The organism is Pseudomonas sp. NPDC087615, from assembly GCF_044743445.1.
In the GTDB taxonomy this organism is placed as follows: domain Bacteria; phylum Pseudomonadota; class Gammaproteobacteria; order Pseudomonadales; family Pseudomonadaceae; genus Aquipseudomonas; species Aquipseudomonas baetica_A.
Genome location: NZ_JBIUWM010000001.1, coordinates 1 through 115,343, shown reverse-complemented (window position 1 = coordinate 115,343; position 115,343 = coordinate 1). Strand labels below are relative to the sequence as shown.

General features: G+C 59.4%; 85 protein-coding genes and 4 pseudogenes (1 of these 89 running past the window's edge). 47 read left to right on the top strand and 42 right to left on the bottom strand.

Going from position 1 to position 115,343, the window contains the following annotated elements; all coding sequences use genetic code 11:
* From ACIOU6_RS00445 to ACIOU6_RS00400, 10 genes are all read right to left on the bottom strand, one after another.
* A protein-coding gene (locus ACIOU6_RS00445; RefSeq protein ID WP_221729790.1) for a carbohydrate kinase crosses the window boundary here: on the bottom strand, nt 1-558 show its 5' portion. It extends 381 nt beyond the left edge of the window; only the first 558 of its 939 coding nucleotides appear in the window; the start codon lies at nt 556-558; the stop codon falls past the left edge of the window.
* 13 nt (nt 559-571) lie between these two features.
* Nucleotides 572-2,068, bottom strand: coding sequence for a xylulokinase (xylB, locus tag ACIOU6_RS00440; protein WP_401132892.1), 1,497 nt, complete (start codon nt 2,066-2,068; stop codon nt 572-574).
* A gap of 136 nt (nt 2,069-2,204) precedes the next feature.
* A complete protein-coding gene (locus ACIOU6_RS00435; protein WP_221729792.1) occupies nt 2,205-3,677 on the bottom strand; it encodes a mannitol dehydrogenase family protein in 1,473 nt (490 codons plus the stop codon).
* 16 nt (nt 3,678-3,693) lie between these two features.
* The gene (locus ACIOU6_RS00430) at nt 3,694-4,797 is read right to left on the bottom strand and encodes an ABC transporter ATP-binding protein (protein WP_221729793.1); all 1,104 of its coding nucleotides are present in this window, start codon (nt 4,795-4,797) and stop codon (nt 3,694-3,696) included.
* Nucleotides 4,798-4,957: 160 nt separating this feature from the next.
* The gene (locus tag ACIOU6_RS00425; protein WP_221729794.1) at nt 4,958-5,788 is read right to left on the bottom strand and encodes a carbohydrate ABC transporter permease; all 831 of its coding nucleotides are present in this window, start codon (nt 5,786-5,788) and stop codon (nt 4,958-4,960) included.
* Between the two features lie 8 nt (nt 5,789-5,796).
* Nucleotides 5,797-6,723: a carbohydrate ABC transporter permease gene (locus tag ACIOU6_RS00420; RefSeq protein WP_221729795.1), complete on the bottom strand. Its 927-nt coding sequence runs from the start codon at nt 6,721-6,723 to the stop codon at nt 5,797-5,799.
* A 148-nt stretch (nt 6,724-6,871) separates the two neighbouring features.
* On the bottom strand, nt 6,872-8,182 hold the full coding sequence (locus ACIOU6_RS00415; RefSeq protein ID WP_401132888.1) for an ABC transporter substrate-binding protein: 1,311 nt from the start codon (nt 8,180-8,182) through the stop codon (nt 6,872-6,874).
* Nucleotides 8,183-8,436: 254 nt separating this feature from the next.
* Nucleotides 8,437-9,342: an AraC family transcriptional regulator gene (locus tag ACIOU6_RS00410; RefSeq protein WP_221729797.1), complete on the bottom strand. Its 906-nt coding sequence runs from the start codon at nt 9,340-9,342 to the stop codon at nt 8,437-8,439.
* 90 nt (nt 9,343-9,432) lie between these two features.
* A complete protein-coding gene (locus ACIOU6_RS00405; RefSeq protein WP_401132886.1) occupies nt 9,433-10,326 on the bottom strand; it encodes a phospholipase in 894 nt (297 codons plus the stop codon).
* Nucleotides 10,327-11,331: 1,005 nt separating this feature from the next.
* Nucleotides 11,332-12,642, bottom strand: a complete 1,311-nt coding sequence (locus ACIOU6_RS00400) for a glycosyltransferase (RefSeq protein WP_401132884.1) — start codon at nt 12,640-12,642, stop codon at nt 11,332-11,334.
* A 295-nt stretch (nt 12,643-12,937) separates the two neighbouring features.
* On the opposite strand from ACIOU6_RS00400, the gene ACIOU6_RS00395 reads away from it, so the two are divergent.
* Nucleotides 12,938-15,271 carry a hypothetical protein gene (locus ACIOU6_RS00395; RefSeq protein ID WP_401132882.1) on the top strand — a complete coding sequence of 778 codons (2,334 nt, stop codon included), beginning with the start codon at nt 12,938-12,940 and terminating at the stop codon, nt 15,269-15,271.
* 99 nt (nt 15,272-15,370) lie between these two features.
* On the opposite strand, the gene ACIOU6_RS00390 is transcribed toward ACIOU6_RS00395, so the two are convergent.
* Entirely contained in the window at nt 15,371-15,733 is a 363-nt protein-coding gene (locus ACIOU6_RS00390; RefSeq protein ID WP_221729801.1) for a response regulator, read from the bottom strand.
* 264 nt (nt 15,734-15,997) lie between these two features.
* Here ACIOU6_RS00390 and ACIOU6_RS00385 point away from each other — a divergent pair, with 264 nt between their 5' ends.
* The 5 genes from ACIOU6_RS00385 to ACIOU6_RS00365 are packed head-to-tail and all read left to right on the top strand — an operon-like array spanning nt 15,998 to nt 22,548.
* Nucleotides 15,998-19,495 carry a response regulator gene (locus ACIOU6_RS00385; protein ID WP_401132879.1) on the top strand — a complete coding sequence of 1,166 codons (3,498 nt, stop codon included), beginning with the start codon at nt 15,998-16,000 and terminating at the stop codon, nt 19,493-19,495.
* A gap of 17 nt (nt 19,496-19,512) precedes the next feature.
* On the top strand, nt 19,513-20,328 hold the full coding sequence (locus tag ACIOU6_RS00380) for a protein-glutamate O-methyltransferase CheR (protein ID WP_260455511.1): 816 nt from the start codon (nt 19,513-19,515) through the stop codon (nt 20,326-20,328).
* The gene (locus tag ACIOU6_RS00375) at nt 20,325-20,918 is read left to right on the top strand and encodes a chemotaxis protein CheB (RefSeq protein WP_401132875.1); all 594 of its coding nucleotides are present in this window, start codon (nt 20,325-20,327) and stop codon (nt 20,916-20,918) included. The genes ACIOU6_RS00380 and ACIOU6_RS00375 overlap by 4 nt, the downstream gene beginning before the upstream one ends.
* Nucleotides 20,912-22,126 (top strand): hybrid sensor histidine kinase/response regulator, encoded by a 1,215-nt coding sequence (locus ACIOU6_RS00370; RefSeq protein ID WP_221729805.1) that lies wholly within the window; start codon nt 20,912-20,914, stop codon nt 22,124-22,126. Before ACIOU6_RS00375 ends, ACIOU6_RS00370 begins: the two co-directional genes overlap by 7 nt.
* Before the next feature lie 44 nt (nt 22,127-22,170).
* On the top strand, nt 22,171-22,548 hold the full coding sequence (locus ACIOU6_RS00365; protein WP_221729806.1) for a response regulator: 378 nt from the start codon (nt 22,171-22,173) through the stop codon (nt 22,546-22,548).
* 113 nt (nt 22,549-22,661) lie between these two features.
* Here ACIOU6_RS00365 and ACIOU6_RS00360 read toward each other — a convergent pair whose 3' ends face one another.
* The 3 genes from ACIOU6_RS00360 to ACIOU6_RS00350 all read right to left on the bottom strand — a co-directional run bounded on the left by ACIOU6_RS00360 (nt 22,662) and on the right by ACIOU6_RS00350 (nt 26,997).
* Complete coding sequence (locus ACIOU6_RS00360; RefSeq protein ID WP_401132870.1) at nt 22,662-24,332, bottom strand: response regulator; 1,671 nt, start codon at nt 24,330-24,332, stop codon at nt 22,662-22,664.
* Nucleotides 24,329-25,831, bottom strand: coding sequence for an ATPase domain-containing protein (locus ACIOU6_RS00355; RefSeq protein ID WP_221729808.1), 1,503 nt, complete (start codon nt 25,829-25,831; stop codon nt 24,329-24,331). The genes ACIOU6_RS00360 and ACIOU6_RS00355 overlap by 4 nt, the downstream gene beginning before the upstream one ends.
* Nucleotides 25,832-25,941: 110 nt before the next feature.
* Nucleotides 25,942-26,997 (bottom strand): tetratricopeptide repeat protein, encoded by a 1,056-nt coding sequence (locus ACIOU6_RS00350; protein WP_221729809.1) that lies wholly within the window; start codon nt 26,995-26,997, stop codon nt 25,942-25,944.
* A gap of 172 nt (nt 26,998-27,169) precedes the next feature.
* On the opposite strand from ACIOU6_RS00350, the gene ACIOU6_RS00345 reads away from it, so the two are divergent.
* The 3 genes from ACIOU6_RS00345 to ACIOU6_RS00335 are packed head-to-tail and all read left to right on the top strand — an operon-like array spanning nt 27,170 to nt 30,480.
* Entirely contained in the window at nt 27,170-29,305 is a 2,136-nt protein-coding gene (locus tag ACIOU6_RS00345; protein ID WP_401132865.1) for an FUSC family protein, read from the top strand.
* Nucleotides 29,295-29,495: a DUF1656 domain-containing protein gene (locus ACIOU6_RS00340; protein ID WP_221729811.1), complete on the top strand. Its 201-nt coding sequence runs from the start codon at nt 29,295-29,297 to the stop codon at nt 29,493-29,495. The genes ACIOU6_RS00345 and ACIOU6_RS00340 overlap by 11 nt, the downstream gene beginning before the upstream one ends.
* Before the next feature lie 4 nt (nt 29,496-29,499).
* Entirely contained in the window at nt 29,500-30,480 is a 981-nt protein-coding gene (locus ACIOU6_RS00335) for an HlyD family secretion protein (RefSeq protein WP_221729812.1), read from the top strand.
* A gap of 58 nt (nt 30,481-30,538) precedes the next feature.
* On the opposite strand, the gene ACIOU6_RS00330 is transcribed toward ACIOU6_RS00335, so the two are convergent.
* The 7 genes from ACIOU6_RS00330 to ACIOU6_RS00300 form a co-directional block, all read right to left on the bottom strand.
* On the bottom strand, nt 30,539-31,960 hold the full coding sequence (locus ACIOU6_RS00330; protein ID WP_221729813.1) for an efflux transporter outer membrane subunit: 1,422 nt from the start codon (nt 31,958-31,960) through the stop codon (nt 30,539-30,541).
* On the bottom strand, nt 31,957-35,148 hold the full coding sequence (locus ACIOU6_RS00325; RefSeq protein WP_221729814.1) for an efflux RND transporter permease subunit: 3,192 nt from the start codon (nt 35,146-35,148) through the stop codon (nt 31,957-31,959). The genes ACIOU6_RS00330 and ACIOU6_RS00325 overlap by 4 nt, the downstream gene beginning before the upstream one ends.
* 15 nt (nt 35,149-35,163) lie before the next feature.
* Nucleotides 35,164-36,417: a multidrug efflux RND transporter periplasmic adaptor subunit MexE gene (gene mexE, locus ACIOU6_RS00320; RefSeq protein ID WP_401132861.1), complete on the bottom strand. Its 1,254-nt coding sequence runs from the start codon at nt 36,415-36,417 to the stop codon at nt 35,164-35,166.
* A 277-nt stretch (nt 36,418-36,694) separates the two neighbouring features.
* The gene (locus tag ACIOU6_RS00315) at nt 36,695-38,434 is read right to left on the bottom strand and encodes a dipeptidase (protein WP_401132858.1); all 1,740 of its coding nucleotides are present in this window, start codon (nt 38,432-38,434) and stop codon (nt 36,695-36,697) included.
* 195 nt (nt 38,435-38,629) lie between these two features.
* The gene (locus ACIOU6_RS00310; protein WP_401133170.1) at nt 38,630-39,601 is read right to left on the bottom strand and encodes an FAD:protein FMN transferase; all 972 of its coding nucleotides are present in this window, start codon (nt 39,599-39,601) and stop codon (nt 38,630-38,632) included.
* Nucleotides 39,591-41,771: a PepSY domain-containing protein gene (locus tag ACIOU6_RS00305; protein ID WP_221729817.1), complete on the bottom strand. Its 2,181-nt coding sequence runs from the start codon at nt 41,769-41,771 to the stop codon at nt 39,591-39,593. The genes ACIOU6_RS00310 and ACIOU6_RS00305 overlap by 11 nt, the downstream gene beginning before the upstream one ends.
* Before the next feature lie 24 nt (nt 41,772-41,795).
* Nucleotides 41,796-42,266, bottom strand: coding sequence for a DUF2271 domain-containing protein (locus ACIOU6_RS00300; RefSeq protein WP_401132855.1), 471 nt, complete (start codon nt 42,264-42,266; stop codon nt 41,796-41,798).
* Nucleotides 42,267-42,482: 216 nt separating this feature from the next.
* Between ACIOU6_RS00300 and ACIOU6_RS00295 the strand changes: the two genes are divergently transcribed.
* The 14 genes from ACIOU6_RS00295 (at nt 42,483) to ACIOU6_RS00230 (ending at nt 53,403) form a co-directional block, all read left to right on the top strand.
* Nucleotides 42,483-43,142, top strand: a complete 660-nt coding sequence (locus tag ACIOU6_RS00295) for a response regulator (RefSeq protein ID WP_401132853.1) — start codon at nt 42,483-42,485, stop codon at nt 43,140-43,142.
* Nucleotides 43,139-44,482 (top strand): HAMP domain-containing sensor histidine kinase, encoded by a 1,344-nt coding sequence (locus ACIOU6_RS00290; RefSeq protein WP_221729820.1) that lies wholly within the window; start codon nt 43,139-43,141, stop codon nt 44,480-44,482. The genes ACIOU6_RS00295 and ACIOU6_RS00290 overlap by 4 nt, the downstream gene beginning before the upstream one ends.
* A 447-nt stretch (nt 44,483-44,929) precedes the next feature.
* Nucleotides 44,930-45,871 carry a sigma 54-interacting transcriptional regulator gene (locus tag ACIOU6_RS00285; protein WP_221729821.1) on the top strand — a complete coding sequence of 314 codons (942 nt, stop codon included), beginning with the start codon at nt 44,930-44,932 and terminating at the stop codon, nt 45,869-45,871.
* Nucleotides 45,872-45,988: 117 nt separating this feature from the next.
* Nucleotides 45,989-46,195 carry a hypothetical protein gene (locus ACIOU6_RS00280; RefSeq protein ID WP_045493062.1) on the top strand — a complete coding sequence of 69 codons (207 nt, stop codon included), beginning with the start codon at nt 45,989-45,991 and terminating at the stop codon, nt 46,193-46,195.
* Between the two features lie 68 nt (nt 46,196-46,263).
* On the top strand, nt 46,264-47,184 hold the full coding sequence (locus tag ACIOU6_RS00275) for a DNA-binding protein (RefSeq protein ID WP_401132848.1): 921 nt from the start codon (nt 46,264-46,266) through the stop codon (nt 47,182-47,184).
* A gap of 32 nt (nt 47,185-47,216) precedes the next feature.
* On the top strand, nt 47,217-47,573 hold the full coding sequence (gene sctI, locus ACIOU6_RS00270) for a type III secretion system inner rod subunit SctI (RefSeq protein WP_221729822.1): 357 nt from the start codon (nt 47,217-47,219) through the stop codon (nt 47,571-47,573).
* A 9-nt stretch (nt 47,574-47,582) separates the two neighbouring features.
* Nucleotides 47,583-48,374, top strand: a complete 792-nt coding sequence (gene sctJ, locus ACIOU6_RS00265) for a type III secretion system inner membrane ring lipoprotein SctJ (RefSeq protein ID WP_401132846.1) — start codon at nt 47,583-47,585, stop codon at nt 48,372-48,374.
* A complete protein-coding gene (locus ACIOU6_RS00260; RefSeq protein ID WP_221729824.1) occupies nt 48,374-49,003 on the top strand; it encodes a hypothetical protein in 630 nt (209 codons plus the stop codon). Before sctJ ends, ACIOU6_RS00260 begins: the two co-directional genes overlap by 1 nt.
* A complete protein-coding gene (gene sctL, locus ACIOU6_RS00255) occupies nt 48,972-49,568 on the top strand; it encodes a type III secretion system stator protein SctL (RefSeq protein WP_401132843.1) in 597 nt (198 codons plus the stop codon). Before ACIOU6_RS00260 ends, sctL begins: the two co-directional genes overlap by 32 nt.
* A gap of 72 nt (nt 49,569-49,640) precedes the next feature.
* Complete coding sequence (locus ACIOU6_RS00250) at nt 49,641-49,862, top strand: HPr kinase (RefSeq protein WP_003225084.1); 222 nt, start codon at nt 49,641-49,643, stop codon at nt 49,860-49,862.
* Entirely contained in the window at nt 49,849-50,259 is a 411-nt protein-coding gene (locus ACIOU6_RS00245; protein ID WP_221729826.1) for a CesT family type III secretion system chaperone, read from the top strand. The genes ACIOU6_RS00250 and ACIOU6_RS00245 overlap by 14 nt, the downstream gene beginning before the upstream one ends.
* The gene (gene sctC, locus ACIOU6_RS00240) at nt 50,252-52,258 is read left to right on the top strand and encodes a type III secretion system outer membrane ring subunit SctC (protein WP_401132839.1); all 2,007 of its coding nucleotides are present in this window, start codon (nt 50,252-50,254) and stop codon (nt 52,256-52,258) included. The genes ACIOU6_RS00245 and sctC overlap by 8 nt, the downstream gene beginning before the upstream one ends.
* Nucleotides 52,259-52,496: 238 nt before the next feature.
* Nucleotides 52,497-52,907: a negative regulator of hrp expression HrpV gene (locus tag ACIOU6_RS00235; protein WP_401132837.1), complete on the top strand. Its 411-nt coding sequence runs from the start codon at nt 52,497-52,499 to the stop codon at nt 52,905-52,907.
* Between the two features lie 97 nt (nt 52,908-53,004).
* Nucleotides 53,005-53,403 carry a type III secretion system chaperone gene (locus ACIOU6_RS00230; RefSeq protein WP_401132835.1) on the top strand — a complete coding sequence of 133 codons (399 nt, stop codon included), beginning with the start codon at nt 53,005-53,007 and terminating at the stop codon, nt 53,401-53,403.
* 144 nt (nt 53,404-53,547) lie between these two features.
* On the opposite strand, the gene ACIOU6_RS00225 is transcribed toward ACIOU6_RS00230, so the two are convergent.
* The 13 genes from ACIOU6_RS00225 to sctW all read right to left on the bottom strand — a co-directional run bounded on the left by ACIOU6_RS00225 (nt 53,548) and on the right by sctW (nt 69,714).
* Nucleotides 53,548-54,177: an aspartyl/asparaginyl beta-hydroxylase domain-containing protein gene (locus ACIOU6_RS00225; RefSeq protein WP_401132833.1), complete on the bottom strand. Its 630-nt coding sequence runs from the start codon at nt 54,175-54,177 to the stop codon at nt 53,548-53,550.
* Between the two features lie 82 nt (nt 54,178-54,259).
* Nucleotides 54,260-59,227: an AvrE-family type 3 secretion system effector gene (locus ACIOU6_RS00220; protein WP_401132831.1), complete on the bottom strand. Its 4,968-nt coding sequence runs from the start codon at nt 59,225-59,227 to the stop codon at nt 54,260-54,262.
* Between the two features lie 114 nt (nt 59,228-59,341).
* Nucleotides 59,342-60,433: a type III secretion system export apparatus subunit SctU gene (sctU, locus tag ACIOU6_RS00215; protein WP_401132828.1), complete on the bottom strand. Its 1,092-nt coding sequence runs from the start codon at nt 60,431-60,433 to the stop codon at nt 59,342-59,344.
* Nucleotides 60,430-61,242: a type III secretion system export apparatus subunit SctT gene (gene sctT, locus ACIOU6_RS00210; protein ID WP_221729834.1), complete on the bottom strand. Its 813-nt coding sequence runs from the start codon at nt 61,240-61,242 to the stop codon at nt 60,430-60,432. Before sctT ends, sctU begins: the two co-directional genes overlap by 4 nt.
* Before the next feature lies 1 nt (nt 61,243).
* A complete protein-coding gene (gene sctS, locus ACIOU6_RS00205) occupies nt 61,244-61,504 on the bottom strand; it encodes a type III secretion system export apparatus subunit SctS (protein WP_401132825.1) in 261 nt (86 codons plus the stop codon).
* Between the two features lie 7 nt (nt 61,505-61,511).
* A complete protein-coding gene (gene sctR / locus ACIOU6_RS00200) occupies nt 61,512-62,165 on the bottom strand; it encodes a type III secretion system export apparatus subunit SctR (protein ID WP_221729836.1) in 654 nt (217 codons plus the stop codon).
* Entirely contained in the window at nt 62,162-63,202 is a 1,041-nt protein-coding gene (sctQ, locus tag ACIOU6_RS00195) for a type III secretion system cytoplasmic ring protein SctQ (RefSeq protein WP_401132822.1), read from the bottom strand. Before sctQ ends, sctR begins: the two co-directional genes overlap by 4 nt.
* Before the next feature lies 1 nt (nt 63,203).
* Nucleotides 63,204-63,752: a type III secretion system HrpP C-terminal domain-containing protein gene (locus tag ACIOU6_RS00190; protein ID WP_221729838.1), complete on the bottom strand. Its 549-nt coding sequence runs from the start codon at nt 63,750-63,752 to the stop codon at nt 63,204-63,206.
* Nucleotides 63,749-64,213 (bottom strand): type III secretion protein, encoded by a 465-nt coding sequence (locus ACIOU6_RS00185; protein ID WP_401132817.1) that lies wholly within the window; start codon nt 64,211-64,213, stop codon nt 63,749-63,751. The genes ACIOU6_RS00190 and ACIOU6_RS00185 overlap by 4 nt, the downstream gene beginning before the upstream one ends.
* Complete coding sequence (locus ACIOU6_RS00180; RefSeq protein WP_401132815.1) at nt 64,200-65,558, bottom strand: FliI/YscN family ATPase; 1,359 nt, start codon at nt 65,556-65,558, stop codon at nt 64,200-64,202. The genes ACIOU6_RS00185 and ACIOU6_RS00180 overlap by 14 nt, the downstream gene beginning before the upstream one ends.
* Nucleotides 65,555-66,502 carry an FHA domain-containing protein gene (locus ACIOU6_RS00175; protein WP_401132812.1) on the bottom strand — a complete coding sequence of 316 codons (948 nt, stop codon included), beginning with the start codon at nt 66,500-66,502 and terminating at the stop codon, nt 65,555-65,557. Before ACIOU6_RS00175 ends, ACIOU6_RS00180 begins: the two co-directional genes overlap by 4 nt.
* Before the next feature lie 12 nt (nt 66,503-66,514).
* The gene (gene sctV / locus ACIOU6_RS00170; RefSeq protein WP_221729841.1) at nt 66,515-68,608 is read right to left on the bottom strand and encodes a type III secretion system export apparatus subunit SctV; all 2,094 of its coding nucleotides are present in this window, start codon (nt 68,606-68,608) and stop codon (nt 66,515-66,517) included.
* A complete protein-coding gene (sctW, locus tag ACIOU6_RS00165; RefSeq protein WP_221729842.1) occupies nt 68,605-69,714 on the bottom strand; it encodes a type III secretion system gatekeeper subunit SctW in 1,110 nt (369 codons plus the stop codon). The genes sctV and sctW overlap by 4 nt, the downstream gene beginning before the upstream one ends.
* 266 nt (nt 69,715-69,980) lie before the next feature.
* On the opposite strand from sctW, the gene ACIOU6_RS00160 reads away from it, so the two are divergent.
* The gene (locus ACIOU6_RS00160) at nt 69,981-70,538 is read left to right on the top strand and encodes an RNA polymerase sigma factor (protein ID WP_221729843.1); all 558 of its coding nucleotides are present in this window, start codon (nt 69,981-69,983) and stop codon (nt 70,536-70,538) included.
* Nucleotides 70,535-71,125: a GNAT family N-acetyltransferase gene (locus tag ACIOU6_RS00155; RefSeq protein ID WP_221729844.1), complete on the top strand. Its 591-nt coding sequence runs from the start codon at nt 70,535-70,537 to the stop codon at nt 71,123-71,125. The genes ACIOU6_RS00160 and ACIOU6_RS00155 overlap by 4 nt, the downstream gene beginning before the upstream one ends.
* An 81-nt stretch (nt 71,126-71,206) precedes the next feature.
* Here the strand turns inward: ACIOU6_RS00155 and ACIOU6_RS00150 are convergent, their stop codons facing one another.
* Nucleotides 71,207-72,133, bottom strand: a complete 927-nt coding sequence (locus ACIOU6_RS00150) for an HTH-type transcriptional regulator ArgP (protein WP_401132807.1) — start codon at nt 72,131-72,133, stop codon at nt 71,207-71,209.
* A gap of 242 nt (nt 72,134-72,375) precedes the next feature.
* On the opposite strand from ACIOU6_RS00150, the gene ACIOU6_RS00145 reads away from it, so the two are divergent.
* From ACIOU6_RS00145 to ACIOU6_RS00135, 3 genes are all read left to right on the top strand, one after another.
* On the top strand, nt 72,376-72,642 hold the full coding sequence (locus ACIOU6_RS00145) for a hypothetical protein (protein WP_401132804.1): 267 nt from the start codon (nt 72,376-72,378) through the stop codon (nt 72,640-72,642).
* A gap of 67 nt (nt 72,643-72,709) precedes the next feature.
* Nucleotides 72,710-72,994 carry a hypothetical protein gene (locus tag ACIOU6_RS00140; protein WP_401132801.1) on the top strand — a complete coding sequence of 95 codons (285 nt, stop codon included), beginning with the start codon at nt 72,710-72,712 and terminating at the stop codon, nt 72,992-72,994.
* 143 nt (nt 72,995-73,137) lie between these two features.
* Nucleotides 73,138-74,316, top strand: a complete 1,179-nt coding sequence (locus ACIOU6_RS00135) for a sugar transporter (protein WP_401132798.1) — start codon at nt 73,138-73,140, stop codon at nt 74,314-74,316.
* A 176-nt stretch (nt 74,317-74,492) separates the two neighbouring features.
* Here ACIOU6_RS00135 and ACIOU6_RS00130 read toward each other — a convergent pair whose 3' ends face one another.
* Complete coding sequence (locus tag ACIOU6_RS00130) at nt 74,493-75,626, bottom strand: lactonase family protein (protein ID WP_401132795.1); 1,134 nt, start codon at nt 75,624-75,626, stop codon at nt 74,493-74,495.
* Between the two features lie 384 nt (nt 75,627-76,010).
* Here ACIOU6_RS00130 and ACIOU6_RS00125 point away from each other — a divergent pair.
* Together ACIOU6_RS00125 and ACIOU6_RS00120 are read left to right on the top strand one after the other, a co-directional pair.
* Nucleotides 76,011-77,093, top strand: a pseudogene (locus ACIOU6_RS00125) (cache domain-containing protein); the annotation flags it as partial.
* Nucleotides 77,094-77,417: 324 nt separating this feature from the next.
* Nucleotides 77,418-77,954 (top strand): annotated as a pseudogene (locus ACIOU6_RS00120) (methyl-accepting chemotaxis protein); the annotation flags it as partial.
* A 957-nt stretch (nt 77,955-78,911) separates the two neighbouring features.
* Here ACIOU6_RS00120 and ACIOU6_RS00115 read toward each other — a convergent pair.
* From ACIOU6_RS00115 to ACIOU6_RS00100, 4 genes are read right to left on the bottom strand one after another with little or no spacing between them, the layout of a single operon-like run.
* Nucleotides 78,912-80,270, bottom strand: a complete 1,359-nt coding sequence (locus ACIOU6_RS00115) for a hypothetical protein (protein WP_401132792.1) — start codon at nt 80,268-80,270, stop codon at nt 78,912-78,914.
* Nucleotides 80,267-86,575: an AAA domain-containing protein gene (locus ACIOU6_RS00110; protein WP_401132789.1), complete on the bottom strand. Its 6,309-nt coding sequence runs from the start codon at nt 86,573-86,575 to the stop codon at nt 80,267-80,269. Before ACIOU6_RS00110 ends, ACIOU6_RS00115 begins: the two co-directional genes overlap by 4 nt.
* A gap of 14 nt (nt 86,576-86,589) precedes the next feature.
* Nucleotides 86,590-87,234 (bottom strand): 4Fe-4S single cluster domain-containing protein, encoded by a 645-nt coding sequence (locus tag ACIOU6_RS00105; RefSeq protein ID WP_401132786.1) that lies wholly within the window; start codon nt 87,232-87,234, stop codon nt 86,590-86,592.
* 2 nt (nt 87,235-87,236) lie between these two features.
* Complete coding sequence (locus tag ACIOU6_RS00100; protein ID WP_401132784.1) at nt 87,237-89,069, bottom strand: AAA family ATPase; 1,833 nt, start codon at nt 89,067-89,069, stop codon at nt 87,237-87,239.
* Nucleotides 89,070-89,629: 560 nt separating this feature from the next.
* Here ACIOU6_RS00100 and ACIOU6_RS00095 point away from each other — a divergent pair.
* The 16 genes and pseudogenes from ACIOU6_RS00095 to ACIOU6_RS00020 all read left to right on the top strand — a co-directional run.
* Nucleotides 89,630-89,868, top strand: a pseudogene (locus ACIOU6_RS00095) (8-oxoguanine deaminase); the annotation flags it as partial.
* Between the two features lie 102 nt (nt 89,869-89,970).
* Nucleotides 89,971-90,390, top strand: a complete 420-nt coding sequence (locus ACIOU6_RS00090; RefSeq protein ID WP_401132781.1) for a LysR substrate-binding domain-containing protein — start codon at nt 89,971-89,973, stop codon at nt 90,388-90,390.
* 172 nt (nt 90,391-90,562) lie between these two features.
* Nucleotides 90,563-90,874 (top strand): DUF4258 domain-containing protein, encoded by a 312-nt coding sequence (locus ACIOU6_RS00085; RefSeq protein ID WP_319528038.1) that lies wholly within the window; start codon nt 90,563-90,565, stop codon nt 90,872-90,874.
* A gap of 127 nt (nt 90,875-91,001) precedes the next feature.
* Nucleotides 91,002-91,682, top strand: coding sequence for a VWA domain-containing protein (locus ACIOU6_RS00080; RefSeq protein ID WP_401132778.1), 681 nt, complete (start codon nt 91,002-91,004; stop codon nt 91,680-91,682).
* 12 nt (nt 91,683-91,694) lie between these two features.
* On the top strand, nt 91,695-91,964 hold the full coding sequence (locus ACIOU6_RS00075) for a hypothetical protein (RefSeq protein ID WP_319528040.1): 270 nt from the start codon (nt 91,695-91,697) through the stop codon (nt 91,962-91,964).
* Between the two features lies 1 nt (nt 91,965).
* Complete coding sequence (locus ACIOU6_RS00070; RefSeq protein ID WP_401132775.1) at nt 91,966-93,282, top strand: hypothetical protein; 1,317 nt, start codon at nt 91,966-91,968, stop codon at nt 93,280-93,282.
* Nucleotides 93,275-93,655, top strand: a complete 381-nt coding sequence (locus ACIOU6_RS00065; protein WP_401132773.1) for a hypothetical protein — start codon at nt 93,275-93,277, stop codon at nt 93,653-93,655. Before ACIOU6_RS00070 ends, ACIOU6_RS00065 begins: the two co-directional genes overlap by 8 nt.
* The gene (locus tag ACIOU6_RS00060) at nt 93,652-93,882 is read left to right on the top strand and encodes a hypothetical protein (protein WP_401132771.1); all 231 of its coding nucleotides are present in this window, start codon (nt 93,652-93,654) and stop codon (nt 93,880-93,882) included. Before ACIOU6_RS00065 ends, ACIOU6_RS00060 begins: the two co-directional genes overlap by 4 nt.
* Nucleotides 93,883-93,892: 10 nt before the next feature.
* Nucleotides 93,893-96,613 carry an FtsK/SpoIIIE domain-containing protein gene (locus tag ACIOU6_RS00055; protein WP_401132769.1) on the top strand — a complete coding sequence of 907 codons (2,721 nt, stop codon included), beginning with the start codon at nt 93,893-93,895 and terminating at the stop codon, nt 96,611-96,613.
* On the top strand, nt 96,610-97,203 hold the full coding sequence (locus ACIOU6_RS00050; protein ID WP_401132766.1) for a hypothetical protein: 594 nt from the start codon (nt 96,610-96,612) through the stop codon (nt 97,201-97,203). Before ACIOU6_RS00055 ends, ACIOU6_RS00050 begins: the two co-directional genes overlap by 4 nt.
* 3 nt (nt 97,204-97,206) lie before the next feature.
* Entirely contained in the window at nt 97,207-98,673 is a 1,467-nt protein-coding gene (locus ACIOU6_RS00045; protein WP_401132763.1) for a serine/threonine protein kinase, read from the top strand.
* Entirely contained in the window at nt 98,670-102,023 is a 3,354-nt protein-coding gene (locus tag ACIOU6_RS00040) for a DEAD/DEAH box helicase (protein WP_401132761.1), read from the top strand. Before ACIOU6_RS00045 ends, ACIOU6_RS00040 begins: the two co-directional genes overlap by 4 nt.
* On the top strand, nt 102,020-104,122 hold the full coding sequence (locus ACIOU6_RS00035; RefSeq protein WP_401132758.1) for a hypothetical protein: 2,103 nt from the start codon (nt 102,020-102,022) through the stop codon (nt 104,120-104,122). The genes ACIOU6_RS00040 and ACIOU6_RS00035 overlap by 4 nt, the downstream gene beginning before the upstream one ends.
* A 1-nt stretch (nt 104,123) precedes the next feature.
* Entirely contained in the window at nt 104,124-106,478 is a 2,355-nt protein-coding gene (locus ACIOU6_RS00030; RefSeq protein WP_401132756.1) for a chromosome partitioning protein ParA, read from the top strand.
* A 31-nt stretch (nt 106,479-106,509) separates the two neighbouring features.
* A complete protein-coding gene (locus ACIOU6_RS00025; RefSeq protein WP_401132755.1) occupies nt 106,510-110,271 on the top strand; it encodes a DUF2357 domain-containing protein in 3,762 nt (1,253 codons plus the stop codon).
* A complete protein-coding gene (locus ACIOU6_RS00020) occupies nt 110,258-111,784 on the top strand; it encodes a sigma-54 interaction domain-containing protein (protein ID WP_401132753.1) in 1,527 nt (508 codons plus the stop codon). Before ACIOU6_RS00025 ends, ACIOU6_RS00020 begins: the two co-directional genes overlap by 14 nt.
* Nucleotides 111,785-111,799: 15 nt before the next feature.
* Here ACIOU6_RS00020 and ACIOU6_RS00015 read toward each other — a convergent pair whose 3' ends face one another.
* Nucleotides 111,800-112,063: a hypothetical protein gene (locus ACIOU6_RS00015; RefSeq protein WP_401132752.1), complete on the bottom strand. Its 264-nt coding sequence runs from the start codon at nt 112,061-112,063 to the stop codon at nt 111,800-111,802.
* Nucleotides 112,064-112,217: 154 nt separating this feature from the next.
* Nucleotides 112,218-112,535: pseudogene (locus ACIOU6_RS00010) on the bottom strand (DUF4400 domain-containing protein); the annotation flags it as partial.
* A 499-nt stretch (nt 112,536-113,034) separates the two neighbouring features.
* Here ACIOU6_RS00010 and ACIOU6_RS00005 point away from each other — a divergent pair.
* Nucleotides 113,035-115,302, top strand: a complete 2,268-nt coding sequence (locus tag ACIOU6_RS00005) for a hypothetical protein (RefSeq protein ID WP_401132751.1) — start codon at nt 113,035-113,037, stop codon at nt 115,300-115,302.
* Nucleotides 115,303-115,343 lie beyond the last annotated feature (41 nt).

Here is a 115,343-nt window from a genome sequence, read left to right as displayed (position 1 = left end):
CAGATCCGCCAGTTGCACCAGTGTGGCGATGCGTGCGCGCCACAGATCGATATTCGGCTCGGGATTGAGGCGCACGTTGGGGTCGAGCGTGATCAGGCGTTTGCCGCTTTCGCGCTGGACCAGGGCGAGCAGGGTGTCGGCAATCGGCTGCACCACCAGTGAGAACGAACCGACATGCAGGCCGCGCACCTCGGGGCCCAGCGTCGGCAGGTGCGTCAGGCTCAGTTGCCGATCCGCGCAGCCTTCACCGCGAAAGCTGTAATGCGGCGAGCCATTGGCCCCGACGGCGACCATCGCCAGGGTGGTCGGCGCGGCGAAGTCCACCAGATAGTCCGGTCGCACACCTTCCTCCTGCAGCACTTGCTGCAAGCGGCGGCCGAGGTAGTCGGTGGACAGTCCGCCAAACAAGGCCGAATCCACGCCCAAGCGGCGCAAGCCGACGGCGACGTTGAACGGCGAGCCGCCGGCAATCGCCTTGAAATTCACTTTCGAGGCCAGACCGCTGGCATCGTTTTCGCTGAAGAAATCAAACAGGGCTTCGCCACACACCAAATACATAATTGTTAGCTCTTTATAGGATTGCGACATGTTGTTGATAGCGTTCATAGGCCTGCTGGAACGCTGCAACGTTGGCGGCAATCGGCAGGGTTTCACTGCTCAGGTCAAGCTTCACGCAGCGCTCGCACAGGTCGGCAAGTGTGTCTTCGTGGCCGTTCGACCATGATTTGCACCATGCCGCTTGAATCGCCGCGCCAAGGGCAGCGGCTTCGCTTTGTTCGGTGCAGATCACCGGGGTGTCCATGATGTCGGCGACGATCTGCCGCCACACGGCGCTTTTCGAGCCACCGCCGATCAGGCAAATGCTGCGGCTTTGTAAACCATTGTGCCGGAGCAAATCCAGTCCATAGCGCAGGCCGAACGTGGTGCCTTCGACGGCAGCGCGGCACAGATTGGCTTGGGTGAGGTTATCCAGCGTCAAGCCGTGCAGGCTGCCGGTGGCATGGGGCAGGGCGGGGACGCGTTCGCCGTTGAGGAACGGCAGCATGCTCACGCCCTCGGCGCCGATGGGCGTTTGCGCGACGAGCTCGTTGAACTGATCGAGATCGAGGTCGAACAACTCACGGATGGCGCCGGTGGCGTTGGTCAGGTTCATGGTGCAGATCAGCGGCAACCAGCCACCGCTGGAGGAACAGAAGGTGGCGACCGAGGCATCCGGACTGACTTTCGGCACGTCGGCATAGGCATACACCGTACCGGAGGAGCCCAGGCTCATGGTGATCGCGCCGGGCTGAATGTTGGCGGTGCCGATGGCGCCCATCATGTTGTCACCGCCGCCGCTGGAGATCAGTGCGTTGGGGTTCAGGCCCAGTTGTTCGGCGATGCCTGGGAGGAGGGTCCCCACCGCTTCGTGTGCGTCGATCAACTCAGGTAGCGCTGCTTGCAGGCGTCCGCTGGCGTCGATGTCGCGCAGCAGTTGCAAGTCCCACTGACGGGTGCGTACGTTGAAATAACCGGTGCCCGACGCGTCGCCGTATTCGCTGCACGCACGGCCGGTAAGCCAGTAATTGAGGTAGTCGTGGGGGAGCAGAATTCGCGATATTCGCGCAAATACCGCCGGGTGCTGTTCTTTGGTCCAGAGCAGTTTCGACACGGTATAGCCCGGCGCGATGACTACGCCGAGGCGTTCCAGTGAGCCTTTTTCGCCGCCCAGATGGGTGAGCAGTCGAGCGTTTTCGGCGCTGCTTTCGGTGTCGCACCAGAGTTTGGCCGGGCGCAACACGTCGCCTTGATCGTCGAGCAATACCAAACCGTGTTGCTGGCCTGACACGCCAATGCCGAGAATCGACTGACCGTCGACCTTCGCCGCCAAGAGTGCGCGGCGGGTGGCGAGGGCGAAGGCTTCCAGCCATTGCTGCGTGTCTTGTTCGCGGCGACCGTTGGCGCCGCTGATCATCGTGTGTGCGGCGGCGCCCTGGCCGAGGACTTGGCCGCTGGTGGTATCAAGGATGATCGCTTTGGTGCCTTGGGTGCCGCAGTCGATGCCGAGGAAGCATTGTCGGGTTGTCACAGAAATATCCTCAGGGTGTCAGATTGGCCAGAGCGAGGAAGCCATTCGCGAGCAAGTCCACTGCCACATGTTGACAGGTGTTCCCGCTGTGGGCGCGGGCTTGCTCGCGAAGGCGTCAGACGTCTCACCGCTTGATTCAGGCCAGCATCCGCTCCAATGTCCGCGAAACACCCACTTCGCGCAAACTCTCGCAGCACCACTCGAACGCCGCGACAAACGCCGCCGAACGCGGTATCGCCGTGCCGAAAATCTCTTCAACTGCCAATAATCGTTCGGTGATCAACGCATCGTCCGCCACCAGCCCCTGACAAAACGCCGCGCGCGGATCTGGAATCGAATAGGTGTCGCCGTTCTCATCCATGCCTTTCAAATACAGGGCCCACGCAGCAACGACCAAGGCTGCGCGTTTGGTGTCCTGGCCATCAGCAATCAATCGATTGATCGTCGGAATCGTGAACTTGGGAAACTTCGATGACCCGTCCGAACACACCCGTTCAAGCTGATCGGCAATCGCCTGATTGGAGAACCGCGCCACCAGCGTGTCCTTGTATTCGCTCAGATCAATGCCGGGCACCGGCGCCAGTTGCGGCGTGACATCCTGATCCATGTAAGCGCGCATGTACCGCACGAACAGAGGGTCATTCATGGTCTCGTGGACAAAGCGATAACCCTTCAAAAAGCCCAGATAAGTCAGCGCCAGATGGCTGCCATTGAGCAGCTTGATCTTCATTTCTTCGTACGGCGAAACGTCGTCGGTGAACTGCACACCGACCTTTTCCCAGGCCGGACGGCCGTTGACGAACTTGTCTTCCAGCACCCACTGCACAAACGGCTCGCAAACCACTGGCCAGGCATCGTCCACGCCGTGCTTGTCCGCCAGTTGCAGGCGATGAGCGGTGCTGGTCATCGGCGTGATGCGGTCGACCATGGCGTTGGGGAAACTGACGTTCTGCTCGATCCAGTCGCGCAGCACGGGGTCGCGCAACGTGGCGAACGTGAGCAACGCTTTGCGGGTGACGGCGCCGTTGTGGGGCAGGTTATCGCAGGACATGATCGTGAACGCCGCCGTGCCGGCGCCACGGCGTTTCTCCAGCGCAGCGCAGAGGAAACCGAAGACGGTTTTCGGGGCTTGAGGGTGTGCCAGATCGTATTGAATCTGCGGTAAGTGCGCCATGAACTCACCGTTGCTGTCGTCGATGCAATAGCCACCTTCGGTGATGGTCAGCGAGACGATGCGGATCTGCGGATCGGCGAGTTTTTCGATGAGGGCCTGAACACTGTCCTCAGCCAACAGCATGTCGCTGATCGCACCGATCACGCGGACTTCGGTGTCGTCGCTATCGCCGAGTTCGAACAGCGTGAACAGGTAATCCTGCTCCTTGAGATCATCGCGGGCGCGGCGGTCTTCGTCGCGCAGGCCAACGCCGCAAATCGCCCAGTCCAGCGCTTCGCCGGTATTCATCAGCGCGTCGGTGTAATACGCCTGATGCGCGCGATGAAATCCACCGACGCCAATGTGAGCAATGCCCTGACGGGTGTCGCTGAGGTTGTAGGCGGGCAGTTTCACCTCAGGAGCGAGGCGGTTGAGGTTCTGTTCGTTCAGTTTCATCGGATAGTCTCGACAATCAGGCCGCAGCGCGTAGCGGACGGGTCAACGCCAGACCTTCGGCATCGAATAAGTGGCAGTGGGCGGCGTCCAGGCACAAGTTCAGTTGCTCGCCATAACGGCTTGCCAGGTCTGCGCGTACACGCATGGTCAGGGCTTCGCCGGCATTGGTTTTGACGTGGCAGAAAGTGTCGCTGCCCAAACGCTCGCTGACGTCAGCGGTGACTTGCAGGGTGCAGTCGCCCGGTTGCGCCAGTTCCAGGTGTTCGGGGCGGATGCCGAGGGTGACGTCGCTGCCAACGCTCAGATGGGCGGCGTTGAAGGGCAGCGTGATACGCGTCCCCGCGTCCAGCGTCACTTCGCAGTGTTGTCCATCGACCCTGGCGATCTTGCCCTTGAGGAAACCCATCTTCGGCGTGCCGAGGAAACCGGCGACGAACAGGTTGGCGGGGTTGTGATACAGGTCCAGCGGAGAGCCCACTTGCTCGATCTTGCCACCATTCAGCACCACGACTTTGTCAGCCATGGTCATGGCTTCAACCTGATCGTGGGTGACGTAGATCATGGTCGCTTGCAGGTCTTTGTGCAGGCGCAGCAGTTCCAGGCGCATCTGCACCCGCAGGGCCGCGTCGAGGTTGGACAGTGGTTCATCGAAGAGGAAAATTTTCGGGTTGCGCACGATGGCGCGGCCAATGGCTACGCGCTGACGCTGACCACCGGAGAGTTGTTTCGGCTTGCGCTCCAGCAACGGCCCCAGCTCAAGGATGCGCGCCGCTTCGCCGACTTTTTTCTCGACTTCGGCTTTGGGCACGCCGGCCAGATCGAGGGCGAACGACATGTTCTTTTTCACCGTCATGTGCGGATACAGCGCGTAGGTCTGGAACACCATCGCCAGATCGCGTTTGGCCGGGCTGACTTCGGTGATGTCGCGGCCATCCAGTTCGATGGTGCCGCCACTGACTTCTTCAAGGCCGGCGATCAGGCGCAGCAGGGTGGATTTGCCGCAACCAGACGGGCCGACGAAGACCACGAACTCTTTGTCGTTCACTTCCAGGTCGATGCCCTTGATGATGGAAAAACCTTCGAAGCCTTTTTGCAGATTCTTGATTTTCAGGTTGGCCATGGGGGCCTCCGCTTGAGTTATTTCAATTGCACCGGGCAAGCTTTTGGTGGGAGCGGGCTTGTTCGCGAAGCGGTCGTGTCAGTCGGTATCAAGGGGGGATGACACTGCGCTTTTGCGAGCAAGCCCGCTCCCACAGGAAATTGCGTTGGGTTGGATAGATTCATTTCACGGCGCCGAACGACAAACCGCGCACCAGTTGTTTTTGGCTGATCCAGCCGAAGATCAGGATCGGCGCACACGCCAGAGTCGAGACTGCCGACAACTTGGCCCAGAACAACCCTTCAGGACTTGAATACGAGGCGATCAGCGCGGTCAGTGGCGCGGCTTTTGACGAGGTCAGGTTCAGCGACCAGAAAGCCTCGTTCCAGCACAGGATCAGCGACAGCAGCACCGTCGAGGCCAGGCCGCCCTTGGCGATCGGCAGCAGCACGCGAACCATTTCCTGCCACAGCGTGGCGCCGTCGAGGCGGGCGGCTTCGAGGATGTCTTTGGGAATGTCCTTGAAGTAGGTGTAAATCATCCAGACCACGATCGGCAGGTTGATCAGCGTGTAGATGATGATCAGTGCCGTGCGCGTGTCGAGCAGGCCGAAACTCTTGGCCAGCAGGTAGATCGGCATCAGCACGCCCACCGGCGGCAGCATTTTGGTGGAGAGCATCCACAGCAGGGTGCCTTTGGTGCGCTGGGTTTCGTAGAACGCCATCGAGTACGCCGCCGGCACCGCGATCAGCAGGGACAGGGCGGTGGCGCTGAAGGAAATCACCACCGAGTTCCAGGCGAAACTGAAGTAGTCGCTGCGCTCGTTGATGTGCAGGTAGTTCTCCAGCGTCGGCGTGAAGATGAACTGTGGCGGCGTGGCAAAGGCGTCGATTTCGCTCTTGAAACTGGTCAGCACCATCCAGAAGATCGGGAAGAAAATCACGATCGCGATGGCCCAGGCCAAGGTGCCGAGCAGCAGGCTTTGCAGCCGGCGGGATTGTTGAAGGGTCATGGCAGGCCTCACGCTTTGTCAGTCAGGTTTTTGCCGATCATCCGCACCAGAATGATCGCGGCGATGTTGGCGATGACCACGGCAATCAAACCGCCCGCCGAGGCCATGCCGACGTCGAACTGCACCAGTGCCTGGTTGTAGATCAGGTAGGCGAGGTTGGTTGAGGCGTAGCCAGGGCCACCGTTGGTGGTGGTGAAGATTTCGGCGAACACCGACAGCAGAAAGATCGTTTCGATCATCACCACCACGGCAATCGGCCGGGCGAGGTGCGGCAGGGTCAGGTGCCAGAAGATCGCGACGGGGCCGGCGCCGTCGAGGCGCGCCGCTTCTTTTTGTTCCTGGTCGAGGGACTGCATGGCGGTCATCAGAATCAGGATGGCGAAGGGCAGCCATTGCCACGAGACAATGATGATGATCGACAGCAGCGGGTAGTGCGCCAGCCAGTCCACCGGCTGCGCGCCGAACAGCTTCCAGAGGTAGGCGAGGATTCCGGAGACCGGATGAAAGATCAGGTTCTTCCAGATCAGAGCGCCGACCGTGGGCATGATGAAGAACGGCGAAATCAGCATCACCCGCACGATGCCGCGACCGAGAAACTCGCTGGCTTCAAGCAGAGCGCTGATCAATACACCGAACACCACGCTGATCAGCAACACACTGCCGACCAGCAACAACGTATTGGTGGCGCCGGGCAGGAAGCCGGAGTCGGTCAGGAAGTAAGTGAAGTTCTCAAGCCCGACGAACTGGTTTTCACCGGGGTAAAGCAGGTTGTAGCGGATCAACGAGAAGTAGACGGTCATGCCCAGCGGCACAATCATCCACAGCAGCAACAGGACCACTGAAGGGCTGACCAGAAACCAGCCGGGATTGGCCAAACGGCTTTTGCGCTGTGGCTGGGCGAGGTCGATGTGGGCTTTGGCAGTTGAAGTATTCATGGCAGTAACCGATTCGACAAGCGAATGAAGATCCCCTGTAGGAGTGAGCCTGCTCGCGATAGCGGTGTGTCAGTCACCGCTTTGTTGGATGGACAACCGCTATCGCGAGCAGGCCCACTCCTACAAAAGCAAGAGCGAGCGGTGCAAGTTACTTGGGATAACCGGCGCGCTTCATCGCGCGTTCGGTGGTTTGCTGGGCGGCTTCCAAGGCTTGATCCACCGTGGTCTGGCCGATCAATGCCGCCGAGAACAGCTTGCCGACCTGGGTACCGACGGCCTGGAACTCAGGAATGGTCACCAATTGAATACCGATGTAAGGCACTGGTTTTAGCGTCGGTTTGCTCGGGTCCGCCGCCTTGAGCGATTCCAGCGTCACTTTGGCGAACGGTGCGGCGCTCATGTAGGCATCGCTGTAGGTCGAGGCACGCGTGCCTGGCGGTACGTTGGCGATACCGTCGGTTTTGGCAACCAGTTCGCCGTATTCTTTGGAGGTCGCCCATGCGCTGAACTCTTTCGCGGCGTCTTTGGCTTTGGAGCTGGTCGGAATCGCCAGCGCCCACGAATACAGCCATGCCGAGCCTTTGTCCGTGACCTGATGCGGCGCGAAGGTGAAGCCGACGTGATCAGCGACCTTGCTCTGAGTCTTGTCGGTCACGAACGAGCCGGCGACGCTGGCATCGACCCAGATTGCGCATTTACCGCTGTTGAACAAGGCGAGGTTTTCGTTGAAACCGTTGCTGGACGCACCCGGCGGGCCGGATTTCTTCATGGTGTTGACGTAGAAGTTCAGCGCGTTTTTCCACTCAGGGCCGTTGAATTCCGGCTGCCATTTTTCATCGAACCAGCGTGCGCCATAAGCGTTGGCGATGGTGGTGACCAGCGCCATGTTCTCGCCCCAACCGGCTTTGCCACGCAGGCAGATGCCGTACTGCTCTTTGTCTTTGTGGGTGAGTTTTTCAGCGAAGCCTGCAATCTGCTCCCAAGTCGGACGCTCGGGCATGGTCAGGCCGGCTTCCTTGAACAGATCGGTGCGGTAATAGGTGATCGAGCTTTCGGCATAGAACGGCAAGGCGTACAGCGAACCCTTGACCGACAGGCCTTCGCGCACCGACGGGAACACGTCGTCGAGGGCGTAACTGGCCGGCAGATCCTTCATCGGTTCCAGCCAACCCTTGGCGCCCCACAGTGCAGCTTCGTACATGCCAATGGTCAACACGTCGAACTGGCCACCCTGGGTGGCGATGTCGGTGGTCAGGCGTTGGCGCAGGACGTTTTCTTCCAGCACCACCCAATTGAGCTTGATATCCGGATGCTCGGTCTCGAAGGTTTTCGAGAGCTTTTGCATGCGAATCATGTCGCTGTTGTTAACGGTGGCGATGGTCAGGGTCTGAGCGCCAAGGCTGACGCTGCTGAGGGTCATGCAGGTGAGGGCAAGCAGAGCTTTTGCAGTGGGTTGCATCGTGCACTCCTTTTCTGCGTCCGGAGGGAGGCAGAAGGACAGTTATTGTTTTTGTGTCTTCCTGTGCAGGAAGAATGTGCGCTGATTACAGCCTTCAATCGACGGACTGACAAATCATCCGTCGCACTCTGATCGATACTTTCTTGCACTGGGCTTTGGGGCGATTAACGCAAGGAAGGGGATTTCAGCGAAGGGAGGGTATCGGATACGTACAGGTTTTGAGCCAAAAAACAGATCAAAACCTGTAGGAAGTGTCAGTTGTGGTTCTGTTCGGTCAGACGCTGCACGGCGAGGCGTCGATAATGCGAGGGCGTCATGCCCTTGAGTTGCTGAAACCGCCGATTGAAGTTGGAAATGTTGTTGAAGCCTGATTCAAAGCACACGTCAGTCACCGGTTTGTCGCCATCGGCCAGCAACTCGCAGGACTTGCTGATGCGCAGGCGATTGACGAATTCGATGAAGTTACGCCCGGTCGCCTGTTTGAACACGCGGCTGAAATAGGTCGGCGTCATGCCCAGGTGCTCGGCGACTTCCTCCAGCGAAATATCCCGGGCGTAGTGGCTGAAGATGTAATCAACAGCGCGGTTGGTGCGGTCAATGTTGTGCTCATCCGCCAATTGCGGCGTGGTGGCGCCGGATAACAGCTGAAAATCATCGCTGGCCGCGAGCAACTCCATGAGGATAAAAAAGTGTCCGAGCCGGGTAATGCCCTGGGTGTCGGCGATCCGCTGCATCAGCGCCATGGCCTGACGGATCGTCCGTTTGCAGCGGAATTCGATGCCGTACTGAGCTCGCTCCAACAGCGGTGCCAGGGTTTTCAGTTCGGTGAACACCTGATGGCCGCTCTCGAACAACTCATCCGTGAAATTGACCAGCATGTCGCGCTTCTCGACCACTTCGTCTTCGGCGACCTGGCTGATCCAGTTGTGCGGCAGGTTAGGGCCGGTGAGAAACAGGGTTTCGGGATAGAAGTTGCCGATGTAGTCGCCAATGAACACCTTGCCTGAGCTGGCGACGATCAGGTGCAGTTCGTATTCCTTGTGGAAATGCCAACGCACCAGCGGGCAGGGGAAGCCGTGCTGGCGGTAGATGATGGACAACCCGTTGTGGTCATCCATCAACTCGTAAGAAGGGTCGGTCACGCGGGCGGTTCGGTTCATGGCCTGCTACTTTATTGTTATCGCCTGCTGATCATGCCTCGTTCGACGTGTGATGTGCCAGTTCACTCTGACCGCATGCTCTGACCGGACTCAAGCTGGCTGTGCACGAAGTACCAGCCTGGACTTCTCGATGGCTTTTTCCAGATTGGCCATTTGACAAAAAGACACGATGTTCGAGTTTTTTATAAAGTCGAAGTTAATGATGTTGCACTTCTTCGCCCAGTCCGTTTTGGTGGGATCAAACCAGGTGTCCAGTTCATTCAGAATTCGCTGCGGGCCACCGACTGTATAGCTCGTCGCAGACAGCGACCAGAGGCGCCACCGGGTCGGTGGTTTGTCTAAAACGTCTGTGATGTAACGGTGCAGATCAGAAACACTGACCAGCGATTGGTCAATCCATTTGTGTTGGATCTGTTCATGAAAGCGGTGGTCTCGGGTGTCCCAGCTCATGGGGGCCGCCACCAGGATCCTTTGCAGGGGACTGATTTCCTTTAACTGGCCTAGTGTCAAACCTGCGTTTTCTTGCACAATCATCCGTTCGCCCAGATGTTTCAGCATTAATTGTTTGAATTCTTCGTGATTGAACTCACTGCTGCCTCCTTTGAGTTCATGGAAGTCCAGAATGATGAATTCATTGGGACTTCTTTCCAAAAACGCCAGGACCGCGAGCATGAGATCGCCAAGGTTTCGATCGGAGCGATAGCCGTTGTGCTGAAAGCGAAACTTTTCCAGGCCCTGGCCTTCTTTGTCATAAATCAATCGTGCGTCCAGCGCTCTGGCGCCACGATTGAGTTGCGAATAAAAAGAAATGTCCTGGCACGCAAGCCAGTTCTTGCCCGGGATCAAGGAAAAGGAAGCTTCCCAGTCACAGCCAGCGTTATGGGTGCCGGGTAGTGTCAATTCACGCAGTGACAGATTGTCGATCTGCGGGGTTGCAGTGATCCATTGAGTCAGGGGTAAGTCATTCGATTGGAAATCACTCATGTTGTACATCCTGCAGAATTAATAATAAGGGGATCGACGTTTCGATATGCAGGATGTTTATAGTGGATGACGCTTGATCAGCCAATGTTTGTTTGAATGCAAGTTGTTTAATGGTTATGGTGTGGTTGGGATTTCGTAATTGGTTGGATGTGTGAGTTTGGCTTTTTCAACGGCTTTCTCAATGGTTACATTTTTGCAATGCGATACAATCCTGGCGTTTTCAATGAAATCAAAATTGATAATGTTGCATCTTTTAGCCCCGTCGGTGCAGGAAGGGTGAAACCAGGTGTCTAGATGGCCGAAATGCGTTGTGGTCCGCCAAGCGTATAGCACGTCGCGGAGAGTGACCAAAGCCATCGTTTGTCCGGGGGGGGCTTAAAACACGGTCGATGTAGCGGTGCAGGTCAGAAGCATCAACAATGGATTGCCCGATCCACCGATGAATCGCTGCATCATGAATCCGGCTATCGTCTGTACCACCTGATACAGGCGCGGCAAGTAATATTCGTTGCCGAGGCGCACGTGCCTTCAATTGACCAAGGATCAGATGCAGGGATTGCAATGGAATGAGTTGCTCGCCCAGCGTGCGGGGCTAACAGTAGCCGCCATGTTGGAATATGAGCCGTTCAATGCCTCTCGCTTGGCTGTCATAAATAATCAAAGGTCGAGTACTCTGGCGCCACGATTCAATTGGCCAGCAAAAGAAACATCCTGGCAGATCAGCCAGTTCGGACATTGGATCAGTTGATCGTAAGAGGCGTTCCAATCATAGCCGGCATTATGAGCGTCGGGTAATATCAACTCGCGCAGTGACAAGTTGTCAGTGCCCGGTGTTTTACTCATCCAGTCATGGCCGGTGAGTCTTTAAATGTATCCATTATTCATATTGTGTGTCCTGCATGTGGTGATAGTTGGGCTATCTGAACTGACATGCAGGCTGTTTATAGGTATCAGGGTTTGATGGTGCAATATCCATATTAATGCGAGTTGTGTGGTCGTGCGGGTTCACTCGTTACGGGTCGGCTGGGTATCGCGGTTTTTTGCTTCAATCCACTGAGCCATATATTGAGTACTTTTATGAGCGTGATGGCGCAGCATGCTGCCAATAAAGTTTCGAGCCCTGTGTTCATGTAAGTGTTTTTGGCAATAACTCAGCTTTTCAATTAGCGCCGGCGCGTGTGTTGCCCGTTGGTAACGCTTGTCGAGTAGCGCGGTTCCGGCCAGGTGGGCTGCTTGCCAATCTGCCGAGCAGCGATAGAGACGTACGGCGTCGTCGGCGAATTGCGCTGCGCTGCGGGTGATAGCGCCCGGCCAGGGTTCTTCGTCATGCATGCCTTCCGCGCCAATGGGGGTGGTGACGCTGGGCGTACCGCACAGCATGGCGTCCACCAGTTTTCCCTTGATACCAGCGCCAAAACGCAGCGGTGCCAGACATACCCGCGCCGCTGACATGACCTGTAACGCGTCCTCCGCCCAGTTCATTACGTGAAAACCCTGCGCTGCATTGTGCAGTGCCATGGCTTTAGGGGGCGTGTAGGCGCCATAGATGTGTAACTGCGCATCCGGCAGTTGTTGACGGATGAGTGGCCAGATCGTGGATTTCATCCAGAGTACGGCGTCCCAGTTAGGCGCATGACGAAAGTTGCCGATGCTGAGAAAGTGCGCCCGAGCCTCAAGCGGCTTCGGTTCAGTGGTTGGCAATTCCACCATCAATGGGCACCAGTGCAGCAACGCCTGTGGCAATCCGAATTGTTTGACCAACAACTCGATTTCTACTTCGGAGATCATCAGATTCAGGTCGCAACGATACAGCGCCGCAATTTCCCGTTTGGCCAGATCGGTGGTGGCCATCAATTCGAATTCTTCGCGCAAGGCCGGCGCAAACAAATCGCTGAAATCATCCTGATCGGCAGAGACTTTCAATCGGTCCTTGAGTCGCTGATGACGGGCATGGCGCAAGCTTTGCAGATCTGACGTTTCCAGCACCCTCAGGGCGTCAGGACAGTATTTTTCGACGCGCCAGCCGAACTGCTCTTCCATCATGAACTGGTCGAACAGCACGATATCTGGACGTAGCTCGCTGATGAACATATCGAAGCTGCTGTTGTTCAGTTCGATCGACACTTCTCGGATGCCCAACGCGTCAAGATCGGCTTTATGTTCTCCGGGGCTGGCGGGGCTGCCGAAAGTGATGTCCCAACCTTGCTGCACAAAGGTGTCGAGGATCTGCATGACGTGCCCGCTTGCTGCCGAAGAACGGGGCTCGGGCCAGACATAGCCGATGACCAGAACTTTGGTGACGGTGGGCTGAATCATGAGTGTGATCCTCGGCAGCAGACAGGTAGGCAAAAAAAGGGCGCAATTAAACCACAGAGGTGGCTGCTCGCGCCTGACCTTCGAAGTAAAACATTCTTTGAAGTCTCGTCCACAAGCGTTTACCCATTGAGCAACGATGGACGCTAAAGTTTGTGTGTTTTGCTCTCCGAGCGGCAATGTAAAGAATGCTAATAACTATGGCCTATGTAACTTTGGGCGAGGTTGGTAGTTTCTTGCTCGTCCACAGTAGTTAAGTAAGTGCAGTTCGCATTTTATGCTGTGCGGAGAGAAAATCATGAGTAAGCAATTACCAGGTATTTACGATGATGCCGACGATTCGTTGTTGTGGTTGCTGGATCCATTGGCGGATCTGGAAGCAGTTCTGACAACACCCAGAACGGAAACTGTCATCCTGGCCACGTCTCAAGAAGATGTGGTCGATGGTGTTAATGCAAAAGAAATGGCCGGAAAAATACTAGAGGGTTGTGCAGTCATCACGGACCCCGTGAGTTTTGATCCCGCCTATTTTATCCGCGAGTGCATTGATGAAGCCGTATTGAGTATTGTGTCCGATGAAAAGACGCGTGAGCGCATTCAATATGACTCCCTCATAGCGGTTAAATATTACGAGTTGGAGCCGCCCGCGCGCAGCGACTCGCTGGTGGGTACTAAAAAGCCTGTTGTCTGGAAAGAGAGAAAATTCACGTTGGCGGAGATTTGTACTGACTATCATCTGCGGCAACTGAAAGACTTTTACGGGAAAGAAGTGCAATGGCCAGACTACTATCCTTCCGAGTTGGTCGCTATTTTCAATGACGCGGATTTTCAGACTGACTTCAAGCTCTATGTAAACGATCGGCTGCAAAATCCAGCTGTTAGTGTTTTCGGTAGACTGCTGAAAAAAGCAGAGTTGAACAAACTGGTCGTAGAGTTTATCAAGAGTGGCACGCGTTCACCTGAAGATCAGATCGTCGCTTACGAATATCTCAAAGGCCTGATAAAACCTCGGGTTATCAACTTGCACAGTGATCCCGATTTGAACGTCGATAACGCCGTGTTTATCGGTCGAGGGAGTCTGGATCGAGGCGTGGTGTTCTTTCTCGGTGAAGACAGCGCCGCGTTCGAGTTCCCCGCCGGTCATGACGCTAGAGGCAAGTTCGTGGAGAGCAATGCTGATTTTCAGAAACGGTTGTTAAAGCGCGTTGCGCTGCGCGATCAGCAAAAATCGTATGTCCATGATTTCAAGTATCGGGGTATGGAATTCCCACTTTTTGCAACACGTCCAAACTATCGGGAGTTGGTGTTTCGATCCAGTTCGGATATAGGTCAGGATTTATTCGATCGTCAGATCAAACGGGCACTGGCCGATATTGATACGCTGGTTTCGACCCAGGCCGAACGCTGGACCGATTTTGCTCTGGAGGCTGCGGGATATCTTCTGCAAATTATTGCGTTTACCGCCTCTTTGCCTTACGGCGGGACGGGAGCGTTTGCTTCCGCCCCGATACGTATGCTGATTCCGTTCCTGGTGGGGCTTGGGAGTTCTGCGACGGACTTGATCCGCGCCGAAATATCGGATGACCCTTCTGAAGCAGAGCGCCTGAGGATCAGCGCGGCGATCGGCGTGTTGGCCGAACTGGCGGGGCCCATTGCTGAAAGGCTCATCGGTAGAGCATTGTCGACAGTCGCCAAGAAGGAGATCGGCAAGCGAGTTATTCTGGCGCTCAAAAACAGCAATCGTCCCTCCGTTTTCCGCGGATCGGCTACGCGTCTTCGTCGACAGTTGGCGAGCACTGCCGGAAAGGAAATTCCCGAGGCTGGCAAAGGTTTGCTAGTCGCCGGTTATCTGGATGAGTTGGCCGGAGGGCCTGGCGTGGCACAGACATTGGCGACCAATACTCAGGTTGTGCGCCTTTGCGGTCCGGAAAAGGGCTTCGTTTATCAGGGCTTTGTTTTTCGGGGTGACATGCGCGATCCGTCGATCATTTTCGAGAGGGGATTCAGTCAGCGCGTTCGAATCAAACACCTTGACCAGGTCAATGGTTTGAAAGGTGGCTATGGCGGTGCCCACGATGCGCTCAGCCCCGACGGCGCGGGTATTTCCACCTCTGCTTTCTATAAAAAGGACGGCGCGGGCGCTTTTGTATATGGGGGCCAGAAAGGTGGGTACACCTATTTCATCGACGCACGGCAAATGGAAGGTTTTCATCTGTATGCCAATACCGAACTTGCCTTTCGGCCGCATTCGGGCTTGAAGACTCTACCCCCCTTGGAAATCAATTATGCGGTCGATCTGCCGCCGGGCTTGATTCTGGGGGCGTACGATTCGCATGGAAAGTTCATTTCGAACCCCAAGGCAATCAACCGAGCGATCGCAGCAAGCGATACCGGTCTGTTGACAGGTGGCGGGCGAGAGGTAGGTCACAAATTCCGCCAGCCATTGGACGGTGAAGAATTATTCTCCAACCTTGATTTCGGTAACGAATCGGTAAGCGCCCAGGAAAGTAGCGCGGCTGCTCAGCAATCTGTCCGAGCGCCGGCACAACCGGCGCCAGCGAAGGTGAGTATCGATGACATCACCGCCTTCAGGGAGCGGCAAAAAGCCAAGCGTGATCGCACGAGTGGTTAAGACTTGAGCAACCAGAGGGCTCGTCCACTCTGGTACCCCGAATAAACGCGGCAGACAGGCTTCAAAGGTGTTCATGAACCAAAACGGCAGAGCCGGTTTTCAGTGTTCCAGAATGCCTTTGACCTTGTCCCTCAACTGGTCAATCGAAAAGGGTTTGCCAATAACTTGCATACCCGCCGTTACATCGATGTTTTCCGCGTATCCACTGGCAAACAGGATTGGCAGAGCAGGCCGCAACAGGCGTGCTTGATTGGCCAGTTCACGACCATCCATACCCGGCAGGCCCACATCGGTCATCATCAAGTCAATGTGTTGAGCCTCATCATTAAGAAGCTCCAGCGCCTGCTCGCCACCCTCCGCCTCCAGTACCTCGAAATCCAGTTCCTCCAGCACATCGACGATCAACATGCGCACGATGGCATCGTCTTCTACTACAAGGATGGTGGATGCGTTGGCGGACATAATAAAAGCTCTCAAGGGTGGGATTCAGGGGCGTCAGCCGATCAGATGTGATGGGCTCATGCATGAGTAAGTGGCGCATAGCCACAAGTTCCCGGATCGATACAAAAAAGATTAGCGGCATACGGGCGAGCAAGGATAACTGTTGGCGTGACGCAAGACGCGGGCATTTGTAGGAATTTGCTGCTCAAACAGTCAGAAAAATAGATCCACGTTGCCGTTTTGGGGCAAACTCTGTGATTTTCAACAGTTCGACAAGGCTGCCACATGTCCTCTCCGTCTTCGGTTGATGAGCAACGGTTCCGCAAACTCCTGAGTCGCAACGTCAGCCTGCCGCTGGGTGTTGGCGTGCTCAGTGCGGTGTTCTTCGTGTCGCTGATCACTTATCTGCTGTCGGTCATCCAGTGGGTCGAACACACCGACCGCGTGATCAATAACGCCAACGAAGCGGTGAAGCTCACCGTGGACCTGGAAACCGGCATACGCGGTTTCTTGCTCAGCGGTGATGAGCATTTCCTTGATCCCTACGAAACAGCCAAACCGCGAATCAACGTGGCGCTTAATACCTTGCTCGAGTTGACCGCCGACAACCCGGTGCAGACTGATCGTTTGCGCCGTCTCCAGGCGTTGCAGGCCGAGTGGGCAAACTATGCAAAATCGATGATCGATTTGCAGCGTTCCAGCGGTGACTATAAAGCGGCAGTCCAGGCCGGGCGCGGCAAGCGCCTGACCGACGAGATCCGCAAGCAGTTCGAAGACGTGATCGATATGGAGCAGCAGTTGCGTGCTTCGCGAAACGAAGACGTGCGCCACACCACGATCTGGAGCATTACCCTTTATCTGCTGTTTGTTGCCGGCATCAGCGGGCTGCTGGCTTATATCGGTCGTCGTGATTTGCTCAATTTGTCCAACAACTACAGCGCCAACCTCGCCGCGCAGCAAGCAAGTGCCGGGCGTCTGGAGCAGCAAGCATGGTTGCGCAACGGCCAGACCGAGTTGGCCGAGCAGGTGCTTGGGCAACTGACACTCAATCTGTTGGGCCGCAATATTCTGCAGTTCTGCGCGCAATACCTGGGTACTGCCGTGGCGGCACTGTATGTGCGTGAGGAACACGGCGGTCTGAAACGCGTGGCAACTTACGGCTTCTCCCGCGAGCAGGAAGGGCAGGAACAGTCGATTTACAGCGGCGAAGGCATCGTGGGTCAGGTGGCGCAGCAGGCGCGACTGATACGCCTCGACTCGGTACCCGCCGATTACTTCAAAGTCAGTTCTGGTCTGGGTGAGGGCCTGCCACATAGCGTGCTTGTAGTGCCAACCAGTGACGATGAACGGGTCAATGGTGTGATCGAACTGGGCTTCTTGCGTCCACTCACCGATCGCGATATCGAATTGCTGGAGCTGATTGCCGGCAACGTTGGCACGTCTATAGAAGCGGCGCGCTACCGTCAGCGTCTGCAGGAAGTGCTCGCCGAAACCCAGCAACTCAACGAAGAGTTGCAGGTGCAACAGGAAGAGTTGAAAACTGCCAACGAAGAGCTGGAAGAGCAGTCGCGGATCCTCAAGGAATCCCAGGCGCATCTTGAAACCCAGCAAGTGGAGCTTGAGCAGACCAACGAGCAGCTCGCCGAACAGGCACAGACCCTGGCCGAGCAGCGCGATGCCATGGACCTGAAGAACACCGAATTGAATCAGGCTCAGGTGCAACTCGAAGAGCGCGCCGAAGAGTTGCAGCGTTCGAGCAAGTACAAGTCCGAGTTCCTCGCCAACATGTCCCACGAACTGCGCACGCCGTTGAACAGTTCGTTGATCCTGGCCAAATTGCTCGCAGAAAACCCGCAGGACAATCTCAGCGCCGAACAGGTCAAGTTTGCCGAGTCGATCTACTCTGCCGGCAATGACTTGCTCAATTTGATCAACGACATCCTCGATATCTCCAAGGTCGAGGCCGGAAAGCTTGAAGTGATTCCGGAAAACACCAGCGTTGCGCGTCTGGCCGACGGCCTGCGCAGCGTGTTCGAACCCATGGCGGCAGATAAGCGACTGACGTTCAGCGTCGATCTGCTCCCGGATGCGCCGACGTTGTTGTTTACTGACCGCCAGCGTTTGGAGCAGGTGATCAAGAATCTGCTGTCCAACGCCTTGAAGTTCACCGAACAGGGCTCTGTCAGCCTGACCATCAGCGGTCAACCCAACGATCACATTGCCTTCATCGTGCGTGATTCGGGCATCGGTATTGCGGCGGATCAGCAGGAAAGTATTTTCGAGGCGTTCCGTCAGGCTGATGGCACCACCAACCGCAAGTACGGCGGCACCGGCCTGGGCTTGTCGATTTCCCGGGATCTGGCGACGCTGTTGGGCGGCTCGATCAGCGTCAGCAGCGTGCCGGGGCAGGGCAGTGTCTTCACACTGGTATTGCCGCAGCAATACAACGAGTTCAGTGAAGTTTCGACCGAGCTTCTGACCTTCACGCCGCCGCCACAGGCATCGACGGCGGCATTGGCGCCTGCGGTGGTGGTTTCGCCCATGGCTGCGGTGCCTATCCCGCGTTTTGCCGATGACCGCAATAACGCGCCATTCGCCACCCGTTGCATCCTGGTGGTGGAAGATGAGCCGAACTTTGCGCACATCCTTTACGACCTGGCCCACGAACTCGGCTATCAGTGCCTGGTCGCCCACGGGGCGGATGAAGGTTATGACCTGGCCAAAGAGTTCGTGCCGGACGCGATCTTGCTGGACATGCGCCTGCCCGACCATTCCGGGCTGACGGTGCTACAGCGTCTGAAAGAACACGCCGAAACCCGGCACATCCCGGTGCATGTGATTTCGGTCGAAGATCGTGTCGAAGCGGCGATGCACATGGGCGCCATCGGTTATGCGGTCAAACCGACCACCCGCGAAGAGCTCAAGGACGTATTTGCCCGTCTCGAAGCCAAACTGACCCAGAAGGTCAAACGCGTGCTGCTGGTCGAAGACGACGATTTGCAGCGTGAAAGCATCGCGCGGCTGATCGGTGATGACGATATTGAAATCACCGCTGTCGGATTGGCGCAGGATGCACTGGAGCTACTGCGCACGACGATTTTCGATTGCATGGTCATCGACCTGAAGCTGCCGGACATGCTCGGCAACGACCTGCTCAAGCGCATGTCCACCGAGGATATCTGCTCGTTTCCGCCGGTCATCGTGTATACCGGGCGCAACCTGACCCGCGACGAAGAGGCCGACCTGCGCAAGTACTCGCGCTCGATCATCATCAAGGGTGCGCGCTCGCCGGAACGCTTGCTCGATGAGGTGACACTCTTTCTGCACAAAGTCGAATCGCAGTTGTCCCATGAACGGCAGAAGATGCTCAAGACCGCGCGCAGCCGCGACAAGGTCTTCGAGGGACGTAAAGTGCTGCTGGTGGACGACGATGTGCGCAACATTTTCGCCCTGACCAGTGCTCTGGAGACAAAAGGTGCAGTCGTGGTGATCGGTCGTAACGGTCGCGAAGCGATTGAGAGGCTGAATGAAGTCGAGGACATCGACCTGGTGCTGATGGACGTGATGATGCCGGAAATGGATGGTTTCGAAGCCACCCTTGAAATTCGCAAGAATCCGCGCTGGCGCAAACTGCCGATCATTGCGGTAACGGCCAAGGCCATGAAGGACGATCAGGAGCGCTGCCTGCAGGCAGGCGCCAACGATTATCTGGCCAAGCCCATCGACCTGGATCGCCTGTTCTCGTTGATTCGCGTGTGGTTACCGAAGATGGAAAGGATTTAGTGGAACGCGAGAATTCAATGCATCGAAATAGCGAAATCGAATTGCGGTTGTTGATCGAGGCCATCTACCTCAAGTACAGCTACGATTTTCGCGACTATTCAGGCGCTTCGATCAAGCGCCGGGTCCAACACGCGTTGAGCCAGTTCGAGTGTGCAACGATTTCGGCATTGCAGGAAAAAGTCCTGCACGACCCGACCGCGTTCATGCAACTGCTGCAATTGCTCACTATCCCGGTCAGCGAGATGTTTCGCGATCCGTCGCACTTTCTGGCGATTCGCCAGGAAGTGGTGCCACTGCTGAGGACTTATCCGTCGATCAAGATATGGATCGCCGGATGCAGTACGGGCGAGGAGGTCTATTCGATGGCGATTTTGCTGCGCGAAGAGGGCCTGCTGGATCGGACGATCATTTACGCGACCGATATCAACCCGCGCTCGCTGGACAAGGCCAAGCAGGGGATTTTCTCGATGGAGAACGTCCGTGCGTACACGGCCAACTATCAGCAGGCCGGTGGCCAGCGGTCATTCGCCGACTATTACACGGCCGCTTATGGCTATGCGATTTTCGACAAAAGCCTGTGCGAGAACGTGACGTTTGCCGATCACAGTCTGGCCACTGACAGTGTGTTCTCCGAAACCCAATTGATCTCCTGCCGCAACGTGCTGATCTACTTCAACAAGAAGCTTCAGGATCGCGCGTTCGGGCTGTTCCATGAATCACTTTGTCACCGCGGGTTTCTGGTGTTGGGCAGCAAGGAGACGCTGGACTTTTCCAATTACGCGAACAAGTTCGAAGCGCTGGTCAAACAAGAACGGATCTACCGCAAGTCATGAGCGACGCAGTGGCGTTACCTCGAATCGAGGCAATTGTGATCGGTGCTTCCGCCGGTGGCGTAGAGGCATTGCTGACCTTGCTGGGGCCATTGCGACCGGGGTTTGTGCTGCCGATTATCGTCGTGTTGCACTTGCCGCAAGAGCGCCGCAGCCAGTTGACGGAAGTCTTCTCCCGACGTCTCGACATACCGGTACAAGAGGCCAGTGATAAACAGAACATTGCCGCCGGCACCGTGTATTTCGCCACGCCGGGCTATCACCTGTCGGTGGAACAGGATCGAAGCTTGTCTTTGAGTCTCGAAGACCGCGTGCATTATTCCCGGCCCTCGATCGATTACCTCTTTGAATCCGCAGCCGACGTTTACGGGCCTGCACTGGCTGCTGTGTTGCTGACCGGCGCCAATCACGATGGCGCGCGCGGACTGGCGCAGGTAAAACGCCTTGGCGGGCTGACTATCGTCCAGGACCCCGCTGACGCGCAGGTCGCCACCATGCCTCAAGCTGCACTGAACGTTCTGCAGCCGGATCATGTCCTACCCATTCACGGCATCGGCCGTCTGCTAGTCGAGCTGGAACGAATCGCATGCTGAGTAATATTCAAGCCAAACTGCTGATCGTCGACGATCTGCCCGAGAATCTGCTGGCCCTCGAAGCGCTGATCAAGCGCGAAGACCGCATGGTCTACAAGGCGCTGTCGGCCGACGAAGCGCTGTCGCTGTTGTTGCAGCATGAGTTCGCGATGGCCATTCTCGACGTGCAGATGCCGGGCATGAACGGCTTCGAGTTGGCCGAGTTGATGCGCGGTACCGAGAAAACCAAGAACATCCCGATCATTTTTGTCAGCGCTGCCGGCCGTGAACTGAACTATGCGTTCAAAGGCTACGAAAGCGGGGCGGTGGATTTTTTGCACAAACCGCTGGATATCCACGCGGTGAAGAGCAAGGTCAATGTTTTCGTCGACCTGTATCGCCAGAGCAAGGCCATGAAGCAACAGGTCGAGGCGCTGGAGCAGGCCCGCCGCGAGCAGGAAGCGCTGCTGCAAAAATTGCAGAGCACCCAATCGGAACTTGAGCAAGCGGTGCGGATGCGCGATGACTTCATGTCAATCGTCGCCCACGAAGTGCGCACGCCGCTCAACGGCCTGATACTCGAAACCCAGTTGCGCAAGATGCACCTGGCGCGCGATAACGCCGCCGCGTTCGCACTCGACAAGATGCACGCCATGGTCGATCGCGACGAGCGGCAGATCAAAAGCCTGATCCGGCTGATCGAAGACATGCTCGACGTGTCGCGCATTCGTACCGGCAAGTTGTCGATCCGGCCGAACCGTTTTGATCTGGTGCAACTGGTCAGCCACCTGCTGCAAAATTTCGCGCAGCAGATTGAAGCGGCGCAAACCGAAGTGTCTTTCACGGCGTCAGAGCCGGTAGAAGGCAGTTGGGACGAATTCCGAATCGAACAAGTGATTTCGAACCTGATGACAAACGCTTTGCGTTATGGGGGCCAAAGTCCGATTCAGGTGCGGGTTTACCGTGAGGGTGACGAGGCGAGGGTCGAAGTTCAGGACCATGGGATCGGTATCAGCGAGGAGAACCAGAAGCGTATTTTTCAACAGTTCGAACGGGTTTCCGCCAAGACGGTAGTGGCCGGGCTCGGATTGGGTTTGTTCATTTCCGAGCAGATCGTCGCCGCCCATGGCGGTTCCATCGTCGTCGAGAGTCAAATCAACGAGGGCGCCCTGTTTCGCGTTTGTCTGCCGATCGAGGAAAACGGCAAACCCGACGCAACCTCTGAGTGACCGCACGGTCGTATCAGCAGCTATTGACCGAACAAAGGCTTCCCATGAGCGTAGATGCACAAGATGTAGTACTTATCGTCGAAGACGAACCGAATATCTTGATGATTCTTTCCATTTATCTAAAGGATCAAGGGTATCGCGTGCTCGAGGCCGAAAACGGAGAGCAGGCGTTCGAAATCCTCGCGAGCAAGCCACATTTGGACCTGTTGATCACCGACTACCGCTTACCCGGCGGCATCTCCGGCGTGCAGATCGCCGAGCCCGCCGTGAAGTTGCGACCTGATCTGAAGGTGATTTTCATCAGCGGATATCCGCAGGAAATCCGCGAAACCGGCAGCCCGATCACACTCAAGGCGCCGATTCTGGAAAAACCGTTTGATCTGGATGTGTTGCAGGAAAAGATTCAGGAGTTGCTGGCTTGAGCCACGCTCGCTGAACTGAATCCACACCAGGAGCTGCCGCAGACGCCGACCTTTTGATCTTGTTGTTCAAAGTCAAAAGATCGCAGCCTTCGGCAGCTTTTACTTTTCCGGGTTCAGTTTTTGATCATCTCGCGTACCTTGGCCGTCAGCAGATCAAAGGTGAAGGGTTTGGTGATCATCTGCATGCCCGAGTCCAAAAAGCCTGCACGTACGGCCGCATGCTCGGCGTACCCGGTGATAAACAGGACTTTGAGCCCCGGTCGGTATTGCCGGCCGATCTCCGCCAGTTGCCGACCGTTCATGCCTGGCAAGCCGACATCGCTGATCATCAGGTCAATACGCTGAGGTGAGTTGATAATCGGCACCGCACCGTCGGCATCCGCGGCTTCCACATAGGCGTAACCCAACTCACTGAGCACGGCACTGACCAGCAAGCGTACCGCCGGGTCGTCTTCGACGATCAGCACGGTTTCGCCATCCATTGCATGCGGGGCCTGGAGGGTATCGCTGGCGGGGTGCTCAAGTTCTTCACCGCGAAAGCGCGGCAGGTAGAGGTTGACGGTGGTTCCTTGATCGATTTCGCTGTCGATCGAGACATGTCCACGCGACTGCTTGCTAAAGCCATAGATCATCGACAGGCCCAGCCCGGTACCTTGCCCGATCGGCTTGGTGGTGAAAAACGGATCGAATGCGCGGTTGATCACGCTTTTGGGCATGCCGCTGCCGTTGTCGGTGACGCTCAACATCACATAATCACCGGGTTCAAGATTGGGATACGCCTCGGTGAATTCACGGTGCAGCACCTGATTGCTCGTCTCTACCACCAGTTTTCCGCCCTCGGGCATCGCGTCGCGGGCATTGATCACCAGGTTGAGCAGGGCGCTTTCAAGTTGGTTGGGATCGGCCTCGGCGACCCACAGCTTGTCGTCCAGGCGCATGTCCAGATGAATGCTTTCGTTGAGGCTGCGTTGCAGTAGTTCGCGCATCGACATCACCAGGCTATTCATCTGCACCGCTTTGGAGTCGAGCGACTGCCGACGCGAAAACGCCAGCAGACGGTGCGTCAGGCCGGCGGCGCGGTTGGCAGAGGTCACGCCTAGATCGATCAGGCTGTCGAGGTCTTCGGTGCGCCCTCGGGCCAGGCGGCGGCGCAGCAGCTCTAGGCTGCCGATGATCCCCGTGAGCATGTTGTTAAAGTCGTGGGCGATACCGCCAGTAAGCTGTCCGACGGCTTCCATTTTCTGCGACTGACGCAATGCTTCTTCGTTATGGCGAAGTTGCGCGGTGCGTTCCTCGACTTGTTGCTCAAGGGTTTCGAGGGTTGATTGCAGGCGGCGTTCGCTTTCGCTCAGGTCGATCAGGCGGTCGCGGGCTTCGTACTGTCGACGTCGACCGCGCAGGGCAGTCGAAACCATGCTGACTAGCGTGGCCGGATGAAACGGGCGTTCAAGGAATATAACGTTGCCCAACTGGCTACTGAGGTGCGAGGAGGGGGCTTGTTGCTGCCCGCCATGGTGGGTGAGCAATATGATCGGTAGGTCCGACCACGCCGGTTGTTGTTCCAGATACACAAACAACGCTTCCAGCTCTGGCCCATGCAAGGCTTCGGCAGCGATCAGCAGCAGGCCGGCACCCTGCTCAAGCTGAGTGCATAGCGAGCCAAGATCGGGTGTGATCAGGCCACCGTAACCGGCCTCGTTGAGGATCATCAGCGCAATTTGGCTGTCGCGGCCCACCGGTGCCAGAATCAGCGCCTGTTCGGCCAGCGGCATGGTCTGCGTCACAAGTTATCTTCCCGAAGCAAAGGTTTGCTCGCGCCAAGGTAGGTCGGCACACCGCGCAGTACGCCTTGAAAAGCGTCCAGCGGTTCGCCGATGGTCATGCCTTGCGACGAAATACGGTATTCGCGGATTGTCGATTCATGGCTGCCGGTACGTTTCTTGATGATCGAGATCGCCCGGCGAACTTTGCCGATCGCTTCGAAGTAGCGCAAAAGGATCACCGTATCGGCCAGGTAAGTGATATCGACTGGCGCCTGCATATCGCCGACCAGCCCATGCTGGGCAACGGTCATAAACGTCGCGGCACCTTTGCGGTTCAGGTACAGCAACAATTCGTGCATGTGCAGCACGAGGGCGTTCTCTTCCGGCATCGCGGCTTGATAGCCGTTGATGCTGTCGATCACCACGGTTTTGATATTGCCTTCATCGACGCAGCGGCGCACACGATGCGAGAACTCGCCGGGCGACAGTTCGGCGGCATCGACCTGCTCGATCAGCAGATTGCCCGTGGCCCGTAAGGCCTTGAGGTCGATGCCGATGTTTTTCATGCGCTCGAACAGCAACCCCAACTCTTCATCAAAAATAAAAAGGGCTGCTTTTTCACCGCGGGACACGGCTGCGGCGGCGAAAATCATCGAGATCAGCGATTTACCGGTACCCGCTGGACCAAGAATCAAGGTGCTGGAGCCGGCTTCGATGCCACCCCCGAGCAGGGCATCCATTTCCTTGATCCCACTGGTCAATTGCAGGCGGGAATAGTCGCCACGGTGTTCGGCGGCCACCAGTCGAGGGAACACATGCACGCCGTCGCCCATGATGGTGAAGTCGTGGAAACCGCCACGGTACTTCTGGCCGCGATACTTGACCACGCGAATGCGGCGCCGCTCGGCACCGTAGTTGGGCGTGATCTCTTCGAGGCGAATCACACCGTGGGCGACACTGTGTACGGTTTTGTCCAGTGATTCGGTCGTCAGGTCGTCGAGCAGCAAGACCGTGGCGTCGTAGCGCACGAAGTAATGCTTGATCGCCAGGATTTGCCGGCGGTAGCGCAGAGAGCTTTGCGCCAGCAAACGAATTTCGGAAAGGCTGTCGAGTACCACGCGTGTCGGCTTGAAGCGTTCAACCACTTCAAAAATCTGCTTGGTCGCTTCGCCCAGTTCCAGGTCGGAGGAGTACAACAGGCTCTGCTGGTGCTCGGCATTGAGCAGGCTTTCAGGCGGTGTCAGCTCGAAAATTTCAATATTCTCATCAAGCTCCCAGCCGTGGGAAAGCGCCCCTTGGCGTAGCTCACGCTCGGTTTCCGACAGCGTAATGTACAAACAGCGTTCGCCGGCGAGCGCGCCTGCCATAAGAAAATGCAGAGCGACCGTGGTTTTGCCGGTTCCGGGCTCACCTTCGAGCAAGAACACATGTCCGCGAGATAAACCACCGGCCAGGATGTCGTCCATACCCACAATGCCGGTAGCGGCTTTTGCACTGATCAACGCGTTAGATGTAGACAAAAAATGCCCTCTCATGACTAGGGGAGTCGAGGCGCTTTATCGAAAGCGGTCGCCTGATCTACTTGACCCCTTGGCGAGATGGCGGTTCAGAATTTTCTTTGAACGCTCGTTCAGAGCCCTTGCTGCAACGCGGGATCGTCGGGGTTCAGTTGTTCTAGTTGGGCCAGCAGAACCTGCACATTCTGCAGTTGGCCGCTCTCTTTCCAGTAATTGATCAGCAACACCCGTGCTTTGCGATCAGCGGGATGACGCTGAACGATTTCCTGTAGCTGCTTTTGCGCGGCTTCCAGTTCCTCGGCGCTGTGCAGCGTCGTGGCGAGGTCGTAGCGGTAATCCTTGTTGTCAGGTTCCAGTTCGACCGCTTTGGACAGACCGAGCAGGGCGTATTCGCGCTGACCGTGGTGCAGCAGCCAAAGACCGAGGGCATGTTGCAGATACGCGGAGTCTGGCTGGGCTTTGAGCTGTCGGGCGAGCAATTGTCGGGCTGCGTCAGTCTGTCCCTGACGGTCAAGCACATCGATCTGCATGACCAGCGCCTGCAGGTTGCCGGGTTCCAGACGCAGCGTATTGTCCAGTGCAACCTGAGCGTTCTTGAGTTCAGCGTTATGGATGTAAAGGCGAGCCAGTTGCGCATAATTGGCTGCACTTTCAGGTTGGCCCTTGAGCACTTGCTCCCAGCCGTCAATCGCCTGCTGCAGCGGAGCGAAGTACAGGCCTAGCTCATCAGGCGTCAAACCGAGCAGGGCGTTGATCGCGGCAAAACGAACGGTTTGATCCTCATCATCAAGCATCGGCCCCAGCAGCAGGCTGCGTTCGCCGCCCGGAACCAGTCCAACGACACTATTGATTGCCGCTGCACGCACCTTGGGCGCTTCGTTCTGCAGGTCCGCATCGGCGAGTTTCAAGGCCAGCGGACTGGGGTAGTTAGCCAGTTCGTCATGCAGCCAGACGCGTCGCTTGACCGACAGATCCGCACGCCCCAATTGTTGATACAACTGACGTGCCGCGCCCGCTTGACCGGTACGGGCGGCGCTCAGCGCTTCGCTGTAACCATGCCTGATCGCGTCCGGGATCACTGGTGCGCTGCTGCGCAGGGATAGCCAGGCCACGGTGATAACCAGCACGAGGCCTAGGCTGATGAGCAGATAACGGCGGGACTTGAGCATGCAGAATTCCGAAAACAGGCGAACTTGAGCGCAGCGGCAAGCTTCGGTCAGCCCGGCCTGTGAGTCAAACCCGATACATGCGAATTGGCCTACAAGTCGCGTCGACTCTATGAGTCGTGAAGTTTTCAATGCAGTGTCTACGCTTGGAGGAGTTGTTTCGACGAGTGTGCCCATGCAAGCCCTGCTCAATTACTTCAAGGCCGTGATACATCCTGGTCAGGCGATCCTGCTGTTTGCCTTGCGCACCATCGCGGCGGGGTTGCTGACGCTGTATCTGGCGTTTCTGTTCGATCTCGACCAACCCAAGTGGTCGATCATGGCGGTCGTCATTGTCAGCCAGCCGCTGGCAGGGATGGCGCTGGCACGCAGTTTCGGTCAGGTGATCGGTACCACCCTGGGGGCGGCCGTCGCGGTGTTGATCATGGCGATTTTTCCGCAGGCGCCGCTGCCATTCATTACCACGCTGGCCTTGTGGCTGGCCTTGTGCACGGCGGGCGGCACTTTGCTGCGCTACACCAGCTCCCAGGCATTTGTACTCAGTGGATATACCGCTGTGGTGGTGGCATTACTGGCTATTCCCAATCAGGACGGCACCTTTCTATTGGCCATCACCCGCGTCACCGAGACCCTGCTGGCCGTGGCGTGTGTCTGTGTGGTCAGCTTGCTCACGGCGCGCCCGGAAGCCGTGGCCAAGGGGTATTTCGCCAAGGTCGACCAAGTGATCAAACTCGTCGCCAGCCACGCCGCTGCCGTGATTCGCACAGAAGAAAGCGAAGCCCAATTTCAGCGCCGACAAATGCAGTTGCTCGGTGAAATCAGCGTCCTCGAAGGGCTGCGGCGCCACCTGTATTTCGATGCTCCACGTTTGCGCAGTGCCAACAATCTGGTGTTGCTGCTGGGCAACCAACTGATGTTGCTGACGTCGCGGTTGACCGCATTGAGGCATCAGCGCGAACTGCTCACCGAGCGCTGGGAGGGCGATTTGCCGCTCGATGTCCAGCGCCTGCGTGCCGCTGAACTGGCGCTTCTCGATCAGTTGGCGGAGCAGGGGAGGTCTATGCCTGCCGAGACGCGGCATCACTTCGTCACGCTGCAACAGCAGTTTGAAGCATTGGCTTACCAGGCCGAACAGTTGACCGAAGACCTGAGCGCGCCCCTGCGCTCACTGGCTTGGGCGTTGCGCTGGGAGCAGGCGCGGCTGTTGCAACAACTGGAGCAAATCCTCGAGTTGAGCGACGCGATTCAGGAAGGGCGTGAGGCCAGTTGCCTTTATCGCGGTCAGGCCAGCCCACTGCATCTGGATTTCACGCTGGCCACCATGAACGCTGTCCGAGCCTTCACCGCTTTGCTGGTGGCCGGGCTGATCTGGATCGAAACTGCCTGGGACGGCGCCCGTGGCGGGATGATCCTGGTGGGGATTCTTTGTTCGCTCATGGCGACTTTCCCGCGACCGCTGATGGCCGCGCAAAGTTATGCCCGTGGATTGGGGTTGGCACTTGTGGTCTCGGCGGTCTATCAGTTCATGCTGATGCCGGCGATCAGCGATTTCGAGTTGTTGGCGTTGGTACTTGCCCCTCTGCTTTACGTGATCGCGGTCGGTTTGGCGAGCCCGGCGACTGCCGGGATCGGCATGGGGCTGGGGCTGTCGAGCTTTCTTCTCCTCGGCCCACAGAATGTCGGCACCGGGCAGAACACGGCCATTCAATGGTTCGAGTTTGCCGGTGCTTATGTCAGCGCGGCGATGCTGGCGCTGATCGTCTATGCCTGGATTTTTCCGTTTCGCCCGGTTTGGCGAGTTCGCCGGTTGTATAACGAGGCGCGCGAGCAGGTCTATGAACTGACCAAAACACCGGCCACCGACGAACAACAATTCGCCTTCGAAAGCTGCATGGTCGACCGCCTGACCAGCATGCTTGGCTTGCTGCCGGCAGCAAATGAGCGCGCCATGCAGCAGCTATATGAAATCAGTCTGGCTTGCGTAGCCTTGGGTGTGGCCACCCACCAGCTCAGGCAGCAGGCGCAGAACAATGCACTGCTGACGGATGCGTTCAGTCAGCGTTTGTCTTCAAGCCTGCGCAAGACCGGGCGCTTTGTGGCGGGTCGCCACGACGCGCAACTGGCGCCGTTGCTGGTCACGCTGCACGGGTTGGGGGATGAGCTGGATGATTTGCACGTCGCCAGTCATGAACATTTATGGTCGGTGTTCCGCATGCGTGTAGCTTTGATGATCGTTGTGTCATTCCTTGAGCGCCATGGCGAACAGTTGCAACGTAATGCCCCGGAAGGAGAGCCTGCCCTTGCCCATTGATTTCGAGATTGGCGGCGTTTATCTGCCACCGATTGCCCAGGCCCTGTTGCTGGCCATACCGATATTCATGTTGCTGGACTGGGTTTTGCGCCGACTGGGGGTGATGCGACGGGTCTGGCATGAAGCACTTTTTGAGGGCGCGTTGTATGCCTGCGTCTGTGCCACGCTGATTTTGCTGATGGGAGCCTGATGCCTTGAAAGTGTTACTTGCTCGATTGACGACGTTGGCGGTGGTGATACTGGCAATCGTGCTCGGCTGGTTTGCCTGGGAGCATTACACCCGCGCGCCGTGGACCCGGGATGCCCGGGTGAGGGCGGACGTGGTGACGCTATCGGCCGATGTTTCCGGACGCATCGTCAGTCTGGCAGTGCAGGACAACCAGCATGTCGACAAAGGCCAATTGTTGATGGAGATCGATCCGGCACGCTACCGATTGGCGGTAGAGCATTCGCGGCGTGCGGTTGAAGTGGCAAAGGCCACGCTGGGGCAGTCGCAAGCCGCGATTGTTGCCAGTGAAGCACTGCTCAAACAGCGTCAAAGCGAAGAGCGCCGGCGGCGTACGCTCAAACAGGGCTTTGCCATCTCCGGGGAAGAGTGGGAAAAATCCAGTACCGATGTGGCTGTTGCCCAGGCTGATCTGTTGCGCAATCAGGCCAACCTCGGATTGGCCGAGGCCAACGTACAACTGGCGATTGCGGCGCTGACCCAGGCGGAGCTGGACTTGCAGCGCACCCGCGTCGAGTCACCGGTCAGCGGCTATGTCACCAACCTGTTGACGCGTCAGGGTGATTACGCGGTGGCCGGTGGCGCGCTGTTGGCGCTGGTCGACAGCGATTCGTTCTACGTCAGCGGCTATTTCGAAGAAACCAAACTGCCGCGAATCGAGGAAGGCGATCGGGTGCGGGTTCAGTTGATGAGCGGTGAAACCTTCGGGGGCACGGTGCAGAGCATCGCCTTCGCCATCGCCGACCGTGAAAACGCCCCGGGCAGTCGCCTGCTGGCCAACATCAATCCGAGTTACACCTGGGTGAAACTGGCGCAACGGGTGCCAGTCCGGATCGAAATCGACGGTGACTATGCCGGCAAGAACCGCTTGCGGGCAGGTACCACCGCCACAGTCACGATTCTGGAAAACAAAAAAGATCAGGCACAAAAAAGCCCCGCGACCGAATGATACGCGGGGCAAAAAATTTGGTTGGTTGCGGCCAACCAAAGGAGCTCTTTAACAACTCTTACTGAATGGCGACCGTCTCTGGCTGCCAACCACCGCCAAGGGCTTTGTAGATCGCGACAATGCCGCGATACAAATCGACTTCGGCCTGGGCCTGACTGTCTTCAGCATTCAGACGTTCACGTTGGGCATCGAGCAGCACGAGGAAGTCCGTCGTGCCTTCGCGGTAGCGAATCTCTGCCAGGTCAGCGGCCTTGCGGCTCGATTCACTCTGACGGATCAGCGAGATCAGGCGTTGCTGGCGTTTGCCGTAATCGCTGAACGCGTTTTCCGACTCTTCCAGTGCCAACAGCACTTGTTGCTCGTAGGTCGCCAAGGCGCCTTCGGCATCCGCATCGGCGCCGCGCAAGCGCGCTCGAACGCTGCCAAGGTCGAAGGCTGCCCAGGTAATGCTCGGGCCAAGTGCCCAGGCACTGGCCGCCGAAGAACCGATCTGCGAGCCGCGCCCGGCCGTCCAGCCGAGGAAACCGCTGAGGCTGACCCGTGGGAACAGGTCTGCTTTGGCCACGCCAATCCGCGCCGTGGCCGAGGCCAGTTTGCGTTCAGCACTGAGGATGTCCGGACGGCGTTGCAGCAGTTCGCCCGGGTTCCCGATTGGGAGGGCCTTGGCAATCGCCGGCAAGTCTTTTGGACTCAGATCGACGGTCAGCTTGTCCGGACGCTCACCCAAGAGGGTGGCGATACGGTTTTTCTGCCGAACCTGTTCCGCCTGCAGTTGCGGCACGCTGGCTTCAACCGAGGCCAGACGCGCATCGGCACGTTCGACATCGAGTTGATCGCCAACGCCGGCGTCACGCAGGCTGATGGTGATCTTGCGCGACGCCTGCTGGTTGTTCAGGTTGGCCACGGCGATCTTCTCCCGCAGTTGGGCGCCCCGCAGTTGACCGTAGGCGTCCACCAGTTCGGCAATCATGGTGACTTGCAGTTGGTAGAGATCGGCCTCGGCTGCCTGCTGGTCGGCGTCGCTGGCTTCCAGATTGCGCTGGATGCGACCGAACAAGTCCAGCTCCCAAGCCATGTCCAGACCCAGGTCATAGCGTTCGCTGCTGACCCGTTTGGTGGTCTGACCGGGAATCTGCCCCTTGGCCAGATCACTGCTGGCGCGGCTGGTAATGGTCGGCATTGCGTCGTTGCTGGCGTCGTCGCGAATTGCTCGGGCGGCTTTCCAGCGGGCGAACGCCACACGCAGTTCTCGGTTGCCTTGCAGCGATTGGGTCACCAACTGGTTGAGGGTCGGATCGTCGAACTGCTGCCACCAGATGCCTTCGAACTTCGAACGGTCAAAATTCTTCTGACCGTTGGCGCCGTCGGTGGCGGTCGTGATGTTGGCCGCCTCCGTCGCCGGGGTCTTGTAGTCTGGACCGACGGCACAGGCGCTAAGCGCCAGCACCAGCAGACTCGGCAGGAAGACTTTCAGACTCATTGTTGCGCCTCCAGTTGCTTTTGAAGATTGTGCGCCTTGGCCGCTTTGCGGGCTTCGCCACGTTCGACAAAGTTGCGAATCAGTACGTAGAAGACTGGCGTCAGCAACAGACCGAAGAAGGTCACCCCGAGCATCCCGGAGAACACCGCTACACCCATGGCGTGACGCATTTCGGCACCGGCACCGCTGGAGAACACCAGGGGCACTACACCCATGATGAACGCGAAGGAGGTCATCAGGATTGGCCGCAGACGCAGACGGCAGGCTTCCAGTACCGCCGCGAGCGGGTTGAGGCCTTCTTCCTGTTTATCCTTGGCGAATTCGACGATCAGAATTGCGTTCTTACAGGCAAGTCCCACCAGTACGATCAAGCCGATCTGGGTGAAGATGTTGTTGTCACCGCCGGAGATGATCACACCGGTGATGGCCGACAGCAGGGTCATCGGTACGATCAGAATCACCGCCAATGGCAGGCTCCAGCTTTCGTACTGAGCGGCGAGCACCAGGAACGCCAGCAGTACACAAAGCGGGAACACGAACAGCGCGGTGTTGCCGGACAGAATCTGCTGGTAGGTCAGGTCGGTCCATTCGTAGGTCATGCCGTTCGGAAGTTCATCCTTGAGCAGTTTCTCGATGGCTTTTTCCGCTTGGCCCGAGCTGTAGCCGGGAGCAGCTGCACCGTTGATTTCCGCAGTGATAAAACCGTTGTAGTGCATCACTCGATCGGGACCTGAGGTGTCGCTGACCTTGATGAAGGTCGCCAGCGGGATCATTTCGCCTTTGTTGTTACGCACTTTCAATTGGCCGATCTGATCGGACTCGAGGCGGAACTGCTGCTCGGCCTGAACGTTGACCTGATAGGTACGCCCGAAGCGGTTGAAATCGTTGGCATACAGCGAGCCCAGGTAGATTTGCAGGGTGTCGAAGATGTCGCTGATCGCCACGCCGTGGGTCTTGGCTTTTTCGCGGTCGATGGCGGCATCGACCTGCGGTACGTTCACGGTGTAACTGGTGAACAAGCCCGCCAGTTCCGGCACGTTGTGGCTCTTGTTGATGATGTTCATGGTTTCTTTGTACAGCTCGTCGTAGCCGAGGTTGCCCCGGTCTTCGATTTGCAGACGGAAGCCACCAATGGTGCCCAGTCCTTGTACCGGCGGTGGCGGGAAGATCGCCATGTACGCTTCCTGAATGTTGGCGAACTGGCCGTTCAAGGCACCGGCAATCGCACCGGCGGACATACTCGGGTCTTTACGTTCGTCGAACGGTTTGAGGGTCACGAACACGATGCCGGCGTTCGGGCTGTTGGTGAAGCCGTTGATCGACAGCCCCGGGAACGCTACGGCGCTTTCCACACCTGGCTGTTTCAGGGCCAGATCGGACATGCGCTTGATCACGTCTTCGGTACGATCCAGGCTCGCGGCGTCCGGCAGTTGCGCGAAGGCCACCAGGTATTGCTTGTCCTGGCCGGGTACGAACCCGGTCGGGGTGCTGGAGAAACCGAAGAAGGTCAGCACCATCAGGCCTGCGTACAGCAGCAGGGCGATGCCACTGCCACGGATGACCCGGCGCACGGTGCCGACGTAACCATGGCTGGCCTTTTCGAAGAAACGGTTGAACGGACGGAACAACCAGCCACCGAAAATCTTGTCCAGTACCTTGGAGAAGCGGTCCTTCGGCGCGTCATGACTTTTCAGCAACACCGCAGCCAGTGCCGGCGACAGGGTCAGCGAGTTGAACGCCGAGATCACGGTCGAGATTGCAATGGTCAACGCGAACTGCTTGTAGAACTGCCCGGTGAGACCGGAGATAAACGCCGCCGGAACAAACACCGCACACAGCACCAATGCCGTGGCAATGATCGGCCCGGTCACTTCACGCATGGCGCGCTTGGTGGCTTCGACCGGCGTCAATCCGAGTTCGATGTTCCGCTCGACGTTCTCCACCACCACGATGGCGTCGTCCACCACGATACCGATGGCCAGCACCAGGCCGAACAGCGACAGGGCGTTGAGCGAAAAACCGAAGAGGTGCATGACCGCAAACGTACCGATCAACGATACCGGCACCGCCACCAATGGAATGATCGAGGCACGCCAGGTCTGCAGGAACAGAATCACCACCAGAACCACGAGGATCAGCGCTTCGAAAAGGGTGTGAACCACTGCTTCGATCGAGCCACGCACGAAGATCGTCGGGTCATAGACGATGCTGTAATCCATGCCCTGCGGGAAGCCTTTCTTGAGCTCGTCCATCTTCGCCCGAACTTCGTTCGAGATGTCGATGGCGTTGGAACCTGGGCGTTGGAAGATCGGGATCGCTACGGCCGGCTGATTGTTCAGCAACGAACGCAAGGCATATTGACTGGAGCCCAGCTCTACGCGGGCAATGTCTTTGAGGCGGGTGATTTCACCGTCATCGCCTGCGCGAATGATGATGTTCTCGAACTCTTCCTCGGTGACCAGACGGCCCTGGGTGTTGATCGATAGCTGGAAGCTCTGAGCATTCGGGGCAGGGGGGGCGCCCAGTTGGCCGGCAGCGACCTGACGGTTCTGCTCACGAATCGCGGTGACGACATCGGTGGCCGTCAGATTGCGCGAAGCGGTCTTGTTCGGATCGAGCCAGACCCGCAGCGAGTAGTCGCCCATGCCGAACAGTTGCACGTCACCGACACCGCCCAGACGAGCGAGCTCATCCTTGATATTGAGGATGGCGTAGTTGGACAGGTAGAGCATGTCGTAGCGCTTGTCCGGCGAGGTCAAGTGCACAACCATGGTCAGGTCGGGCGAGGCCTTGTCGACGGTGATACCGATGCGCGTCACTTCCTCGGGAAGTTTTGGCTCGGTGCGGGTCACCCGGTTTTGTACCTGCACCTGCGCGTTGTCCAGGTCAGTGCCCAAAGCGAAGGTGATGGTCAGGGTGATCTTGCCGTCAGCGGTCGATTGCGAGGACATGTACAGCATGTTCTCGACACCGGTAATGGCCTGCTCCAACGGAGCTGCCACGGTTTCACCGATGACTTTAGGGTTGGCGCCGGGGAAGTTGGCCCGTACCACGACGGTCGGCGGGACCACTTCCGGGTATTCACTGATCGGTAATTGAAACAGCGAGATCGCACCGGCGATCAGGATCAACAGCGACAGCACCGCTGCGAAGATCGGCCGTGAAATGAAGAATTGGGAAAAATTCATCGGAGTTGTCGTCCCTTAACCGCGTGGGGTCGTAGCAGCCAGCTTCGCAACCGAACCGGACGCACCTTTGGCAGGGGCGACTTTAGGCGGGTTGCTGGCTTCCAGCGCTTGACGTTGTTGAGCGAGTGCCGCGATGGTTTGTTCGCTGGCCATCGGCACCACTTCAGGGGTAACCGGTGAACCAGGGCGTACCCGTTGCAAGCCCTTGACGATGATCGTGTCGTCCTTGTTCAGACCGGTACGGACGATGCGCAGGCCTTCGATCTTCGGACCGAGTTCGACGGCGCGATAAACGGTGTTGTTGTCCGCGTCCATGACCAGTACGAACTTCTTGCCCAGGTCGGTGCCCACCGCTTCATCGTTGATCAGCATGGCGTCGTAGGTGCCGCTGCCGACCAGTTTCAGGCGTGCGTACAGCCCCGGGGTATAGAGGCCGTCGCTGTTGTCGAACACTGCGCGACCACGGATGGTGCCGGTCTTGGGGTTGACCTGGTTGTCGACGAAGTTCATGTGGCCCAGGTGCGGGTTGCCGTCTTCATTGGACAGGCCCATATACACCGGGGTGCCGGCTCCGCGCTGACCCTGACGGGCGAGTTGTGTGTATTTGAGGAATACGCGCTCGTCGGCGTCGAAGTAGGCGTAGACCTTGTCGGTGGAGACCACGCTGGTCAGTGGCGTGACGTCGGCGGTCACCAGGTTGCCGGCGGTAATCTCGGCACGGCTGACGCGGCCGCTGATCGGCGAAGTGACGCGGGTGAAGCTCAGGTTCAGTTTGGCCAGATCCAGTTGCGCTTGCAGCGCACCGACGGCGGCGCGGGATTCTTTTGCAGCGCTGGTACGCGAATCAGCCAGCTCGGCGGAGATGGCATTGCTGGTACGCAGGCGCTCGCCACGAGCCGCCTCGTTTTCACTGCGGGTGGCGTTGGCGCGGGATTGGGCTACCAGTGCTTCGAGGCGGCGAACCTCAGCCTGGAATGGGCGCGGGTCGATCTGGAACAGCAGGTCGCCTTTCTTGACCAGCGCACCTTCGGTGAAGGCGACGTCGTCGATCTGGCCGGAGACCCGTGGACGGATTTCAACGGTTTGCGGCGCTTCTAGGCGCCCGGTGAATTCATCCCACTCGTTGACCGGTTGTTCCAGCACCTTGGCCACGCTGACTTTCGCAGCAGGCGCGGTGGCGGCAGTCTCCGGAGTCTTGCCGCAAGCGCTCATCACCAGCACGGCCAACATGGCCAAGGGGAAGCGCAAATGTTTGAGTGACTGTTCCATGGATGCATCCGCCAATGTATTGAAGATGGGCGGATGATGCTGGGCGGGGTGGGATGGCACGAATCGAATGAAGCAAAGGTAACTATCATTCGGAATGATATAAGGCCCGCGTGAGCCCTCTAGCATGCACCTTTCGTTAGGTGGCTATCAATCTCGCGGATGGCAATTTTTCCTTGCCTGGGCTGCAACGAGCGAATCAGGGGCTGAGGCTGAGCGGCGTGGATTATGTGGCGATTAAAAATATGAACCCGCCAGAGCGGCGGGTTCGAAATTGCAATCAGAGTGTCGGCAACTGACCGATGCGGCCAATCATTTCCGTGACGATTTGCAGATCCAGTTGGAATTGATCCACGGTCTTGAACTCGCCATCGGTGTGACCGGTGTACTTGACGTCTGGCCGCGCCAGACCGAACTGCACGCCGTTGGGCAACTCATGCACCGAGGTCGCCCCCGCTGAAGTGCCGAACTCGTGTTTCATGCCCAGGTTCTCAGTCGCCACTGCCAACAGCGCCTTGACCCATTCACCTTCGGGATTGCGGTACATCGGTTCGGCGACCGAATAGTCGAAGGTAACGGCAACGTGGCTGTTTTTGCTCCAGGCCGCCAGTTTCTCAGCGATTTCGGCCTTGAGTTTCTCGGGTGATTTGCCCTTTGGAACCCGCAGGTTGACCGCAAGCTTGAAGGTGTTGTCATCCATCGCGACATAGGTCAGCGACGTGGTCAGCGGGCCCATGAAGGCGTCGGAGAAGCCAACACCGAGTTTGTTGCCCAGGTAATCCAGCCCCCAGTTGTCAGCCGCGTAGCGCGCAGCATCGGTGATGTGGTTGTGCTTGAGCGCGACCTTGCCATCAAGGCTGTTGATGAAGTCGAGCATGCGCGCCACCGGATTGACCCCGGACTCGGGTTCGGAGGAGTGCGCAGACACCCCGGTGACCGTCAGTTTGACGTCTTTGCCGTCGACCTTGGTGCTGATCTGGAAATCGCCGCCATTGCGTTTGGCGTATTCGGCGCCGGCCTTTTGCAGGCTGGCAGCCAGCGCTGCGGGTTGGTCAGCGACCAGTGTGGCAACCGACACCGATGGAATCTGGTTGGTCGCCAGGCCTCCCGTCATCGAGATGATCTGCGCGCCTTTGCCCTCGGCCTTACGCTTGGCAAAGTTGGCCATGACCGTGCCGTAACCTTTCTCGGCAATCACCACCGGATAACCGCCATCCAGCGCCAGGTTGTACTTAGGCGTTGGATTGCGTTCGAAGTAGTAGGGGATCGCGTCGCCAGTGGTTTCTTCGGTGGTGTCCACCAACAACTTGAAATTGCGCGCCAGCGGCAGCTTTTCTTCCTTGATCACCTTCATCGCGTAGAGCGTGACGACGATGCCGTTCTTGTCATCTTCGGTGCCGCGGCCATACATGCGGTCACCGATCAGGGTGATCTTGAATGGATCAAGTCGAGTGCCGTCCTTCAGTACCCAGTTCTCCGGCGTCACGGGCACTACGTCAGCATGGGCATGAATGCCGACGACTTCATCGCCGGTGCCTTCAAGGGAAATCTCAAAAACACGGTTGTCGATGTTGCGAAAGTTCAGGTTGAAAGACTGGGCGAGGCTCTTGATCTTTTCGCCGATCTTGATGAATGCCGGGTTGTCATGCTGGGCAACGCCGTCCTTGCGAAAGGTCGGGATTTGGACCAGTTCGCGCAGCGTCTCGGTGGCTGCCGCGCTGTATTTCACGCGGGCATAGAGGCCGAGCAGGCGATAGATCTCGTTCTGTTGTTCAGCTGTCAGGCTTTTGTTGTCCAGAAACGCGCCGATGGCCGGGCCGATGTCGGCCGTTTTGGCCAGGTCGCTCTTGGCCAGGTCACCGAGGAACTGGCGGAAATCCGTGACCGAACCGGCGCTGAAGGTCTTGAGGATTTCAGCGCTCTGTGGCGCGGTGATGTTGGCCTGAGCCGGCCCTGTGAACAACGACAGTGAGGCCAGCATCAGCGAGGTTGCGGCCAGATTCTTGAGGGGGAAATTCATGACTCGGGGCATTCCTTTGCAGGGCAGTTGATAAGACGTGTCTCAGCGCTGAGACACATGCACTTACAAACTAACACTGCATCGGACCGGCACGGGAGTCCTGAAACGGGATCTGTCGCACAGAACGGTAAAAACGACGCACAAGCGAAAGAGCGCACTTAATGAGCCAACAGGCTTCAACTGTCGTTGCGCCGTTCACCTCGCAAGAGGCTGTACCTGCGCCTGAAGTTGGCCGCTGACAATGGATATTTCTTTGAATTGGTCGCGGTCGCGCAGAACGAACAAAGCGTCCATGCCGCGAGCCTGTGCCAAGCGTGGACCTTCGATTTCGCCCAGAACCATCAGTGCCGTCGCCCAGGCGTCGGCAAGCATGCACGATGATGCTGTCACAGTGACGGACGCGAGCGAGTTGGCCAAGGGGGCGTCGGTCGCCGGGTTCATGGTGTGTGCGTAGGATTGACCCCTTACGTCGACCCAGTGTCGATAGTCACCGGACGTGGCGATGGCACAGTCGCTGAGTTCCATCACCCCCATGACTTCGCGCACACCGCGACAGGGTTTCTCGATGGCTACGACCCAGGGTTGAGCATCAGGTTTGACGCCCCGGGCGCGCATTTCGCCGTCGATGCCGACCAGATAGCAGGTGATGCCGAAGCCCTCCAGGCAACGAGCCAATTCATCGACCCCGAAGCCTTTGGCGATGCCGTTCAAATCAAGATTCAGCGGCGCACGTTTGCGTACCTGATTGCGTTGCGGGTCAACCTCTAGCGCTTTGCTGGCGGACAGTCGAGGTTTCGGCGAGTCGGTCCCGAGCATCTGTTCGGTGATAGAGGGTTCGTCGGGGCCGAATCCCCAGGCCTGCACCAGATCACCTACGGCGATATCGAAGGCGCCATTGGACTGTTGACTGACCCGCAGCGCGGCGGCCAACACCGTGGTCAGCTCTTGGGGCACCGATAGCCATTGCTGCTCGGGAGCGGCATTGAGGCGATTTAGATCGGAATCGGCCTTCCAGGTCGACATTTGCTGATCGACCTGGTGCACCGCGTGGGCGAGGCCCAGACCGATCTTGTCGCTATCGATCCCGGGCTCGGCATAGAACAGGGCCGTATAACGGGTGCCCATGGTCTCGCCGTTCAAACGGTAGCGTTGCGCATCAGTAGACATCTTCACGGTAGCGTCCTTGTGCCTTGAGTGTGATCACGCTGAGGTTGAGTGGCGCCAAGACTTCATCCAGCGCCTGCATCACCCCTTTGGCCATTTCTCGGCTGCCACACACCAGCACTTGTGCGCCTTTTTCAATCAAGCGGCGCAACGCGAGCGCGTCGCTGATTAACCGGTCTTGCACGTAACTACGATCCTGAACCTGGGAAAAAACGGCGCGCAGGGCGGTGAGGCGCCGGTCTGCCAGATAACGGTTGAGCTCCGGTTCGTAGAGGAAGTCGGAAGCGGGGTTGCGTCCGCCCCAATACAAGTGCATCGGGTGCCGCGCCTTGTTGTTGCGGATAAAACCGGCCAGTGGGCCAATGCCAGTACCGGCGCCGATCAGAATGACCGGGTGGGTTCCGGATGCCGGACGAAATTGCGGGTTGGGCTGGATAAACGCCTCGATCGTCGCGCCGATGTTCAAACCATGCAGGAATTGTGAGCAGACGCCGCCTTCATGTTTGCGTACACAGATTTCCAGAACGCCGTCTTCTGCGCTGCTGGCCAGCGAATAAAAACGCGGAACCGGGCTGCCCGGCGGGACAATGGCGACCAGATCGCCGGCCTGAAAGCTCGGCAGTGCGCCGGCTGCCTTGAAGCGCAGGACGTGAGTGGGGGCATTGACTTGCTCGCCATAGGCGATGCATTCCGTCAGGACCAGTTGCTGGGTGCGCGGGTGGTTGGGGCGGTGAACCAGCGTCAGTTCGTGACCCAGCACTTCGCCCAGGGCCGCGCCCCAGCGAGCAAATTCCTGTGGAGACTGACGGTTGACCGTTTCCAGTCCCAGCAACGGCGAACCGCCGGCTTGTTCCATCGCTTGTTGAACCTGGTGGGCGTACTGACAGAATTGCGCAAACTGGCTGTCCCCCAAACCCAGTACCGCAAAAGGCTGGCCAGGCGTGAGGCCGACTTGGCTCAGCCGCGTGAGGAACCGTGACGCCGAGGCCGGAGCGTCGCCGTCACCGTGGGTTGCGGTGAGGATGAGTATCCGCTGAGCGCCGTGGTAATCGGCTTTCCATTCATTCAGCGCGGCGCTATGGACTCGGTGGCCTGCCTGGTGCAAGGCGTCGTGCAAGGTTTTGGCAAAACCCCAAGTGCTGTTGTTTTCACTGCCCACCAGAATCACGCTGTCGGCGGAGTGGGCTGGGCTGTTGTGGTCGATCGTCGCGCCAGCCTTGCGCCGGCGCCACCAGAGCAGGATGCCGGTCACGCTCATCAACGGCACGCACAGGGCGCAGAGGCCAAGCGGCAGGCCCAGCCACCAGAGGCCTTCGCCGGTGTGCAACTGGTAAATCAGCTCGTAAAGGTTACGCATCGCGTCATGAGCTTGATAGGACAGCAAGTCGCCGTTGACCGGATCGACATAGCCGTCGCCCTGAGCGGTGCGCAGGGAAAACACGTCTTGCGGGTTGTCGGCGCTCGGATAGACCAGTTCGCGCAGGTCATTCAGGTCGACGGCCAGCAAGGCTGGCAGGCTGGCCACAGGCAAGGCCGGGCCGGCGCTGATGTGAGAGGGGAAGTCTGGCTCGTTCTGAGTGCCGTCGGCGATCAAACCGAACGTGGTGCCGGACATGTATAGCCCGCTCACGGCCGACAGCAGCAGCCCTAGCAACGCCAAGCGCCCGACTTCGGCGTGCCAGCGCTGGCTGAATGTGCCGCGCAGTGGCCGCAGAAGATTGCGCCAGCCACCCAGACGCCGCGCCAGCAACAACGCGCCGGACACCGACAGGATCAACATGAACAGCGCACCGACGCCCGCCACCCCGTGACCGGGTGTCCCGAGGAACAGCGAGCGATGCAGGTCTTTGACCCAGCGCGAGAAGCCGGACGGCTCGTAAGGCGCCAGACCTTGGCCTGTCAGTGGATCGACCTTTTCAGCGCCGGAGCGCCCGTCCTGGCGGTAATAGACGATGACCGTCCCGGACGCCGTCCGCTGGATTTGCTCAACCCCCGGAAAATGCTCGCCGACACGCCCGGCCAACTGGCCGACGCTGAGCTGTCCGGCAGCGGTTGAAGTGTTGTGCAGACGTTCCAGCGCAGGATCAACGGACATTATGGCGCCGCTGATGGCCAACAACATGACCAGCAGAGCGGCAATCAGACCGGGCAGTGAGTGGAACTGGCGAAGCATGTTCGGCCTCCAGAGTGGGCGGTATTACAGGTCGTAAGTAAACGAATCGACATAGGTGCTGCCAGTCGCCGGCTGCCCCGACCCCTTTGAGGTCAGCGGCACGCTGATGTCGGCTCGGCCTTCGCGCTTGTCCTCAACGGCACTGTCGATACGGATCTGATACCCGGCATCAATCAAGGCATCTGCCAGTTCAACACTGACCTTCAGCGTGCGGCCGCTGCCAACACTGGCGCCGCTGACGCCGTCGAATTCGCTGCGCTGCATGCCGCTGCCACGGGCCCAGTCGGTCAAGTGGCGGTAGTACTTGGTCTTCTTGCCAGCGACCCAAAGGGTTTTTTGGTATTGGCCATTGGCATCTGTGACGTAAATCGCCAGGTACGCATCGTTGCCGCTGTAGTTTTTGAGCTGAGTGGTCAGCGTCACTTCGCGCGCCTGGGCCAACCCCGGCAGAGCAATGGCACCGATGAGGCAGGCTGCAGCGATGATTTTTTTCATGTGGATGTCCTGTTTGAGCGTTGTGGCGAGAGCCTGTACCCGTTGGCTGACAGCAACCTGAAAGGCCCGGAAATAAATCTGCGATGACTATTCGGCGGCGCGTTCGGGCAGGTAGTACTCGTTGTCTGCGCCATACTGAAAACCTGCTGAATCTTCAGATTCACGTCAGGTAAGGCGGTTAGGGTGCGACACAACAACCATCACAGGAGGCGCCAGATGCGGGTTTTATTGGTCGAGGACGCAGCCGGGCTGGGAGAGGCCGTGCGCGAGCAGATCGCCGATGACGGCCATGCCGTTGATTGGGTGCAACGCCTGGATCATGCACGTAATAGCGTGAGTTCTACGCCTTATGACTTGATCCTCCTGGACTTGATGCTGCCGGACGGTCGTGGGCTGGATTTTTTGCGTCAGCAGCGTTCAGCCGGAGATACAACGCCGGTGATCATCCTCACCGCTCAGGATCAGATATCCGATCGTATCGCCGGCCTCAATGCCGGGGCCGACGACTATCTGGTCAAACCGTTCGACCTGTTTGAGTTGTCGGCCCGCGTGGCGGCCGTGGCCCGCCGGTACAGCGGTAACCCCAATCCGCAGATCAAACTCGCCGATTTGCAGGTCGACATGAGTGCCCGCACGGTGATGCGCGCCGGTGTATTCGTCGACCTGACGTCGCGTGAGTGGGCGCTGTTCGAAGCGTTTGTCCAGCGCCCGAGCGCTCTGCTGTCCAAGTCGCAACTGGAGGAGCGTCTGTACGCGTTTGGCGCCGAAATCGAGAGCAACACCATTGAGGTCTATATCAGCCGGCTGCGTAAAAAACTGGGTCGTGACCTGATTGAGACTGTGCGCGGCATGGGTTACCGGTTGGCGTCCGCATGAAGTCGCCCTCAAGCCTGCAAAAACGCCTTGGCCTGGGATTGACGCTGGGTATGACCTTGCTCTGGCTGGGGGCGACAGTCGGGGCCTGGCTGGTGGTGCAGCATGAATTGAACGAGGCGTTCGACAGCGCGTTGGAGGAGACCGCACAACGCATCCTGCCCCTGGCGGTACTGGAAATCAGCAATCGTGAAGAGCCCCGTGAAGCTCAACATGTCGCCACCCTGAAAATGCACAACGAATACCTGACGTACGTAGTGCGCGATGCCAAGGGTAAGATTCTGATGCAGTCTCACGATGCCAATCCGAAGATCTTCAACCCACAACCGATTGAAGGCTTTTCCACCACCCAAAAATATCGTCTGTACGGGGCCAGTGCGTTGCGCCAGACGTTGTTCATAGACATTGCCGAACCGTTAGGGCATCGCCGTGAAGCGGCCAGGGAAGCCTTGTTTGCCTTGCTGCTGCCGTTACTGGCGCTGATTCCCATCAGTCTATTGGGCACCTGGTTGTTTGTTCGCATCAGCTTGCGCAGCGTGTTGGCCTATCGTCGCGCGGTTGAAGCGCGCGGTGTGGGAGATCTGTCACCGATCAACGTGACGCGGTTGCCGGCTGAAATCGACCCGTTGGCTGACGCGGTCAATCACCTGCTCGAACGTTTGCGCAAGGCATTGGAGGCCGAGCGCAGTTTTACCGCCAATAGCGCCCATGAACTGCGCACACCGCTGGCCGCGACGCTGGCGCAGATCCAGCGCTTGCGCCACGAAGCCCCAGAGGGGCCGTTACAAGTGCGTGCAGCGAAGATCGAAAACTCCCTGCGTGAACTGGCGCGACTGTCCGAAAAGCTCATGCAACTGGCCAAGGCCGAAGGCGGCGGGCTGTTGTCCGAAACCCCGCAGGATCTGATTCCGTTGCTGGCTCATGTGGTCGATGAGTGGAATCACAGCAGCGGGCAACGTATCGAGTTGCAACTGCCCAAACAGCCCAGTGTTTATTCGTCGATTGATCCGGACGCTTTCGGCATCCTGTTGCGCAACCTGATCGAGAACGCGCTCAAGTATGGCGCGGCAGATCAACCGGTTCAGGTCAGCCTGACCCATCAGGCCGTTCTTCGCGTCATCAACGGTGGCCCGGCCGTGCCCGAGTCGGTTTTGCAACGTCTGACCGAACGATTTGTGCGAGGCACCCGTGAAGCCGGGGGGGCAGGGTTGGGATTGGCAATCGCCAAAACCATTGTGCAAGGCGTCAATGCGAGCATGGTTCTGGCATCACCTGCAACAGGTCGACTGGAGGGGTTTGAAGTGTGCATCTGTTTACCGCTTTGCTCGGCTAGCCAAAACTGAGGTTTTTTGCGCATGCTGAGCCCGGCGTACTGAAACGCGCCATACCCCTTGAAACAGGGTTGTGATAGATAGAATCACCGACTTAGGCTGATTGATATTCACTATGATCGGACGGCTCAATTTCAATTTTGCGCGTTCATGAAGTCTGTTTAGACTTCGCGGCAGCGCACGCCCCGTCGATTGACAGCCTGGCGGCAGATTTGCACAAATACGCCTCCTTGGTTCAAGCCGCATTGCCGGACAGATTCGGTAAGTGGGGGGGATCGGCCGGGTAACGGAACTCCGGGCACGCGTTGATCTCTATCGCCCAGAAAAAAAAGAATGTTGTGGCAGGCATACATTGCGTTTGCGACGTCGAGAGCCCTTTCCGTGTTTTGCGTTCAGGAAGAACCGGCGTCCTGTATTCCTCGATCCCGACAGAAGTGATCATCATCATGAGGGAACAAGATGACTGGGGGCTTTTCGAACAATCACGCCGTACAGTGGGAACATGAAGTTCTCGACATTGTAGGGACGCTGCAAGCCTTTATCAGAAAGGCCGCGCCATTGAAGGTCGACATGGTGCTGGAGGGGGAAACCGGCACTGGCAAAGACACATTGGCGCGTCGAATCCACGCGTTATCCTGCCGCGAAGGGCCGTTGATTGCGCTCAATTGCGCAGCGATTCCGGAGCAACTGGCCGAAAGCGAATTGTTCGGTGTCATGGCCGGCGCCTACACCGGTGCTTCCAAGTCTCGGGCCGGTTACATCGAAGCGTCCAACCACGGCACGCTTTACCTTGATGAAATCGACAGCATGCCGCTGCTGCTCCAGGCCAAGCTGCTGCGAGTGCTGGAAATGCGGGGTATCGAACGCCTCGGCTCGACACGCTTCGTGCCGCTGGATCTGCGCGTGATCGTCGCCACCCAGACCCCTCTGGAAAAACTCGTGGAGGAGGGCAAGTTTCGCCGGGACCTGTTCTTTCGTCTCAACGTCATCAAGATTCAGCTACCGACCCTGCGCTCGGGCTTGCAACATATCCAGCCGCTGTTTCAGCGCTTCGTCAATGAAGCCGCCGTGCGCCATCACCAACCCATCCCCGAGCCCGACCCTGATCTGCTCAAGCGCCTGCTCAGCCATCGCTGGCCTGGCAATATCCGCGAGCTCAAATGCGCAGCCGAGCGGTTTGTGCTCGGGATGCCGCCTCTGCAGACGGACGATCCCTGCGCTGACAGCCCATCCTGCGTGCCGCTCAAAAGCTATTTGCGCCTGTTCGAAAAAACCCTGATCCAGGATTGCCTGTCGCGCCATGCCAAGTGCATCGACTCGGTCATCAGCGAACTGGGTATCCCCCGGCGCACCCTGTACCACCGCATGAAAAGCCTGAGCATCGACTCCCCCGAGCTCTGATCAGGGCTGCCGAACGAAGATTCACTGCCATCGTGGAACCGCTTCCGAAAATCGCCCACTCATTGTTCGAACACCATTGGGGTGTTCAAACAACCTTCGATTATCAGGAGTAACACTATGGCCGGTACCGCATCCCTTGGCGCTTCGATGGCTGCCATGACGAAGATGGACGCCACTGCTGCTGCAACCACCACCATGAACGCCGAGGCTCAGTCCAACAAGATGATGACCGATACCGTCAACGGTATCGCCAGCGCCTATCAGGACTCTGCGACCAAAGCGCAGAACGCTGCCCAGCAAACCGGCAAGGCGATCAACTACTAAGTGGTCGTGGGCTCTCTCGACTTCGGTCGGGAGGGCCATGACTTGTGCAGTCAAGCAGGAGCACTTCTATGTTTTCTTCTTCGATAAGCATGCCGCAGACCAGCTCATTCCAAGGTGGTTTCAGCGCGGCCAACATGAGCGAATTCCAGAGCAACTCCGACAGTACCGCCGGGCAGATCGCCTCGTTGCTGGGCGACGCGCTGTTTGAGAAAAACGGTAGCGGCGCGAACATCCGTGATGCGAAAAATCCGCTGCTCGAAATGATCGCCGACTACATGGACAAGAACCCGGAGCAGTTCGGCAAGCCCGACGATGCCACCGGCAAGGTGCGCAGTTGGCGCGATGAACTGGGTGAGGACAACTACCTCAACAGTGATGAAAAACAAGCTTTCACCAAAGGCCTGGAAGGGTTGATCAAAGACATTCTGGGGGGAGGCGCCCAGGGCGGCGGCAACGCCAGCGCAGGTGCTGGCAGCGGCTGGAATCCTGGCGCGGGCAGCACGGGCGGTAACCAGAGCAGCGGCGGCATCCAGGATTTGCTGTCGTCGCTGCTCGGCAACCTCGGTGAGGAAAAGCTCGGCAACCTGCTCAAACCCACCGGCGATCCCATGCGCGATGCGCGAGGCGAAATGGCCTTTTCCAACGATGACAAGGACGTGCTCAAGGAAGTCGCGCGCTTCATGGACATGCACCCCGAAGAGTTCGGCAAGCCTGACGGCAAATCCAAGGACTGGATGGGTGAATTGTCCGAGGGCGATCTGTTCATGTCCAAGGGTGAAAGCAAACAGTTCCAGAAGGCCATCGACATGATCCAGGGCGAGGTCAAGGGCAGTGCCCAGGGCAACTCGCTGGGGGGACTGTTTCCCAACGCCGAGCAGAACTTCCTCAATGGCGGCGCCGGTAACACGTTGAAAACCGACGCCAGCATTGCGGCCGGCAACGTGCTTTCAGTGTTGGTGCAGCAAAGCACCACCAGCTATCGCGGCTGAGCGTAAACCTTCGTCCTGGCAGGAGAGCATGAATGGCGATTACAGGGGTAACAGCTAACCACTCGGGTCTATCCGTTGCTGAAGGGCTGCCGCTCAGGCCGCCTGCCGAGGCGGACATTGCCTGGTTCAACGCGCAGATGCAGCAGGCGGCGACCCGTGCGCCGCGCGAGGATGCGCCTGATTCGGCGATCGCCCGGGCCTCCACAGCTTTGCAAAAGGACGCCGAAAAGGCCGACCGAGACTTGCAGCGAGCGTCACGCTCAACCGATCCGCAACAGGCATTGCAGGCCAACCGGTCGCTGTCCTCGTTTTATCTGGAAAGCTTGCTCAGCGCCAAACTGGTGAGCAAGGCCGCCCAGAGTGTGGAAAAACTCACCAGTCTTCAATAAGGCCAGACCATGCATTCCAAGGTACTCAGGCTGCTCGTGCCGGCCCTGATGATCCTGTTGCTGAACGGCTGTGGCGAGCGCATGGAACTGCACCGCGAGTTGTCCGAACAGGACGCCAACGAAGTATTGGCAGAACTGGCAAGCAAGCACATCGACGCGCAGAAGCGCCTGGACAAAAACGGTGTTGCGGTGCTCGTGGCGACTCGGGATATTTCCCGAGCGGTCAGGGCGCTGGAGGCGGTTGGTCTGCCGCGCCGCTCACGCTCCAGCCTAGGCGAAGTCTTTCGCAAGGAAGGGGTGATTTCCTCGCCTCTTGAGGAGCGGGCGCGTTATCTCTATGCCTTGTCCCAAGAGCTTGAGCAAACCCTGTCCCAGATCGACGGCGTGGTGGTGGCGCGGGTGCATGTGGTGCTGCCTGAGCGGGTTGCCCCGGGTGAACCGGTTCAACCGGCGTCTGCGGCGGTGTTCATCAAGCATCGCCCGGAGTTTGATCCGGACAGCCTATTGCCGCGAATCCGGCGCATGGTCGCCAGCAGCATCCCGGGAATCAGTGGCGCCGATGACAAAAAACTTGCGGTGGTCTTCGTCCCTGCTCAGAGCTATCACGAGGCCGTGCAAAAAGTCAGTTTTGGCCCGGTGCAAATGACTCGCGAGCGCTGGCAGTTCTGGCAATGGTTGCTCGGGTTATGTGCCGTGGCGGGGGTGTTGCTGCTGGGAGGCCTGCTGGTCCTTAACCCGCGATGGCATCAGCGGCTTGCCAAAGTGCTGGGTGGCGCCAGAACGGCGCCAACCGATTCGTGATGAATTCGCCGCAGGTATCACCAGAGCAAGCGCTGGCCTGGGTCCGTTGGTGGGTGCAAGGCGCACGGCGAGCCGAGAGCGGTTGGGTGCTGGGCGAGCAGGGCATTGAGCCCCGCCGCCTGGCGTTTTTGCGCAGCCACTCAGGGCCTTGGCTGGATGCACACCTGGGCATGAGCAACGAATGGCCGCCGTCCCCCAATCCGGTTTTATTACCGTTGCTCTCGCTTGATTGCACGCAATGGTTGCGAGTGCTTAACCTGGTGGTGGTGGTCTGCGCCGGCAGTCAATCGGCTGAGGTGGGCGGATTGAGCCGCGCCGAGCTGGTCTGGTGTCGCCGTTTGGGTAAAGCGCTGCAACCCGGTCACTGGTTGCCGCCGTCGTGGAGTGCCGACAGTCCTGAAATACGAGGGCTGAGACTGTTGCGGGCGTGGGTCGGCGAAGCGGTGTGGCGACGTCTGCGCCTGATATTTGATCGCTCACGGGTGGCGGCGGCTGAGGCTCACTGTTTTGCGCCATTGCCACCCCAGCGCCTGACCAGTCTGTGGCAAGCCGTCGGTTGGTACGCCCTCACTTTCCAGAATGAACAAGGAACGCCGCATGTTGACCCGCCGCAGCCTGACCCTCAGTGATTCCCGGGCGTTGCCCGATGGCCCGGTGTTGCGTCGTGAAACCCTCGAACAGAGCCTGATGGCGGGTCAACTGCTTGAGGCCGCCCGCAGCGAAGCCGAGCAGATTCTGGCCGAGGCCCGAAGCCAGGCAGAGCAACTTGCCCAAGAGGCTCGCGCGCAGGCCGGTGCACAGATCTGGCGCCAAGCCGATGCCTTGTTCTGCGAATGGCAAGCACAGCGCGAGCAAATGTGGGAGCAGATCACCGGCAATGCCCAAACCCTGGTGACCCGCACGCTTGATTGCCTGCTGGGCGAGCTGGAGCCACAGGAACGAATCGCGGCGTTACTGCGTCAGATCGCGGCAGCCCATCCCCGGGAGGACGTCGGGACACTGCATTGTCATCCGCAGGATCTGGCAGAGGTCGACCGCCAAGTGCAATCCGCACAGGCCGTCTGGAGCGTCCGCGCCGATGCGCAACTGCCGCGTGACAGCCTGTGCCTGCGCACCACTCTGGGAGACTTCAGCCTGTCCTGGAACGCGTTGGTCAGCCATGTGTGGCCATTGCCGGCCACCCCGCAGCAATGATCACCGCGTGACAGGGAACCAACTCCGGTAAGCGGCCACTCAGTGGGCAGTTCTCGGATCTGGAGTCTCACCATGCTGTCTTCTGATGCACTGCGCCGCCGCCTCGACAACACCTTTGAACACACGCAAAAGGATCTGGATTCTGCGGCCTTGTCGCTGGATGCCTTTTCCCCCGATGACTGGCACGCCTTCAACTCGGCGATCCGCCAGTCTTCTACTGCCAGTTGGGCAGCCAATCAGGAAATTGTCGTCAAACACAACCTGGCCAAGGCAATCATCAATGAAATCCGCTGAGCTGACGGGCACCCTGCAACGTTGGCTGGACAGCGGCGAGGGCGAGTTGACGCTGCATATCGATGAGCAACCGGTGCGTTTGCAGCGGCGCCCGGCCGGGGTGTTGTGTCGCGTTGGCTTGAGCGTTGTCTGGCGCGGCGGCGACGCCGGACTTGAGGCGGCAATGCGCTTGGCCGGGCCGAGTCTTGGGCGCTTCAGTGCGGCCTTGGCGCTGGACCCGCAGGAGCGTCGACTGTGCCTGATGCGTTATCTGCCGTTTGAGGGCGTGACACCGATCATCGCCGCCCTCGAAGCGCTGGCCAATCAGCGCGAGGTCTGGGAGGTGATGCTGGCCGTCAGCCCTGCACCCGCCCGCGCGCGAAACCGTTCTCTCGCCTTGGGACACCGTTATGTTTAAGCACTTGTGTGGGCTGTTCTTGTGTTGGGCACTGGCGCTGCCCGCGGTGGCCGCCGTCCCGCAAGACTGGGGCCAATCGGCCTACGCCTATGAAGCCACGCAAACCTCGCTGGATACCGTGCTGCGCGATTTCGCCAATGCCTTTGGTGTGGGCCTGAGCATGAACGGCGTCAGTGGCATGCTTACCGTCAAACTGCGGGCCAGCAACGCCGTGGAGTTTCTTGATCGACTGGCGCTGGAGCATCAGTTCCAGTGGTTCGTTTACAACGGCAAGCTGTATGTCAGCCCGCAATCGGCGCAGGTCGCGCAGCGGCTGGAGGTGTCTGCTGACGCCGCGCCGGATCTCAAACAGGCACTGACCGATATCGGCCTGCTGGACAAGCGCTTCGGTTGGGGGGAGTTGCCCGATGAAGGCGTGGTCTTGGTCAGCGGGCCCCAGCGCTACGTTGAACTGATCCGCAGCTTCAGCAAAGAAAAGGTCAAGCCTGACGAAAAGCAGCAGGTGATGATGTTTCCCCTGCGCTACGCGGCGGTGGCCGACCGGCAGATTCAGTATCGAGAACAAACCGTGACCATCCCCGGGGTGGCCGCCATTCTTGAGGGACTGCTGGAGAACCAGCGCTCCACGCCACCTTCAGCCCTCGATCCCAAAGCCAATATCAACGCCTTGCAAAGCATGGCCGACAGCGCGCGGGGCAAAATCCTGCGTCTGGCCACCGAGCGGGTCAGCGGCCGCAGCGAGGCCAGAACCGGTACGGGCGGGCAGCGCCGTGTGGCAGCCGATGTGCGCAACAACGCTGTGCTGATCTATGACAACCCGGACAAACGCGCGCAATACCAACAATTGGTGGAGCAATTGGATCTGCCGAGCAAGCTGGTTGAGATCGACGCCATCATCCTCGATATCGACCGTAATCAGTTGAGCAATCTGGAATCACGCTGGTCGGTGCGGGCGGGCAGCGTGACGGCCGGCAGTTCGCTGCTCGGCAGCGGTTCTTCGACGTTGTTCATCCGCGACTTTGATCGGTTCTTCGCCGAGATCCAGGCGTTGGAGGGGCAGGGCGTGGCTTCGGTGATCGCCCGCCCCTCGGTGCTCACCCTGGAAAATCAGCCAGCGGTCATCGACTTCAGCCGTACCCAGTACATCACCGCCACCGGCGAGCGGGTGGCGACCATTCAACCTGTGACCGCTGGCACCAGCCTGCAAGTGATTCCGCGCACCATTGCGGGTGTCGGGGGCAATCGTTTCCAGTTGATCGTGGATATCGAAGACGGCCAACTGGAACAGCTACGTGATCAGCAGACGCCGACCGTCAAGCGCGGCACCGTGAGCACGCAGGCCGTGATCGCCGAGAACCGTTCGCTGGTGATCGGCGGTTTCCATGTGGACGAGCGTGGCGACCAGCAGCAACAGGTTCCGGTGCTCGGGCAGATCCCGTTGATCGGGCCGCTGTTTTCTTCCAACAAACGCCAGATGTCCCGGCGCGAACGGTTGTTTATTCTGACGCCGCGCCTGATAGGTGATCAGATTGACCCGGCACGCTACGTTGCCAGCGAAAATCGCGGGCAACTGGATCGGGCGCTGGCCTCCGGACGTGAACCCGGCAAAGCCTCGGTTCTGCGTGCCACGATCGCCTCGACGTTTGCCGGGTTGGTGAAGGGCGGCATTCCCAGTGATATCAAACAGTCATCATCTGGTGTGGCCTTGGGCGATCTGTGTAAAGTGAGCCACGGTTTCACGCTGGATCGTCAGCGGATGCAGTGGTTCAGCGCAACAGATTTTCGCGTGGCGGTGGGCGTGGTGAAAAACACCAGTGCCAAACCCCAGCAGTTCGACCCGGCGTCCTGTTCAGGATCACAGACATTGGCCGTAACAGTTGCACCCCAGTACCTCTTGCAACCTGGTGAATCAACTGAGGTTTTCGTGGCTTTGCGACCGATAGCAACCTCTACGTCGGCGGCAACACCGGCACGGATATCGATGTTGCCCCTACAGTAACGGGGGTTATAAAAATAACTCAATAACGCGACTCTTATCATTCAAGTGTCCGACTGCCTGACTCGCACGGCCAGGCGCAATGATCAAAAGTCCTACAAGGAAGGTGACGAGATGAAGTTGTATCAGGCCGGTATTGTGACAGCGGGTCTGCTTTTGTTGAGCGCTTGTACTTTAATACCTGAGACTGCATGTGGCTCAGGTGATTGTCAGCAACTTGACGTCAATAATGGCGAGTTGAATGTCTGGTGGTCGCCCACACTGCGCGATGGCGGTGGTGAATACAGTACGGTGTCTCTGCATGACTGAAACGATTCTTCAAAGTAGTGACCAGCAGGATTTCCTGATGCGTATCGGCGAAAAGCAGGCCAGCGCGTGGCAATGGGCGCCGGGCATCGAGTTCGTTTGCCGCAAGGAGAGCCTGGGCTGGGGCTTGGCGTTGAATATTCAGCGGCAAGCGCAACGTCCCGATCTGTTTTCGGAAGCGCTTAAACGCCGTTTCGAAAATGTTGAATCCTACGACGGTTACTACATTTGCCTGGATAGCCAACACACTTTCGTGGTTTGGCATGAACTCAACATTGAATATCAGGGAGAGCAACTACAGACGTTACTTTGCCAACTCTTGTCATTGGCCGGTTTGAAGCACTGACCCCGGTATTTCTATTCACGTTGGAACTCTTCGTCCTTGTTTTTCCACTCATGTTGCGTGTCGGCAGCGGCCGACGAAATAAACTTGAGGAAAAACAATGGCGACCCCCGAGTCCATCATCCAGCGACTAATTGCCCAACTGGCCAGCCAATTGGGCACGCCTCTTACCTTCCAACGCGGTGTTTGCGCGTTATATGACAGTGACGGTGTTCAGGCCGCTGTCATCGAATTGCCGGAACACAGCGACACCGTGGTTTTTCATTGTCGTCTGGGCGCCGTTCAACCGGGCGTCGACGCACTGCAACGGTTACTCACCCTGAACTTCGACGTCGCGACCTTGCGCGGCTGCTGGCTGGCGCTGGATCAGAGCGATGTACGGCTCTGCACTACGCGCGAATTACAGCGCCTCGATGAAGACAGTTTTTGCAGTCTGGTGCACGGCTTCATCGCCCAGGCCCGCGAAACACGCCTGAGCCTGGCACGCATGATCAATTGACCCTGAAGGAACCGACGTTCAACGACGGCCACACAGGCACCGAGCGTTTGCTGGAAGCGCGCGAATTAAGGGACGCAGCACCACACGCGGTAAAAAAACGGGCGCCTGCTGACAGGCGCCCGTTCTTTATGGGGTCGCCCCCCGTCAGGCGTTCGCTGGGTTGGCAGGTACCCGGTGCAGTCTGGCTTGCTGGAACTCCAGGTAAAGAATGGATCGAGGTGCATCGCTGGCATTGACCACGAAATGGTCCTGCGAGCCGTCGAAGATCGCGGCGGCGCCGCAATGGTGCTGATGGAATTCGCCGGCAACGTTCAAGTAAGCGTAATTGCGCTCGCATGCGGCCTCGAGTGTCAGGTGCATTTGCAGCAAGCCTTCCTCACCGACCTCCGGGTGGCGGTGGGTGCTCAGCCAGGCGTGGGGGGCGAGCCGTGCGAGGGCGGCGACCTTGAGCCCGCGCACGGCGTCAAGCAGTGCAAGGGTCTGAGGCAGTGCGGCGCGGGCCGGTGCCAATGCCTGATCGCGAAACACCAGCGGGTATTGCACCCAGTCGCGGTTACCACCGGCTTCGCCCCAGCCTTTGAGCCACCCATATCGGCCGCCTTGTTGCAGGTGCGCCGTGACCTCGTGATGAATCTGCTCATGGGGTTTGTCAGTACGATCGATGTCGAGCACCGGCGCCTGTAACGCCAACAGTTCCTGATGCATCAGCGGCCATTGGGCGGCCAGTTCGGCCAGCCGTGGAAATTCGTTGAGGGGATAAAACGCAGGGCGCATGGAGCCTCCTTGAAAGCTTGAAACCTGGCCACGAGGGCGAAAAAGCGTGGCCGCGCGGGCCACGCAGAAAGTGTCAGCCGGCTTAGCGCTTGAGTTCCAAGCCATCTGTTTTCAAGGCGTCCACCGCGGCCTTGAGTGGTGCCGAAGGCCTTGAGAGTTCGCCATCAAGGAAGTAATGCTTGGGTGCGTCCTGATCCTGGCCGTAGCTGAAGTTGATCTTGCCCAAGGTCTTGTTGACGTTGATCGACGCACTGCTGTTGTAACTGACCAAGGGCAGTGGCGAGGAGAAGGTCTCGGGCTGGCTGACGCTCTGGAACACGGTGATGGCCTTGATCCGCATGTTGTTGCGGTCGCTGAGCAACGCAGCCAGTTCTTTCTGTGACAGGTCGCCTTTGCGGCTGCCTTCATCGACCCGGTCCTGCACCGAGTCCTTGAGTTCCAGCCGCACCCTGGCCAAGGTGCCTGGCGTGCCTTGAAGCTCTTTGATCAAGGCCTTTAAGGTCGGGTCCTGGCCGAGCAACGTCGATACCCGCTCGGCGTTGCTTGGCGAGTGCATCGGGCTGACCAGGCTCATCACTTTGGACACCATGCCTTGCTCGCTCAGACGCGAAAGGTTGGTGTAAGAGCTTTCGAAGCGACCACTGTCGAGCAGGCTGTGCTTGGCATCGGCGGCCTGTTGCTGCACTCCCGCGCGTTTCAGGGCGCGGAGGGCCGCATATTGCTCGTCGTTTTCCGCCGGTTTGTCGGCGAAGTGCCGGTTCAGATCGCCCAGTTGCTTGTGCAGTTTTTCCTTGGCGCCAAGGCCGGCGTAATCGTTATGTTCGCTATCTTTCACAAGCGCCACCGTCTTCTGGGAAGCGGGGTCCTTGAAGGCGGCGCCGAGGCTGTCGCCCAGCTTGCTCAGGTTGGCGCTGGTCAGCGGTTCGGCCTCCTTGAAGGTGAACTTGACGCGTTTTGTGGTTTTGTTATCGACCGAGACCGCCGCAGCGCCACCCAGTGGTGCTACGACGCCCTGCGAGGCGCTGGAGGCCTGTGTGTTGCTGCCGGCGAGCTGCGCCCGGGCAAACACCGAAGCGCCCAAGTTGTTGAGCGCCCGAGGTCGGTTGCGGCTGCTTTCCTGGAGTTCGCCCGTGTTGCTGTGTTGATTCACCGAGTAATGGGTGTAGTTGAGCAGATTGACGTTAACCGTACCGCCCACCCCCAATCGAGTCGCTGCCGACAGAGGCGAACTGTCTTTGTCGGTGAGGCCGAGGGCCACGCGCATTTCGGCGGTGGCGCTGGCATTAACGTCAAAGTTCAAGCGCAAGCCTTTCTGGGTTTCGTGGTCGACACCTTTTTTCATCACATCAAGTGGACTCAACTGCCCGCTGAACAGGTTATCGACGAAGTGATCGATCTCCTCGTCAGGCACGGTGAACACCACGCCGTCGCGTTGGGTGCGGGTCGCGGTCCCCGTAACGTCTACACCCAGGCGTAAGGCCGGCGTCAGCAGCCGATCGTTACCGATATCGACCTTGGTGAACTTGTCCACTTCGCCATCCTTGAAGAACCCGGGCCAGTAGTCTTTGCCGCCGCCAACGCCGGCACTGGCGATGCCCGAACCTTCGCGCTGCATGTAGATCGTCACCCCCTTTTCACCGCGCTCGGCATTGAGGTTGTAGTTGCGTCCGCTACCCAATGCGCCACTGGGCCAAGGTCCCATGCCCTTGTTGGCCAGCGACACGAAAGGCGTGCTCACATTGAGCCCGTAGCTGCGTTGCAGCGCGATTTCATCGTCAGGGTGTTCCAGTTGTTTGAGCGCCGACTTGAGCTTGTCCGCCAGTTCCGCTTGGGTTTTGCTGCCGGTGGCAGCACGCAGGTTGACGCTGGTAGCGTGGTCTTCTTTCTTGAAACCGTTGAGGAAGGCCTTGATGCCATCGTAGGAGGCTTCCAGGTTGGCGTGATCGGTGAAGCCCATGTCGGTGATCTGCTTCACCGGATGCTCGCCATAGGTCTTGTCGCGCAGGAGGCTCAGATCCGTTTTCAATTGCGCCAACTGTCGGCTGTTGTCGCCCTGCGCACTGACCATTTCAGCCTTGTCCAGCAGCAAACCAAGATTCTTCATGGTGACCACGTCGAGGGCCAGCCGAGCCTTGGTCAACCCTTGGCCGTCGCTGACATCACGGCGCTGGCCCAAGGGAATGTCGGCCTTCTGGTGAGAGAGTTTCATGCCTTTGTCTTGCAGGGTCTTGAGCAGGGTGCCGGTAGGATTGCGCTGCGAAGGTGCGACGTGCTTAAGCGCGCCTTGCACCTCCTTGAGCAGGTCATGGCCGGCACTGGCGATGTTGAGTTTTTCCCCCAGGTTGCTCAGCTTCATGCGCAGTTTCGTGCGTTTGGACGGCGGGTTTGGTTCGCCGTGGATGTTCAGCAGGCCTTCTTTCTGGTGCAGCAGTTTCGACTTGCCGTGTTCCTGGCCCAAATGTCGTGTGGCGCGCAGGCTGTTGTCTTCCAGTTCACTGCGCAGGGATTCGAGATCCTGCAACAGTTCGCCACCTTGTGGCCCGAGATCAAGCTGGCTGATCCGTGACTTGAGATCCCGGCCGGGGGCGGCGGGTGCCTGGTCATGGTTGAGAAGCTCCAGCGCCTTGAACAGATCGCCCTCGGAGTCGTATAGCGGGCGCAATCCTTCGCGACCATGATGGTGGTGCTGGATGTGATTGCCGATGTTCTTCATGAACCGCGGAGGTTCCATGGTCGGCTTGAAGATGTGGGCGCGGATGAACTCGCCCGTACTGGGCCTGTTGGTGTTTTCCAGGGAGCCCCGGCCCATGAAGGTGGCGGTAAAGCGTGCGGTCAGCCCGGTGCCTGGAATGCGCGCGGTTTTCTCGCCACCGCTGACCCGCGAGAACAACTCACTCAGGGCGTTGTGGTCGGCCGGACGTGGCGTCAATGGCTCCCAAGTCTTGCCCTTGAGCTGCATCTGCGAGTGATTGTCGTCGTTCTTGAGCGTCACGTTCAGGCGGTTGTCATCGCCCGTGCGGATGCTGTGGACCTCGTGTCCGGCAGGCAGCGGCAGAGGTTTCCACGCCGCCTCAGGGCGCGGTTGGTCAGGGCGCGCCTGCCAATCGTCTTTGGCCATCGTGAACAGTTTGCCGTCAGTGGTCAGGGCATGCAGGTTGTGGTTTTCGTCCAGCGCCAGGGAGGCCACGCTGCCTTCCAGGTCGACTTGGCTCAGATCGCTGGCGGTGCCGTCGGGGTGGTGAACGGACAGGCGCTCGTTGGCATCGTGGGCCACGAACTGTTTGTCGTTGAGCATCGCGAACGCGGTGACTTGCCGGCCTTCGAGACCCGGCACAGGCTCACCGAGAGCCACTTTGGTCGAGCGTGGAGGCTGATTCAGGGTGTGGCTGCTGCCCACGGTTACCGGGTTGTAGTTCGGGCTGACGTCGAGTTTTTTCAGTTGCCCTTCTTGCAGCAGGTAAGCCTTGCTGTCGATGCCGCGTTGCAGATGTGCGACATCCTTGATGCCCGTGTCTTTCCAGTCCTGGCTGGTCGAGTCCCAGCGCTGGATGCGTTGATCGCTAAGGCCGACACGGCCCAAACGGTCAAGGTCAAACGTCTGGGCCGGCGTCGGCGGTGTGCTGCCGGGAATGCCGCGCTTGTTGTCCAGCACCAGTGCGTCGCTGAGATTCCAGCCATTGTTGAGCCGTAACTCCGGCTCGTCGATTTGATGGGAGTGGGTCTGGCCGGTGCGATCGCTGAGCAAAACCTGCAAATCACCCTGATCGCCATGGAGGAAACCGCTGACCTGATGTTTACCGCCCAGACGTTCGCCCTCAGGGTGGAAGTGTTCCTCGGGCATCAATCGCAGCGTTGGCGAATCGGGGGCGAGATCGGCACGCTTGATGCTGTACAAACGGCCCTCGGTATCGCTGATGAACAAGCGCTCAGGGCTCATGCCGATGTGTTTGGGCTCGGCAGTGCCGCCGTTCAGTTCAAGGGTTTTGGTTTGGCTGGACGTCGACGCGCCTTGATTGAGGTCGAACAACTGCAGCGTCTGACACTGATCGCCGCTCAAGGTGGCGACGTGCTGATCGGCGCTGACGGAAAACGCTTTTAGGCCCGGCACCTCGATAGGCAGTACGCCTTCGCTTGAAAGATCCACCAAGTGGTCGCCGGTTTGCCCATAAAGTTTGCCGTTGCCTTGACTCGACAACTGGCTGAACTTGATCTGCTCGTGATCCGGTGGTGTATGCCAGGTGCCATTGGCTTGGTCGAATTCGTAGAGTTTTTCTTCGTGTAGCCGTAACGGCTGGCCGTCGCTGTCCTGATGTATGCCGGTCAGGTGCCCGAGATGGCTGCGACCGATGGTGTCCAGAACACCGCCATCACTCACGCGGGCTTGCTGGTCATGGAGGGAGAGGGTGGGTGGCGCACTGTTGGTTTGTTTTACCGGGCCTGTGGGCTGGCTGCTGCGCAGCGCTACGACCGCCGATGGCGACTGTTTCACATGCAGCAAATGGCCATGCGGCTCCAGCAGCAGATGATCCTCGCCACTGCCATTGCTCGTCGCCGCCTGAAAGTGTTGACCGGATCGGGTCAGGGCATTGCGCAGCAGGTCCGCGACGGCGGTGGATGTGAAATTGACGAAGTCCGGCTGCCCCTTGTCATCCAGACGTACATGCGCCGAACTGTTCTCGGCCGGCACGTTCGATTGAGCGCGCTCGCCCGGGCCACTGAAACGGGCGGCATGACTGCGGCTCAGCCTTGGCGACGGCGGCGCATTGCTGGCGGTGGAGGAAGAGGCGGCGGGCTCGCTCGCCACAGCGCTGGCCTGGGACGCCACATTGCGCCGGCTGCTCGAAGAGGCGGCGGACTGCCGCGGTGTCGCCTGAGTATCCTGGCGAACACGGCCGACCAGATGCATGAAACGTCTGCCAAGATCGCGCAAGGAGTGGCCGCTGCGCTGGGTCGGTGCCTGAGATTGTTGCTCGAGCCCCTGAGCATTGTTTGCGGTCTGGGAAATGATTGGCAGCGGCGTCGACGCGGCCCGTTGAATCGATGACTCCATAGCAGGACTCCAGGTCAGAAACTGACACGGCGGGGTCGTTAGGTCCGCCTTGGGCGTTCAGGAAAATTTCCTTTGCCCTGAGTGGTCGTCGCTTGCACCTGGTTCCTTCGTGTCTCAGTAGGGCGTGCCGGGCATTTCGATGGTTTGCGACTGAACGTGATCGTCGAGTTCGCGCAGCAGGCGATAGACCTGCGCCACCGCTTGCAGGGTTTCGCGCGGGATGAATTGGCCGACCTCGCTGCGGTATAGCGTGCGCGCCAGCCATACATAGCGGATCACGGGCACGCCGGCCTTGCGCGCACGCTCAATCAGTTCCCGCGCGTGGGCATCGTGGCCCTTGTCAATAATGCGTGGCAGCGGTGTCTGCTGGGGGCGATAGAACAAGGCGACGGCGTAGTGGGTGGGATTCACCAGCAGCAGATCGGCGTCTTCCACCGGCGCTTTGGCAGGCGTGGCGCCGGCCGGTTGCTGGAGCATTTCCCGGGCCAGAGACTTGCGGTGCGACTTCATGTGTGGGTCGCCCTCCGTCTGCTTGAACTCCTTGCGCACATCTTCGTGGCTCATGCGCTGCCCCTTGATGAAGAAGTATTTCTGCAAGGCGAAATCGACGATCGCCAACACCAACAGCAACCCCAGGCAGATCCGCGAGAGTCGGTGGAACAGAGCGATCATTGCGTGCCAGTAGGTGTTCAGGTCGCTATTGGCCAGGCCGATCAGATCGCCCAGCGCCGGCGGCAGCACCAGATACAGGACCACGCCGATCAGCACAGCCTTGCACAGGCTGTTGAGCAGGTTGAACAACTGCCGCGAAGAGAACATTTGCTTGAATTGATTGAGCGGGTTGAGCCGCTCGAAATCCAGCTTCAGCGCCTCGGGCGCAAACAGCGGCCCGAATTGCACCCAGCCGCCCATCAGGCGCATGGCCACGGCGATGCCCAGCACGGGCAACATGAACAGCAACAGTTCCCAGCCAGCCTTGGTCAGCACTTCGCCGACGCCCGCGCCGAAGGGTCGGTCCATCTGCTGCAAGGGCAGGTTCATCAGCGCCTTGAGTCGCTCGATACCGCCCTCGGCCAGGCCCAGAATCAATTCCAGCAGCGCGCCGAAAATCAGCAGTTTGGGCACATCCTGGCTTTGTCCGACCTGACCTTTTTTGCGTGCGTCGGCGAGTTTCTTGTGCGTGGGCTGCTCGGTTTTTTCGCTCATGGGAGGGCTCCTGGGTTTGCCTTGAGCAACAACGGCAGCAGGTGCTTGAAGTCAGCCAGTTGCGCCAATTGACCTTGGCCAAGCCAACACAGCATCGGCAGATAGAGCACCAGAAAGCCCAGGCCGACCAGGCTCTTGGCCGGCATCGCCAAAGTCGAGACCTGCAACTGCGGGCTGTACAGGCTGAGGATCGCCATGCCGAACTCGATCAGCAGCAACAGGCCCACCAACGGCGCGGCGTATAAAACCATGCAGCGAAAGGTGCTCGCGAGCAGCTTCAGATAAAGGTCCCACCCGTCTGTGGCGGGCATCGGCAACCAGTGGTTGGCGGGCCACACGGCGTAGCTGTCCCAGATCACCTGCGTCAGGGCGGCATAACCGCCACCGAGGATCAACAACAGGATCAGCAGTTGTTTGAACATGTGCCCCAGTTCGGAAGTGTTGTCCCCCAGCGCCGGGTTGATCTGGCCGCCGATCAGCGCGCCGCGCTGGTTGTCGAACAGGCAACCAATGGACTCGAACATCCAGAACGGCATCGCCAGCAGCAGCCCAAGCAACAGGCCGATCACGCTCTCTTTGAGTATCAGCCCGCCAAGATCGATCCAACCCAGATCATGCCCCGCCAGGCTGGCGCGAATCCCCGGCATCGGCACCAGCGCCAGCGCGAGCACGATGGCGTGGCGCAGCATGCCTTTGATTTCGCGAAAGGCGAACGCCGGCACCAGGAACAGGCACGGATAAAGACGAGCCATGCCCAAGGTCAGGGCGAGAATGGATTGGGACACTTCGTTGAACGCCGGCTCGAACATCTCAAGACCTCGTCTGCGCGATCATGCCGAACGCCAGGTTGGCCAGTTGCATCAACTCGACGCCAATCCAGCGTCCGGTCAGGGCCAGTGCAATGCCCACCGCCACCAGCTTGATGGCAAAGGGCAGGGTCTGGTCCTGCAACTGCATCACCGCTTGCAGCAAAGACGTCAGCACGCCGACGATCACCGCGACGATCAGCGGCGGCGCCGACAGGACCACCACGAGCAACATGGCTTGTTTGAACAGCGTCAATGTGTCCATGTTGCCCTCACAGGTAGCTATAGAAGAGGCCGTCGAGCAGCCGTGTCCAGCCATCGACGAGGACGAACAGGAGGATTTTCAGGGGCAGGGAAATGGTCATCGGCGCCACCATCTGCATACCCAGCGCCAACAGAATGTTGGAGACGATCAGGTCGATCACGATAAAGGGCACGTAGATCAGAAAGCCGATCTGGAAACCAGCCTGCAATTCCGACAGCACAAACGCCGGGACGATCAGCAGCAAGTCGTCGCGGCTGGCCTTGGCTGCCATTGCCGCCGGCCACATTCGTTGAGTGTTTTCCAGCAGATGGGTCTGGATGTCCGGGTCGACATTGCGCGCCATGAAGTGGCGAAGGGGCTCCAGCACTTGCGTGCCGGCGTTTTGCATGGCGGTGAAATTGTCCAGACGCTGCGGCATTTCGCGAAAGCGCTGACCCATGTCGTTGAACACGGGCGCCATGATGAACAGCGTTGCCGCCAGCGCGATGCCGTACAGCGCCATGTTCGGCGGCGCCTGCTGCACGCCGATGGCGTTGCGGGTAATCAGCAACACCATGGAAATCTTCAGGAACGCGGTGCAGATCATCATCAATAAAGGCACCAGCGACAGTGCGCCCAGGAAGAGGGCCAGCGTCAGCGGATCAACGTCCTGCACATTCACGGGCGCAGCTCCAGGCGGGTAATTTGCAAGCCCAGCTGACCTTCGATGTCCACCAGTTCGCCCTGAGCCAAAACGAGTTCGCCCTGGCACAACATGGCCTGACCCGGCGTGCAACCGCTAAAGCGCAAGACCGAGCCGACGCTGAGGCTGCGTAGCTGGCCGAGGCTCAGGTTGAGGCTGCCGGCTCGCAGGGTCAGCGGCACCGGCAGATCGTCGAAGCGTTCGCTGGGCGTGTCATCAACCGCTAGCGTCGACGCGTCAACCTCGTTGAGCGGCTCATGATCGCCAAGGGCAAAGTGATCGAGGGAGGCATTCATCGGCAAATCTTCCAGTTCGGTGAGTGTGAAGTGCAGGGCGGTTGCCGCTTGCTGGCGCAGGTGCAGGCGGCAGGCGCCGACTTGCAGGCTGCCCAGCCCTTGGGCGGTAAACAGCGGTTGGGGAATGAGCAAAACGTCCCCCGGTCGCAGGGTGAGCAGTTCGCCTCGGCTTAAAGCGCAATGGCCCAGCAACAACGGTACGCAGAGCGGCAAGTCCCGATCACCAGTGCTGGCCCGGGAGGCTCGCCACGGGCCATGGTCGAGCCAGCGCAGCAGGGTGTCGGCGGCGATTCGCAAGCGACTGATGTGCGCGCCCGCTGTGGTGCTGCGCAGTTCCAGCAAACAGTCCAGCCCTGGCGCGGGCGCCGTTGCCACCGCATGCAGCGGGCTCAATGCGACTTGCAGTTCGGGCGCCAGATATTGGTTGTACAGCGGCCAATACCAAGGGCAGTCCGTTGTGGCCGTCATCGGATCGGCGAGGATTGCCGGGCATGAGGAAAGCGCGCTCAGCAGCGGCCCGGCGGCATCGAGCCAGAGCGGGCCGCAGGCTGATTCGAAGGCCGTGGCGGGCGGTGTGTGAAAGGGCCGTGGCGCCAGGCGCAGTATCAGGGTGGCGGGCGATGGCTGCGACAGTTGCAAGCTCAGACCCGCGCCCACACGTTCGCGCACCGAGGCCTCGGCCTGTGACACGCTGCGCAGGCGCAATGCTTGGGCATTCATTTCAATCGTCCTCGCGGTGCAGGCTCAAGCGCACCGTGCGGCCCAATTGCTGTGCCAACCATGCGGCGCTGGCTTGCTGTTGAGGCTCGACTTGGCGCCACGCATCGCGGGCCATATGCACCGCGATTTCCAGTGTCGTCCCTCGGGGGGTCACATTGACCTTTACCGTGCCAAGGTTGGGCAGTTCCAGGTGCGCTTCAAGGACCCCGGGCTGCAGCTCATCCAAGTGCTGTTCCAGTCGGGCCAGCAAGGTCTGCCATAACGCGAGGGTGCTTGGTTCCGGCGTCACAGCGGCGCCTTGTGAAGACGACTCGGGGTGTTGCTGTGGATCCTGAAACCCGCTCCCGCCGAAGTCGGCCATCAGTGGCGGGTCCAGTTTGTCGAACGTTTCCAGCAGTTGCTCGAACTGCTCACTCTCGTCACGGGTTTCACCGCGCAGGTCGTGACGGCGCTCGGATCTGACTGGCCACGCCGGGACTGTCTCCTGACGCGGCCGGGGTGCTTCCGGCGGGCGCGGTGGCGCCTTGAGCGTGGCGTGACGCGGGTTCATGAAGCCTCCTGGGCGAGGTCGCGCAAGTAGTCGAGTTTTTCCACATCACGTTGGCGGCGATGCAGTTGCCGTTCGCTGTCCTCGGTCCATTGCTGCTGTTGCCGGCATTCTTCCTGCAACGCTTTGTAGCGCTGTTCCAAGTGCTCGATTTGGCGCAGGGCTTGCTGCTCGCCGTTTAGCCATTGGTTCATCTCGTTGAGTGGCAGACGACGATTGATGTGAGCGTTGCGTTGCTCAAGGCGCGCCAGGCCATGCTGTTCGCGCCGTTGCTCAAGCTCCTTCGTCAGTTGCTCAAGGCCTGTGTGCATGGCCTTGAGCACCGAGCGTTGACGCTGCCAGGCCTGTTCGGCCATGGTCAGCCGATGGCGGCGGATCGGCGTCAGCACATCGAGCGTCGCCGTCAGGTCATTGGTCATCGAATCATTGGCCGGTGACGGGGAATCGGTATCAGACTGGGGCATGGGCGGTTACCTGTAGAAGGTGATCCAGGGTTTCATCGAGCGGCACCGGATCGCGCAGCGATTGCTGCACAAAGGCTTCGATCCGTGCGCGAGCGTCCACGGCGCAATCGGTCAGCGGGTCATTGCCAGGCTGGTACTCGCCCAACTTGATGAGCATTTCCACTTGCTGATAGGCAGCCATCAGCCGGCGTAACTGTGTGGCCCCTTGTTGCTGTTCGGTTCCCACCACCTGGCTCATGGTTCGGCTCAGGCTGGCGAGGATGTCCACCGCCGGGTAATGGCCACGCTCAGCCAGGCGTCGCGACAACACGATGTGGCCGTCAAGCAGCGAGCGCACTTCATCGGCCACCGGGTCATTCATCGAGTCCTGCTCAATCAGCACCGAATAAAGGGCCGTGATGACACCGCTTTGGGTGCGTCCGGCGCGCTCCACCAAACGTGGCAGCAGGCTGTAGACCGAAGGCGGCAGGCCGCCACGACCGGCCGGTTCGCCGCTGGCCAGGCCGATTTCTCGCTGGGCACGGGCGAACCGGGTCAGCGAGTCGATGATCAGCAACGTCGATTTGCCCTGCTGGCGAAAACCTTCGGCAATCGCCGTGGCCGTGAATGCCGCTCGGGCGCGTTCCATGCTGCTGCGATCGGACGTGGCGCAGACCAGTACGGTGCGGCTGCGCAGCTCTTCGTCCAGTTCATGGTCAAGAAACTCGCGCAGTTCCCGACCCCGTTCGCCGATCAGACCAAACACAATGGCCTGGCACGGGGTGTTGCGGGCCAGTTCGGCGAGCAAGGTGGTTTTGCCACACCCGGCGCCGGCGAAGATCCCCACGCGCTGGCCTTCGCCCAGGGTCAGCAAACCGTCGATTGCGCGCAGCCCAGTGGCCAGCGGTGCCTCGATTCGCGGGCGCTCGCTGGCCGCTGGCGCATCGCGGATCACCGGCAAAGCCCCCACCGATCCGGCCGCCGCGAAGGCTTCGGGGCCTTCGCCGTTGAGGGCGCGGCCAAAACCGTCGAGTACGCAGCCCAGCAGATGGTCGCCCACCAACAGGCTGTGCGGCTGGAACAGCGGCGTGACACGCGCGCCGATGGCGATACCGTCGAGTGCTCCAAGGGCTGCCAACAAGGTGTGTTCACGGTCGAAACCGACGATTTCGGCCATCACCTGATTGCCATCGGCGCGCTGGATCTGGCACAGGTCACCGATTCGCGCGCGGGGCATGCGACTGTGCAGAAGAATGCCGTTCACCCCAGCGATGCGCCCGTGGATGGACACCGGCGCGCAGTTCGCCAGGCGTTGCTGGTGCCCGCCGCACCAATCCTGCAATTGCGCGATGGCTGCCTGGATCACCAGCTCACCTCGATGCGCTGATCGCCTTCGAACACCACCTGATGTTCGCTGATGCCCACCAGTCGCACGCCGGCCACTTCGTCGCCCAGGAACACGCGGCGACCATCGCTGGTGAGCACGTTGGGCAACCGCGCCAGGCTGATCTGGACAATGCTGAACGGCAGCAGAGGCGTGGCTTCGGGCAAGTCGCTGAGCACCGGTATCGGGCTGCGGTACTGTTGCTCGAAACGCAGCAACATGCGTTCGGTCAATTGCAGTAGATCGTCTTCGTCAAAGCGCCCCTTGAGGAGGATTTTGCCCGGTTGCTCGACCAGGCTGATGCGGCCCTGCAACTCGCGTTCGGTGAGCATGCTTTCCAAGACCTCACGCACCTGGGCGGCGTCCTTGAGCGGCGTGCGGGTGGGCACGGGCACCGGGACAGGTGTCGAGTTTGAAACCCCGGAATTCACGCCCCAGAGCAACGCCACGAGAAACAGCAGCACAGATACTGCAACCAATGCCGGGCCCAACAGTGAGCGTGACTGCGCTGGTGGTGCGGGCATTGCTTCGTCGCGCTCGGCATTCATTGGCGGCAACGTGGTTTCAACGGGTTCGGCGTGTGGACCGTGCGCGTCGTCGTCCTGATCTTCCGGCCACTCGGTGTTGGCGCTGACCACCGACAGCCATACCCCGTTGAGGGCGAACGGTGTTCCCGGCTGCAACGTGGCGATGGCGTCAACCTTGTGCCCCTCGCTGTCGGTCACCGGGCCATCTTTGCGCGCCAGTGACCAGGTGTCGTCGACCAGCCGCAGCAGGCAGTGGCGATCCTTGATGCCAGGGTCGTACAACGCCAGATCGGCGCCCACTGCAGAGCCGATCGACCATTCGCCACCGCTCAATGGCAGCGCCGCCCCACGGTGCAGGCCGGTGAGCACGCGCAGTTCATACATCATGTCCGGTTTCATTGCACAACTCCGTCAGGCCAGCAGGTCATGGGCTTCTTGCAGATCAAGGCGTCCCAGCACCTGCACTTGCACCGAGGACAGCAACTCGGCGAAGGACAGCACTGGAACATGGTTGAATTGTTCTCTGAGCAGCCCATGCAGCGGGCTGCGCAGGTCCTGGGCCACCAGCAACACCGGTGCCGGGCGGGCGCGCAGCGGGAACGCCGCGCTCAATTGTTGGAGCAAGGCATTGCCCACCTCCGGCTCAAGGGCAAACCAGGCTTCGCTCTGACCCTGGCGCAGGGCGTCGCGCAGCAAGACTTCGGTTTCCGGGGTGACCAGCCAAGCGTTCAGGGCGCCATGCTCGGTGTGTTGGTGGCAGATTTGCGCCTTGAGGGCGATGCGCACGTAATCGGTGAGGGCGTTCAGGTCCCGCTCATGCTGGCCCTGTTCGATCAGCGTCTCGGCAATGGGTCGCACCGAGCGCAGCGATACCAGCTCGGCGGACAGGCGTTGCAACACCGCGGCAAAACGTGCCAGCGGCAGGGTGCGTTGCAGTTCCTGGGCAAGCTCCGGCTGTTCGCTTTCGAGCCAACTGAGGATCGCTTTGCTTTCCTGCAAACCGATGAATTGCGGACCAGTCGCCTGGAAGGCGCGGTCCATGCGTTCCAGAATCAGGTCCTCGGCACTGACCGGCTCCACGCTGCTCATGCGCAGCAAGGCGTGGTCGGGCGCGAACCACACCCACTCAGTTTCATCACGCTCTGCCTGTCCCGGTTCACCGTCATGCAGTTCACCGCATTGACGCAGGTGCACAGCCATTCGGCTATCGCTCCAGGTGGCGCGGATCAGCGGCACTTCGTAGACGCAAAAACGCAATTCGTCTTCGCCACAGTCCTCGCAAAACTCCAGGTCGAAGGAGGGTAGCGTCAGCCCGAAACGGTGAACCAGCGTGTTGCGTCGCTGGCGAATGCCGTGCAGCAGTCGCTCCAGCGCCACGCTGTCTTTGTGGCTGGGATGAAACTGCAACAGATAGGCCCGGGACGGATTGAAACGCCGGATGTCTTCGCGGCCATTGAGCTCTGGTGCGCCATTGCGCGCGGCGCCGTCGTGGTCCTGGAGGATCTGTTTCTGGCGGATTCGCCACAACTGGATCAAACCGCTGAACAGACAGATCATGCTGATACTGATGAACACCACGCTGGGCATGCCGGGGATCGCCGCAAAGCCGAGCATGCCGATCGAGGAAAACACCCAGGCTTTGGGTTGGCTGGTCAACTGTTCGGCGATTTCATGACCGATGTTGGCGTCACCGGCCTGACTGTCCGGGGCTACGCGGGTGATGATCATGCCGGCGGTGAGGGAGATCAGCAGCGCCGGAATTTGAGCGATCAGGCCGTCGCCGATGGTCAACACCGAATACAGGTGCATGGCTTGCGCGGGCTGCATGTCGTTTTGCAGGACACCGATGGAGAAACCGCCAATCAAGTTGATGAAGACGATCACCAGACCGGCGATGGCATCGCCTTTGACGAACTTCATCGCACCGTCCATGGCGCCGAATAACTGGCTTTCCTTGGACAACTGCTCGCGACGCTGGCGAGCCTCGCGGACGTTGATCAGGTTGGCGCGCAGATCGCTGTCGATGGACATCTGTTTACCGGGCATGGCGTCCAGCGTAAAACGTGCCGCGACTTCGGCCACGCGTTCCGAGCCCTTGGTGATCACCAGGAAGTTAACGATGGTCAGGATCAGGAAAATCACCAGACCCACCGCCAGATTGCCGCCCACCACAAAGCTGCCAAACGCCTCGACGATGTGCCCGGCATCCTGTTGCAGCAGGATCAAACGGGTCGTGGCGATCGACAGCGCCAACCGGAACATGGTGGTCAGCAGCAGCACTGCAGGAAACGTCGAAAACGCCAGCGGCCGCGGCAGGTACATGGCCAGTACGATCAGCAACGACGAGATGCAGATGTTCAGGGCAATCAGCACATCCACCAACGCCGTGGGCAACGGTAGGATCATCATGAAGACGATGGCCATGACCATGACCGCGCCGACGATCTCGGTACGGCGCATTACCGCGAGTGCCAGGCGGTTAAGGCTGTGAATCAGGCGATTCATTGCAGGCCCCGCCCTGGTTCGGCCAACCCCAGGGCCTGACGTTCTTGCCGAGCGAGTTGATCCATCAGGTTATGCAGCAGGCGCAGGCCGTTTTGCCGAGTCTTTAGATCCTTCCACAGCACCAGTGGCAGGTTTTGCAGTAGCGGATACAAGCCATTGAAGTACAGCGGCTGCAAATGCGCCGCATTGCTCAGGGTGTCATCGCTGAGCAGGGTCAGGTCGCGGGCGAAAAAACCGTTGGCGCAAAAGCGCAGCAGGCGTTTGCTCATGGCCAGGGGCGTCATGCTGTCGCGCCGCTGTTGCTGGCTCAAGCGTTGCAACAGGTCATGACACGCCTTGATCATGTTGTTGAGCTGCCCGCAGGAGCCCAATCCACGCAGCATCGAACCCAGCACTGCGCCGGGCAGGGACGGCGAAAGGGCGGCGATATCGTCGGCCAGCGCGCGTTGCAGGGTACGCAAGCCCCGGGAGAACTCCTCCTCGCTGAAGTGTTCGAGCAGGGCTTCGAGCAGGCTGGCCAAGGGTTGTTGACCAATAATTGCCTTGTAATACAGCTGACGCATGGCTGCGCGTTGCTGTGGATCTCGGCTGAACAGGGCGATGGCGCTGGCCGTGTTGAACCCGGCACGGATTTTATCGCCGTGCACCAACCGTAACTCGTCGATCAGGTCTCGGGTGCTCTGCGCTTGAGCCTCATGACCTTCACCGAGAGCCAGGTGCATCGCTTGCTGCAGCAGAATATCGGCGCGCGCCGGATCGTTGTCCGCCAGGTTCAGGGCCGTCTGCAGCGACGGCTGTTGCTGCAACTGCTGCTGCATGCGGCGGGCCTGTTGTTCGAGGCTCGGCTGGTCGGTGTGATCAAGCAGGCGGTAAAGCTCAACGAGTTTTTCGATGCGCTCGACCCGCTGTCCTCGGGTCGCGTCGCTGATATGGCGTTCGTCCAGGCTTTTGCTGTGGCGTTCGATGCTCTCACTGAACTTCAGCGCCACTTCTTCCATGGAATCAATCAGAGGATTTTTGGCCACGGCCGACGGCGTTTCCGTGCCGGGCAAAGGACGCGGTAGCAAATCCAGGGGCAGGGCATCGTTGTAGTTGGATACTTTCATGGAGGCGCACGTTCCACCGCTATACAGGTGGGCAGTGAGTGGCGTTTGGCGGCGTCTGGTTCCCTGGTTGCCGGCAGGTTCAAAAACCTGTGCAAGAACTGGCACTGGGTTTTTGTCAAAAGTGCAACAAATGGCAAAAATCACGCTTTTCATGTTTAAAAACTGTTTAAAAAACAGTGGGTTGAAAAAGTAACAAGGTTGGTACGCTCGCTGCTCTCTATCCCTCCCGCCACTGTCGGCATAGCGTGAGTGATGAGGGATCAAGCGTGGAATCGAGTCGTGTTCAAACGGAAGCGAAAGTCATTGCCGCCATCAAACTGGATTTGGGCGGTCTGGCACACAGCAGCGAGAAAAAGTTGCGCGGTTTCATTACCAAACGGGTATTCAATCCAGCCGATGTCGACGATCTGATGCAGATGACTTATCTGGAAGCCTGGCGTAACCAGCACAAGTTCACCGGGGCATCGAAACCGGAAACCTGGTTGTTCGGCATTGCCACTAATCTGGTCAGCAATCACTTCAAAAACTTCTATCGCCGGCCGCAGAACACCGTGTTGGAAGATTCAGGGATCGAAAGCCTGGAATATGGTCATGATCCGAGCCAGGTCAGTGAGCACCAGCGCTTGCTCAGCCGTACCCTGGAAGCCATCGACGACCTGTCGGTTGACATGCGCGCCGTGATTGACCTGGTCGTGGACTCAGACATCAGCTATCAGGACGCTGCGCAGCAACTGGGCGTGCCCATCGGCACTGTGCGTTCCCGCCTGGCGCGAGCCCGCGGCCAGTTGAAGAACAGCGTCTATAACGAGAGGGCCAGCGCATGAACGTATTTGTCCGCCGGCCTCAGCCGACTGTTCTGCCTCGGGGCGTACGTGAATCCTGTGACGCCGATTTGCCGGCAATGATGGACATCTTCAACGAAACGGCGGGAACCGGCGCCAATTCGCCGGTGACCCGGCCCATGACGCTCGAAGAAGTGACGTTCTACATCAACCTTTATAAACGCGACGGCTTGCCAGTGTATGTACTGGAGCGCGGCGGCGAAGTGGTTGGCTGGCTGTCGATCAATCGCTTCAGTTGGGGGACTCAGGCGTGCCGCAATACCGGTGAAACGGCGATTTATGTGCGCGCCGATCGTCACGGCAGCGGCATCGGCGTACGCCTGGGCCATGCCACGGTGATACTGGGCCGCCAGTTTGGCCTGGAAACCCTCGTGGCCTGGATCATGGCCGCCAACGTCCCCAGTCAGCACATCGTGCAGTCGATCGGTGCGGTGCTTTGGGCGCGCTTGCCCCGTATCGCCCGTTTTGGCGAGGAGCGGGCAGACGTGTTGTTGTTCGGGTTGCCGCTGTGCGAGGAGGGCCTGGCAATGGCTCGGCCGCTTGATGCTGAGCAGGGGCCTTTACGCTAAGGGCCCATTTTCATCCACTGCTGTGCAGCGGCGACTCAAGTCGCCGCTGCCGAGTGTGTTCCCGACGCACAGTGGCGCGGCTTACTGCTTGGGCACGGTGGAGCGTTTTACCGGCCCCTTGCTGCTCAAGATGCGCCGTGCGGCATGGACCGCTCGCTCCGAAAGCGCTTCCATGCGCGGTGACTGCAACGCCCAGGCGTGCCAGTAAAGCGCTACATCGGTGAAGTGTTCCGGCGCGACATCCACCAGATCCCGACTTTTGAGCAAATCGCTCACCTGCATATGCGGCACCATCCCGTAGCCGAGACCACGGCGTATGGCTTTCAGGCGTGCTTCTGGAAGTGACAAGTAGTGCGTGGGGTAGGCGTCTGCGTGCAGGCCGAAGCGTGACTGCATGAAATCAGACTGCAAGGTGTCCTTGCGCGAATAGGCAAATACAGGTGCCTTGCGCGCAGCAGAGCGGGTCAAGCCTTTCGCAAACCATCGCTCCTGAAACGCTGGCGATGCCACCAACTGGTAGCGCATTGACCCCAGCGGCTCTGTAAAACAACCTCGCATAGGCTCTGAGCGTGTGCCGATGCAGCCGATCACCTGACCACTTTCGAGCAATGCGTAGGTGTGATCCTGATCGTCGACCACAACGTCGAGCAGAATATGTTCGTTGACGAATATCTCGGCCAGTGCAGGAAAGAACCATGTCGCCAGGGTGTCGCCATTGACCGCGATGACCACGCGCAGATGATCTTGTTCGTCGCCGGTCAGATCATTGAGGAGCTCTTCTTCAAGCACTGTCGCACGGCGAAGATAGAGCATCAGTTTTCGTCCCGTCTGGGTGGGCTCGCACGGCCTTGCGCGCACGATGACTGAACTGCCCAGACGAACTTCCAGAGCATGTATCCGTTGCGATACCGCCGACGGCGTTACGTTAAGACGTTCTGCAGCCTTCTCGAAACTACCGCTGTCGACCACGGCCATGAACGCCTGCATCTGTTTTGCATCAAGTTGCATGGGCGCTACGCTCGTTAAGTATTTCTAATGGTTACTGAAAGATACTTCGTTTTTCTTCATCTCGAAAGCGAACTGCTCAATCATTGCGCCACGGCGACATTGAGCAGCTTTGTCCTGCGCAACGCGTCGCCCCAGGCGTCATCGGAATTCTGGATGACAGCATTGAAGCGTCGTTGACCCCTTAGGGTGAGCGTTATGGAGAATCAAATGTCCAGCGTCCGATACATGCCATGAAACTCAACATGATTATTGCTGTGAGCGCTGTCGCATTGGTCTGCAACTATGTCTGGCAATCCCACGACTTGAAACTGGGGCCCTATGAGTACCAGGCATCGGCGAATAGTCTACTGTCGCAAGGCACTCACCCAGGCGCGCGTCAGTTGGCCTTGAACCGCGCCAACAAGAAGTGTGCATCGTTCGGAAAACAAGTCGGTGAATTTGATGTGCAATCGCGCATGCCGGCGGACCAGGAGCATGAAGTGGCCAGCGTGACGTTCGTTTGCAAGTGATCTCCCTCACTGCAATCCGAATCAGTCCAGGAACCTTGAAACCTTCAATCTATAGGCGGTACAAACCATGAAGTTAATTATTGTTGCGTTGCTCGCGACGCTGTTGAGCGCCTGTGTAACGTCTGTTCACGATTGGACCAGGTCAGGCGCAAGTGCCTCTGATATCCAGCACGATAAAGCCCAATGCCAGTACCAGGCCAAAGCGGCAACCGCCAGCTACCATTCAACGCCGGCGGCGAACGACAAGACCCACGGCATGGGCAGTGCCGTGGGTGATGGCATCGTTATTGCGGAAAAACAGATCGACCTGACAAATGATTGCATGCGCCTCAAAGGTTACGTTGGTCAATGAGCCTCTGTTGCCACTGGCCAGTGCGCTTCGAACCCGTTGGACAAGTCGCCGTTTGTTTATAGTACAGTCGCCGCCAAAACACCTGTCGCCGGACGTTCCAGGCAATGGGTGTACAAAACATCGACAGAGTAATGTGGCTTTTTATGAACACTTCTACGGCGACAACCGAGGGCAGTTGGTATCCGGTCATTGCACTGGCCTTGGCTGCGTTTGTGTTCAACACCACCGAGTTTGTACCTGTCGGTCTGTTGAGTTCGATTGGCAGCAGCTTCGACATGTCCACCGCTCAGGTCGGTTTGATGTTGACGATCTATGCGTGGGTGGTGTCCCTGGCGTCGCTGCCCATCATGCTGATGACCCGTAACATCGAGCGGCGCAAGTTGTTGCTCGTGCTGTTTGGGATGTTCATTGTCAGTCACATCCTGTCGAGTCTGGCGAACAGTTTCGGTGTTCTGCTGGTGAGCCGGATCGGCGTGGCGTTGTCGCATGCGTTGTTCTGGTCGATCACGGCCTCTCTGGCCGTGCGCCTCGCGCCAGCGGGCAAGCAGGTCCAGGCCCTTGGTTTGCTTGCAACGGGTACTTCCCTGGCGATGGTGCTGGGAATTCCCCTTGGCCGGCTATTGGGCGAGGCCATGGGATGGCGCACTACCTTCATCGTTATCGCGGTGCTGGCCACTGTGCTGGTGTTCTGGCTGGCCAAGGCCTTGCCGTTGTTACCCAGCCAGAACTCAGGCTCGCTCAGAAGTCTGCCCCTATTGTTGAAGCGACCTGCGCTGGTAGCGCTCTATCTCCTGACGGCCGTCGTAGTGACGGCCCATTTCACCGCCTATAGCTACATCGAGCCTTTCATCCAAGAGGTGGCGGGCATGAGTGGCGATGTGGTGACCCTCATTCTGCTGCTATTCGGCGGTGCGGGGATTTTCGGCTCGCTGCTGTTCAGTTGGCTGCACCGCTATAACCCGCAGCGCTTTTTGATCATCAGCGTGTCGTTGCTTGCCTTGTGCCTGGCATTGCTGTGGCCGTTGAGTGGGAAGGTCTCGTACCTGGGCGCGCTGAGCCTGTTCTGGGGGATGGCAATCATGGGGTTTGGGCTGGCGTTGCAATCCAGAGTCCTGGTGTTGGCTGCGGACGCGACCGATGTGGCGATGGCGCTGTTTTCCGGGATCTATAACGTCGGCATCGGCGGCGGGGCATTGCTGGGCAGTTGGGTTGGCGGCCAGTTAGGCTTTGCGTTCACTGGCGTGGTGGGCGGTATGTTGGCGGCGCTGGCACTGGCGTTCTACTGCCTGTCAGTTTCTCGAATCACTCGGCCCGGAGCTTGAAATTGAGCTGACGGGCCTTTTGATTGAGTTTTAATTCCAGTTCGAACTGAAGAGGCGGGTGCAGTCGCCGATCGGCGCAAGATGCGCCCTCAGCCAAAGAAAGATGATCATCGATAGGGAGGACGGAATGAGCCAACACCCGACCTCCATGCGCCGTGCCTTTTTCGGCCCGAAAATTACTCCGCCGACGTTTTCAACACTTCAATCCATACTGCGCCTTTGCCCGACGCCGCTTCACCGACACGTTTCAGGGCGCCGTTGTTGCTGATTGCGTAAGTGCCGACTTTTTCGCTTTTCTCGCCCGTCACCAACAACCAGCGCCCGTTGGGTGAAAAAGCGATATTGCGTGGCTGCTTCTCTTGCACCGGGTAATTATCGATAAAGCTCAAGCCGCCTGTTGAAGGGTCAACTGCGAATGCCGAAACCGAACTGCTGGTGCGCTCGGTCATCAACAATAGCGAGCCATCGGGCGAGATCCGCAGGTCCGCCGCCCATATGCGTGGTGTCGGGTCGTCCTTCAAGTCGTTGTTACGTGCATCACGTACTTCGCCGTGAGCCAGTTTCAAACGCTCGGGAATGCCATTGGCAACGGCAATCTGAGTCAATGCGCCGGTGCTGTCATTGATTGAAAACGCTGTGACCGTGCCGCTCATTTCACCGACCACATATAGATATTTGCCATTCGGGGAAAAGGCCAGGTGCCGAGGCCCGGTGTTGTCCGCGACACGGATGTAACCGCTGCCGATGGCGGTGAGCGCGCCGGTGGTGGCCTCGAGGCGATATTGCAGGACCTTGTCCGCGCCAAGATTGCCCGCGTAGGCAAAACGGTTGCTCGGGTCGGTACGAATCGAATGCGCATGCGGGCCTGTCTTGTAGCTCAGGATGCTGGCAGAAGGCTGATAGGTCTTGTCGATGGGCTGAACGCTGATGGTGTCGGCACCGTAGGACGCAGCAAGCAGATAGTGTCCTTTTCTATCGGTGGACAGGTAAGCCATGCTTTCTGCCAGCGGCGCTTTAGACAGTGGAGTCAAATGTCCGCTCTTGGGATCTATGCTGTAGCCCAGCACCTGAAACGGTTTGACTCGCAAGGCGGCAAACAACACTTTGCCGTCAGGGGTGATGGCCATGGGGTTGACCTGATCACCGGCGTTGACCTGGTCAATCAGGCGCAGCGCGCCGTTGTTCTGGTCAAGGTGATACTGGGAAATCAATCCGTCTCCGGGGCTCGAGATATAGGCAAAGGTGTCGGCATTGGCTTGCAGGCTGAGACCGTAGACAACCGCAGCGGTCAAGAGGAGGGGGCTTCTCACAGATGATCCCTTATTTTTATGATTGTGGTCAGTCATCCTATGACTGTACTTGGATGACATCAATCGCTATTTTCTCAGGCTGGAAAGTCACCTCTTGGTTCAAAAGCGGTTTATTTACCTGAAATTGGCGTGATTCGATGGCTTTCAAGGAGCACGACAACAACCCGCGACCTTAAAACATTTCTAAACACACGGATTCGAGAGGTGTTGTAAGACGTCGTATCTTTATTGGTTGAAGGCAGGTATTGGTATCGTCCTAAAGTGCACACCGTCGCGGTCGATAATTCAGAGTACGCATGGGCTCTATCTCCTCATAACAACACATGCGACATTCAGTACTAACGTTTCCCCTTGCCAAAACTATAAATACCCGCAGGTGAAGTCATGAATATCAAGCAGAAGCTGACCTGGGCGTTCGCGGCTATCGCGTGCTTCCCGGTCATCCTGGTCGCCGTTTTGGTAGTGCTGAATCTGCGAGAGGGGGCCCAGGCCAATTTCCTCGACAGCAGCGGTCGCGAGATCCGCCAGATCGACAATGGCATGAAGCAGTTTTTCGACGGCATTAGCCAAAACGTCGACTACATAGCCAAGGACCCGCGTGTTGTCGCGGCCAAAGACCTCAAGAACTACGCTGGCGCCGATGCAGCGCAAATTGCCCTCACTCAGACCAATAAAGAGCTGCTGGCGATATTCGACCAGTTCGCCAAAAGCCATCCGAGTACCGCTTACCTGTCCTTGGGTCTGAGCGATGGCGGCTACGCCAGTTGGCCGGACGACACCAAACTGAACAACTACGACCCACGCGTACGTCCCTGGTACAAAGCGGCCATCGCCGCGCCAGGCGCCACCGTGCGCACCGGTGCCTACTATTGGGCGCCGGACGATGTGACGCTGATCGGCACGGTGCACACTGTCGCCGACGCCGCCGGGAATATCCTGGGCGTGGTCGGCCTGGACGTGTCGCTCAAACAGCTCACCGAACTGGTGCGCAACATCAAGCTGGGCGACAGCGGCTACCTGATGCTGGTGGAAGCCAACGGCAACGTGCTGGTAGACCCCAGCGACGCCAAGCACAACTTCAAACCCCTGGCTGACCTGGGCCCCAACTACGCCGAACTGGCCAAGCGAGGTGACGGCGTGACCCAGATCGAGATCGATGGCGTGCCCTACATGGCCAACGTGGTCAGTTCCAAAGACCTGGGCTGGCGCTTTATCGGCCTGATCAAGCGTGATGAAGTGATGGCCGACGCCACCCGCCTGACCTGGTTGATCGCCGCCATTGCAGCGGCATTGGCGTTGGTGTTCGCAATTGTAGGCGCCAGCTTTGCCAGCGTCATCGTGCGTCCGATTCGCGGCGTGGCCGACGGCCTGCAAGAAATCGCCGAAGGAGAAGGCGACCTGACGCGCCAACTCAAGGTGCAAGGCAAAGACGAAACCGCCGGCCTGGCGGGCTGGTTCAACCAGTTCCTGGGCATGATTGCACAATTGGTGCAGCGCATCGGCAATGCCTCGTCTGACCTGCAGACCGCCGCCGCCGACTCCAGCGAAGTGGCCAACAACATGAACCAGGCTGCAGGTCGTCAGCGTGAAGCCGTGGAACTGGTGAGCACGGCGTTCAACGAAATGGTCGCTACGGCCAATGAAGTCGCGCGTTCGTGCAGTGCCGCCGCGTCGAGTGCCGACGAAGGCTATCGCGACGTACATGACGGCCAGCAGCACATCGGCGAAGCCACGGGCAGCGTGCTCAAGCTCAGCGAAGACCTGCAAAAGTCCACCCAGACCATGCAGTTGCTGGAGCAGGACAGCCAGAACATCAACACTATTCTCGACACCATCCGCTCGATTGCCGAGCAGACCAACCTGCTGGCGCTCAACGCAGCGATTGAAGCGGCACGCGCCGGAGACCAAGGCCGAGGCTTCGCGGTGGTCGCCGACGAAGTCCGCGCCCTGGCTCGTCGGACAGCCGACTCCACCGGCGAGATCGACAGCTTGCTGGGCAATCTCGCCCGCCGCACCCAGGAAGTCACGCAGCAGATGCAAGGCAGCCTGCAGGTGTCCCACGCCAGCGTGGAACGCATCCAGCAGGCGCGTGACAGCTTCGACAAGATCCGTGGCTCGGTGGACTCGATCCGCGACCAGAATACCCAGATCGCCACAGCCGCCGAGGAGCAGCACCAAGTGGCCGAAGAGATCAATCGGCACATCGCGCAGATCCATGCCGACGCCCAACTGGTCGAAGGCTTTGCCCAATCCTCACAGACTGGCTCGGGTCGACTGATAGAGATTTCTGGTCAGCTCAAAGGCCTGGTGGGTCGTTTCAAATATTAGTATCCCTACCCGAATGAAAGCGGTGAGCGCTCACCGCTTTCATTCGGCCGATCCAAGCAGTTTCTATCGCCTCCGCCGTTCCGTGGCCATCGAATAGAAGTGGATGGCTCTCCATGGTTTGTGGAAAGGCAGAAATGATCAGCTAAACAGCCCGCCCGACGACGCCTAAAGACTGTCAGGGTCGCCGAAAAACATTTTGACTAGGCTCTAGGGCGGTATTTTCAGGTAGAAAAAACTAAAATATGCCCCTAGTTTTGCCCCCAGTTGCACAGGGTGCGCGGGCGATCGCGATCGGCGATTTCTCACGGAGTCCAATATGGCAGTGGCTGGCTTTCGGTGTAACTCCTCATTGTATCTGGAGGGAGGGTGCAGGGCTCATAAAAGACAAGCTGATCCGCTCTCGCTCGAGAGCAGTGACTCCGATCGGCTGTGGTCGACCAAATATTTGCATACGCGTAGCTGGTTTGCTGGGCTTGGAGGTTTCTTCGAAACCAGGGGCAATTCACTGCTTCGTCGATCGAAGAGGAGCGGGCATGAATGTCGGGCCTGGGGTCGCGAGTCACGAATTATTCGGAATTAGGGATCATTAATAAGTTCTCTGGGGGACGTGGTGACCAAGGGTATTTGAACGATGAATCAAATGAGCGAGAGCCTGCGATGACGTCGGACGTGCAAGACGACGGGGCCGGATTCCCCATCCGTTGCCCGGGACGATTGCAGGTAAGAAGCGGCTGTTTCCAGGCATCTTGTAGGGCACGGAGATGCTGGCAGCTCGAGCTTCACGATGGTCAAGGCGCTCCAGGTGATCTTGACCCTAGACCAGCTTGTCTTCTACACCTGATGCTGGATTGGGCCTTGAGGTAATGGCTACCAGACCCGATGCAAGCTCGTCGCGGCTCTGAGTTCCAGGCGGCAGAACATGTCAGCGATCGCTTTCGGTGGGATGGAGTTAGCGGTTCATTTATGAAGTGTCTTTTGCTGACCAGCGGTTGTTTCTACGCCAGGCTCGGAGACGTTCGTTTCTTTGAGTGGAACCTCACCTACCGAAAGCGCACGCTCGATGAGTAACTCGTTGCCCTTGTCTTTCAATAAGGCTTGCAGCCGTTGGAATTCTCCGCACCAGATGGTTTCAATGTCGCGATCCCGCGCCTTATCGCGATCAGTGCTGAGGGCTATGGCGCGGACCTGCAGACGTCCATTATCAGCTTTGCCGCCCACTTCCACTCCGTAGCCGGGGGTAGCGGCCTTGCGCAGCACGACCTTGCCGGTTTCCGCCCAGGCAGTCGCCATGCCTTCGCGCACTTCGTAGCCGAGGCTTGCCAAGCCCCCGAGCACGGCTTCGCGGCGGGAGAGGGCGGCCTGGTCCTGTAAGTGGGAAGCGATAAGCGTTTTACACTGCTCGATCAGTCCGGTGGTTACCGAGACGTCGGTGTCGGTTGTACAAGCGCTAACTTGATCGAGCAAGGTCGCGTGTTCGATGCCTGTGTAGGTTTTGGCATCGCTGGCCAGATCCTGCAGTTGTTCGAGACACTCGCGTTGGCGTCGGAAGTTTCTGGTGGACGCTGCGAGGTCGAGTACTAGGCTGTCGAGCAGCAGGTTACGCCGCTTGGCATCGGTTTCCGTTTCAGCTCTTTCCAGTGCCAGGAGGAACGGCGCGGCACGCTCAACGTCTTGTAGCAGTTGCAGCTCCACTATGTGGCGGTCAATGCGTAGCAGCCGTACGTCGCGCGTTGCATCCAGTTCCCGGACCGCAATCCATTCGCGCAGGGAAACCTCGTGTTCGTCGACCTTGAGTTGCTGCGCCAGGGCGCGTTGGGTATCGCTCAGGGTTGGCTTCTCGCTTGCTTTGCTCAAGTGGGCGAAACCGTCGGCCAGCAGACGTTCGGCATCTTCCCGACTGGCACCGCTGGCCAATCGTGAGAGGGACTTCAACAAGGCTTGATCGACACTTTCGGGATTGGCTTGCAAGGCGTCAAGCAGGGTTTCTGCGTTTTCCTGGACGCGTCGGTCGCGTTGGCGTCTCTCGGCCGCACGAATGATCGCCCGTTCTTCGCGGTCCTCCAAGTCACGGCGCAGGTGCTCGATCTCCACTGGTACGGCCTTCTGCAGTTCCGCCAATCGGTCTTCTGCCAGCAGAGCGCGAAGGCGAGCGTGTCGCTCCAGGGAGGCGGAGCGCTCCTGTTCACTGAGCTCACCAAGCCTCGTGGCCTGTGTTTGCCAGCGACCCACGGCGCGCTCCAGGCGTTGTAGGTGGCCTTCACAAATGGCGATTATTTCTTCGCGGGTAACAATGCGAACGACCTTGGGACCACTCATTGGCAGATTTCCGTATCAACTGAAGTAGGGCTGGGTTGCAGCGTCTGCTCGACCTGCATGGCGTGTTCGATTGCTTCACGCAGTCGTGAGCGTTCGCTGTCGCCGCTGTGATACCAGGCTTGCGATGACACACGATGGATGTGCGGGATGGCGCGGTGCAGCACGGACGGGCGCCAAATTTCCCGGGCGCGGGCACGTTCCAACAGATTATGGCAAGGCGCATCGCACTCGATGCCTATTGCGTACAGGCCCGTGCTTGGATTCTCGATGGCGAAATCGAGCCCGAAAGCGTCGCCTTCACTGGCGGGAGCCGCCTGCCATCCCAGGGAATGAATGAATTCACCGACCAGCCTGACAAAACCATCACTTTGCTGACCTTGCTCACGACGCTGGCTGCTGCTGCGGTCGGTCTGCAGGCGCTCCAGCAACTTGGTGCTGTTGCTGAACTCGCTCGAGGAGAGCGCGCGAGCATATTCCAGATAGCCTTGCAGATAGTCTCTCGGGCTGTTGGGCGCGCGGTGCGTGTTTAGCATGTCCGATATATCGGCGATTGGCATCGACGTGATCATCACCACCTTGCGACGCGCGCGGGTCACCGCCACGTTCAGGCGTCGTTCGCCCCCCGTCTGCCCCAGTACGCCGAAGCTACGGCGGAATGTGCCTTGGCTGTTGCGCCCAAAGGTGGAGGAGAAGACGATGATGTCGCGTTCATCCCCCTGCACGTTCTCCACGTTCTTGACGAACACCGACATGTCCTCGCCGTCTTCGCTGCGCTCGCGCTCCTGGGCGTAGGCGGCGCGGAACAGTTCATCCTGCTCTGCACGCTGCTCCAAGTGCTCCTCGATGAGGTCAGCCTGCTTGCGGTTGAAGGTGACGACACCCACCGAAGGGCGCTGGTCGTAGGGCTTCTGCCACAATTCGCTCAGGTACTCGACGACCCGTTCGGCTTCCTGGGCGTTACTCTGGTTCTGATACAGCCCGCCGACTTGGATCAGCTCCAGCGGCTTAATGCGTTGGATGTTCGCCTGCGGGTGACGGACAGGAACGTTCAGGCGATTGCCATAGAACGAAGCGTTGGAAAAGCCGATCAGTTCACGGTAGGCCGAACGGTAGTGGATCTGCAATGTGGTGCTGGGCAGGGCGTTGCGCGCCAGCTGCAGCAGGTCGGGGCAATCCTTGATCTCACGACGGTTCCAAGTGTCTTCGAACGCTTCGCGCTGTTCCTCATCCGCGTCGTCAGGTTCGTCGCCGTCAAACACTTCGGCTTCGTCGCTTTCGATGCGACTGGAAAAGAATGCCGTCGGCGGCATTTGCTTTTCATCGCCGCTGACAACAGTGACCTGACCGCGGAACAGGGTCGGCAGGGCGAACTCAACCGGCATCTGCGAGGCTTCGTCATAGATGACAGTATCGAACAGGCCTGCCTTGAGCGGCAGTACACGACTGGCGACGTCCGGGTTCATCAGCCACACCGGACGCAGGCTCATCAAACCGAGGTTACTACCCAGTTCGATGAATTCACGCAGGCGCCGCGAGCGTTTGCCAGTCAGGCGGGTAACATCCTCCCATTGTTTGCGATTGCCCAGGTTATCGAGGTTGATGCCTTTGGCCAGCAGCTCACGATTGAGCAGCCGCATCTGTGCGTCGGCTTGCGCGAGGCTGCCGACTTTGGCGCGGGCTTCGTCCTGGCTGAGCAGCAGTTCGGGATTGGTTTGCTCTACGCGGTGTTTCCAGCCCAGTCGGGCTTCGCGGTTGAGCAGGCGCCGCACTTCGGCTTCAAGTTGCTCGGGCGCAATGTTGTCCAACTGTTCCTGGCGTTGGCGCAGCAATGCGAGCAGCTCCAGGTCGGCTGCTGTCAACTGAGCGGCGCGCCCGCGGAATGCCTGGTAGGCGGCCAGGAAGGGCAGCGCTTCATGCAGCCGATCAAGAGACAGTTGATTGCTCAGATTGTGCTCGATGGCGTGCTGCAGTTGCTGCACCAGTTCTTCGCCCAGCCAGTCGCCGAGTATCTTGAGTTGCTCGAGGCTGGATTGGCGAACGCCATGGCGCATCAGCGAAGCATCGAGATCGCTGAGCAGCGCCTCGAGATGGTGTTTGTCGCCGGCGAGGGCGGCCTCGTCGGCCTGCCGAGCGCGAGGCGATTGCGCCAGCGCCATGGCCAGCGCCTGGATTTCCAGCAGGTGGCGGATGTCGCTCTTCACGAAGCTGATCAATTCCAGGCAGGCTTGCTGACTCACAGCTTCCAGTTCCAACGCCTGGTGCAGCGTACTCAACTCGGCGCGCAATGGTCGCCACTGGCTTTCAAGGCGGATGGCTGCCTGTAGGGTTGGTAGTGCTTCAATAACACGGCTTTCCCCCTGGCCCTGAAGGAAATTGCGCAGTCGGTTGCGCCGCAACAGATGCATCGGGTTGATGTTCGCCAACCAGGACCGGGCTGCCATGACTTTGGTGCAGTCTTGATCCAGATGCCTGAGGGCCTTGTTTTCGATCAGGCAGAGGGCCGGTGACAAGGCGGGGGCGTAGTGGTCCTGATCCAGTTGGCCGAGTTGCTGATCCAGTTGCTGTAGTTCACCGAGAATCGACTCTCCCCGTGGAGGTTGGCCCGCTTCGCGGCTGCGGAAAAGCGGTAGCCACCGCGCAAGGCGCAGACGTTGCTCTTGCTTCAGGTCGAGCAGGGCAGCGACATGGGCCGCTATCCAGTTACGGTACGGCGCCGGGTCGTCGATTTCGAAGCTGGCAGGGTGTGCTTGCAGCGTGGCCTGACGGTTGTGTTCGGCTTGGGTGAAACTGTGCAGATTGTCGGTGAAAGCCTGCAAAGTCGCCCGGTCGGCGGCGAACGACTGCAACTGGGCCAATGGGCTGCCTTCGTAGCGTGCGGGTAACCACAGGCGAATCAGAGGGGCGCAGCTTTCTTTCAAGCGGGTCAGGCTGGCGAGGTCCAAGGAGGCCAGGCGTTGGCGCAGGGCCGGAAACTCGAGCGGGGCCGGGCCGGATTCCAATTCAATCAACTCGCCGAGCAGCCTGCGATAGCTGAGGCCGGTATTCTCATCCAGGCGATGCAGGCTCTGGTGGAAGCGGTCGAGCTCGCCCTCCAGGGCCTCGATGCGAGCCGCGACCTGCTCGCGCTGGCGCTGCCAGCCCTGAGCCTGGCTGCCGTTCGTGAACAGGCTTTCCAGTTGTTCGCGAATACCGCGGATGACGGGCTCGCGGTCTCGGTTCACGTCATTGAGCATGACGATGCGTTGGCCAAGGCCCTCGGCGACCAGGCGTTTGTACACCACCTCGAGCGCCGCATGCTTCTGGCAGACGATAAGCAAGCTGCGCTGGCGGCCGATGGCGTCGGCGACCATGTTGACGATGGTCTGGCTCTTGCCGGTTCCAGGCGGCCCCTCGACCAGCAGTCCCGGGCTTTGTCGGGCCTGGATCACGGCCGCTTCCTGGGAGGGGTCGCTGGCCACGGTGAAATAGCGTTGCAGCTCGCCTGGAGGTGTCTCGTGCGTGGTTTCATCGGCGGTCTTGAGGCGCAACGCCGTTTCCAGGCCGGTACCGGCGGGCGACAGGGTTTTCAGTTGGCGCAGGTCCTCCCCGATGGCTTGTCCCATGAAGGTCACGTGAAACAGCACCGCCGCGCAGTCCAGCTCGTCTTGGTAGGGCGCGATCTCCACGCTGCTGGCGGGCAGGTTGCCAAGGGCGCGTGAGCGAATGGTGGCGAGCATGCCGAAGGCGTCCATCACATCCGTCGCACGAATTGACGAGCGGCCCAGCAGTTCATCGACGGTCTTGCGCCAACGTTTGCAGGTTTCGGCGCCGAGCACGCTTTCCAACGCGGGGTTGAGCCGCACTTCCTCGCGCTCACTGTCAAACGCCAAGGCGGCGTGACCACGAGAACCCAGTTCCAGCAGCAGCTTCACTGGCCATAGCAGCAGCGGGATAATCCGTGTGCGCGTGGTGCCGCGAGGGTCGCGATTGAGCAGGAAAGGGAAGCCCAGGTACAGGCCGTCGATGCCGGTGTCGCGTTTGTACAGCGCGCTTTGCCGGTACAGGGCATGCAGGCGCGATTCCAGCTGGCCGTTGAGCTGAAAACTCTCTGGGTCGAGGCTCACTGCCCGGGCATTACGTTGCAGCAGGTGATCGAGCAAAGCCGCGGCCGGACTGCGCTCGCTGTTCAGTTCACTGATGTCGACCCGTGCGGTGGTCTTGCCGATGCTCATACGCACCAGTGGCCCGCGCATCACTGCGGTCACCACCTTCTTCTCGAAGAAGTCGAGGATCTGTGAGACGTACTGCTGTTTCTGTGGTTCCAGCCAATGACTGGACGGGATGGCCAGCAACACCAGTGCCTGGGCCAACGGCATACGTCGCTCCAGGCGGAACTGCTCGGCCCACTCGTCCACTGCCGGCACGCCACACCGGGCAAAGCCTTGGATGCGTTCATCGACACTGCGGTACAGCTCAAGTCGCGAATGCAACAGCAGTTGGGTTGCCGCTTCGGAGTCGAACCAACCGACATCGGCAGCCCTGGCCAGCTCGGCGGCGGCCTCTACGATTGAGGCCCCCGAACGGAACTGACTGATCGCCGCGCTGAGCAGCACGATCAGGTCTTCTTCGGCGATCACCCGGCGCTCCGACAGAGAGCTCAGTCCCGGATGGTCGGTGTCTGGAAACAGGCGTTGGCGCTCTTGCCATTGCGTGGACAGCTTGGGTCGCGAGGTCGATAGCAGGAATATCCGCAGTTGCTCTTCGACCAACTCGATGTGTTGGTGCAGGGCACGCTGACGTACGTTTTCGGCGCGGGATTTGAGACGCGACAGCCAGTTGTCGGTCTGCAATTGCTCAAGCAGGTCCGGGACCGACCCGCTGATCAGACGATAGCCTTCCAGTGGGTGCTCCAGTAGCCATCCTGGTGTGACGATGTCGCCACGATGAATCAACGGGATTTCCGGATTGAGGATTCTCAGCGCCAGCATTAGACGGAAATCGTCCTCAATCCCTTCGTGCTGAACGACCTGACGCAAGCCGGCGACTAGAGAGGGGGCGAGACTGACCTGCTCGGCCCAGGTCACGATCACACCGCGTAGCAAATGGTCCAGAGCCTGTTGCCAGTTATCCGCCTGGGCTGCCGCCAGGGCGAATACGCCGGGCTTGTGGAAGCGGCGCTCGCCCAGCAGCAGGGTTGCACCTTCACCTTCGTCCGTTTGCTGGACGGAAGAGGCCGGAGCCTCGACCGTAATACCGTTGAGCCAGCCTTCGACCTGTGGCCATTGCCAGCGTTGATGACGGTCGCGCGCCAACAGACCTCGCAGCAGCAGGTGCAGGCGCGGGTCGAGGTCGTCGGGGATCGGTACTCCGTTGGCCAGCACGTGAATAAGAAATGCATTGGCATTGATGCCGTCGAAGCAGGCGCCCTGGGTCAGTTGCTCAAGCAGGATCATGCCCAGGCTCCACCAGTCCGAGGCAGCCGCAACGCCGCCTGCGATGGCTTCGGGCGCCATGTAGCGGCTGGTTTCCAGTGGCGATACGATGTCCAGGTCGAACTCGGACAGGCGTGCCGAGCCGAAGCCGCTGATGACCAGGTCCAGCGGTTCGCGGGAACGTACCAGCAGGCTGGCTGGGCGCAGGTCACGATGGCGCAGGCCAGCCTCGTTGAAAGCGTGCAGCGCCAGGCCCAGTTCGTTGACCACATGGTGCACGCTGTCGCTGTCGCGGATCACGCTGCCAAGTTCTGCCAGGCTCCCGCCGGTGAGTTCTTCAATGACCTCATAGGCACGGTCATCCCAGCGGCCGGTGGCAATGATTTCGGGGACGTGCTCGCGTGGCAGTCGGCGGATCACATCATAGATCGCCGGGTCCGGTTCGGCGCCGGGTCGATACAGGGTCAGGACCGCTTGTTGCTCGGTTTCCTCGTGCTTGGCGAGGTATCGTTCTCGCACGCCGTCGGTACTGCTGATCTGACGAATCAGCCGCCAACCATCGATCAGGGTCTGGGCGATGCCCTCTGGTTCGCTGCTGTCTGGCTGGGCGTCGTAGGACGTTACTTGCGCAAGTGAGCTGCCACATTCAAGGCACATCAGGTCACCATCGACCATCGGGTGACCATTTTCGCAGAGCAGGTCAGGGACATTCCCCTGAGACGGACTGACTGGCGGGAGGGTTTCCTCGGTGAAGACGGCTTGCGGCCGCCAGCCGGCGGCACGAATGGGTTCGCCAGCGAGGTCCCAGCCGCAGGGTTGTTCCTGAATGAGCCCTTCGCAGAACATTTCCTGGAGGGCGCGCTCGGTTTTGCAGTTAGGGCAGAAACGTATCATGGGGTGTGCTCCACTCAGCGGCGTCGCGACGCGTGTGCGCTGATCTGTAAATGATGGCCTTGTTCATGCAGCAGATCGCGTAAGCGCAATAGATCGTCACGTCGTGGGATGCCGGCCATCCAGACGCTGCCACTTTCGTCAAACATCAGGTCGAGCGCCTTGTCGGTGGGTTCGAGCGGGCGTTCGTAATGAACCAGGCGTGCCCGGCCCAGTGGCGTGAGCAGGCTCAGGCGTTGATTGTCACTGCCGCGCAAGGCCATGGTCTGACTGAGTGCTTCGATATAAGGGTCGCTGATCAAGGCATCTATCAAGCCCTTGGTCTGGAGCAACGACTCATTGAGTTGCTCCAGGGAGTAGCCACTGTAGACCAGGATGTCGAGCTCGCTGAGCCGACGCAGGCCTTCGAGCAGTGATCGCAGGGCGTCGAACTGGTCAAACGGTTCCCCTCCGGAAATGGTGATTCCTTCGGCCTCGTGCAGCCAGGGGGTTATCTGTTCAAGCAGTTGCTCCAGCGACAAGCGTCGGTGCCATGGCCCCCAGGTATCGGCAGAGATGCATCCTGGACAGCGGATGCTGCAGCCCTGGAACCATATACCAATACGCCGCCCCGGGCCGAGGGTAGTGACCGGAAAATGCATGCGCGACAGGCTAAGGTCCATGTTCAGCGACGTTCCATCTTCAGTCCAGTGATGTCCAACTCGGTGATCGTGAAGTGCTCGCCCGGTTGCGCGTCCTGATCGAACAGTGCCCGCGATAGGGGATTGAGCAGGCGTGCCTCTAACTGGTTGCGGATGCCCCGGCCACCGTTGGACAGGTCCTGCAGACAGAGGCTGTGCAGTGTCTGGCGTGCCTGGGGGGCCAATTCGATAAACAGGTTCTGTCCCTGCAGGTCGTCGAAGGTGGCGTTGACCATTTGTTCGAAGATCTGCACTGCAACGCCTTCGCGAATGAAGTCGAAGACGATGATGTTTTCGCCGATTCGATTGAGGATTTCTGGACGATTGAGCACGAGCTTGAAATACCGGTCGATCTCGCTGTGCACCTTCTCCTGGACTTGCTCGAAGGCTTCGCCAGGCAGGACGTTGGCAACGCGTTCGCCATTGTCGCCCTGGCGATAGATTCCCAGGTTGGAAGTGAACACGATCAGGGCCTCCGAAAAGTACACCCGATCACCGCGGCCTGAAGTCAGCACCCCGTCGTCGAGGATCTGCAGGAACTTGTCGAGAATCCGTGGGTGGGCTTTTTCGATTTCATCGAATAACACCACGCTGAACGGTTTCTCGCGGATAGCATTGGTCAGCTCACCGCCGACGTCATAGCCGACGTAGCCGGGCGGTGCGCCGATAAGGCGTTGATCGGCATGCTCGGCGCTGAACTCCGACATGTCGAAGCGGATATATGCACTTTCGTCGCCGAACAGCAGGCTGGTAATCGTTTTGGCGAGTTCGGTCTTGCCTACGCCGGTCGGTCCCGCGAGAAAGGCTACGCCCCGTGGACGGTTGCCCTTGCGACTGGCGCCGACGCCTGTCATCGCACGCTTGACGATGTCGAGCATGTGCGTCACCGCATGCTCCTGGCCTTTGACACGCTGATGCACGACCGCGTCCGCATGCCGGATACGCTGACGGTCGATCTTCAGCCACGGGTCCTCGGTGACACCGATCTTGTAGCGGCGCACCGCATCGGCAATCTGTTCCATGGCTACACCCTCGACCCGCGCCAGTTGCGCAATGGCGCTGAGATCGAGCAGCAGCAATCCCTCGGTGTTCTGGACGAAGGCTTCTACAGCCTGATGCATGACCACTTCGCTGGCGCCCTGGCTGCCACTGAGCCCTTTGAGCAACGCCGGTGCCAATGCACGGCGGGACAATTGATCAGGTTTGGACACGGGGATGTGGCGCAGGCGTGGGTTGTCGACCAGCAACCAGTCGGGCAAATCACCTTCTTTTTCCACCAGCCATAGCAGGGTATTGAAGAACGGTTTGCGCAGCTCCGTGGCCGGACGGCTGCGAGCCTGATGGGATTGCACCAGGGCCTGGGTGAAGAGCTGGTGTTCAGCCGCGCTGAGGGAGTCGTTGCGAACCACCAGGCGCGAGGCGAAGTCGATGATCAGCGCGATAGGTTCGCCAGCACGACCCACCAGTCGTGGCAGGGTGGCGCCCAGCAGATCGATACCTGCGGGTGCTACGCCATTTACCGGAGTCAGGCCAAGTTCCTGAAGCAACGTCTGGCCGGCTTCAGGGGCGGAACCGGGTTTGTCGACTACCCGGAAACCCGACACGGGATCCCAGGCGATGACCTGGGTGTAGCCAGCATCGAGTAGGGCATTACAGAGGGTTTGGTTGAAGCTCTGCGCGGTCACCGTGCCGGGCGTCACTTCACTGGCCTGCAGGTCGCGGATGTTGCCAGACAGGACGAATTGGCTCTTCAGCGGCAAGAAGCGGAGAAGATCTCGTAGCCAACGTGGGCTTTCAAATATGGCAATCCCTGACATGTTTCAGCTCGTAACGTTGGGGCGGTACGGGCAGGGTATTGCTCAATGCGCCCATTTGCCAGTGCGCTGTTACGAAAAGTTGCGTTGAGAGAGCGTTTCTGAGGGGGCGTTCGTTTCATCGGCTGGAAACAGCCACGAGTGATATTTCGCGAGGGGAGTGTTGAACCTTGAACTGTGGGCAACTATGTCAAAGTCCCCACAGCATGCTCTCAGATATGCCCCCCAAGTATCCCATCCTCTGGAAGTGTGTAGATCTCCATGGCCCGTGAAAAACCAGAAATGATCAGATTAACAGCCTTCCAGACGATCCCTAAAGACTGTCAGGGTCGCCGAAGAACATTTTGACTGGGCTCTAGCACGGTGCTTTCAGCTAAAAGAAATCAAGTTATGCCCCCATTTTTGCCCCCATTCGCACCGGGTGTTCAAGCGATCGCGAACGGCGATTTCTGACGGGCTCCAGTATGACAGTGCCTGGCTTCCAGTGTAATTCCGTTTGGGATTCAGTGTAGGTTGGGGGATTCTTGGCGCAGATGAGTATGGTCGTTTGAGATACCGCTTTGATCGGCCACTGCCCGTGCTCGAACATACGCCTTGGCCCGGGCACCACGACAATCCGCAAGATGCGCGATCACTGTGTGCCGGTGGGCCCAGGGGGCGGCGGCTCGGCTTCCAACAATGGCGCCAGCATGATTGGCGCGGTGCACCAGGCCTGCTTCTGTAGCAGGTCGGTTTCGACCCTTATGCGATAACTGCGTGGGAAGCACCGGAATTTGTCACCCTGGGCGGCGCCAAGGTGCTCATTGTTGGCGCTGATGCAGAATTGCCCTACCTGCTGGGGCAAGACTACCCCAACATGGATAGGTAGATACCCAGCACAGACGGCCGTAGCCTTGAAGGCTGCTTGGGTCAGAGTTTTTTCGGCAGATGGGTCAATTCTTCATCAGCGCCTACAGATTGCGTCTCACCGGCCGACCTGGACAGCTTGCCCGCCATCAACATCGACCCGGGTTATGGGCGCTCAATCCACGACACGCTTGCGCACTACCTGTCGCACCACGGCGTGACGGTCGGTCATATCTATCCTTCGTCCAACCCGCTGATGAGCATCAACCTGGTGGCGGCCGGCCTGGGTTACACCTTGCTTCCGGCCTATGCCGAAAACTTCATGCCCAAGGATGTGATCTCCCGGCCACTGTCCGGTGATTTGCCCATGAGCGAATTGCTGATGGTGAGCCCTCGCGATGCCAGTGCCAGTACGCCGGCTACGCATCATTTGCTCAAGCTGGTTCGGGAGCTTGGGAGTCCTGCGGCCGTCTGCTGAAGTTGGATATTTTTGGTAAATAATTTTACGCGTTAGTAAAATAATTTATCGTCAATTGGTTCATGTAGAAAAATGAACATTTCATAAATCATTGAATATAAAAGAAAAAAGCTAAATTTATTTTTTGGCACGATCTTCGCTATTCCTAGGTACACCTAGTAGGAGATCAGTGATGTCCAAGCAGACCGGCAGTAACTTCCAACTGACTCACCACGCCATCCAACGCATGCAGCAGCGGGGTATTTCGCTGCTGCAGATCGAAGCGGTGCTCACTTACGGCCGCACTATTCAGGAGGGGCGGGTGGTGCGCCAGATGATCGGCAGGAACGAAGTAGCCCAATACAGCCGCGAAGGAATCAACCTGTCTGCGATGCAGGGCGTTCACCTCGTTCTGGCGGAGGATGGTTCAGTGATCACCGCTTTTCGCAGCCAATCCCTGCGCCGTTATCGTGCTCCCCGTCGACGCCCAGTGGTATGGCGGTGATGTGGCCGCCGGCTAAAAAAATCAATGAAATGAAGTCATTTTGATATCATTTGGCGCGACAATCTTATGGTGCTGGAAGCGTCCTGCCAAAGCACTGGATCAAGCGCGCTTATGAAAGGAGGCAAGCATGTTCGACCCTAGTCAATTCAGCGTAACCAAAGCCCGTCCCATTCCCGTGTACCTGCTGCTCGATACCAGTGGCAGCATGCAGGGTGCGAAGATCGACAGCCTGAACGAGGCCGTTCGCCAGATGCTTGCCAGTTTTGCCGAGCAAGAGCTGGCTGAGTCCATCATCGAGGTCGGCATCATTACTTTCGGTGGCGACCAAGCGGTCCTGGTGCACCGCCTGGTCCGTGCCGGGGCTCTCAATTTCCAGCCACTTCAGGCGGCCGGGATGACACCCATGGGGGATGCTCTTGGTTTGATCAAGTCGCTGGTGGAAGACCGTCGGGTCACGCCATCCAATGCCTATCGTCCCACGGTGATACTGGTCTCCGATGGTGAGCCGAATGACCAGTGGGAGCAGCCGTTGGCGGCGTTTATTGGCCAAGGGCGCAGTGCCAAATGTGACCGGATGGCAATGGCCATCGGTAAGGATAACCAGGCCACTGTCCTCAAGCGCTATACCGAAGGCACCGGGCACCCCCTGTTTACGGCCACGGACGCCAGACAGCTCCATGGCTTCTTCCGGCAAGTGACGATGAGCGTGGTGGCACGGCTGTATTCGCTCAACCCCAACGAAGTGTCCCGGTTGCCAGACCCTCCGGCGGGCCAGGCAGCGGCCGCCGATGATCTCGGAATCTGGTAAAGGAGCGAAGGTATGAGCCAGGTTATTGGTGATCCAGATGAGCTTGAGCGCTTCGCGGCGGCGTTGACGCAGTTCCTTGACCATATCGAGGAGGCACGGGGCGGGCTCGATTCGGCATTCGGCCATGTCAGCGAGTCGTGGCAAGACAGCAAGCAGGCGCAATTCGAAGATGAGTACCGGGCACTGAGTAGCCAGTTGGCCAGCTTCGAGGCCAGTGCCCGCGACCACGTTCCCTATCTGGACGGGCTCGCATCACGGCTGCGCGAATACCTGGGTAGTTGACATGGCCCAGGTCTGCATTGCCGACATAGAAGTGCTGGAGCAGCTTCAAGGCGGGCTCGCTCGCGTCTGTGAACGCCAGGCGCAGGAGGCTGCGCACATGATGCAGCGCCTGCAGGCGTTCCATGAGCAGGCGTTGGGGGAAGTGCAGGCCAGCGCCGGTTTTCTCGAACAGGCCCAGCAACAGGAAACGGTGGCTGAGCACACGCAGGCCCAGGCTTGCAGATGCCTTGCCGATCAGCAGTCGAGGTTGGTCGAGGCTGCAAATGCGCTGTACGCCTGCCAAGCCAGCCTGCCTGCCGATGATTTCTGTACCGGCGGGTGTGACGCGCAAGAGCAGGAACAGGCCGAGGCCGAACGGGCATGCGAGTACGCGCTGCAGGACCTGGCGCGGGCGGAGCAGGGCCTGGCGGATGCGGTGGTCCAGCGCATCGCTATGCAGGCGCGCCTGGAGCAGAGCCGCCAAGTGTTGGCGTTGCATGAGTGCGCGACCGAGGCTGTCGGGCATGAGATGGGCGCGCGCCTGGCCAGTTGCCTGGAGTTGCTGGAGCAGGTGCGGGTACGGGTGACTCATGCGGCAAGGGCGCTGGACCAATACCTGGCGATGAGTCCTGGTGCCGCGCAGTTCCGTGACTGGCTGCGCAGGACCCCTATGGCCGGTAAGCCGGTAACACCGGACCAGTTGGCGCATCGGATGAGCCTCTCGCCAGAGGCGCAACGGGCGTTCATGCAGTATCTGGCCAAGCGCGACGCTGACGTGCAACGGCTGCTGACGCGATATCGGACCGAGCTTGGTCGCTGCGCCAGTGCGATGGAAGTGCACAAACTGCAACTGAAAGTGCGCAGGCACCTTAGTGGGTTGTACGCGGAAAAAGTCGTGGAATACGCGCTGCGGCCGATAGCCCGGGTGGTTCGTACTCAGCAACGTACCGATTTGGATGGCGGTCGTCATACCCGCACCGACCTGGTCTTCAGTGAGTTGACGGTGCCGGTGATCCTGGGGCGTGGTCAGGGAATGGGCGCCCCCGCCGGTGGCTCTATCGCCGTAGAGGTCAAGTGCGGCAAGGCCGCGTACTTGAGGGCTCAGCGCGAGCACATGCAGTTCCAGGCAGGCGGCCACGAGCAAGCTTCGGCCTCGATGACGGTCTGCTCGCGGGACATCCGTCATTTACCGGCCGATCAGCAGCGGGCGCTGCGCCAGTCGCTGCGTGAGAGTGGATCACCGCTGATCGGTATGTTGCCCTACAAGCAAGAGATCGATGACCTGTGCTGGAGCAGTGTCTGCGCCCCACAGGCGCAAGAAGGAGTAGACGATGATTGAGTTCACGCTGATTGCGCAGCCTGTACTGGAAAACGTTCGTGCACTGATTAATGAGCTGGAAGATGCAGTGATCCAGGCGAGTTTCGAGCGTAGCGACGAACTGGTCGATCACCTGCGTTCATTGTTGCTGGGGCAGCCACGAGCGTGCCTGGATGAAGCGGACTGGCAGGCGATTGAGCAGTGCATGGTCGACTACATGTCGAATTACCTGATCCCCCCTTTGTTGACCAGCACGCTGCGTGAGTGCCTCATCTCGGCAGGGATACCTTCTGCATTGCCGGCATTGCTCGAGTGTGCTGCGGCGCAAAACCTGTGGGTGCTGCAACTGCCGCTCGATGGTCAAGACCCACTGGAAGAGGTGCAACGACCATGACGCCGTTTCGTGATAGCCACCAGGACCTTCTGCGTGCCTTGGCGTCGTTCCCCGGAGCAGAAGGCGATACCTTCCAGGCTACCTTGCATGCTGAGTTACTGACGCCGCTCCTGAGTGAGGCGCAGGGATTGTTGTCGTTGGGCGAGGCAGCCGAACAACAGATGCAGGCGGCAGTGCGAAGCCTGGAAGAAATCGTGGATCGACACATTTACCGTATTGAACAATGAGGCACCGGTCATGACTCAGATTTCCCTGTCACACGCTCAGGCAACGCCTTCGCCGCAGACGTTGCTGCAGACTTGTACAGCGCTGGAGAGCGCCATTGCCGCCCGCGTGGCGCGCCATTCAGACCTGCGTAGCGAGGAGCAGCGCTGGGTACGCAACTACAACAACTCGGCCACCATCGGCGCGCAGGCTCAGGCATTGCGCCAGCGCCTGGAGGAAGAGCAGGCGTCAATCCAGGCCCGTGCGCAGGCCAGCGAGGCATTGTTCCGTGAACACTGGAACGAGGCCCTCCAGGCGCTGGACCGGCTGTGTCTCCAGGTGACGGCTCAGCAGCCGGCATTGGCTGACCTGAGCGCGGCGTTGCCGCCTCCGGTGGTGGCAGTGCCGCGTTCACTGGCATTTGGCGGACTGCGTCTTAGCTATGGCAACTGGCACAGGACGGTGCCCCGGCTGGTGGATTTCCCGTTCAGCAAGGCCCTGAGTTTCGTTGCAGGTGAGGAGGCGTCATTGATCGTCATGCGCCAACTACTGCTGCGCCTGCTCATCAGCCTGCCGACCGGCGGTTTGCGTGTCGTGGCCTGTGACCCACTCCGGCTCGGCGCCGCGCTGTCTGACTTTTTGCCATTGCTGGAGCATCCGTCGCTTTTCCCTGATGCCCGAATCCTCAGTCGGGCCGCCGATATCGAGAGCGCACTGTCTCGTGAGTTCGAGCGTCTGGAAAACATCATCCAGCATCGCCTTGGCGACGCTCACGACAATTGGGCTGACTACAATCGCCGTCACCCGCAGGCGCCGTTGCCCTATACGGTGCTCATTGTTCAGGACGTACCGGCACAATTGTCCGCCCCCAGCCTGTGGTACCTGGAGCGGCTCCTTGTCGAAGGCCCGCGCTGCGGGGTCTGCCTGCTGATCTCCGTGCGTGAGGAAGAATTCAAGGAGCCGCACAAACGTTTACAGCACGTGCTGTCTTGCGAGGCTGTGCCGCTCATGGGCGCCACGGCGCCAGCGCATGGAACGGTGCATGCGTTGAGCCGTGTCGAGACCGTCGAAGCCTTGCCCCAGGCCCGGGTGCTGCAACAGGCGATCAGGGCATTGGGTGAACGCTACCGGGCGTCTGGCGCCAGAGATTTTGCCGATCTGTTCGCTACCCATGATGGCTGGCATGCCAGTAGCGAGAAGGGCATCTGCGTGCCGGTCGGCTGGACGGCCGACGGTCAGCCTGCCGAGTTCGCACTGGGCAGTGCCAACCATGCTTACCACGCCTTGATTGCCGGGCGCACGGGGTCAGGGAAGAGCAACTTTCTCCATGTCCTGATTCATTCATTGTGCCACCGGTTTTCGCCGGACGAGGTGCGCCTATTCCTGCTCGATTACAAGGAAGGTATCGAGTTCAGTATTTACGCCGATCCGCCTTTGCCGCACGCCGCACTGGTGGCGACTCAGGCCAGCGCTGAATATGGTTTGAGTGTGTTGCGGCACTTGAACGATGAGATCACCCGCCGCAGTGAGGGTTTCAAGGCGCTGGGTGTCACGGACCTTGAAAGCTATCGTCGGGTGACCGCGACGCCCATGCCGCGTCTGTTGATGATTGTCGACGAATTTCAGGGTTTGTTCGCCGGGGATCGTCATCATCTCGCCGAAGTGGAGCCGATCCTCAACCGCTTGTTGCGCCAGGGGCGCAGTTTCGGCATTCACTTGATCCTGGCGACGCAGACGCTCAAAGGGATCGATGCCCTGCAGAAGCAGGAGTTCGTCTCGCAGATTGTCATGCGTGTCTGCCTTGCCTGCACCGAGGACGACTCGCGCATCATTCTCAGCAGCTCCAACCTGGCTGGTTCACTGTTGAGCGGCCCTCCGCTGGCCATTCTCAACCCGAACCAGGGCGAGCGTTCGGCCAACTGCCAGGTGCAAGTACCACTGGCCGACCCGGATGTGCGCCGCGAGCAGTTGGTAAAGTTCGCCGCACAAGCCGCACGTAGCGGTTTTGCCATGACCACCCGGGTGTTCGACGGCATGCAGCGACCACTATTGCCCGCCGCCCGTGACGTACAGGTGCTCAATGACGAAGGTGACCTGGAACTGATGCTCGGTGAGCACGCAGCCTTTGAAGCCGTGCCCTGGCGTTGCCGGCTGGACGCGCGTGCCGGCTCCAACCTGTTGCTCACCGGGCGCGATGATCAGGTGCGGACCCAACTGTTGCGCGCGGTGTTACGCAGTCTTGCTGCGAACCCGAGTCTGGACTCGCTGCTGTACTTCGATGCGGCGGACCGTGGGTACGGCCCCGCCTTGTGCGGCGAATTCCCGGCTGAGCGGTTATGGCGGGTTGAGCGAGGTGATTGGGACTGGAAGGCCAGCGACTTTTTCGCCACGCCAGCCAAGGGGCGACGCAAGGTGCTGCTGATCGACACGCTTGATTGCAGCCGCTTTGCACACGACTCGTTGAAGTCACTGATCACCGACCGCGGGCGTGAGGGTATCCACCTGATCCTCATTACCGCCCAACACCGGGGCATATCCCAGGCGTTGAGCGCTTTCGAACGTCGTCTGGGCTTTACCCTCAGTGATGAGGACGCCACCGCGTTGTTGTCTCCGGGTATCGGCTCGCCACGTGTTCAAGGGCTGGACGCAGCTCATCGAGCGCTCTATGTCGACCTGGGTCGCGGTGAAAGGGTCTGGTTGAATCCTTACGGTCACTTGCACGTTGAATCCGGACTGGATAAGGACATTCGATGAACAGACAAAGTGTCTGCGTGGTGCTCGACACCAGTGGCAGCATGATGGAGATGGGCAAGATCGAGACTGCCGAGTACCTACTGGGCTTTCTGTTCGAGAGTATGGCGCTTGCCGACCCTGCGCCGCCGTTTGCGCGCTTGCGCTGGCTGGATGGTAGTCGTCCGCAAATCCCTGGTGAATGGCAGGCCTCGACGCTCGCTCCCCTGTTTACGCCCGAAGGCCAAGGATTCTCTTGCGCGCTGTTCGAGAGCCTGCAACAGGAAATAGACACCCAAGGGTGCGCGGCGATTCTGTTGCTCAGTGATGGTGGTTTCGCCAGCGACCCCTGGCGCCGCTGGCTGAGGGACTGTCTGGTACCGGTGCATGTGGTCATGATCGGTGCCGACGCGCAGGAGGGCCCGCTGCGGCTACTGTTTGGCAAGGCGCGCGTTTTCCAGAGCGAGGCGATTGACCAGGCCTGGCGCTATTGGCCAACGCAAGGCGAGCGCGTGATCAGCCCCCCATCTACCTTTGCTGCGGCCCTGGCATTCGTTACGGCTGCCACGGCATCCGCCGAGACGGCCGTTTGTCCAGATGATGAGTGGAACTGACGAATGAAGACCCTGGACGACGAGCAACACGACGAGTTTCACAATGTTCACCATCTGACCATTGAACTGGGCCGCGGGGCGCAGGGGCAGGTATGGCGTACCCGCGACAAGGATGTGGCAATCAAGGTGCTGCTCTTGGGCGAGCAGCCGGTAACAGACCCCCGGCTTCGCGAGGCTTATGCCCGCAAGATCCGCCGGTTGCGCAGCTTGCCTGTTCCGGCGGGCTTGCCACTGGCCGGGCCTGCCGCCCAGCTCACCAGGGTGGCGGGCTACGCCATGAATCTGCTGGAAGACATGCAGCCGTTCCAACGCCTGTTGCCAGATGCCGCGCGCAGCGCCGGAATGTGTGCAAGCCAGGTGCCGTTCTGGCTGCAGGACCTCTATGCCAAGGCCCCGGCCGACGCTGCCCGGCTGGTGCACTACCGCCAAAGCGGTGCCCTGCGCAGGCGGCTGGCCGTATTGGGCCGATGTGCCGCGGTGCTTTCCCGCTTGCATGCCAGTGGGCTGGTCTATGGTGACCTGTCGCCTGGTAACGTGTTTCTTTCGACTCAGCCGGATAGCGAGCATGTCTGGTTGATCGATGCCGACAACCTGCGCTTTGTCTCCCGTCATGCCACCGATGCCTGCTACACGCCACGCTACGGCGCGCCGGAAGTGGTGCAGGGGCACGCCGGCAGTGACTTCAGCACGGACAGCCATGCCTTGGCGACACTGGTGTTCTACCTGTTGAGCCTGCAGCATCCGTTCATTGGTGAGCTGGTCGAGGGCTGCGACTGGGCTGTCGATGACAGCGAAGAGGATGCGGAGGCCAGGGCGCTGGCTGGAGAGCTACCCTGGATCGATGATCTGTTTGATTCGCGAAACGCCACGCGCAATGGTTTGCCGCGTCAGTTGGTGCTGACACCTGCGCTGCAGTGGCTGTGCGAGGGAACATTCGGTGCCGGTCGCACCGAACCGCGACGGCGCCCGGCAAGCCTGCACTGGGCGCAGGCCTTGGCCCGGGCGCAGGACGCTTGTGTGCACTGCAGGTCGTGCGGGATGGATCATTTCGCTGGCGCCTGGCCTGCGTGTCCTTACTGCACTGCACCACTGCCTGCGGTCTTTAGTTGCCGAGCCTGGCAGTGGCCGGGCGAGCCCGGCGAACAACCACTCTGGATCCTGCACCACGAGTTGCCGGAGCGAGAAGAGGTGCTGGGCGTATCGGCGCGACTGTTCCAGCCTTTTACGTTCGAAACTCACGCCGAGCCCTGGCTGAATCTTGTCCGAACAGGTGAGGACTATCTGCTGGAGCCTGCGCAGGCGCTCGAGTTCTCGCTCGAACTCGCGTTGCCGCATCGACACAACGGTGCTTTTCGGCCCTTCGTCGCTTGCCGATTCACCCGCGCCGAACTGGCTGAAGGCTTCTTTCTCTTCGTCCCGGGCCCGCTGGCCAGGCTGGTCCACTGCACCCTCCAGGAGCCCCAGGCATGAAGCCACTCGAGATATCCGCGTCATTTTCCGTCGAGTTCTACGCCCAGTTACCCGACGATCATGGCCTGGTCGCCGGGGCCGCGCAGATGTTCCATTCTCGTGTGGCCGATGAGGTGTACCTGGCACAGGCGGGGCGTTCGGTTCGTGCACGTATCGTCAACCGCAAGGCCTGTCGCGAGTTGCTCGGGCACCTGGAAAGTGGTGGCGCACGCCTTGTGTTCATCGGCGCGACCAGCCAGCCGGACCGTATGTATGGCCGGGCGCATTTCTTCTTCGGTGAGGAACTGGAGATGGGCGAGCTGGATATCGTGCTCGACGAAGACAGCCTCCAGGCGGCCAAAAACCAGGGGCTGGCCGGTGCGCCCGAGTGGCTGGCAAGCATGCTGAGCAAGAGATGCACCCTGGAGGCGGACGGTCCGCGCTTCATGCTCATGCCCCTCGAAGTCACAGGTGATCAGTCGAGCGCCTGGGGGAGTGGGTTTTACCTGCTTGCACCTGGACTGAGGATCATGGTCGTGGCTCAGAACACGGAGGATGGCCAGATCTGGCGTGTCAGGCGTTTTCTTGTCGATCCGGGTACGCGCAAACCCCGGGCGATTCGCCTTGGCCGCGGGCAGTTGCGATTTACTGACCGCAGTGACGCAGCGCTCGCCCAGCGCTCCGCTGCCCTGGCAATGCAAAAGTTGGCGCAGGATGGCAGTGGCTATCTGCGTATGTGGGACCGTTATGGCGATGAGGAGGGACGGCAACTGCTGGAGCACGCTCGAGAAGTTGGGGCGTTGCGCCTGAAGCCGGGTGGCGAAGCGGTCAGTGGCGGGGTGCGTTTCTACTTCGACGAGCCGGTAGCAAAGCCCGGGCTGGTTGCAGGAGACCTGGTGCACCTGGTCGATCAACTGCCGGTGTACCTGGATGACCCGAACATGGATTGGGAGGCGTACCGGGCAGATGTCGCCAGCCGGCTGCAACAGCAGCGCGAGCGACGAGACCCCGATGCCGAGCAAGTGGTCGAGCAGGGCGCCACCTTGAAAGTACTGGAAGTGACCGAACACGGCATCACCTTGCAGCATGCCCCCACCCAGCAGTCCGGCCTGTTGGTGGTGCTTTCGCTGGGGGGTGATGAAACCCAGATCGACCGGCGCGAGCTGGCGCGGGAAAAAGTCCTGCAAGGCACGGGCGGTATGCCGTACCTGGGCATGATCATCGAGGAGAACGGCCGCCCACCACGCCCCGTGGAACCCAAAAAAATGGCAGCGTTGACGCCTTTCGTACGTGACAAGGTTTTCCGCAAGCCTCCTACCAAGGTACAGGAAGAGGCTATCCGCATTGCCTTGAATACCCCTGATATCGCCGTTATCCAGGGGCCGCCGGGGACCGGCAAAACCACCGTGATCACGGCCATCATCGAGCGCCTGAATGAAGAGCAGGATCGCAGCGACGCGACGCGTGGTGCGATCCTGGTCTCCGGCTTTCAGCATGATGCAGTGGAAAACATCGTCTCGCGCTTGAGTGTCAATGCCTTGCCAGCCATGAAGTTCGGCAGGCGTTCCGGCCAGGACAACGATGCCAGTGCCGAAAACCGCCGCAACTGGAGCCTGTCGATGATCGATCGTATTCGCAAGCAAACGCCTGCCGTGCGTCAGTCGGAGCAGTTGCTGGCGCTTCGTCAGAGTGGCCGCAACTATTTGCTCGAACCGTCGAGGAGCGCCGCCAGAGCGTTGCTGCGCAAAATCACGGCGCTACCAGCGCAGTTGCTGGGCAGTGAGTCGATTGCTCAGGCACAGCGCCTTTTGGCCAGCCTGGATGCCCCCCAGGACTCGAGCGCGTCGGCACAACTGCCCGCGCGCTTGCGGGTTCTGTACGCGTTGCGGGTGAGCGAGGCAGGTTTCCGTGACGACGGCCCGGCGAGCGTGGCAAGGTTGCTGCAGGCCTTTGAAGACGACATCGACGAAGCGGATCTGGCCATGCTGGACCGCGCCATGAGTTGGCGGGAGCCTGAGCCGCTGGAATTCTTGTCGGGCTTGCGATCCCTCAAGGCGCAATTGCTGGACCGTGTGGTCCCGGCCCCGGTGTTCCAGGTTGAGAAACCTCGCAGCGATATCCTCGAACTGCTGGCCGAAGTTCAACGCCAGGTGGCTGCCGCCGAACGCCGTTTCGAGGACCCGACCCTGACCGTGCTGGCCGGGCTTGTACACGAACTGGAATGGAATCCGGCAGCCCTGGACGAAGCTTTGGCAGACTACAGCTATGTTTATGCCGCGACCTGTCAAGGGGCAGTGGGCAAGGATATTGTCCGGGCGAAAAAAGGCCGCGCGGGCAGTGAACTCGACAATCGCTACTCCACGGTCATCATCGACGAAGCAGCCCGCTGCTCACCTCGGGACCTGCTCATCCCGATGGTACTTGCCCAGCGGCGGATCATTCTGGTCGGCGACCAGCGCCAGTTGCCCCATCTGATCGATGAGCAGTTGGTGCGCAAGCTGGATCAAGGCCTGGCCGCCACTGAGCCGGAGAATGCGGGTGACTATCGCCGGAGCCTGTTCGACTACCTGCTTGCCCGGTTGAAGAAGCTGCAGCAAAGCGATGGCTTTGACCGCACCATCACATTGAATGCCCAGTACCGGATGCATCATCTTCTGGGGGAGTTCGTCAGCGATCACTTCTACAAGCCTCACGGCGAATCGTTCGGCTCGCCCCGGCCGGCGGCAGATTTCAAGCACGATTTGCTGTCCGGTACCTTGCGCCCGGCTGCGCCGCTGGCGTGGCTAAAGGTGACGACAAGTGCAGGCCGTGAGTACCCTGACGGCTCGAAAAGCTTGTACCGCACCAGCGAGGCGAAAGCGATTGCCCACCAACTGAAGCGCTGGATAGACAGCACTGCAGGCCAGGGATTGAGTTTTGGTGTCATCAGTTTCTACAAGGCGCAGGTCAATGAGTTGCATACCGCCCTGGCCGAGCAGGGGCTCAGTCAACGAGGGCCGGGCGGCGAGTGGGGGATCGCCGACGGGTATCGATACCTGCACGAGGATGACCCGGCCAAGCGCGAGGAGCGCTTGCGGGTCGGGACGGTGGACGCGTTCCAGGGCATGGAGTTCGATGTGGTGTTCCTGTCAATGGTACGGACGCCGTCCACCCGCAAGATCAAGCCCGAAGCCAGCCTTGAAGAACGCCATGCCGCCAGCTTCGGGCGGCTGGTGCTGGAAAACTTGCGTTGCGTGGCACTGAGCCGACAGAAACGCCTGTTGGTGATGGTGGGTGACCCTCAATTGCTGGAGGGGCCACTTGCCGGGAAGGCGCTACCGGATCTGGTTGCACTGCGTGAACTGTGTCGTAACGAAGGAGTGGAACTGTGAGCGGCCATAAACCGTTGCCAGACATGAAAATCATCCGCTATCGGCCAGACCTGGAAGGGCTCGAGGTGGCTGCCCGCAAATCCTTGCTATGGCCCTGCAATGCGTTTTCCCTATCAATGCCTGTCACTCGCCAGGACCGCCTGAACCTGTTCGAACGCACTGTGCTGCGCCTGGCTGCGGCAGGGCATTGCGACAGTGCGGCAATGGCGGCATTGACCGCTATGCCCGAGCAAATCGTCAGTGCCATCCAGAGCCGGTTGGTGCAGCTGGATTTCCTGGATGAGGCGATGGTGCCGCGCCACCAGGTCACGGGGTTGTCGTGGGAGGATGAGGAGGTTGTCGAAGAGGAGTTGTGCACCGTTTTCGTCGAACTGATCACTGGCCGGTTGTTGCCGTTCGTCTTGCAGGGCGCGCCGCGGTTCGCTCAGGACCCGCGGCAACTGGATCGCTTCAATGTCGGCTTTTCCGTCGGCTCGGCGGGCGCCGCCAGGAACTGCAAAGGGCGCCTGTTGCAACCGGGGCACGAGGGGCAGGTTCCATGCGCCCAGGACTTGCAGGCGCTGATCGGCGTGCACTTGCGCCACCAGCGTCATCGCCAGGCCGGCGTGGGCGCACCAGGCGCGGCCTGTGTCGCGACCAGGGCAGCCGGCCTGGTCTTTTCCAGCGAACCGCAGATGGTCTGGCTGAGCCTTGAGTGCGTGCTGCAACGTGGCAACCTCGAACCCTTGCTGAGCGATCCCTTCGGTCATGGATTTTCCAACCTGTTCGATGAAAGCTTCAAGCGGCTCTGCCGACAGGACCCTGATATCGATTCCTGGCTGGGTGAGCGGTTCAAGGATGCCAACGTCAAGATGGCAGGCCGGGTGAGCCCGTCCGAACCGCCGCTCGACGACCGCTTGGCCCGGTACCTGGACGACGCTCACAGGGCGTTGTTCAAGACGCAACTGGAAGTGCGCTCCACCGAGGATGAACGCAACCTTCAGCGTGCGCTCGCTACCTGTGCCGCGTCCTTGTATGGCGCTGTGGAGCATGGTTTGCACCTGGTCGTGCAAGGCTTCAGACCGCACAAAGGGCTCCTCGACCTGCTGATTGAAGGTGACTACCGTAGCAATGCCCTCTTGCTGGCGGGCGTGGCACGCAAGCTTGGGTTCAGCTTGAACAGCAAGGCTGCCGAGATTTTGCTGGAAGTCGCAGGCGGCAAGTTCCACGCCGGGCGCCTGGATGCCACCGTCGAATTACAACCGTTGCTTGCTTTGTGCCTGATGAGCGCCAATGCCGACCCCAACCATCCGTTGCGACGGCTGGCGGCGAGTGACCCGGGCTGGATCGATTTTCTGGCCGACTTCAAACGCCAACGCGATCGTGCCCAGCATGGTGCAAGCCTGGACAATAGCCTCAGCAGTTCGGCTTTTCCGGACCTGGACAGCCGGATACGCACCTCGCTGGCCTGCCTGCTGCCCCACCTGACACTGGGCAAACAGGCCCAAACCCCTCGTGCGGACCGGCTCGACGACCGTACCCAGGCATACGTTGACGTTGTCAGGCGCCTTGGAGCCAGTCGGCTGGGCGCCTTGTCACTGGCCTCACGGGAGATCCTGATCAGCCTGGAGCGCGAGCGACCGGTCAGCGAAGACCCGACAAACGCTGGAGAGGTACAGGATTGCAGCGCCATGATCACCCATATGGCCAGTTTGCTTCAGATACAGATGCAGGACGCCCAGGTCGGCGCTCCGGTGTACGAGCCGCGGGAGGCCGACGAAAAACGTCCAGGCCTTGCCGCAAACGCCAGGCAGGCGGGCTTCAAGATGGCTGCTGCAGACCTGCCCCGCGCACTGGCCAGCGTTGCCTGGCGTCAGTACCGGCATGCGGCTGCAGGGCGGGCAGCGACATTGGGTGCGCAAATGCTCTCGTTCCTGCTGCGACTTTCGCCTGCACATTTGCAGCGCTGCGCTTTGACGCTGCCCTGGCTGCTGGTATTCACCGCCGAACTCTGTGAGTTGCGGCGCCATGGCAACGATGAAGTTCCGCTTAGCGTTGCCCAATCAGAACAAATGATGGATCGCATGTATGCGCTCGTCAGGTATTTCATGGAGTTTTGATGTGACCCATTCCGAACATTTCGATGCCCCCAGCCATCCTTCCGTCGCCGTGGTCGAGCCGTCCGCCGCTGAGCTTTCACAACAGCGTGAATGGGAGGAGCGCCATGCACGCCTGACGCTATTGCAAAACGAGCTTGACGAGCGCGAAGCGCGCCTGCAAACGCGTGCCCAAGAGCAAGATCAACTGCTGTCAACGCGGCGCGCACAGCTGGAAAGCGACTGTCGCGATCTTGACCAGCGTACAGCGACCCTTCAGACGTTGCAGGAGCAATTGCGTCTGGCGGAGATCGCACGCGACGGTGGCTTTGTGCAGGAGCGCCAGCACCAACTTGACGAACGACACGAACGTCAAGCCAGCCTGGAGGCTGAGTTGAGTGACAAGCGTGTGGCAGCCTACACGCAACTTGACGCAAAGCTCGCGCAGGAGCGCGATGTTCGGCTGCAGGCCCTGGAACGGGAATTGGCGCAACTACGTGAGCAAGAGCAGCAGCGCCTGGATGCTTCGCGAGAGCGCTGGGAGGCGCAGTGTGAGGAGCAGCGGCAGTTGTTGGCCGGGCAAGCACGATCTCTGGACGAGCGGGTAGTCAGGCTGCGCAACGAGCAGCAGCTGGCGCGGCGCCAGGGCTTGGAACAGGATGCACGTGCCTACGCCCTTGTAGAGGAGCGCTCCCAACTGGAAGATGAAGTCGAAGCCTGTATCGGTGAGCGCCGGAAAAGTTTCGAAGCCCGTGAGAAGCAGCTGGACGCAGAGTGCGATCGACTGCGCGCGGCGCTTGAAGGTACGCTGGAACAGTTGGCTGCCTTCGAAGACCTCAAGCTCGCCTGTGATGACGACCCAAGTTTGCTGTCGGGACGCTTGGCGCAATTGACCAACGAGAACAGCAGGTTGCTACAGGCCCTGAATGACAGGCCAGGTGAAGAGGTGCTTGGGCGCCTGCGGTCGCTGCAGGATCACAAGGAGACACTGCTCAAGGAAAACGAGCAACTTGTACAGGAACGCGATGCCTTGCGCACTGGAGAGCGCAGTCGCAGTGATCTGTTGTTCCAGGTACAGAGCCTCGAAGCCATGAATGTCGCCTTGCAACGACGCATCGAGGAACGCGAGGCCGAGGCCCGGCAGCAGCATGAAGAGCTGATACGCCTCAAGGGTGGTTTGCTGTCCGGTGAGGACCGGGACAAGCGGATCGAGGTGATCAAGGTGCCGGTGTTCAAGGACCTGGCACTCAGGACGGGCCCCGTCAATGAGCTGCAATGGCTGGAGGAGATTGCCAAGGCCACGGAGCAACAGGGCCTGCGCTTCTCCCGAAGGATTCTGCATGCTTTCCATACGTGCCTGAAAACGTCGGAGTGGTCACCCCTGACCGTCCTGGCCGGGGCGAGTGGCACAGGCAAGTCGCAGTTGCCCAAGCTGTATGCGCATTTTGGTGGCATTCATTTCATGAGCCTGCCGGTGCAGCCTACCTGGGACAGTTCGCAATCGTTGCTCGGGTTCTTCAATACCCTGGACAACAGTTTTGATGCCCAGCCACTGCTGCGCCTGCTGGTACAGATGAGTCAGCCGGCCATGAAAGACGCCATGAGCCTGGTGTTGCTCGATGAGATGAATCTGGCCCATGTCGAGCTGTACTTTGCCGAGTTCCTTTCCCGTCTGGAAGATCGTCGCGGGATCAGCGCAGTTGAAGTGCCGTCGATCAGTGTGTCGCTGGGGGCGAAGGTCAAGGCTTACGAGGTGCCGCTAGGACGTAACGTGCTCTGGGCAGGCACCATGAACCAGGATGAAACCACCAAGTCGCTGTCGGACAAGGTGATTGACCGTGGTTTTATGATCCACTTCCCAAGCCCGGAACGCTTCGAGCGGCGCAGCGAACTCAAACGCCTGCCGGAGGCAGCAGCGCTTCTGCCGCGCGCGACCTGGGGCACGTGGTGTGCCAAAGCCAGTCCCTTCAATGAGTTGCAGATCACTCCGTACCTGGAGCTGCTGGAGCGCATCAATGCGTGCCTGAGTGTAGCGGGGCGCTCGATGGGCCATCGGGTCTGGCAGTCGATCGAGTACTACATGGCCAACTATCCGGATGTACGCCAGGCCCTCACGTCCGTTCATGTCGACCCGGATGTGTTGCGTCGGTCGATGGACATGGCGTTCGAGGACCAGTTGGCGCTGAAGGTGATGCCAAAATTGCGCGGTATCGAAACGCGCGGCAGAAGCCGCACCGAGTGCCTGGATGTCATTCAGGCCTTGCTGGAAGACAAGGGCTTCGCGCTGGTGGACGACTTCCGTCGGGCCTGTGCGGTGGGTTATGGCCAGTTCATCTGGAGCAGTGCCGATTACCTGAAGTCCGGGAGTGATACGCCATGATCCGTTTTCAGGTCTTTGTCGGGTTAGTGCCATGACATCGAGTGCTGGCGCCGAAAAAAGCACTGCGACGCTGAGACTCGACAGTTTCTCGCTGTATGCCGAAGTCGCCGGGAATGGTCCGCATGCCTTGGAGGCTGCGTGCCTGATTCAGCAGCGCGGCTGGTTTGACCGAATCGCCCGTTTCGACCCGCGTTCGGGGTTGCCGCTGATGCGTGGGCTGAGCGATGTCTGCCAGGCGTTGCTGGAGCCTGTGTGCGACAACGACGCCGGGCCATGCGACCTGTTTGCCCGGATTGTCGAACACGTGCGCGATGCCCTGGTGCAGCTTGTCGCGCAACCGCGCAGCCGGATCGTGCGTGACCATCAGATGGTGTCGATCGGCAGCGCGCGGGAACTCGACAGTACCTGTATCGACTGGATCAGCCGCCAACCGGGCGGCAATGTGCGGGAAAAGCTCGCGGGGAGAAACAGCCTGCTGGCGGTCAAGCGCAAGCACAGCCTCGATACGGCTGAAAATCGCCTGTTGGTTGTCGTCGCCAGGCAGCTGTGCGCGCGGCTGGAGGCGCGCTTTCAGGTTTGGAGCAGTGGTGACGAGGGGGGGCAGGCCTTGTACGACGATCTGCAGCACTGGCTTGCCAGCCCGGAGGTGCAGGCGATTGGTGCCTGGGGGCATGTGCCGCCGAACAATACGCTGCTGCAGGATCGGCTGTATCGACCGGTGTGGGATGCCTGGCGACGCCTGCAAAGCCTTGACGATGACATCTGCGCAGACCTCGCAAGCCTGGGCGGTCACTGGATGACCATCTTGCATTGGGAGCTGGTAGCGCGCTTGCATACCCGTGGGCTGGTGCGTTTTGCGCAGCAGCCTTGTCGCTTTGACTATTACGCGTTCGGACTGTCAGTGCTCGGCGGTCGGCTCGAAGGCTTGCATGTGCCGACGGTGTGCGTGGGACGGGTCAAGACCACTGGCAAGGACCGCCACGAGCAGAACATCGGCTTTCTGCGCACAGAGGACGGTCGCGACCTGTTTTTTCACTCATCGGACTTCGTGCGTGCCGAAGAGTTTGCCTTGGTCAAGAGCGGTACCCGATTGGCCTACGAGGTCAAGGCGTCTCCCAGAGGCGACAAGGCGGTTCGCCTGGCGCTGGAGCCGCTGCCCTGGACGCTGGGGCTGGCGTTCGAGTCGCCGAGCTGCTTGCGCCTGGACGTCGGCCCGCGATCCTTGCATTTGACCTTGCAGGAGCAGGGCGGTCAGGGCCAGTTGAGTTTCGACGGTACTCTAACTTCGCTGCAGCTGACGCCAGGTGAAGCTGCCGCTGCCGCCGAGCGAATCATCTCGAACCTGTTCCCACGGGCGCCAGCAGCCCCGAGGCAGCAGCGCGACCCTGGGGCCTCGGGGTTTACTCTGCTCGACCTGAGCGAGGTTTGCCCACAAGTACTGGATGAGCAGGGCACGCGCAGTCTGAACGAGCCGCTTGCAGTGCAGTTCTGGCAGGCGGAAGGCGAATGGATCGCCCTCGGTACAGGGCCTTTGCAGGCGCTGACAATGGGGGATAAGGCCAGCACAGTCAGCTTGCTCAGCCTGATGGGCAATGATTCAGGGTCAGCCTTGCATCGCAGTGCTGCCCAGCAACTGGCATCGGGTTTGCGCCAGCGACTGGGCCCGACCCGCTTGACCTATCTGGTGCATGATGCGGTGGACGACTTTGCCAGCGAAGCACTGCGTAGCGCGCTCAATGCCTGTTTCGAACGTCCCGAGCCGCTGCCACGCAGCATCGCGCTGCTGTTTTCCTGGTTGTCTGGCGACGGCGCTGTACAGACGCTGCGCGCCGCAGATGCAGTGCTGGTGCTTGATTGCGCAGGCGACACCGTTAGCCTCACACCGTTGATCGCCGTACCGCGGGAGGGTGGTCGCGGCCTGGTATGGGAGCGGCACCCTCCGGTGCTGGTCGGCCATGAGGGTTCGCAAGTGCAGCGTATTGTGAGCAGGTTGCAGGCGCTGAACGTCACGCAGTCTACCTCGCTGGCCCGTTTGTTCGGCAGTGCAGCGCTTGACCCGGCCCGCAGTTGGCATTTGGCGGACGGCAGTTGGTTTACTTCGGCATCGACGGCACATTCGGTCAATGGGTGGAGCCCAGCCTTCCAGCGCAATCTGCAGATGGCGATCAATGCATTACCCGACAAGGTCAGGTGGGGCAATAAGAACACCCATCTTGTGATTGGCGCGGCTTTCGAGCCCGCGCGACAGGTGCTCAAGGGGCAGGAGAACAAAGTGTTCTCGCATTGCGCCGCGGTGCTGGAGGGAGCCAAGGTGCTGGCGGACCTCCAGCAGCAGGCGCCAGAGCTCACTCGGTGGCGCGACTACCTGCCCGAACTGTCGATCAGGGTTGTGGAAAGCGGCTACTTGAAGCGGTTGTATCTGGTCAGAGGTCAAGCGATCACACCCCAACGTGGTGCGCCGATCGCCATCCCGGTCCCTGAAGGTTTTACCTTGCCGGCCGGTGTTGCGCAGTACCGCTTTGCCCTCCATCAGGGCGGGGAAAGCAGCCGTCTGCAGCAAGAGGCTGTACTCAATCATCCGTTGCTGCCCCTTTCGATGGATGTGCGGGTGAAGCTGGCCATGACCTTCACCTATGGTAACGACGATCCATACGAACTGGTTTTCATGCCGATCGAGGAAGACCGTAAAAAAGCGGGGTTTGAGAGGATCAGGGCACGGTGGCAGCCGACAAGGCCTGCAGAGCAACTTGGCATACCTGACATGCCACCGCCCAGGGACTGGGCGTACTTGATGAAAAGCGATAGCCCTGGCGGGACGTCGGTTGTGCAGAGGTTGCTGGAGGTACTAGATCGGTTGCTGGCTACAGGACCTGTAACCGAGCTGCAAATCAAGCAGCTCAGCCGTTCTGTGCGTATCGCACGCTACCTTGCTTCGAGGATCTGGGCGCAGGGTCGCTCCGTGTACGAGCCGACGTGCGATGCCGCTTTGCGAGCTGATCTGATCCAGCGTCTGCCTGGACTTTACGATTGTCTGCTGGCTTGGCAAGGGCGGGCTGATTCAGGGCACGAAACTCAACGGATGTACCGTGATGTACTGTCGGTGGTGTGTACTTTGCAGGGTGATTTGCCCGACTTTCTCAGCACTGAAGTTATCCGGCAGTTTGATCTCGACTGGGGCAAAAACGGCGCGAAGAGGCTCGGCAAGGCGTTTGCTCACGCAGTGGGTGATGCACGCCAGCCTTGGCAGAAAGAATTGCTGAACACCTGGCGCTCGGAGTTGCCAGTTGTAGGCGATGACGCAAAGAGCCGCACGGAATTGATTGAAGTATTCAGGGTGGCATTGTGGTATTCACCCTCGCTGCTGGAGCTCCTGGCTATCGACGACCTGGAGGCGTTGCTCGATCTTCTACACGCTTCGATGCTCGGGTTGTCCCGTCGATTGACGCTGGCGGGCGCGAGCGGCATCAGTGACTCTCTGGTGAGTGCGGTAACGCGGGACAGCGAACTGCTGCTGGCATTGCTGCGCACACGAAGTCATGCCGATAAACGCATATCCGGGCTGTTGGCGCCAGGGGCGGAGCGGTGTCGGCGGTTTGCCTTTCTGATCGATGAAGTGACCATGCTGATTGCGGGTTCGGCCATCGTCATGAAGTCGCGCATCACGCTTCAAACCCGCAAGCCCGAGAACCTGCACAAAACACCGGACCTGCTCTATTCGCTGGGGTTGTACCTGACTGGCGATTCGGGCGCCGGCAGCATCTGCGTGACCGAGGTAAGTGATGAAGAAGACTGAACAGTCTGCAAGCAAGCAGTCCTGGCTGGTGTGCTGGATTGGCAACACTGACCTCAAGTGCGTCCAGGATGAAGCCACGACCGGGCCGATCGCCATGGCAATCGAAGAGGCGGCAGCCTATGATCGGGTGCTGCTGCTCAGTGACTACACCGAGCAGGAAGGACGCGATTACCAGGTGTGGCTGGAAAAGCTTGAGAGCTGCCCGCCTGTAGAGCTGCGTACAGTCGAACTGGCAAGTCCTATCGACTACACCGGCATTTTCGAGCAAGTGTGCCAGGTGCTTGAGGCGAAAAGGCTGCCGCGCCCGGACGTTAGCCTGACTTTTCACCTGAGCCCTGGTACACCTGCCATGGCGGCGATATGGATCATCCTCGCAAAAACACGGTTTCCGGCGAGCCTGATCCAGACTTCGCTACGCCAAGGCCTGACGGCGGTCCACTTTCCCGTTGAGCTGAGCAGCGCGTTTCTGATCGATTTCATGCAACAGACCAGTTCCGGCGTCGACCGCTTCACCGGTCACACTGGAATCATTGGTAAATGTGAGGCGTTGGAACGCCAGAAGCAGCGGGCACAACGCGTCGCAGCTTTCGACGTTCCGGTGCTGGTGTTGGGTGAAACCGGGACGGGCAAGGAGCTGTTTGCCAAATCGATCCATGAGCAAAGCGCGCGCAAGGGCAAGCCGTTCGTTGCCGTGAACTGTGGCGCCATTTCCGTGGAAATGGCCAACTCCGAGCTGTTCGGCCACGTCAAAGGTGCATTCACGGGGGCGGTCGAGTCTCGTGACGGGCATTTTCGCGAGGCGGCCGGCGGCACATTGTTCCTCGATGAAATCGGCGATTTGCCCCTCGACGCCCAGGTTCGTCTACTGCGGGTCCTACAGGAGAAAGAGATCACGCCGCTGGGGTCTTCCAAGTCGGTCAAGGTCGATGTACGTATCATTGCGGCCACCCACCGGAATCTTGCAAAAGACGTCCAGGCCGGACGCTTTCGTGAAGACCTGCATCACCGGATTGCGGTTGGCATATTGAACCTGCCTCCGTTACGAGCGCGAGGGGCGGACCTGGAGTTGTTGATTGACCACTTCCTGGATAAAGCACATGTGGAATGTTCGCTTGGCCATGAGGTGCGTCGCACGTTGACCGGCGATGCCAGGCAAATGCTGTTGGGGTACACATGGCCCGGTAATATTCGCGAGTTGTCCCATACCCTTGTCCGGGCATATTTATGGGGCAAGGGCACTACAGTGACTAAAGAAGACATACGCGAAGCCCTTATGGAGGCGACGGAAGAGGCACTGCCTATTTTGGGTCGTCCACTGCATGATGGGATTGAATTGAAGTCGATACTGAACGAGGTGTCGGCTCATTACATAAACCGTGCGGTTGACCAGGCCCGTGGACGCAAACGCGAAACGGCGAGACTTTTGGGCTTTGCCAGTCATCAGACGCTAGGAAACTGGATCAGGCGGTTGGGGTTGAAGTCTGCACCTGAGGATGACCTGGAGGATGGTTAAGCGATGTCTGCAAGATCAGCTGTTGAGCAGCTTTATGGGGGCGATCCTTACAGGGTAAAGCGAGATCAAGTAGTTGACCCTGACCAGCTTCATCGCGACCAGGTAATGATCATCACCACCCACCACATCGACGAAATCATCCCGGAGATCGTCCGTGTGGTGCTGCTCGATCATGGGCGCATCGTTGCCGATGTCCCCAAGGCGCAGGTACTCGACAGCGGCGCCTTGTCCACTCTCTACCAGACCGAACTCTTTCTGCGTCGATCCTGTACCTGTCACGGGGTATCACGTGCGCCCAGGCAATGGCCCAGATCACCGCTTCGTGAGCGATTACCCTGTCTTCGCCCGCGCCAACCCGCTTAACCGCTACTCCCAGTCGTCTACGCTCATTGCGTCAGGCGCGGTTCTCTCCGTTCTCGCGTTTGACACCAGACTGCGCGAACTGCCCCTGCAGTGACGCTTCTCGACTGAGCAGTTTCAGCTGGATGTCCGATTTCGCCCATCCAGAGCGCACCACGACCCAATCGTTCAGGTGTTGGAGTACCTTGGTGGTCGCTTGCGCGGGTTCTTGCACAAGCAGTGAATTCTTGAAATGGCCACAGAGTCAACCCAGCTCACTCAGCCACATGGCATGGCTGTGATACCAGCCCTGCTCGGGCCAGAACCACAGCATTCCCAAGAACTCCAGCACGATGGAAAACATCAGCGAAGCGAACAGCAGGCCGAGTATCCGCAGACACAGCCCGAGCATGCTGAAGATGAGCCCCGGACTTCGCTGTGGAGGAGGCGGGCTGGCTGGGGTAGTTGATTTCCCGCCACCGAACAGGAGTAGTAGGGTCAAGGTGTAGCCTGCGCATAGTAGCGATCTGGGGAAAGTCCTCCTTAACCGAGAGTAACTCAGCTTCCGCCTCCGCAACCTGATTGGCCTGACGGTATCGCTCGACCAGGGAAAGAGGCTTCCACGAGAGTGGGTAGCCACTGCCGTATAGGCAGCTCAGAAATTACTGTTGATGTCAGCAAGGATCTGTTGAGAATTCACTGCCGTACAGGCAGCGGGACCTTGGTCAGGCTTGGTATAGAGCTTTATGGTGAGCAGGTTTGTTCTGTTAGATGGGTATTTCTGTGATACTGAATGGCCATATTTCGCTTCACCGGTTGTCGCCAAACACTCCGATGATGCCGGCAGTTCATTGCTGTCTGCTTCGCTTGGAAGGGGGACGACGTAGCCATAAACCACTAAAGGACGCTACATGAGCTTGGATAGCCATCCTGCCAAGGCCATGCCATCGAACAATACCGCCACGAAAAGCAACGCAAGCTCCTCGGCGGGAGCGGTCGCTGCACTAGCAGGCTATGACTATCAGCTCAATGTATCGGAGCTGGCGGCTCTTCGGCTGCTGCTGATTACTAAATCAGCCACGAGCCTGACTTTGGAACCTGCCAATGAAGAGGATCTGGAGGCTGATTTAGAACCCTTTGAACCGAGTCCGGTGGTCCCTAAGGCATCCTTGGCCAGTGGGTACAAGTTGGTCATGCAGGTGAAGTTTTGTTCGGGTGATCCTTGGTCGGTTGCGGACTTTACCAGCCTGCTCAACCACGGTAAAAAACGACGGCCTGCCAAGCATCACCTTGATGATCCCGATACCCATTTTCTGCTGGTGACCAACGCAGACGCGACAGGTGTTACTCGCGATCTGCTCGTCTCGGATTTTGAGGAAAAACCCGATCCGGCTTCGTTCCCCCCCTCACTCAGACAGACCCTGACGAGGACCCCAGAGGGTCGTGTAGCCATCTGGGGAGGACTGACTAACGAGCTCATAGAGTTCAAGATCAGGGAGATCCTGTCTGACTTGCTGCGCATTCCTCACTCTCGCCTGAAGGCGTGTCGTGAGAAGCTGAGGTCAGAGTCACTCCGTCGCATGCGTGGCAAAGGCCCTGGGGTCTGGATTCGCGATGAGCTACTGGCCATCGTACGTGAGCATGGGGGCTTTCTGGCGAGTGCGGCGGAGCTGGACGCGTTTGTCGAACCCTCTAATTTTGAGGCGATGCTGTCCCACTTTCGTAAGCAAGGCGCCATTGTCATTACCGGTCCTTCCGGGACGGGCAAGACGCTTGCTGCACTTGCGCTGTGTGAGCGGGCCCGGTTAGTGGCGCCAGGCCTTGATGTCGTCACGGTGAATCCTGCCGAAGGTCCGTCAGTTACAAGACGCCTGGTCAATTCAGGTCCCACATTATTTTACCTGGAGGACCCCTGGGGGCAGTACAGCCTCAGATCGGGTTCTGAGAGTTGGACGGAGCAATTGCCCAAGTTGCTACCTGGTGCACGCGCTGGCAACCAGTACGTGGTCACGTCACGTGCTGATGTAATGAGGGAGGCTGAGGCGGAGCGGGGTCTTAAACTATGGTCAATGGAACTCAATGCTGATCACTACAGCGACGGCCAACTGGGTAAAATCTATGAGAGGCGCATGGCAGCGATCGCCACTCCTCTGCAGCCCAAAGCTCTGGAATTCAAGCGCGAAGTGCTCGCAGCCTTGGAGACGCCACTGGAGCTGGATCTGTTTTTCACGAACCTATCTGAAGGTCCTGAAGCCGGCGAGCCGGATTATGCCTTTCTGAGCCGTTTACTAGACCTAGCTCATCGCGATGCGGTCGAGGGTGTTGTTGTCAAGTACCTGAAAGCGGTAGACCAAATAGGGCTGTCGGCTGTGGTTTGGGGGTTGATGGCGGCGCGTGGTCATTTCGATCGAGAACAGCTGAGTGCTGTCGTGCGCCGATTGCGCCGCATTGATCCTCCCTTGGGAGCGCAATTGGACGGTGCTGTTGATCGGATGATTGCAGCTCGACATTTACGCCAGCCCAACCGTAAGGTCACCTTCTCCCATACGAGCGTTCGTGCAGGCTTTGCGACGTTTCTCAAAAAAACCTGGTCCTGCAGTGAAAACGCTCTCAATGCGCTGCTATCAGCCCTGGTTTCATTGACCGGCGACCAGCGTGACTGGGGATTGGAGACCGCTGCACGTGTCTTGAGTAAAGCGCTCAGTTTCAGCGAGGATTTGACGGACAGTTATGATGTGTTTGTAGTGGATCATGCCAGTCAAGTCGCGATTGATGAATGGCTTGATGAGTCGCTTTTAGATCCTCGCTCTGAGCTTATGCCTCTGCTAGAGCTCGCTGCTGATATCGGATCTGTCGACTCCATCCCTTCAGAGGTTGCCCGCTGGATAACCAAGGGGCGAAGGAGAGGCGGGGGCTTCTTCATTGATGGTTGGGCGCCGCCAACGTTTAGCGACAAGTGGTACGACCGTGTGTGCGCCGATCCTCGCTCGCCGGTGATCGTGGAACGTTTCGTCCGTAAGTATCTGTCTCAAGATTTCGGAGAGTACAGTCGGCACTTCGTGCCTCAGCTTGATCGGATCGCCCCTGGGTTGGCGCCGGCTTTTATCGAGGTGGCGCATAACCTATGCAGTGGTCTAATTTCCCCGGACACCCCGATAGGTGGAAAATACACCTATTGAGGAGCTCTCCATGACCGACAAACGCAAAGTATTCGACGACA

Excerpts from the sequence above, each read along its gene's own strand:
- ACIOU6_RS00350 (WP_221729809.1), bottom strand. The coding sequence starts at position 26,997 with ATGCTCAAGTCCCGCCGTTATCTGCTCATCAGCCTAGGCCTCGTGCTG.
- ACIOU6_RS00430 (WP_221729793.1), bottom strand. The coding sequence starts at position 4,797 with ATGGCCAACCTGAAAATCAAGAATCTGCAAAAAGGCTTCGAAGGTTTT.
- ACIOU6_RS00075 (WP_319528040.1), top strand. The coding sequence starts at position 91,695 with ATGAGCCAGGTTATTGGTGATCCAGATGAGCTTGAGCGCTTCGCGGCG.
- sctU (WP_401132828.1), bottom strand. The coding sequence starts at position 60,433 with ATGAGCGAAAAAACCGAGCAGCCCACGCACAAGAAACTCGCCGACGCA.
- ACIOU6_RS00245 (WP_221729826.1), top strand. The coding sequence starts at position 49,849 with ATGAAATCCGCTGAGCTGACGGGCACCCTGCAACGTTGGCTGGACAGC.
- ACIOU6_RS00065 (WP_401132773.1), top strand. The coding sequence starts at position 93,275 with ATGATTGAGTTCACGCTGATTGCGCAGCCTGTACTGGAAAACGTTCGT.
- ACIOU6_RS00280 (WP_045493062.1), top strand. The coding sequence starts at position 45,989 with ATGGCCGGTACCGCATCCCTTGGCGCTTCGATGGCTGCCATGACGAAG.
- ACIOU6_RS00155 (WP_221729844.1), top strand. The coding sequence starts at position 70,535 with ATGAACGTATTTGTCCGCCGGCCTCAGCCGACTGTTCTGCCTCGGGGC.
- ACIOU6_RS00085 (WP_319528038.1), top strand. The coding sequence starts at position 90,563 with ATGTCCAAGCAGACCGGCAGTAACTTCCAACTGACTCACCACGCCATC.
- ACIOU6_RS00235 (WP_401132837.1), top strand. The coding sequence starts at position 52,497 with ATGTCTGGTGGTCGCCCACACTGCGCGATGGCGGTGGTGAATACAGTA.
- ACIOU6_RS00110 (WP_401132789.1), bottom strand. The coding sequence starts at position 86,575 with ATGATACGTTTCTGCCCTAACTGCAAAACCGAGCGCGCCCTCCAGGAA.
- sctJ (WP_401132846.1), top strand. The coding sequence starts at position 47,583 with ATGCATTCCAAGGTACTCAGGCTGCTCGTGCCGGCCCTGATGATCCTG.
- ACIOU6_RS00005 (WP_401132751.1), top strand. The coding sequence starts at position 113,035 with ATGAGCTTGGATAGCCATCCTGCCAAGGCCATGCCATCGAACAATACC.
- ACIOU6_RS00330 (WP_221729813.1), bottom strand. The coding sequence starts at position 31,960 with ATGAGTCTGAAAGTCTTCCTGCCGAGTCTGCTGGTGCTGGCGCTTAGC.
- ACIOU6_RS00345 (WP_401132865.1), top strand. The coding sequence starts at position 27,170 with ATGCAAGCCCTGCTCAATTACTTCAAGGCCGTGATACATCCTGGTCAG.
- sctC (WP_401132839.1), top strand. The coding sequence starts at position 50,252 with ATGTTTAAGCACTTGTGTGGGCTGTTCTTGTGTTGGGCACTGGCGCTG.
- ACIOU6_RS00365 (WP_221729806.1), top strand. The coding sequence starts at position 22,171 with ATGAGCGTAGATGCACAAGATGTAGTACTTATCGTCGAAGACGAACCG.
- ACIOU6_RS00275 (WP_401132848.1), top strand. The coding sequence starts at position 46,264 with ATGTTTTCTTCTTCGATAAGCATGCCGCAGACCAGCTCATTCCAAGGT.
- ACIOU6_RS00250 (WP_003225084.1), top strand. The coding sequence starts at position 49,641 with ATGCTGTCTTCTGATGCACTGCGCCGCCGCCTCGACAACACCTTTGAA.
- ACIOU6_RS00175 (WP_401132812.1), bottom strand. The coding sequence starts at position 66,502 with ATGAAACCGGACATGATGTATGAACTGCGCGTGCTCACCGGCCTGCAC.
- ACIOU6_RS00325 (WP_221729814.1), bottom strand. The coding sequence starts at position 35,148 with ATGAATTTTTCCCAATTCTTCATTTCACGGCCGATCTTCGCAGCGGTG.
- ACIOU6_RS00385 (WP_401132879.1), top strand. The coding sequence starts at position 15,998 with ATGTCCTCTCCGTCTTCGGTTGATGAGCAACGGTTCCGCAAACTCCTG.
- ACIOU6_RS00115 (WP_401132792.1), bottom strand. The coding sequence starts at position 80,270 with ATGAGTGGTCCCAAGGTCGTTCGCATTGTTACCCGCGAAGAAATAATC.
- sctL (WP_401132843.1), top strand. The coding sequence starts at position 48,972 with ATGTTGACCCGCCGCAGCCTGACCCTCAGTGATTCCCGGGCGTTGCCC.
- ACIOU6_RS00290 (WP_221729820.1), top strand. The coding sequence starts at position 43,139 with ATGAAGTCGCCCTCAAGCCTGCAAAAACGCCTTGGCCTGGGATTGACG.
- ACIOU6_RS00295 (WP_401132853.1), top strand. The coding sequence starts at position 42,483 with ATGCGGGTTTTATTGGTCGAGGACGCAGCCGGGCTGGGAGAGGCCGTG.
- sctV (WP_221729841.1), bottom strand. The coding sequence starts at position 68,608 with ATGAATCGCCTGATTCACAGCCTTAACCGCCTGGCACTCGCGGTAATG.
- sctS (WP_401132825.1), bottom strand. The coding sequence starts at position 61,504 with ATGGACACATTGACGCTGTTCAAACAAGCCATGTTGCTCGTGGTGGTC.
- ACIOU6_RS00380 (WP_260455511.1), top strand. The coding sequence starts at position 19,513 with ATGCATCGAAATAGCGAAATCGAATTGCGGTTGTTGATCGAGGCCATC.
- ACIOU6_RS00315 (WP_401132858.1), bottom strand. The coding sequence starts at position 38,434 with ATGAATTTCCCCCTCAAGAATCTGGCCGCAACCTCGCTGATGCTGGCC.
- ACIOU6_RS00025 (WP_401132755.1), top strand. The coding sequence starts at position 106,510 with ATGACATCGAGTGCTGGCGCCGAAAAAAGCACTGCGACGCTGAGACTC.
- ACIOU6_RS00230 (WP_401132835.1), top strand. The coding sequence starts at position 53,005 with ATGGCGACCCCCGAGTCCATCATCCAGCGACTAATTGCCCAACTGGCC.
- ACIOU6_RS00370 (WP_221729805.1), top strand. The coding sequence starts at position 20,912 with ATGCTGAGTAATATTCAAGCCAAACTGCTGATCGTCGACGATCTGCCC.
- ACIOU6_RS00140 (WP_401132801.1), top strand. The coding sequence starts at position 72,710 with ATGAAGTTAATTATTGTTGCGTTGCTCGCGACGCTGTTGAGCGCCTGT.
- ACIOU6_RS00020 (WP_401132753.1), top strand. The coding sequence starts at position 110,258 with ATGAAGAAGACTGAACAGTCTGCAAGCAAGCAGTCCTGGCTGGTGTGC.
- sctT (WP_221729834.1), bottom strand. The coding sequence starts at position 61,242 with ATGTTCGAGCCGGCGTTCAACGAAGTGTCCCAATCCATTCTCGCCCTG.
- ACIOU6_RS00050 (WP_401132766.1), top strand. The coding sequence starts at position 96,610 with ATGAACAGACAAAGTGTCTGCGTGGTGCTCGACACCAGTGGCAGCATG.
- ACIOU6_RS00435 (WP_221729792.1), bottom strand. The coding sequence starts at position 3,677 with ATGAAACTGAACGAACAGAACCTCAACCGCCTCGCTCCTGAGGTGAAA.
- ACIOU6_RS00185 (WP_401132817.1), bottom strand. The coding sequence starts at position 64,213 with ATGCCCCAGTCTGATACCGATTCCCCGTCACCGGCCAATGATTCGATG.
- ACIOU6_RS00410 (WP_221729797.1), bottom strand. The coding sequence starts at position 9,342 with ATGAACCGAACCGCCCGCGTGACCGACCCTTCTTACGAGTTGATGGAT.
- mexE (WP_401132861.1), bottom strand. The coding sequence starts at position 36,417 with ATGGAACAGTCACTCAAACATTTGCGCTTCCCCTTGGCCATGTTGGCC.
- sctQ (WP_401132822.1), bottom strand. The coding sequence starts at position 63,202 with ATGAATGCCCAAGCATTGCGCCTGCGCAGCGTGTCACAGGCCGAGGCC.
- ACIOU6_RS00375 (WP_401132875.1), top strand. The coding sequence starts at position 20,325 with ATGAGCGACGCAGTGGCGTTACCTCGAATCGAGGCAATTGTGATCGGT.
- ACIOU6_RS00190 (WP_221729838.1), bottom strand. The coding sequence starts at position 63,752 with ATGAACCCGCGTCACGCCACGCTCAAGGCGCCACCGCGCCCGCCGGAA.
- ACIOU6_RS00225 (WP_401132833.1), bottom strand. The coding sequence starts at position 54,177 with ATGCGCCCTGCGTTTTATCCCCTCAACGAATTTCCACGGCTGGCCGAA.
- ACIOU6_RS00100 (WP_401132784.1), bottom strand. The coding sequence starts at position 89,069 with ATGTCAGGGATTGCCATATTTGAAAGCCCACGTTGGCTACGAGATCTT.
- ACIOU6_RS00080 (WP_401132778.1), top strand. The coding sequence starts at position 91,002 with ATGTTCGACCCTAGTCAATTCAGCGTAACCAAAGCCCGTCCCATTCCC.
- ACIOU6_RS00040 (WP_401132761.1), top strand. The coding sequence starts at position 98,670 with ATGAAGCCACTCGAGATATCCGCGTCATTTTCCGTCGAGTTCTACGCC.
- ACIOU6_RS00390 (WP_221729801.1), bottom strand. The coding sequence starts at position 15,733 with ATGTCCGCCAACGCATCCACCATCCTTGTAGTAGAAGACGATGCCATC.
- ACIOU6_RS00285 (WP_221729821.1), top strand. The coding sequence starts at position 44,930 with ATGACTGGGGGCTTTTCGAACAATCACGCCGTACAGTGGGAACATGAA.
- ACIOU6_RS00305 (WP_221729817.1), bottom strand. The coding sequence starts at position 41,771 with ATGCTTCGCCAGTTCCACTCACTGCCCGGTCTGATTGCCGCTCTGCTG.
- ACIOU6_RS00415 (WP_401132888.1), bottom strand. The coding sequence starts at position 8,182 with ATGCAACCCACTGCAAAAGCTCTGCTTGCCCTCACCTGCATGACCCTC.
- ACIOU6_RS00400 (WP_401132884.1), bottom strand. The coding sequence starts at position 12,642 with ATGATTCAGCCCACCGTCACCAAAGTTCTGGTCATCGGCTATGTCTGG.
- ACIOU6_RS00055 (WP_401132769.1), top strand. The coding sequence starts at position 93,893 with ATGACTCAGATTTCCCTGTCACACGCTCAGGCAACGCCTTCGCCGCAG.
- ACIOU6_RS00220 (WP_401132831.1), bottom strand. The coding sequence starts at position 59,227 with ATGGAGTCATCGATTCAACGGGCCGCGTCGACGCCGCTGCCAATCATT.
- ACIOU6_RS00070 (WP_401132775.1), top strand. The coding sequence starts at position 91,966 with ATGGCCCAGGTCTGCATTGCCGACATAGAAGTGCTGGAGCAGCTTCAA.
- ACIOU6_RS00420 (WP_221729795.1), bottom strand. The coding sequence starts at position 6,723 with ATGAATACTTCAACTGCCAAAGCCCACATCGACCTCGCCCAGCCACAG.
- ACIOU6_RS00260 (WP_221729824.1), top strand. The coding sequence starts at position 48,374 with ATGAATTCGCCGCAGGTATCACCAGAGCAAGCGCTGGCCTGGGTCCGT.
- ACIOU6_RS00395 (WP_401132882.1), top strand. The coding sequence starts at position 12,938 with ATGAGTAAGCAATTACCAGGTATTTACGATGATGCCGACGATTCGTTG.
- ACIOU6_RS00405 (WP_401132886.1), bottom strand. The coding sequence starts at position 10,326 with ATGAGTGATTTCCAATCGAATGACTTACCCCTGACTCAATGGATCACT.
- ACIOU6_RS00135 (WP_401132798.1), top strand. The coding sequence starts at position 73,138 with ATGAACACTTCTACGGCGACAACCGAGGGCAGTTGGTATCCGGTCATT.
- ACIOU6_RS00145 (WP_401132804.1), top strand. The coding sequence starts at position 72,376 with ATGATTATTGCTGTGAGCGCTGTCGCATTGGTCTGCAACTATGTCTGG.
- ACIOU6_RS00045 (WP_401132763.1), top strand. The coding sequence starts at position 97,207 with ATGAAGACCCTGGACGACGAGCAACACGACGAGTTTCACAATGTTCAC.
- ACIOU6_RS00310 (WP_401133170.1), bottom strand. The coding sequence starts at position 39,601 with ATGTCTACTGATGCGCAACGCTACCGTTTGAACGGCGAGACCATGGGC.
- ACIOU6_RS00060 (WP_401132771.1), top strand. The coding sequence starts at position 93,652 with ATGACGCCGTTTCGTGATAGCCACCAGGACCTTCTGCGTGCCTTGGCG.
- ACIOU6_RS00105 (WP_401132786.1), bottom strand. The coding sequence starts at position 87,234 with ATGGACCTTAGCCTGTCGCGCATGCATTTTCCGGTCACTACCCTCGGC.
- ACIOU6_RS00425 (WP_221729794.1), bottom strand. The coding sequence starts at position 5,788 with ATGACCCTTCAACAATCCCGCCGGCTGCAAAGCCTGCTGCTCGGCACC.
- ACIOU6_RS00150 (WP_401132807.1), bottom strand. The coding sequence starts at position 72,133 with ATGCAACTTGATGCAAAACAGATGCAGGCGTTCATGGCCGTGGTCGAC.
- sctW (WP_221729842.1), bottom strand. The coding sequence starts at position 69,714 with ATGAAAGTATCCAACTACAACGATGCCCTGCCCCTGGATTTGCTACCG.
- sctI (WP_221729822.1), top strand. The coding sequence starts at position 47,217 with ATGGCGATTACAGGGGTAACAGCTAACCACTCGGGTCTATCCGTTGCT.
- ACIOU6_RS00300 (WP_401132855.1), bottom strand. The coding sequence starts at position 42,266 with ATGAAAAAAATCATCGCTGCAGCCTGCCTCATCGGTGCCATTGCTCTG.